106 protein-coding genes, 1 tRNA gene and 2 pseudogenes (2 of these 109 cut by a window edge) are annotated in these 111,292 nt (G+C 67.1%); 51 read left to right on the top strand and 58 right to left on the bottom strand.

The window, feature by feature from the left end; translation table 11 throughout:
- The 7 genes from BLT03_RS04685 to BLT03_RS04655 form a co-directional block, all read right to left on the bottom strand.
- A protein-coding gene (locus tag BLT03_RS04685; protein WP_092740775.1) for an imelysin family protein crosses the window boundary here: on the bottom strand, nt 1–747 show its 5' portion. The gene continues 390 nt to the left of window position 1, outside the view; only the first 747 of its 1,137 coding nucleotides appear in the window; it begins with the start codon at nt 745–747; the stop codon falls past the left edge of the window.
- A complete protein-coding gene (locus BLT03_RS04680; protein ID WP_092740773.1) occupies nt 744–2,219 on the bottom strand; it encodes a di-heme oxidoreductase family protein in 1,476 nt (491 codons plus the stop codon). Before BLT03_RS04680 ends, BLT03_RS04685 begins: the two co-directional genes overlap by 4 nt.
- Nucleotides 2,220–2,228: 9 nt before the next feature.
- Entirely contained in the window at nt 2,229–3,428 is a 1,200-nt protein-coding gene (locus tag BLT03_RS04675) for an imelysin family protein (protein WP_092740771.1), read from the bottom strand.
- A gap of 521 nt (nt 3,429–3,949) precedes the next feature.
- Entirely contained in the window at nt 3,950–5,893 is a 1,944-nt protein-coding gene (locus BLT03_RS04670; protein ID WP_092740769.1) for a PhoX family protein, read from the bottom strand.
- Between the two features lie 332 nt (nt 5,894–6,225).
- Nucleotides 6,226–7,065, bottom strand: a complete 840-nt coding sequence (locus BLT03_RS04665) for a BPSS1780 family membrane protein (RefSeq protein WP_092740767.1) — start codon at nt 7,063–7,065, stop codon at nt 6,226–6,228.
- A 78-nt stretch (nt 7,066–7,143) separates the two neighbouring features.
- Complete coding sequence (locus BLT03_RS04660; protein ID WP_092740765.1) at nt 7,144–8,094, bottom strand: homoserine kinase; 951 nt, start codon at nt 8,092–8,094, stop codon at nt 7,144–7,146.
- 137 nt (nt 8,095–8,231) lie between these two features.
- The gene (locus BLT03_RS04655) at nt 8,232–8,585 is read right to left on the bottom strand and encodes a hypothetical protein (protein ID WP_092740763.1); all 354 of its coding nucleotides are present in this window, start codon (nt 8,583–8,585) and stop codon (nt 8,232–8,234) included.
- Nucleotides 8,586–8,645: 60 nt separating this feature from the next.
- On the opposite strand from BLT03_RS04655, the gene polA reads away from it, so the two are divergent.
- Nucleotides 8,646–11,456 (top strand): DNA polymerase I, encoded by a 2,811-nt coding sequence (gene polA, locus BLT03_RS04650; protein WP_092740761.1) that lies wholly within the window; start codon nt 8,646–8,648, stop codon nt 11,454–11,456.
- Nucleotides 11,457–11,512: 56 nt separating this feature from the next.
- Here the strand turns inward: polA and BLT03_RS23760 are convergent, their stop codons facing one another.
- From BLT03_RS23760 to BLT03_RS04630, 4 genes are all read right to left on the bottom strand, one after another.
- Entirely contained in the window at nt 11,513–11,938 is a 426-nt protein-coding gene (locus tag BLT03_RS23760; protein WP_139160320.1) for a hypothetical protein, read from the bottom strand.
- Complete coding sequence (locus tag BLT03_RS04640; protein ID WP_245711242.1) at nt 11,939–12,571, bottom strand: peptidoglycan recognition protein family protein; 633 nt, start codon at nt 12,569–12,571, stop codon at nt 11,939–11,941. It lies immediately after the preceding gene.
- Nucleotides 12,572–12,644: 73 nt separating this feature from the next.
- A complete protein-coding gene (locus BLT03_RS04635) occupies nt 12,645–13,262 on the bottom strand; it encodes a hypothetical protein (protein WP_245711241.1) in 618 nt (205 codons plus the stop codon).
- Nucleotides 13,252–13,794, bottom strand: coding sequence for a hypothetical protein (locus BLT03_RS04630; RefSeq protein WP_092740757.1), 543 nt, complete (start codon nt 13,792–13,794; stop codon nt 13,252–13,254). Before BLT03_RS04630 ends, BLT03_RS04635 begins: the two co-directional genes overlap by 11 nt.
- A 244-nt stretch (nt 13,795–14,038) precedes the next feature.
- Here BLT03_RS04630 and BLT03_RS04625 point away from each other — a divergent pair, with 244 nt between their 5' ends.
- A complete protein-coding gene (locus tag BLT03_RS04625; RefSeq protein ID WP_092740755.1) occupies nt 14,039–14,965 on the top strand; it encodes a LysR substrate-binding domain-containing protein in 927 nt (308 codons plus the stop codon).
- A gap of 10 nt (nt 14,966–14,975) precedes the next feature.
- Here BLT03_RS04625 and BLT03_RS04620 read toward each other — a convergent pair whose 3' ends face one another.
- On the bottom strand, nt 14,976–16,202 hold the full coding sequence (locus BLT03_RS04620) for a D-amino acid dehydrogenase (protein ID WP_175537660.1): 1,227 nt from the start codon (nt 16,200–16,202) through the stop codon (nt 14,976–14,978).
- A 313-nt stretch (nt 16,203–16,515) separates the two neighbouring features.
- Here BLT03_RS04620 and BLT03_RS04615 point away from each other — a divergent pair, with 313 nt between their 5' ends.
- Together BLT03_RS04615 and BLT03_RS04610 are read left to right on the top strand one after the other, a co-directional pair.
- Nucleotides 16,516–17,400, top strand: a complete 885-nt coding sequence (locus BLT03_RS04615) for an amino acid ABC transporter substrate-binding protein (RefSeq protein WP_092740753.1) — start codon at nt 16,516–16,518, stop codon at nt 17,398–17,400.
- A 42-nt stretch (nt 17,401–17,442) separates the two neighbouring features.
- Nucleotides 17,443–18,237, top strand: a complete 795-nt coding sequence (locus BLT03_RS04610; RefSeq protein WP_092740751.1) for an aspartate/glutamate racemase family protein — start codon at nt 17,443–17,445, stop codon at nt 18,235–18,237.
- A gap of 24 nt (nt 18,238–18,261) precedes the next feature.
- Here the strand turns inward: BLT03_RS04610 and BLT03_RS04605 are convergent, their stop codons facing one another.
- The 5 genes from BLT03_RS04605 to BLT03_RS04585 form a co-directional block, all read right to left on the bottom strand.
- Nucleotides 18,262–18,738, bottom strand: coding sequence for a DUF2269 family protein (locus BLT03_RS04605; protein ID WP_092740749.1), 477 nt, complete (start codon nt 18,736–18,738; stop codon nt 18,262–18,264).
- Nucleotides 18,735–19,103, bottom strand: coding sequence for a DoxX-like family protein (locus BLT03_RS04600; protein WP_092740747.1), 369 nt, complete (start codon nt 19,101–19,103; stop codon nt 18,735–18,737). The genes BLT03_RS04605 and BLT03_RS04600 overlap by 4 nt, the downstream gene beginning before the upstream one ends.
- Nucleotides 19,100–20,002, bottom strand: coding sequence for an NAD-dependent epimerase/dehydratase family protein (locus BLT03_RS04595; protein WP_092740745.1), 903 nt, complete (start codon nt 20,000–20,002; stop codon nt 19,100–19,102). Before BLT03_RS04595 ends, BLT03_RS04600 begins: the two co-directional genes overlap by 4 nt.
- Before the next feature lie 73 nt (nt 20,003–20,075).
- Entirely contained in the window at nt 20,076–20,546 is a 471-nt protein-coding gene (locus tag BLT03_RS04590) for a thiol-disulfide oxidoreductase DCC family protein (protein WP_092740743.1), read from the bottom strand.
- A gap of 52 nt (nt 20,547–20,598) precedes the next feature.
- A complete protein-coding gene (locus BLT03_RS04585; RefSeq protein WP_092740741.1) occupies nt 20,599–21,159 on the bottom strand; it encodes a GbsR/MarR family transcriptional regulator in 561 nt (186 codons plus the stop codon).
- A 179-nt stretch (nt 21,160–21,338) separates the two neighbouring features.
- Between BLT03_RS04585 and BLT03_RS04580 the strand changes: the two genes are divergently transcribed.
- Nucleotides 21,339–22,247: a dienelactone hydrolase family protein gene (locus BLT03_RS04580; RefSeq protein ID WP_092740739.1), complete on the top strand. Its 909-nt coding sequence runs from the start codon at nt 21,339–21,341 to the stop codon at nt 22,245–22,247.
- 139 nt (nt 22,248–22,386) lie between these two features.
- Nucleotides 22,387–23,256 (top strand): ZIP family metal transporter, encoded by an 870-nt coding sequence (locus BLT03_RS04575; RefSeq protein ID WP_092740737.1) that lies wholly within the window; start codon nt 22,387–22,389, stop codon nt 23,254–23,256.
- A 140-nt stretch (nt 23,257–23,396) separates the two neighbouring features.
- On the opposite strand, the gene BLT03_RS04570 is transcribed toward BLT03_RS04575, so the two are convergent.
- Both BLT03_RS04570 and BLT03_RS04565 read right to left on the bottom strand, forming a co-directional pair.
- On the bottom strand, nt 23,397–24,143 hold the full coding sequence (locus BLT03_RS04570) for a LytR/AlgR family response regulator transcription factor (RefSeq protein ID WP_092740735.1): 747 nt from the start codon (nt 24,141–24,143) through the stop codon (nt 23,397–23,399).
- 34 nt (nt 24,144–24,177) lie between these two features.
- Nucleotides 24,178–25,239, bottom strand: a complete 1,062-nt coding sequence (locus tag BLT03_RS04565) for a sensor histidine kinase (RefSeq protein ID WP_092740733.1) — start codon at nt 25,237–25,239, stop codon at nt 24,178–24,180.
- 51 nt (nt 25,240–25,290) lie between these two features.
- Here BLT03_RS04565 and argH point away from each other — a divergent pair, with 51 nt between their 5' ends.
- The 3 genes from argH (at nt 25,291) to BLT03_RS04550 (ending at nt 29,396) form a co-directional block, all read left to right on the top strand.
- Nucleotides 25,291–26,766, top strand: coding sequence for an argininosuccinate lyase (gene argH, locus BLT03_RS04560; protein WP_092740731.1), 1,476 nt, complete (start codon nt 25,291–25,293; stop codon nt 26,764–26,766).
- A gap of 57 nt (nt 26,767–26,823) precedes the next feature.
- Entirely contained in the window at nt 26,824–27,828 is a 1,005-nt protein-coding gene (locus tag BLT03_RS04555; RefSeq protein WP_092741080.1) for a Bug family tripartite tricarboxylate transporter substrate binding protein, read from the top strand.
- Nucleotides 27,829–27,917: 89 nt separating this feature from the next.
- A complete protein-coding gene (locus BLT03_RS04550; protein WP_092740729.1) occupies nt 27,918–29,396 on the top strand; it encodes a rhomboid family protein in 1,479 nt (492 codons plus the stop codon).
- A gap of 127 nt (nt 29,397–29,523) precedes the next feature.
- On the opposite strand, the gene BLT03_RS04545 is transcribed toward BLT03_RS04550, so the two are convergent.
- Complete coding sequence (locus BLT03_RS04545; protein ID WP_092740727.1) at nt 29,524–30,864, bottom strand: tetratricopeptide repeat protein; 1,341 nt, start codon at nt 30,862–30,864, stop codon at nt 29,524–29,526.
- A gap of 115 nt (nt 30,865–30,979) precedes the next feature.
- On the opposite strand from BLT03_RS04545, the gene BLT03_RS24775 reads away from it, so the two are divergent.
- On the top strand, nt 30,980–31,861 hold the full coding sequence (locus BLT03_RS24775; protein ID WP_092740725.1) for an SGNH/GDSL hydrolase family protein: 882 nt from the start codon (nt 30,980–30,982) through the stop codon (nt 31,859–31,861).
- Between the two features lie 104 nt (nt 31,862–31,965).
- Here the strand turns inward: BLT03_RS24775 and BLT03_RS04535 are convergent.
- Nucleotides 31,966–33,096 (bottom strand): annotated as a pseudogene (locus tag BLT03_RS04535) (OpgC domain-containing protein); the annotation flags it as partial.
- Between the two features lie 172 nt (nt 33,097–33,268).
- Here BLT03_RS04535 and BLT03_RS04530 point away from each other — a divergent pair.
- From BLT03_RS04530 to BLT03_RS04515, 4 genes are all read left to right on the top strand, one after another.
- Nucleotides 33,269–39,241 (top strand): alpha-2-macroglobulin family protein, encoded by a 5,973-nt coding sequence (locus BLT03_RS04530; protein ID WP_092740721.1) that lies wholly within the window; start codon nt 33,269–33,271, stop codon nt 39,239–39,241.
- Nucleotides 39,242–39,284: 43 nt separating this feature from the next.
- The gene (locus tag BLT03_RS04525) at nt 39,285–39,722 is read left to right on the top strand and encodes a BPSL0067 family protein (protein ID WP_092740719.1); all 438 of its coding nucleotides are present in this window, start codon (nt 39,285–39,287) and stop codon (nt 39,720–39,722) included.
- Nucleotides 39,709–40,056, top strand: coding sequence for an STY0301 family protein (locus BLT03_RS04520; RefSeq protein WP_092740717.1), 348 nt, complete (start codon nt 39,709–39,711; stop codon nt 40,054–40,056). The genes BLT03_RS04525 and BLT03_RS04520 overlap by 14 nt, the downstream gene beginning before the upstream one ends.
- A gap of 264 nt (nt 40,057–40,320) precedes the next feature.
- A complete protein-coding gene (locus BLT03_RS04515) occupies nt 40,321–41,274 on the top strand; it encodes a TRAP transporter substrate-binding protein (RefSeq protein WP_175537672.1) in 954 nt (317 codons plus the stop codon).
- A gap of 106 nt (nt 41,275–41,380) precedes the next feature.
- On the opposite strand, the gene BLT03_RS04510 is transcribed toward BLT03_RS04515, so the two are convergent.
- Nucleotides 41,381–41,791 (bottom strand): hypothetical protein, encoded by a 411-nt coding sequence (locus BLT03_RS04510; protein ID WP_092740715.1) that lies wholly within the window; start codon nt 41,789–41,791, stop codon nt 41,381–41,383.
- 106 nt (nt 41,792–41,897) lie between these two features.
- Here BLT03_RS04510 and BLT03_RS04505 point away from each other — a divergent pair, with 106 nt between their 5' ends.
- Nucleotides 41,898–42,803: a LysR substrate-binding domain-containing protein gene (locus tag BLT03_RS04505; RefSeq protein ID WP_092740713.1), complete on the top strand. Its 906-nt coding sequence runs from the start codon at nt 41,898–41,900 to the stop codon at nt 42,801–42,803.
- Nucleotides 42,804–42,919: 116 nt separating this feature from the next.
- Here the strand turns inward: BLT03_RS04505 and BLT03_RS04500 are convergent, their stop codons facing one another.
- Both BLT03_RS04500 and BLT03_RS04495 read right to left on the bottom strand, forming a co-directional pair.
- The gene (locus tag BLT03_RS04500) at nt 42,920–43,324 is read right to left on the bottom strand and encodes a hypothetical protein (RefSeq protein ID WP_092740711.1); all 405 of its coding nucleotides are present in this window, start codon (nt 43,322–43,324) and stop codon (nt 42,920–42,922) included.
- Between the two features lie 49 nt (nt 43,325–43,373).
- Complete coding sequence (locus tag BLT03_RS04495) at nt 43,374–43,553, bottom strand: hypothetical protein (protein WP_092740709.1); 180 nt, start codon at nt 43,551–43,553, stop codon at nt 43,374–43,376.
- 220 nt (nt 43,554–43,773) lie between these two features.
- On the opposite strand from BLT03_RS04495, the gene BLT03_RS04490 reads away from it, so the two are divergent.
- Nucleotides 43,774–44,115 (top strand): hypothetical protein, encoded by a 342-nt coding sequence (locus BLT03_RS04490; RefSeq protein ID WP_092740707.1) that lies wholly within the window; start codon nt 43,774–43,776, stop codon nt 44,113–44,115.
- A gap of 285 nt (nt 44,116–44,400) precedes the next feature.
- On the top strand, nt 44,401–44,889 hold the full coding sequence (locus tag BLT03_RS04485) for a nuclear transport factor 2 family protein (RefSeq protein WP_092740705.1): 489 nt from the start codon (nt 44,401–44,403) through the stop codon (nt 44,887–44,889).
- 45 nt (nt 44,890–44,934) lie between these two features.
- Here the strand turns inward: BLT03_RS04485 and BLT03_RS04480 are convergent, their stop codons facing one another.
- Both BLT03_RS04480 and BLT03_RS04475 read right to left on the bottom strand, forming a co-directional pair.
- Nucleotides 44,935–45,429, bottom strand: a complete 495-nt coding sequence (locus tag BLT03_RS04480; RefSeq protein ID WP_217640139.1) for a T6SS effector amidase Tae4 family protein — start codon at nt 45,427–45,429, stop codon at nt 44,935–44,937.
- The gene (locus BLT03_RS04475; protein WP_092740703.1) at nt 45,426–45,797 is read right to left on the bottom strand and encodes a Rap1a/Tai family immunity protein; all 372 of its coding nucleotides are present in this window, start codon (nt 45,795–45,797) and stop codon (nt 45,426–45,428) included. The genes BLT03_RS04480 and BLT03_RS04475 overlap by 4 nt, the downstream gene beginning before the upstream one ends.
- A gap of 590 nt (nt 45,798–46,387) precedes the next feature.
- Between BLT03_RS04475 and pbpC the strand changes: the two genes are divergently transcribed.
- From pbpC to BLT03_RS04460, 3 genes are all read left to right on the top strand, one after another.
- Entirely contained in the window at nt 46,388–48,787 is a 2,400-nt protein-coding gene (gene pbpC / locus BLT03_RS04470; RefSeq protein ID WP_175537671.1) for a penicillin-binding protein 1C, read from the top strand.
- A 94-nt stretch (nt 48,788–48,881) separates the two neighbouring features.
- Entirely contained in the window at nt 48,882–49,745 is an 864-nt protein-coding gene (locus tag BLT03_RS04465; protein ID WP_092740701.1) for a DMT family transporter, read from the top strand.
- A gap of 182 nt (nt 49,746–49,927) precedes the next feature.
- Nucleotides 49,928–51,088 carry an alpha-hydroxy acid oxidase gene (locus tag BLT03_RS04460; protein ID WP_092740699.1) on the top strand — a complete coding sequence of 387 codons (1,161 nt, stop codon included), beginning with the start codon at nt 49,928–49,930 and terminating at the stop codon, nt 51,086–51,088.
- Nucleotides 51,089–51,185: 97 nt separating this feature from the next.
- Here the strand turns inward: BLT03_RS04460 and BLT03_RS24410 are convergent, their stop codons facing one another.
- Nucleotides 51,186–51,362 carry a hypothetical protein gene (locus tag BLT03_RS24410; protein ID WP_175537659.1) on the bottom strand — a complete coding sequence of 59 codons (177 nt, stop codon included), beginning with the start codon at nt 51,360–51,362 and terminating at the stop codon, nt 51,186–51,188.
- 187 nt (nt 51,363–51,549) lie between these two features.
- Between BLT03_RS24410 and BLT03_RS04455 the strand changes: the two genes are divergently transcribed.
- The 6 genes from BLT03_RS04455 (at nt 51,550) to BLT03_RS04430 (ending at nt 58,169) form a co-directional block, all read left to right on the top strand.
- On the top strand, nt 51,550–52,125 hold the full coding sequence (locus tag BLT03_RS04455) for a sigma-70 family RNA polymerase sigma factor (RefSeq protein WP_092740697.1): 576 nt from the start codon (nt 51,550–51,552) through the stop codon (nt 52,123–52,125).
- Nucleotides 52,126–52,134: 9 nt separating this feature from the next.
- Nucleotides 52,135–52,947, top strand: coding sequence for an anti-sigma factor (locus BLT03_RS04450; RefSeq protein ID WP_092740695.1), 813 nt, complete (start codon nt 52,135–52,137; stop codon nt 52,945–52,947).
- A gap of 159 nt (nt 52,948–53,106) precedes the next feature.
- Nucleotides 53,107–54,006, top strand: a complete 900-nt coding sequence (locus BLT03_RS04445; protein WP_434802329.1) for a DUF3034 family protein — start codon at nt 53,107–53,109, stop codon at nt 54,004–54,006.
- 43 nt (nt 54,007–54,049) lie between these two features.
- Nucleotides 54,050–54,610, top strand: a complete 561-nt coding sequence (locus BLT03_RS04440) for a group I truncated hemoglobin (protein ID WP_245711240.1) — start codon at nt 54,050–54,052, stop codon at nt 54,608–54,610.
- Nucleotides 54,611–54,870: 260 nt separating this feature from the next.
- Nucleotides 54,871–56,817: a methyl-accepting chemotaxis protein gene (locus BLT03_RS04435; protein WP_092740691.1), complete on the top strand. Its 1,947-nt coding sequence runs from the start codon at nt 54,871–54,873 to the stop codon at nt 56,815–56,817.
- A gap of 119 nt (nt 56,818–56,936) precedes the next feature.
- Nucleotides 56,937–58,169, top strand: coding sequence for a DNA polymerase Y family protein (locus BLT03_RS04430; protein WP_092740689.1), 1,233 nt, complete (start codon nt 56,937–56,939; stop codon nt 58,167–58,169).
- Nucleotides 58,170–58,246: 77 nt separating this feature from the next.
- On the opposite strand, the gene BLT03_RS04425 is transcribed toward BLT03_RS04430, so the two are convergent.
- The 4 genes from BLT03_RS04425 to BLT03_RS04410 all read right to left on the bottom strand — a co-directional run bounded on the left by BLT03_RS04425 (nt 58,247) and on the right by BLT03_RS04410 (nt 61,086).
- Nucleotides 58,247–58,747 carry a type II toxin-antitoxin system VapC family toxin gene (locus tag BLT03_RS04425; protein WP_092740687.1) on the bottom strand — a complete coding sequence of 167 codons (501 nt, stop codon included), beginning with the start codon at nt 58,745–58,747 and terminating at the stop codon, nt 58,247–58,249.
- The gene (locus tag BLT03_RS04420) at nt 58,744–59,514 is read right to left on the bottom strand and encodes a hypothetical protein (RefSeq protein WP_139160319.1); all 771 of its coding nucleotides are present in this window, start codon (nt 59,512–59,514) and stop codon (nt 58,744–58,746) included. The genes BLT03_RS04425 and BLT03_RS04420 overlap by 4 nt, the downstream gene beginning before the upstream one ends.
- An 83-nt stretch (nt 59,515–59,597) precedes the next feature.
- Nucleotides 59,598–60,107: a ribosomal maturation YjgA family protein gene (locus tag BLT03_RS04415; RefSeq protein WP_092740683.1), complete on the bottom strand. Its 510-nt coding sequence runs from the start codon at nt 60,105–60,107 to the stop codon at nt 59,598–59,600.
- A 106-nt stretch (nt 60,108–60,213) separates the two neighbouring features.
- Complete coding sequence (locus tag BLT03_RS04410) at nt 60,214–61,086, bottom strand: LysR family transcriptional regulator (protein WP_092740681.1); 873 nt, start codon at nt 61,084–61,086, stop codon at nt 60,214–60,216.
- An 82-nt stretch (nt 61,087–61,168) separates the two neighbouring features.
- Between BLT03_RS04410 and argC the strand changes: the two genes are divergently transcribed.
- On the top strand, nt 61,169–62,107 hold the full coding sequence (gene argC / locus BLT03_RS04405) for an N-acetyl-gamma-glutamyl-phosphate reductase (RefSeq protein ID WP_092740679.1): 939 nt from the start codon (nt 61,169–61,171) through the stop codon (nt 62,105–62,107).
- A gap of 27 nt (nt 62,108–62,134) precedes the next feature.
- On the opposite strand, the gene BLT03_RS24665 is transcribed toward argC, so the two are convergent.
- Both BLT03_RS24665 and BLT03_RS25000 read right to left on the bottom strand, forming a co-directional pair.
- On the bottom strand, nt 62,135–62,710 hold the full coding sequence (locus BLT03_RS24665; protein WP_217640138.1) for a LysR family substrate-binding domain-containing protein: 576 nt from the start codon (nt 62,708–62,710) through the stop codon (nt 62,135–62,137).
- Nucleotides 62,689–63,009: a LysR family transcriptional regulator gene (locus BLT03_RS25000; RefSeq protein WP_281243281.1), complete on the bottom strand. Its 321-nt coding sequence runs from the start codon at nt 63,007–63,009 to the stop codon at nt 62,689–62,691. Before BLT03_RS25000 ends, BLT03_RS24665 begins: the two co-directional genes overlap by 22 nt.
- Before the next feature lie 141 nt (nt 63,010–63,150).
- Between BLT03_RS25000 and BLT03_RS04395 the strand changes: the two genes are divergently transcribed.
- From BLT03_RS04395 to BLT03_RS04385, 3 genes and pseudogenes are all read left to right on the top strand, one after another.
- Nucleotides 63,151–63,777, top strand: a complete 627-nt coding sequence (locus tag BLT03_RS04395; protein WP_092740677.1) for an FMN-dependent NADH-azoreductase — start codon at nt 63,151–63,153, stop codon at nt 63,775–63,777.
- Nucleotides 63,778–63,801: 24 nt separating this feature from the next.
- Nucleotides 63,802–64,116, top strand: coding sequence for a YciI family protein (locus tag BLT03_RS04390; protein ID WP_092740675.1), 315 nt, complete (start codon nt 63,802–63,804; stop codon nt 64,114–64,116).
- A gap of 207 nt (nt 64,117–64,323) precedes the next feature.
- Nucleotides 64,324–64,968: pseudogene (locus BLT03_RS04385) on the top strand (alpha/beta hydrolase); the annotation flags it as partial.
- Between the two features lie 396 nt (nt 64,969–65,364).
- Here BLT03_RS04385 and BLT03_RS04380 read toward each other — a convergent pair.
- The 5 genes from BLT03_RS04380 to BLT03_RS04360 all read right to left on the bottom strand — a co-directional run bounded on the left by BLT03_RS04380 (nt 65,365) and on the right by BLT03_RS04360 (nt 71,346).
- Entirely contained in the window at nt 65,365–66,717 is a 1,353-nt protein-coding gene (locus tag BLT03_RS04380) for a DNA-processing protein DprA (protein ID WP_092740673.1), read from the bottom strand.
- The gene (locus BLT03_RS04375) at nt 66,714–68,789 is read right to left on the bottom strand and encodes a DEAD/DEAH box helicase (protein WP_092740671.1); all 2,076 of its coding nucleotides are present in this window, start codon (nt 68,787–68,789) and stop codon (nt 66,714–66,716) included. The genes BLT03_RS04380 and BLT03_RS04375 overlap by 4 nt, the downstream gene beginning before the upstream one ends.
- Nucleotides 68,790–69,236: 447 nt before the next feature.
- Complete coding sequence (locus BLT03_RS04370) at nt 69,237–70,214, bottom strand: GlxA family transcriptional regulator (RefSeq protein WP_139160318.1); 978 nt, start codon at nt 70,212–70,214, stop codon at nt 69,237–69,239.
- A gap of 143 nt (nt 70,215–70,357) precedes the next feature.
- Nucleotides 70,358–70,666, bottom strand: a complete 309-nt coding sequence (locus BLT03_RS04365) for a DUF1272 domain-containing protein (RefSeq protein WP_092740667.1) — start codon at nt 70,664–70,666, stop codon at nt 70,358–70,360.
- 110 nt (nt 70,667–70,776) lie between these two features.
- Nucleotides 70,777–71,346: a cysteine hydrolase family protein gene (locus tag BLT03_RS04360; RefSeq protein ID WP_092740665.1), complete on the bottom strand. Its 570-nt coding sequence runs from the start codon at nt 71,344–71,346 to the stop codon at nt 70,777–70,779.
- Nucleotides 71,347–71,612: 266 nt separating this feature from the next.
- Between BLT03_RS04360 and BLT03_RS04355 the strand changes: the two genes are divergently transcribed.
- A complete protein-coding gene (locus BLT03_RS04355) occupies nt 71,613–72,692 on the top strand; it encodes an extracellular catalytic domain type 1 short-chain-length polyhydroxyalkanoate depolymerase (protein ID WP_092740663.1) in 1,080 nt (359 codons plus the stop codon).
- 124 nt (nt 72,693–72,816) lie between these two features.
- On the opposite strand, the gene BLT03_RS04350 is transcribed toward BLT03_RS04355, so the two are convergent.
- The 3 genes from BLT03_RS04350 to purM all read right to left on the bottom strand — a co-directional run bounded on the left by BLT03_RS04350 (nt 72,817) and on the right by purM (nt 77,049).
- Nucleotides 72,817–74,451 (bottom strand): methyl-accepting chemotaxis protein, encoded by a 1,635-nt coding sequence (locus tag BLT03_RS04350; RefSeq protein WP_245711238.1) that lies wholly within the window; start codon nt 74,449–74,451, stop codon nt 72,817–72,819.
- Between the two features lie 263 nt (nt 74,452–74,714).
- A complete protein-coding gene (locus tag BLT03_RS04345; RefSeq protein ID WP_434802328.1) occupies nt 74,715–75,815 on the bottom strand; it encodes an AI-2E family transporter in 1,101 nt (366 codons plus the stop codon).
- Nucleotides 75,816–75,975: 160 nt separating this feature from the next.
- On the bottom strand, nt 75,976–77,049 hold the full coding sequence (purM, locus tag BLT03_RS04340; protein WP_092740661.1) for a phosphoribosylformylglycinamidine cyclo-ligase: 1,074 nt from the start codon (nt 77,047–77,049) through the stop codon (nt 75,976–75,978).
- A 384-nt stretch (nt 77,050–77,433) separates the two neighbouring features.
- On the opposite strand from purM, the gene hda reads away from it, so the two are divergent.
- Genes hda through folK form a run of 4 tightly spaced genes read left to right on the top strand, consistent with a single transcriptional unit; the run spans nt 77,434 to nt 81,064 of the window.
- Entirely contained in the window at nt 77,434–78,132 is a 699-nt protein-coding gene (gene hda, locus BLT03_RS04335; RefSeq protein WP_092740659.1) for a DnaA regulatory inactivator Hda, read from the top strand.
- A gap of 48 nt (nt 78,133–78,180) precedes the next feature.
- A complete protein-coding gene (locus BLT03_RS04330) occupies nt 78,181–78,882 on the top strand; it encodes a histidinol-phosphatase (protein ID WP_092740657.1) in 702 nt (233 codons plus the stop codon).
- Nucleotides 78,879–80,543 (top strand): polynucleotide adenylyltransferase PcnB, encoded by a 1,665-nt coding sequence (pcnB, locus tag BLT03_RS04325; RefSeq protein WP_092740655.1) that lies wholly within the window; start codon nt 78,879–78,881, stop codon nt 80,541–80,543. Before BLT03_RS04330 ends, pcnB begins: the two co-directional genes overlap by 4 nt.
- A 23-nt stretch (nt 80,544–80,566) precedes the next feature.
- Nucleotides 80,567–81,064, top strand: a complete 498-nt coding sequence (folK, locus tag BLT03_RS04320; RefSeq protein ID WP_245711236.1) for a 2-amino-4-hydroxy-6-hydroxymethyldihydropteridine diphosphokinase — start codon at nt 80,567–80,569, stop codon at nt 81,062–81,064.
- Nucleotides 81,065–81,082: 18 nt separating this feature from the next.
- Here folK and BLT03_RS04315 read toward each other — a convergent pair whose 3' ends face one another.
- Nucleotides 81,083–81,718, bottom strand: coding sequence for a cysteine hydrolase family protein (locus BLT03_RS04315; protein ID WP_092740651.1), 636 nt, complete (start codon nt 81,716–81,718; stop codon nt 81,083–81,085).
- 120 nt (nt 81,719–81,838) lie between these two features.
- Here BLT03_RS04315 and BLT03_RS04310 point away from each other — a divergent pair, with 120 nt between their 5' ends.
- Nucleotides 81,839–82,840, top strand: a complete 1,002-nt coding sequence (locus BLT03_RS04310) for a GlxA family transcriptional regulator (RefSeq protein WP_092740649.1) — start codon at nt 81,839–81,841, stop codon at nt 82,838–82,840.
- A gap of 125 nt (nt 82,841–82,965) precedes the next feature.
- On the opposite strand, the gene BLT03_RS04305 is transcribed toward BLT03_RS04310, so the two are convergent.
- Complete coding sequence (locus BLT03_RS04305; protein WP_092740647.1) at nt 82,966–83,937, bottom strand: Bug family tripartite tricarboxylate transporter substrate binding protein; 972 nt, start codon at nt 83,935–83,937, stop codon at nt 82,966–82,968.
- A 163-nt stretch (nt 83,938–84,100) separates the two neighbouring features.
- On the opposite strand from BLT03_RS04305, the gene BLT03_RS04300 reads away from it, so the two are divergent.
- On the top strand, nt 84,101–84,463 hold the full coding sequence (locus BLT03_RS04300) for a four-helix bundle copper-binding protein (RefSeq protein WP_092740645.1): 363 nt from the start codon (nt 84,101–84,103) through the stop codon (nt 84,461–84,463).
- Between the two features lie 100 nt (nt 84,464–84,563).
- Nucleotides 84,564–84,830 (top strand): hypothetical protein, encoded by a 267-nt coding sequence (locus tag BLT03_RS04295; protein ID WP_092740643.1) that lies wholly within the window; start codon nt 84,564–84,566, stop codon nt 84,828–84,830.
- 45 nt (nt 84,831–84,875) lie between these two features.
- Here BLT03_RS04295 and BLT03_RS04290 read toward each other — a convergent pair whose 3' ends face one another.
- Nucleotides 84,876–85,973, bottom strand: coding sequence for a CDP-6-deoxy-delta-3,4-glucoseen reductase (locus tag BLT03_RS04290; RefSeq protein WP_092740641.1), 1,098 nt, complete (start codon nt 85,971–85,973; stop codon nt 84,876–84,878).
- A gap of 47 nt (nt 85,974–86,020) precedes the next feature.
- On the opposite strand from BLT03_RS04290, the gene BLT03_RS04285 reads away from it, so the two are divergent.
- A complete protein-coding gene (locus tag BLT03_RS04285) occupies nt 86,021–86,968 on the top strand; it encodes an NAD-dependent epimerase/dehydratase family protein (protein ID WP_092740639.1) in 948 nt (315 codons plus the stop codon).
- 59 nt (nt 86,969–87,027) lie between these two features.
- Here BLT03_RS04285 and BLT03_RS04280 read toward each other — a convergent pair whose 3' ends face one another.
- The 3 genes from BLT03_RS04280 to BLT03_RS04270 form a co-directional block, all read right to left on the bottom strand.
- Complete coding sequence (locus BLT03_RS04280) at nt 87,028–87,714, bottom strand: DUF4124 domain-containing protein (protein ID WP_092740637.1); 687 nt, start codon at nt 87,712–87,714, stop codon at nt 87,028–87,030.
- Nucleotides 87,711–88,295 (bottom strand): hypothetical protein, encoded by a 585-nt coding sequence (locus BLT03_RS04275; protein ID WP_175537658.1) that lies wholly within the window; start codon nt 88,293–88,295, stop codon nt 87,711–87,713. The genes BLT03_RS04280 and BLT03_RS04275 overlap by 4 nt, the downstream gene beginning before the upstream one ends.
- A gap of 157 nt (nt 88,296–88,452) precedes the next feature.
- Nucleotides 88,453–88,755, bottom strand: coding sequence for an antibiotic biosynthesis monooxygenase family protein (locus BLT03_RS04270; RefSeq protein ID WP_092740635.1), 303 nt, complete (start codon nt 88,753–88,755; stop codon nt 88,453–88,455).
- Nucleotides 88,756–88,903: 148 nt separating this feature from the next.
- On the opposite strand from BLT03_RS04270, the gene BLT03_RS04265 reads away from it, so the two are divergent.
- Entirely contained in the window at nt 88,904–89,398 is a 495-nt protein-coding gene (locus tag BLT03_RS04265) for a hypothetical protein (RefSeq protein WP_092740633.1), read from the top strand.
- A gap of 96 nt (nt 89,399–89,494) precedes the next feature.
- On the opposite strand, the gene BLT03_RS04260 is transcribed toward BLT03_RS04265, so the two are convergent.
- The 3 genes from BLT03_RS04260 to BLT03_RS04250 all read right to left on the bottom strand — a co-directional run bounded on the left by BLT03_RS04260 (nt 89,495) and on the right by BLT03_RS04250 (nt 93,344).
- Nucleotides 89,495–90,454, bottom strand: coding sequence for a chemotaxis protein (locus BLT03_RS04260; protein ID WP_092740631.1), 960 nt, complete (start codon nt 90,452–90,454; stop codon nt 89,495–89,497).
- A 280-nt stretch (nt 90,455–90,734) separates the two neighbouring features.
- Nucleotides 90,735–91,997 carry a CaiB/BaiF CoA transferase family protein gene (locus BLT03_RS04255; RefSeq protein ID WP_092740629.1) on the bottom strand — a complete coding sequence of 421 codons (1,263 nt, stop codon included), beginning with the start codon at nt 91,995–91,997 and terminating at the stop codon, nt 90,735–90,737.
- Nucleotides 91,998–92,147: 150 nt separating this feature from the next.
- A complete protein-coding gene (locus tag BLT03_RS04250) occupies nt 92,148–93,344 on the bottom strand; it encodes an acyl-CoA dehydrogenase (RefSeq protein ID WP_092740627.1) in 1,197 nt (398 codons plus the stop codon).
- A 186-nt stretch (nt 93,345–93,530) separates the two neighbouring features.
- Here BLT03_RS04250 and BLT03_RS04245 point away from each other — a divergent pair, with 186 nt between their 5' ends.
- The 6 genes from BLT03_RS04245 to BLT03_RS04225 all read left to right on the top strand — a co-directional run bounded on the left by BLT03_RS04245 (nt 93,531) and on the right by BLT03_RS04225 (nt 96,231).
- A complete protein-coding gene (locus tag BLT03_RS04245; protein WP_092740625.1) occupies nt 93,531–94,427 on the top strand; it encodes a LysR substrate-binding domain-containing protein in 897 nt (298 codons plus the stop codon).
- A 136-nt stretch (nt 94,428–94,563) separates the two neighbouring features.
- Nucleotides 94,564–94,782: a hypothetical protein gene (locus BLT03_RS04240; RefSeq protein ID WP_092741068.1), complete on the top strand. Its 219-nt coding sequence runs from the start codon at nt 94,564–94,566 to the stop codon at nt 94,780–94,782.
- A 117-nt stretch (nt 94,783–94,899) separates the two neighbouring features.
- Complete coding sequence (locus tag BLT03_RS24765; RefSeq protein ID WP_245711235.1) at nt 94,900–95,202, top strand: hypothetical protein; 303 nt, start codon at nt 94,900–94,902, stop codon at nt 95,200–95,202.
- Between the two features lie 276 nt (nt 95,203–95,478).
- Nucleotides 95,479–95,625, top strand: a complete 147-nt coding sequence (locus tag BLT03_RS24405) for a hypothetical protein (RefSeq protein ID WP_175537657.1) — start codon at nt 95,479–95,481, stop codon at nt 95,623–95,625.
- The gene (locus BLT03_RS04230) at nt 95,622–95,834 is read left to right on the top strand and encodes a hypothetical protein (RefSeq protein ID WP_092740621.1); all 213 of its coding nucleotides are present in this window, start codon (nt 95,622–95,624) and stop codon (nt 95,832–95,834) included. Before BLT03_RS24405 ends, BLT03_RS04230 begins: the two co-directional genes overlap by 4 nt.
- A gap of 217 nt (nt 95,835–96,051) precedes the next feature.
- Nucleotides 96,052–96,231 carry a CsbD family protein gene (locus BLT03_RS04225; protein ID WP_092740619.1) on the top strand — a complete coding sequence of 60 codons (180 nt, stop codon included), beginning with the start codon at nt 96,052–96,054 and terminating at the stop codon, nt 96,229–96,231.
- A 230-nt stretch (nt 96,232–96,461) separates the two neighbouring features.
- Here the strand turns inward: BLT03_RS04225 and BLT03_RS04220 are convergent.
- Nucleotides 96,462–96,546: transfer RNA gene (locus BLT03_RS04220), tRNA-Leu, on the bottom strand.
- 43 nt (nt 96,547–96,589) lie between these two features.
- Here BLT03_RS04220 and cysM point away from each other — a divergent pair.
- From cysM to BLT03_RS04205, 3 genes are all read left to right on the top strand, one after another.
- The gene (gene cysM / locus BLT03_RS04215) at nt 96,590–97,495 is read left to right on the top strand and encodes a cysteine synthase CysM (protein WP_092740617.1); all 906 of its coding nucleotides are present in this window, start codon (nt 96,590–96,592) and stop codon (nt 97,493–97,495) included.
- A 104-nt stretch (nt 97,496–97,599) separates the two neighbouring features.
- Nucleotides 97,600–98,145 (top strand): NUDIX domain-containing protein, encoded by a 546-nt coding sequence (locus BLT03_RS04210; RefSeq protein WP_092740615.1) that lies wholly within the window; start codon nt 97,600–97,602, stop codon nt 98,143–98,145.
- Nucleotides 98,146–98,175: 30 nt separating this feature from the next.
- The gene (locus BLT03_RS04205; RefSeq protein ID WP_092740613.1) at nt 98,176–98,403 is read left to right on the top strand and encodes a sulfurtransferase TusA family protein; all 228 of its coding nucleotides are present in this window, start codon (nt 98,176–98,178) and stop codon (nt 98,401–98,403) included.
- A 158-nt stretch (nt 98,404–98,561) separates the two neighbouring features.
- Here the strand turns inward: BLT03_RS04205 and galU are convergent, their stop codons facing one another.
- Both galU and BLT03_RS04195 read right to left on the bottom strand, forming a co-directional pair.
- Complete coding sequence (galU, locus tag BLT03_RS04200; RefSeq protein WP_092740612.1) at nt 98,562–99,452, bottom strand: UTP--glucose-1-phosphate uridylyltransferase GalU; 891 nt, start codon at nt 99,450–99,452, stop codon at nt 98,562–98,564.
- A gap of 73 nt (nt 99,453–99,525) precedes the next feature.
- Nucleotides 99,526–102,420 (bottom strand): valine--tRNA ligase, encoded by a 2,895-nt coding sequence (locus BLT03_RS04195; RefSeq protein WP_092740611.1) that lies wholly within the window; start codon nt 102,418–102,420, stop codon nt 99,526–99,528.
- A 294-nt stretch (nt 102,421–102,714) separates the two neighbouring features.
- Between BLT03_RS04195 and BLT03_RS04190 the strand changes: the two genes are divergently transcribed.
- Nucleotides 102,715–104,565 carry a M48 family metallopeptidase gene (locus BLT03_RS04190; protein ID WP_092740610.1) on the top strand — a complete coding sequence of 617 codons (1,851 nt, stop codon included), beginning with the start codon at nt 102,715–102,717 and terminating at the stop codon, nt 104,563–104,565.
- A 69-nt stretch (nt 104,566–104,634) separates the two neighbouring features.
- Here the strand turns inward: BLT03_RS04190 and BLT03_RS04185 are convergent, their stop codons facing one another.
- Together BLT03_RS04185 and BLT03_RS04180 are read right to left on the bottom strand one after the other, a co-directional pair.
- Nucleotides 104,635–106,137: an NHL repeat-containing protein gene (locus BLT03_RS04185; RefSeq protein WP_139160317.1), complete on the bottom strand. Its 1,503-nt coding sequence runs from the start codon at nt 106,135–106,137 to the stop codon at nt 104,635–104,637.
- Between the two features lie 55 nt (nt 106,138–106,192).
- On the bottom strand, nt 106,193–106,819 hold the full coding sequence (locus tag BLT03_RS04180; RefSeq protein WP_092741066.1) for a VOC family protein: 627 nt from the start codon (nt 106,817–106,819) through the stop codon (nt 106,193–106,195).
- Nucleotides 106,820–107,047: 228 nt separating this feature from the next.
- Between BLT03_RS04180 and BLT03_RS04175 the strand changes: the two genes are divergently transcribed.
- Nucleotides 107,048–108,805: an ABC-F family ATP-binding cassette domain-containing protein gene (locus BLT03_RS04175; protein ID WP_092741064.1), complete on the top strand. Its 1,758-nt coding sequence runs from the start codon at nt 107,048–107,050 to the stop codon at nt 108,803–108,805.
- A gap of 40 nt (nt 108,806–108,845) precedes the next feature.
- Here the strand turns inward: BLT03_RS04175 and BLT03_RS04170 are convergent, their stop codons facing one another.
- The 3 genes in view from BLT03_RS04170 to BLT03_RS04160 are tightly spaced (at most 22 nt apart) and all read right to left on the bottom strand, a layout consistent with a single transcriptional unit that may run on beyond the window.
- On the bottom strand, nt 108,846–110,123 hold the full coding sequence (locus BLT03_RS04170) for a heme biosynthesis protein HemY (protein WP_092740606.1): 1,278 nt from the start codon (nt 110,121–110,123) through the stop codon (nt 108,846–108,848).
- 22 nt (nt 110,124–110,145) lie between these two features.
- Complete coding sequence (locus BLT03_RS04165; protein ID WP_092740604.1) at nt 110,146–111,255, bottom strand: uroporphyrinogen-III C-methyltransferase; 1,110 nt, start codon at nt 111,253–111,255, stop codon at nt 110,146–110,148.
- Nucleotides 111,252–111,292 carry the 3' portion of a uroporphyrinogen-III synthase gene (locus BLT03_RS04160; RefSeq protein ID WP_092740602.1) on the bottom strand. 805 nt of this gene lie beyond the right edge of the window, so 41 of the gene's 846 nt are visible here — the last part of the coding sequence; the start codon falls outside the window, past its right edge; it ends in the stop codon at nt 111,252–111,254. Before BLT03_RS04160 ends, BLT03_RS04165 begins: the two co-directional genes overlap by 4 nt.

Genomic DNA, 111,292 nt, shown 5'->3' with positions numbered 1-111,292 from the left:
AGGCTTTTCCATGTGAGCCCAGCGCAGGCGTTCGATGCCGCCCACCCATTGGTTGATGAATTCGCCCATGGCCTGGGTGGATCGCTCCTGCTCGTCTTCGGCGGCCCAGTCGGTGGTGGCTGCGGTGTCGAAAGCGGCCTTGAGCGCGACGGCCTCGCGCTCCACGTCCAGGGCCGCTTCCACGGCATACCGGCACGCGGGCGTGGCCGGCTGGGCCGGCTGCGTCCACAGCAGCCATTCCAGCGCGGGCAGGCCCTTGGCCGGTGTGCCCACGCGCTCGAACGCCTTGGCGCCTTGCGGCTGCGTCTTGATGGCGCGTTCGATCAACGGCGGGCGGGTGGGCGCGAAGTCGATCTGGCGCTGCGTGCGCCGTGCGATCACCGGGCCCACGGCCACCGCGCGCAGGCTTTCCCACGCGAGCATGGCGCTGCGCCAGGCGCCGCGTGCGCTGTCCAGCGCCGCGCCGGCCTGCGCGGGCTGCGCGTCGCACAGGGCGCGCAGCGCGGGCGGCAGGGCCTGCGCGGCGGTGGCGAAATCACCCGTCCGCGGCAGCGCCCAGTGGCCGTACAGGCTCTGCAGCGCGTGCGTGGTGTCGTAGAACGGGACGGCGTCGTGCCGCCAGTTGGTCTGCGCGGTGGCGGTGGCCGCCACGCCGGCCAGGGTGCACAGCGCCACGGCGGCCAGGCGGCGCAGGGGTAGGCGCAAGGGCAGCGACTGCAAAGGGCGCAGAGCGGGGGATTTCGTCATAGCGACTCCACGAATTGCACGAGCGCGTCGCGCTCGGCCTTGTTCATCTTGAGCACGTTCTGCTTGGCGCCTTCGGCCTCGCCGCCGTGCCAGAGGATGGCTTCGAGCACGCCGCGCGCGCGGCCGTCGTGCAGCAGGCGCGTGTGGCCGTTCACGTCCTGGATCAGGCCGGTGCCCCAGAGCGGCGGCGTCTTCCACTGGCGGCCATTGGCTGCGAAGTCGGGCCGGTGGTCGGCCAGGCCTTCGCCCATATCGTGCAGCAGCATGTCGGTGTAGGGCCAGATGCGCTGGCCGGAAACGGCCTTGCTGGTCAGGCGCGGGAAAGGGCCTTCCTTGGTCACGTAGCTGGGGCGGTGGCAGGCGGCGCACTGGGCCTGGGCGAAGAGCGCCTGGCCGCGCAGCACCTGCACGTCGTTCACCTTGCGCCGGGCGGGCGGCGCCAGGGTGGCCTGGTAGAACACCACGTCGTCGAAGGTCTTGTCGTCGATCTCCACGCCGGGCTGGCCCTGCTGGCCGCCGCTCTTGCCGCTGGGTGCGGCCAGGCAGTCCTTCTGCGCGGGCGTGCAGGCCTCGTGCGGGAAGTGCCGCGAGGTGATGCCCATGTCGCCCACGAACGCGCCGCCGGTCTGGTGCGCGATGGTGGCGACGTTGCCCTTCCAGCCGAAGCGGCCGATCATCATCCGGGCCGAAGGCGCGTCCCACACGCGGTTGGGCACGCCCTTGACGGGACCGGGCGCCTTGGCCTGGTCGGCGGCGTTGGCCAGGATGTCGGCCTCGTCGATGGCTTCCAGCAACCCCACGCCGATGATCTGCGGCGCGATGCGCGGGCTGATCATCACGTCCCGGTGCATGGGGCCGTACCCTAAGTCGGCGAAGCCGTATTTCGGGGCCAGCAGCGAGTACGGCGTGCCGTCGGCGAACTTGCCGTCGATGGTGTCGTAGCGCAGCGTGACGCGGCCTTCGGGCTTGATGCCGGTGATGCCCGCGTTGTTGAACTGGTCGCCGTACACGGGCTCGTGCAGCGGCCCGCCATGGCCGTCGGCGCCAGGGATCGACAGGCGGATGAGCAGCGCCACCGTCGGGTCCTTGGTCTCGCCCAGGCGGTTGAAGATCTCCGGCGGCGCGCCGCGCCCGTCCTGCACATGGCAGCCCCCGCACGACCGCGCGATGAAGTGCGGCCCCAGGCCGTCGCGCGCCTTGGTCGAGGCGGGCGCTTCCACCCAGTTGCGGCGAAAGAACGAGTTGCCGATGACGAAGCGCGTGCGCTCGTCGTCCGGCAGGTTTGCCGCGGGGAACGAGAAGGCGTTGCGCCCGGTGGCGAACACGGTGGTGTCGCCGCCGGGCTTTTCGCCCAGCGGGTCCGGGTTGCCGCTGGCCACCAGGCCGGTGGCGGCCGCTGCCAGGCCGGCGCCGGCCGCGGCCAGTCGCCAGACACGGCGGCGGTGAAGGGCTTTCAGAAGGGGGAAGGGCATTGCGAAGGGTCAGGGCTGCACGAGGGTCAGCCGGGTGATGCCGATGGCATTGGCGGCAGCGACCAGGTCCTTGGACTGGGCGCTCAGGCTGTCGATGGTCTTTTGGATTCGCTGGCGGCCGGGCGCGTCCTTCTCGCCGATGATTTCGCGGTCGAACGGCGCCTGGATGGCCTCGGCCGCCTTCACCGACGCGGCGATCTGCTGCGTGGTCTTGTCGGCCAGGGCGGCGTCCTTGGCGGCCACCAGGTCACGCAGCGAAGGGCCCTGCACCTGGCTGCCGTCGGCGCGGCGGTACTGGCCCAGCCACACGTTCTGGATGCCCTGCGCATTGGTTACGGCATCGCGGTGCGTGTTGTCGGAAAAGCAGGAATGCTCGTCTTCCTGGTCCTGGCTGTTGAGCGCCACTTCCAGCCGCTCGCCGGCCAGTTCGCCGCGCGAGAGCGAGCCCAGGCCCACCAGCATCTTGCGCACCGATTCCTGGCCGCCCTTGGCGAACTTGGCGCGGTAGTTGTTCTTGGCCTTCGGGTCCCAGGCTTTGACGAGGAACGTGAGGTCGTCGATGAGCAGGTCGGTGACCACGGTCAGGTACTGGCGGCGGCGGTCGGCGTTTTTGCCTTTGCCATCCACGAAGTCTTCGAAGTTGCGGTCGCCGGGGCCGGTCTCGGAGAGGTCCTGGCCCCAGAGGAAGAACTCGATCGCGTGCCAGCCGGTGGCGATGTTTTCCTCGCCGCCGCGCTCGTTCTGCCCGGACAGGGCTTTCTTGGTGATGGCGAACTTGCGGTTGTTCACCAGGCCAGCGTCGGGCTTGCCTTCCACGCTGTCCACGTAGGACTCGTCCATGGGCCACGCGTTGATCTGGCCTTCGGGGCCCTTGTCGTCGTCGATGGGGCCGCCGTAAAAGCGGAAGGCCTCGGTCTGGCCGTAGAACTCGCGCGCGGCCAGCCAGGTCTTGCGGGCCTCGGCCAGCGTCTCTGCCGACGGCTTGGCCGTGAACGCCTTGATGGCCGCCTGCATTGCCTTGGCGGCATTCAGCGCGTCTTCGTAGTTGGCGTGCACCAGCGTGGCGTAGTGCGCTGCCACGGCATTGGCGGTGGCGGGCTGGGAGGCCTGGACGGCGGAACCTTGTGCCTGGGCCACGCCCACGGTGCCGAGCGTGCTGGCGGCGAGCAGCGCGGCGAGGGTGGCGGTTCTGAACAAGGGGGTCGTCATTGGCATCTCCTGGGTTGGCAAAACGGGACGGGACAGGCGCTTTTTCAGCCCGGCCGAAGCGAAGGCGGTGGACCGCGTGCCGCAAGGGCAGCGGCCGGGTCAGCGGCAGCGGGAACAGGCGGCAAGGGCTGGGGCCTCCGGCCGCTCCAGGGCGGCACGGCGCCCGGGTGCGCCTGAGTGAGCGGGCATTATAAGAATGCGAGCCATTATCATTTGAAGACAACCCTTCACCTTGTACCGCCATGCGCGGCAGCCGGGTAAAAGCGGTTCCTGATGCGAATTGGATGGTTTGCTATTATTTTTATAGCTATGCGCCATAGTGGAATATGCGCTGGAGCCGTTTTTTGCTCAAAGCCCAGTCATCCCGACTGCCTTCTGCCGGCCATTGCGGATCGCTGCCGGTTTGCATGGCCGCACCGCATCGAACCTCCCATGAAAAAAGCGAGGCACTGCCTCGCTTTTCGTCAGGTGGCCCGGGCGCGCCGCACTGGCGCTGGCCCGGAGCCTTTGAAGGGCTGCGCTCAGCTCAGCTTCATCTGCGACGGCGTGCCCGTCAGGTAGCCCACGGCCGAGCCGAACTTGTCCTTGTAGTTGGCGCGCACCAGCGGGTCCAGCGTGTCCTTGACCTTGCTGTGGATCGCGCCCCAGTCACCCGCGTGCTGGAAGTTGCTCATGATGTACGTGAAGCCGTTGATCTCGTCCACGGCGTGCAGGCCGGTGGACTCGCCGCCGGCGGGCACCGACATCAGGCGCGACAGCTGCTTGGTGTCCACGTTGTACGCCCACAGGAAGTTGTTCACGTGCTGGCTGCTGTCTTCGCCGATGAACAGCGTGCGCAGCTTTTCGGAGAACTTCAGGTTGTCCGGGTTGGCGATGTTGTTGGGGTTGGCGGTGTTGCCCAGTGCGTCCGCCGTGATGTCTTCACCGGCCAGCAGGGCCTTGGTGTCCACCGGCATCCAGTCGCTGTTGATGGTGCCGCCGCTGGTGTCCTTCTGGCCGCCGCGCAGGTTCAGCGCCATCACGGCGCCGGCCACGAGCTGCTTGGGCACCGAGATGCCGTTGCCCGGCACGTTGGCGGCATTGCCCGCCACCATCGAGGCCTGGATGTTCTGCAGCGCCGAGTAGGCGATCTTGTCCTTGGCGTTGACCGTCGTGCCTTCCATCTTGGTGAAGCCCAGGCTGGCGCCCAGCAGGGCGGCGTAGCGGTGGGTTTCCAGGAAGGCGGCGGCCTTTTCCATGCCGGCGTTCAGCTTGATCCACTCGGTCTTGCCGTTGGTGACGACCTTGGTGAAAGTCGCATCCTTCGGGTCGGCGCTGGCCACCGTCATGATGTCCGTGGGCTTGAGCTTGTTGGCCAGGGCTTCGATTTCGGCGCTGGTGGCCGAGCCGAGCTTGATCCAGGTCAGCGGTGCGGCGCCGGTGGCGGCTGGGTCGATGGAGAAGCCCGCGCCGACCTTGGCGGCGTACAGCGTGCCGGAGGACAGGTCCTTTTCCTTGTCGGCCACGAAGACGAAATAGCCGCTGTTGGTGGCGTCGTCGCCCATCAGCGCGGTGCGCTGGTCGGGCATGACCTGCACCAGTTCGTGCGAGATGCGGCCCATGCAGAAATGCTTCTTGATCGACGCCGTGCCGTCGGCGTTCACCGTCACTTCGGGCATGTGGCCGTAGTGGTAGGGGTTGGCCGCCGTTTCGCTGCCGAACAGGTTCTTGCTGTAGGCCTTGAACTGCGCGTTGGAGGCGATGGTGAAAGCGTCGGGCTCGTACTCTTCGCTGGACAGGTGGGTGCCCCAGGGCGACAGGCTGGCGCCGCAGGTGATCCACAGGCCGTGCACCTTGGAGGTGTCCACGTTGTGGTACTTCACCAGCGACAGCTTGCCGGTGGCAGGGTCCTGGTCCAGGCTCAGCACGGCGATGGGGGAGGGCAGCTTGCCGTACATGTCGGTCTTGCCGTCCTGCGCCCACGTGGCGTATTCGAACTGCACCACGGCGAACACGGGGTTGCCCTTGACGCCATCGACCTTGGCATTGGCCACGGTCAGTAGCGAGGTGCCGTCCGGCGAGTCGGAAAAGAACTGGCGTTCCTTGCCGGCCACGGTGGTGTCGATGATGGCCTTGTTGTTGATGTCCACGTAGCCGCCCGCAAGGATCTTGCCGCCCTTGCCGTCGGCGACCATGTCGCCCGTCACGAAGAACGGCTGGTAGGCCAGCTGGTAGTTCTGCACCGAGTTGTCGCTGAACTTCACGCTCATCGTGGAGCCGACGGTGGTGGTCGCCATGGCGGCCGGGTTGGCGAGCGTGGGCGCGGCCATCGGGCTGAAGCTGGCCGATGCGAACGTGGCGCCGTCGCTGCCGCCGCCACAGGCGGCCAGGAACGACGCGGAAGCGCTGGCGCCCAGCGGCAGCATCGGCACGCCGGCGAGGAATTGCAGGGCCTTGCGGCGGGTGGGCATCGGGGTGTGGGACATCGTGTTGTTCCGGAAAGGGAGAGGTGCGATACGCCGCCGAAGACCACCGTGGGGAGCGGTGCGCCGGCGAGCCAAACGCGGAACCGGCGCTGTGCCGCTTCCACTGCCCGGATGCTAGGAATCGCCCGTGACAGCGATTTGAAGGAATGATGACAGTCGCGTGACGCTGGCGGCTGTCGCGCCCGATGCATCGGGCGCCGTGCGCTGAATCAGACCGTGCGCTGGGCGGCTGCAAACCCGGCGGACGGACCGGACTGCGCGGGTCCGGTTGCCCTGCTGCCCCCCGGGCAATGGCCCCCAAGGGATTGCCCCGAAGGGCTGGCGCGTGCGCCTCAGAGCGGGCCGGGCGGCTCTGCGGCGGTTTCGGGTGTGGGCGCGGGGGTGACCAGGCGCCGCTCCGGTGGCTCGAAGCAGTCGCGGAACGAAAACACCACCGAAGTGAAGAACATCGCAGCCAGCATGAGCGCCGTGCCGACCATGATGCCGCCAGCGATGCCGGCGCCCAGACCCACGACCGTCAGCAGCGTCACGGCGATGCTCACCACGATGCCCGCGCCCAGGAACACACCCGTCCAGGCCAGGCCGTAGACGGTGAACGCGCCGAAGTTGCGCAGGCACGCCACCATGCTGAAGAAAAGGGCCTTCACCGGCGGCACGCCGTGCCAGTGCACCAGGCCCGGGGCGTGCCAGAACAGCAGCGACAGCGGAACGTACAGCGCCAGGGCCACCCACATGGCGGCCTGGAAATCGCCGGACTCGGCCACTTCGCGCGTGAGCTGTTCGCCGCCCAGGTACACGCGGGCGAACTGCCCGTCGTCCACCAGGGCCGAAATCGCCATCACGGCCAGAAAACCCACGGCGTACAGCGCGCCCAGAATCAGCATGTCGCGCAGCCGCTGGCGCCCGGTGCGAAACGCCACCAGCAGCAGTGCCGGCGTCGGAAAGCGCCCCTGCGTGGCCTCGCCCGCGGCCACCATCATGGCCAGCGTGGCCGAGGGCAGCAGGGCCAGCGCGACGGCCGGGCCGATCAGCGGCAGCAGCGTGGCCAGCGACATGGCGGCCATGGTCATGAAGAAAAGCGCCGCCAGCGCCATCGGCTGGCGCCAGAAGACGCGAATGCCGAGCCGGACCCACTCAAGGCCGGCGCGGGCGGGAACGATGTGGAGTTTCATGGGTGGATTGTGGTGGAGGGGCTTCGGCCGTGCGCTGGCCAGGGGCATGCGGCAATCGGCATGCCGCGGGCGCCGTCGTCAGGCATGCACGGGATGTGCCAGGCGTTCGCGCAGAACGCGCTCGAAATGCGTGGGGTCGTGCGGCGTCAGCAGCGAGGCTTCGCGCGGCAGGTAGAAGTCCCACAGCCGCGAGATCCAGAAACGCAGCGCACCCGAGCGCAGCATTGCGGGCAGCAGGGTGCGTTCGTCGGCGGTGAGAGGGCGCACGCCCTGGTAGGCGTCCAGCATGGCGTGCGCACGTTCGGCATGGTGCGCGCCGGTGGGCAGGTCGATGCACCAGTCGTTCAGGCACACGGCCAGGTCGAACAGGAAGGTGTCCACGCCCGCGAAGTAGAAGTCGAAGAAGCCGGTGAGCTCTTCGCCGTCGAACATCACGTTGTCGCGGAACAGGTCGGCGTGCACCGGCCCGCGCGGCAGCGCGGCGTAGCCGGCCGAGGCGGCCACGTGGTTCTGATAGGCCAGTTCGGAGCGCAGCAGCGCGGCCTGGTCCGCGCCGATGTGCGGCAGCACGGCGGGCACGGTCTCGTTCCACCAGGCCAGGCCGCGCAGGTTGGGCTGGCGGCGTTCGTAGTCCCGCCCGGCCAGGTGCATGCGTGCCAGCGTGGCGCCGACGGCGGCGCAGTGCACGGCCTCGGGAGCCAGCTGGCTCTTGCCGCGCAGCTTGCTCACCACGGCTGCCGGCTTGCCGGCCACGCTGTGCAGGATGTCGCCGTGCTTGTCGGCCCGCGGGTCGGGCACGGGAATGCCGGCATGCGCCAGATGCTTCATCAGGTGCAGGTAGAACGGCAGCTGCTCGGCCGTGAGGCGCTCGAACAGCGTGAGCACGTACTCGCCCTGGTCGCTGGTCAGGAAATAGTTGGTGTTCTCGATCCCGCCCTCGATCCCGCGCAGCGATGCCAGCGTGCCCAGTTGCAAACGGCGCAGCAGATCGCGCGCCTCTTTCTTGGAGACTTCGGTGAAGACGGCCATCGCTCAGCGCAAACGAAAAAAGGAAAAGAAAGGGAGGGGGAGAAGAGAAACGGAACCGAACGAAGGCGCTTAAGGCAGCAAGGCGGTAGCAAAGGCTGCCGCGGGTGCCTGCGGGTCGAGGGCGGGGCGTGCCGGCCTCAGAACTTCATCACGTTCCACACGCGGGGTGCGGTGTTGGTCTCTGCGCCGTTGCGGGGCCGGGTGCGTGCGCCTTCGCCGGGCTGGATCTCGTATTCGGGCATGCTGCCGGTCTTTGGCTGCACCGTGATGCTCTGCGTCTGGCCGCCCACGCGCAGCTCATTCACGCGGCTGCCTTCGTCTTCGACCTGGATGCGCTCGACACGCTGGTTCTGGCGGTCGCCCGCTTGCTCCTGATTTGGTAGCTGCTCGCGCTGATCCACTGTGCGCTGGGCCGCATTTTGATCAGTGGTCTGGGCCAGGACGGGGCCGGCAGCCAGTGCCAGCAGGAAGAGAGTGTGGACAGCGCGCATGGGGCGGATTGTAGAGCGCCGCACCCGGCGGGCGCGCAGCGCGGGGCACAATCTGCGGCTATGAGCAAACCCAAGACCCTGGTGCTGGTGGACGGCTCCAGCTATCTGTACCGCGCCTACCATGCCATGCCCGACCTGCGGGCCGTACCGGGCGACCCGGCCAGCCCGGCCACGGGCGCCATCCGCGGCATGGTCAACATGATGCAGGCCCTGCGCCGCGAAGTGCGCGCCGACTATGCCGCCTGCGTGTTCGACGCCTCGGGCAAGACCTTCCGCGACGACATCTATCCCGAATACAAGGCGCAGCGCGCGCCCATGCCCGACGACCTGCGCGCCCAGATTCCGGCGATCCACGAAGTGGTGCGCCTGCTGGGCTGGGCCGTGCTGGACGTGCCCGGCGTGGAGGCCGACGACGTGATCGGTACGCTCGCCGTCACCGCGGCGCGCCAGGGGGTGGAGGTGATCGTCTCCAGCGGCGACAAGGACATGAGCCAGCTGGTGGATGCGCACATCACCATCATCGACACGATGAGCGGCAAGAAGCGCGACATCGCCGGCGTGACGGCCGAGTTCGGCGTGCCCCCGCACCTGATGGTCGACTACCAGACCCTGGTGGGCGACACCGTGGACAACGTGCCCGGCGTGCCCAAGGTCGGCCCCAAGACGGCTGCCAAGTGGCTCATGGAATACGGCTCGCTCGACGCGCTGATGGAGCGCGCGGCCGAGATCAAGGGCGTGGCGGGCGAGAACCTGCGCAACGCCCGCGACTGGCTGCCCACCGGCCGCCAGCTCGTCACCATCCGCACCGATTGCGATCTGGCTGCGCACGTGGCCGGCCTGCCCTCGCTGGACGCCCTGGCCACCGGCGCGCAGGATGCCGCGTCGCTCAAGGCCTTCTACGAACAGTACGGCTTCAAGGGCCTGGCCCGGGCCATCGAAATCCAGGAGACCCCGCCCGAGCTGCTGGAAGAAGATGCGGCCAAGGCCGGCAAGGGCCGTCGCGGCGCCATGGACCCGTCGCCCGGCCTGTTCGACGAGCCGGCCGAAGCCGCTGCGGCGAAGGTCAGCAACCTGCAATACGAAACCGTGCTGACCTGGGAGGCCTTCGACGCCTGGTTCGCGCGCCTGCAGGCAGCCGATCTGGTCGCGATCGATACCGAAACCACCTCGCTCGACGAGATGCGCGCCGAGATCGTCGGCATCAGCTGGAGCGTGGAAGCCGGCACGGCCGCCTATGTGCCGCTGGCGCACGACTATCCCGATGCGCCGGCGCAGTTGCCGCGCGACGAAGTGCTGGCGCGGCTCAAGCCCTGGCTGGAAGACGGCACCCGCAAGAAGCTGGGTCAGCACGTCAAATACGACCGCCACGTGCTGGCCAACCACGGCATCGAAGTGCAGGGCTATGCCCATGACACCATGCTGCAAAGCTACGTGCTGGAAGTGCACCGGCCGCATGGCCTGGGCAGCCTGGCCGAGCGCCACCTGGGCCGCAGCGGCATCAATTACGAAGACCTGTGCGGCAAGGGCGCCAAGCAGATTCCGTTCAGCCAGGTGTCGATCGAACTGGCGGCCGAATATTCGTGCGAGGACTCCGACCAGACCCTGGACGTGCACCGCGTGCTGTGGCCGCAACTGCAGGCCGACGACAAGCTGCGCGGCATCTACGAACTGGAGATGGCCAGCAGCGAGGCGCTGTACCGCATCGAACGCAATGGCGTGCTGGTGGATGCGCCCATCCTCGCGCAACAAAGCCACGAACTGGGCCAGCGCATCCTGCAGTTGGAAACCGAGGCCTACGAGATCGCCGGCCAGCCGTTCAACCTGGGCAGCCCCAAGCAATTGGGCGAGATCTTCTTCGACAAGCTGGGCATGCCCGTGGTCAAGAAGACCGCGACCGGCGCGCGCAGCACCGATGAAGAGGTGCTGGAAAAGCTGGCCGAGGACTACCCGCTGCCTGCCAAGCTGCTGGAACACCGCAGCCTGTCCAAGCTCAAGGGCACCTATACCGACAAACTCGCGCAGTTGGCTCACCCGGCCACGGGCCGTGTGCACACGCACTATGCGCAGGCCGTGGCGGTTACGGGGCGCCTGTCCAGCAACGACCCCAACCTGCAGAACATTCCCATCCGCACCGCCGAAGGCCGCCGCGTGCGCGAGGCCTTCGTGGCCCCGCCAGGGCGCCTGATCGCCAGCGCCGACTACAGCCAGATCGAGCTGCGCATCATGGCCCACCTGAGCGGCGACGAATCGCTGCTGCACGCTTTCACCGAAGGCCTGGACGTGCACCGCGCCACTGCGGCCGAAGTGTTCGGCGTGGAGGTCAGCCAGGTCAGCAGCGAGCAACGCCGCTATGCCAAGGTCATCAACTTCGGGCTCATCTACGGCATGAGCAGCTTCGGCCTGGCCCGGAACCTGGGCATCGAGACCAAGGCCGCCGCGGCCTACATCGACCGCTACTTCCAGCGCTATCCGGGCGTGAAGCAGTACATGGACGAAACCAAGGCCCTCGCCAAGACCAAGGGTTATGTGGAAACGGTGTTCGGCCGGCGCCTCTACCTGCCCGAGATCAACTCGCCCAACGGCCCGCGCCGCAGCGGCGCGGAGCGCGCGGCCATCAACGCGCCCATGCAGGGCACGGCGGCCGACCTCATCAAGAAGGCCATGGTGGCGGTGCAGGACGTGCTGGACGCCGAGCAGCGCGGCGTGCTGATGATCATGCAGGTGCACGATGAACTGGTGTTCGAGCTGCCGGAGAGCGAGGTCGATTGGGTGCGCCGCGAGGTTCCCCGGCTGATGGCGGGCGTGGCGGAGCTGAAGGTGCCCCTGCTCGCGGAAGTCGGCGTGGGGCCGAACTGGGACAAGGCGCATTGATGCCAGCAGCGCGTTGAAGGCCGGCGCGCTCATGGAGGTCCGTCAGCGTTCGTGCATCAACGGCCCATGAGCGCGGGCAGCGCCTTTTCGCAGGCGTCTTCGCAGAGAAACCGTTTCGTTTCAGAGGAGGTGGCCTGCGCCGTCAGGTACCCGGCACCTGCCGCATGGATGCGCCAGGCGTACCGAATGCCGCCCTTCGTCAACGTGCCGGAAAAGCTGCACGGCAGGATGATCGACTCCGCATCGAACCGTGCGGCGGAGACTTCGGTCGCGGTCGAGAAATAGGTTTCCGCATCCTTCGGCGAGAGCGCCAGCGTTTCGCAGCCCATGGAGGCAGTGGTGTGGTCAATGGAGCGCTGAATAGTATCGACGATCAATGTAGATGATATGGATCCTGAATTTTTGATGTGAAGCCCAAATGCGATGAGCAATGCTGCTGTGGCCGCCACCAAAAGGAGAGGAAAAATTTTCAGATGATGCATTCATGCCCCACTGAAAAGATACTTCAATAATTGCGCTCCCTCTGCAGGCTGTTTGCGAGCGATAGCACCGTGAGAGTAGACGTCTGCATTCAGCTTCAATCCATATTCGGCAACTAGCAACTGCGTGAGCCATTTGGTTTGATAAAGCTGCGCTGAGGTCGGTGTTTCATACACTTGGCTGCCTTGAAGAAATAGACCGACTACTTCTATGCCAATGGAGTCACTATTTGCCGGGTAACGTAGTGGGTAGCTCTTGCGATTTTCTGAGTCAGACACGTTCGTTGCACGCCGCCCAAAACTCATACCCCGTTCATGCAGCATCGCGTTGATCGTTTTCAGTTCATCTGGCGCGCAAATGTTTTCGTTTGCACAACGAGGCTGCAGTATCCCAACGTGCCAGCAAGTTTTTAGCAGGCTGGCTGTTTGGTAGATTTTTCCAGACTTGTCGATTAAAAAATGAGCGCCGGTCTTCTGGCCGCCTTTGTAAGCATTTAAAGAACTGCTCGCTGTGGATGAGTCTGTGCGGTGCAAGACTATGGATGTCACTTTTTTTAATGAATCGTGCTCGATGGATGGGAATATCTTGACTTCCACGTTCTGATCTGCAATTAAACCCTTTTCAAGTTTCCCCAATTCCTTCTCCCTTTTTGCTTAGTGAATTTGAAGCGGGCTGATTTTAGCCATATATACCGCTTAGCTAAAAAGCTTAATCAGGTGGGCAGTCCGCCGCGACGTCCGATCCCAGCGGGAGGTAGTAATGGGCTTTCGGCGTCCACTGCCCCTTGGCGCCGCTTTCCGCGATCTTCACGTGCATTCCCTCGCTGGAGAGGCAATGGTCCACGCGCACCCGGGCCTTGCGGTCTGGCCAGCGCAGCACGATGCGGTGGGCCGTGGTGCGCTTTACCACTGCGTTCTTTTGCAGCAGCAGGCCCACGAAACCTTCTTCAGGCGCTTTCTGGAACTGCGCCTCGCGTTCATCGGCAGGCACGGCGTCTTCGCCGCGGTACTGCAGGATGGAGGCTTCCTGGGCGGCCACGCCGGGTTGCACGCAGCACTCCGGCTTTTTGCCCATCGGTGGAGACAGGCGCAGGTAGTGCTGAGGCTCGCCGTCCGGCTGCGGGGTCGCCATGACCAGGCGGGGCGCGTCGGGCCGGCGTGCGTCCAGGAGGCCGACGCGGGATGACACCGCCTGAGCCGCCTGGGCCGTTTGGCCGGCCGGCTGCGCGGTTGGCGGCGTGCCCGCGTGCGCGGCCATGCCGCTGAACAGCAGGCCCACCAGCGCGAGCACGGCGGGGCGGCGTGGGGTGCGGCGTTCAGTGGCCATCGTCGGACCAGTGCGGTGGGTCGGACACCAGCTTGTAGACGCCGTAGGTGGCGCCGAGGGCGTGCAGTTGCGCAGCGGTGGTGACAGTGGTGCTGGTGCCAGTGGCATTGTTGAAGGCCTTCCCTGAATAGTTGGTGATCGTCATGTCGATGGCGCGCCCTTCGGAGTGCCGCGAGGTGAGGGCGGGCGCATATACGATGCTATAGCCCGCGACCATCTGGTTGGCGGCCACCCGGGCGGCGCCCGCGTTGACGGCGCCCGTAGCGCCGCGGTGCACCCATTCGATGTCCACGCCCGCCATGGCCGGCACGGTGGCCGCGTCCAGGTTTTCCCGCGCGATGCGCCACGCATAGTGCATGAGATAGGCGCGCTTGGGCGGGCGCAAGGTGGCAGAAATCGATACCGATGCACCCCCTGCTTGTAGCGCCGCGATGAAGCTTTCCACCTTGGTGCGAAAACTCGCGATCAGGTCGCTGGTCTGGTTGCTGGTCGGAAATCGGGCCACCCACACGCTGCCACTGGAATCTGCCATGCCTGTCTTTCTGAATGAAGGGTCGTTGGTGATGTTCTGAAGAGCGCCAGAACACGTAAGGTCAATGCGGTGTCATCACATCGGCCTGTTGGTCGGCCTTGTCGCGCAAAGCGGCGAGCCTATCGGCCCCGTATGACTGTCTTGCGGCATTTGTGTCGAATTGCATCTACGGCAGAGCAAGGCCAGATGCTTTTTGATGCAATATGGCTGGCTTCGCCGTTCTAAAAAAAGCCCGCCTCCTGCCATGCGCTTGCGCCACATCGAAGTCTTCAATGCGGTGATGCTCACCGGCAGCGTGAGCGCCGCCGCCCGGCTCATCAACGTCACCCAGCCAGCGGTCAGCCGCATCCTGGCGCACGCCGAACTGCAATTGGGTTTCCCGCTTTTCCACCGCATGAAGGGCCGGCTCGTTCCCACGCGCGAGGCGCAAACGCTCTATCCGCACATTGAACGCCTGTTCAACCAGCTCGACGATGTGCAGCGGCTGGCCAACAGCCTGCGTGGCCAGCAGCGCGAGGGCGAGCTGCATGTGCTGAGCGTCCTTGCCCTGAGCCATGAGGTGATGCCGCGCGCACTGCATGCCTTTCGGGCGCTGCACCCCGACGTGGCGGTGCGCATCGATGCGCTGCATTCGCCCCAGATCGTCTCGGCCCTGGTGCTGCAGGAGGCCGATATCGGTTTCGTTTTCAGTGCGCTGGTGCATCCATCGCTCGCGCAGGAAACGCTGGCCGAAGGCCGCGTGGTGTGCGTGGCGCCCAAAGGCACGCTGGACGCGGCGATCGTGCAGGCCGGCGTGGTGCACCTGGCCGATCTGGCCCAGACGCCCGTGATCCGGCTGGAGGCCACCGACCCGCTCGGCACGATGGTGAACCACGCCAGCCGCGAGGCCGATGTGGGCCTGCAGGCGGCCTTCACCGTGCAGACCTACCACGCGGCGCTGGCGCTGGCGCACCACGGGCTGGGCGTGGCTCTGGTGGACGTGTGCACCGCGGCCTCTGCCGACCGGTCGCGGGTGGATGTGCTCGCCCTCACGCCCCGCATTGCCGTGCCCGTGAAGGCACTGCGCATGGTGAACCGGCCGGCTTCGCTGCTGGCCGATGCGATGGTGCGCTGCATGCGGGACGCCGTGGCGCAGACCTTGGCGTCGACCGGGCTGACCGAGCGCGACTGACCTGGGCGGTTCAGGCTTGCGCGGGCGCCTGCTGCATCTGCCGGGCCAGCAGGGCGGCGGTGCCGAAGGCCAGCGTGAAACCCAATGCGCCGTGGCCCGTGTTGATCCAGAGGTTGTCGGGGCCGGCCTCGGCCCGTCCGGCGATCGGCAGGCCGGTGGGCGTGGCGGGGCGCATGCCGGTCCAGGGCCGCAACGCGTCCGCGGGCGCTTCGTGCCCCAGCACGGCGCGCACCGTGGCGCGCAGGCTGTCGATGCGTGCGGGGGAAATGCTGCGGTCTTGGCCCACGAGTTCGGCCATGCCGGCCACGCGCAGACGCTGCCCCAGCCGGGCGAACACCACCTTGCGCCCGGCATGCGTCACGTTCATGCGCGGCGCCCACGGTGCGTGGTCCGGCGCATCGAGCGTGACGCTGTAGCCCTTGATCGGATAGGCCGGCAGCCGCACACCCAACTGGTTCGCCACCGCGACGCTGCCGCTGCCCAGCGCCAGCACGAAGCGGTCGGCCTCGATCGGCCCGGCGGTCGTGCGCACCGCCGCGATGCGGCCTTGCGAAAGGTCGAAGCCCTGCACCTGCGCGCCCAGTTCGAACCGGGCGCCGCGCTGCGCGAGCAGCGCATGCAATCCCTCGCACACCTTCTGGCAGTCGGCCGCGCACTCGCTGGGGGTGTGGATCGCGCCGGCGATGTGGGCGGCATGGTGGGCGAGGGCGGGTTCAAGTTCCACGCAGCGCTGGGCCGAAATGGATGCCTGCTCGCTGCCCCAGGCGCGCTGCAGTTCCATCTGGCGTTCGGCCCCTGCCAGGCCTTCACGGGTGCCGTAGAGCACCAGTTTGCCGGTGTCCGAAAAATCGCAGTCCAGCGCTTCGCGGGCCCGCATGGCCTCGAAGCCGGCGCGGCTGTGCGCGGCCAGGGCCAACAGTTGTTCGGTGGTGCGGCGCGAAGTGGCGCTGTTGCATGCGGCCAGAAAGCGCAGCGCCCACTGCCACTGGTGCGGGTCCCACTGCAGGCGCAACTGCAGCGGCGATTCGCGCGACAGCAGCAGCTTGGGCAACTGCGCCCACAGGCCCGGGTCGGCCAGGGGCTGCACGTAGCTGTAGCTCAGCTGCGCGCCATTGCCGCCGCTGGCGCCGCCGCCCACCGGCCCCTGGTCGATCACTGTGACGCGCATTCCCTGGCGCTGCAGTTCGTAGGCCGTGGCCAGGCCCACGATGCCCGCCCCCATGACACATGCATCCATATCGTTCGATTCCCGTTCGTTGTCGCCGGCATGGCCGGCTGTGGTCTGCACTCTAGGGAGGCCTTCAGCCTTTGAACAATGCCAAACCGCCGATGGGGCATGCCGGGAAGTTATGCGCGATGGCGGCGGTGAGCCCGCTGCGCCGGGTGGGCGCGAAGATTGCTTGCGGATGGCTCTCGGCCCGGGCCGGTGCATAACTTTTCGTCATGGCCCCTACCGCCGAATGAATTGGTGAAAGCCGCGCCGAGTTTCTACAGTGCCTGGGCACCCGCATCATTCATCCCCTTATTGTTTCCCCGTCAAGGAGCTCTCCATGAAGCCATTCCTGTCTGCCGCTGTCCTCGCCTGCGGCGTGTGCGCTGCTGCCGCCGCCAACGCCGACACCCTGCAGAAGATCGCCGATGCAGGAAAGATCACGCTGGCCTATCGCGAGTCTTCGGTGCCTTTCAGCTACCTGGCGGGCCCGGGCGAGCCGATCGGTTTCTCGGTGGAGATCTCCAACGCCGTGGTGAATGCGGTCCGCGCCAAGTTGAAGAATCCGGCGATCAAGGTCGAACTGCAGGCCGTCACGTCGCAAAACCGCATTCCGCTGATCACCAACGGCACGGTGGACCTGGAATGCGGCTCCACCACCAACAACACGGCGCGCGGCAAGGACGTGCAGTTCGCCGTGAACTATTTCTACACGGGCACCCGCCTGCTCACCAAGAAGACGTCGGGCGTGCAGAACTACGCCGACCTGGCCAAGAAGAAGGTCGCCAGCACCAGCGGCACCACCAACGCGCAGGTCATCCGCAAGTACAGCCGCGAGAACAACCTGGACATGGACATCGTGCTCGGCAAGGACCATGACGATTCCATGCTGCTGGTCGATTCGGGCCGCGCGGAAGCCTTCGCGATGGACGACATCCTGCTCTTCGGCCTGAAGGGCAATGCCCGCAATCCGGCGGACTGGGTGGTGGTGGGCGATTCGCTGCAGGTCGAGCCCTACGCCTGCATGATGCGCAAGGACGACCCCCAATTCCAGGCGCTGGTGAACGGCGTGATCGGCGGAATGATGAAGTCCGGCGAATTCGAAAAGCTCTACACCAAGTGGTTCATGTCGCCCGTGCCGCCCAAGGGCCAGAACCTGGGCCTGCCCATGTCCAAGGAACTGCGCGACAACCTGGTGGCGCAAAGCGACAAGCCTGCCAACTGATCCATCGCGGATCGCCACGCCACTGCTTGTGAAGGTCTGGTCATGACGGCGACATTGCCATTGCCCGCCCAGCGGCCCTGCATGGTCGGCATCCTGGGGGGCATGGGGCCCGCGGCGGGTGCCGATTTCGTGCGGCTTTTCGTCGAGGCGTGCACGCGCCGCATGGAGGCGCTGGGCATTCCCGTGCGCGATCAGGCCTACCCCGAGCACTGGCTGGCGCAGGTGCCCATTCCCGACCGCACGGCAGCGCTGGGCGACCGCACGCCCGGCGCGCAGCAGCCGGCCGAGCCCATGGCGCAGGCCACGGGCCGGCTGGTGGCGCTGGGGGTGCAGGCGATGGCGATCGCCTGCAACACCGCCCACGCCTGGCATGGAGAGCTGCAGCAGCGGTTTCCGCAACTGAAGGTGCTGCATGGCATGCGCGAGGTGGCGGCCGCCTTGGCGGCCTCAGGGGATTTGCGCGTGGGCTTGCTTGCCACGCAAGGCTCGTACGACACCGGCCTGTACCAGGCCGCGCTGGCGGACCAGGGCGTCGCCTGCGTGCTGCCCCTGCCGCACGAGCGCGAGCAGCTCATGCAGGGCATCTACGCTGGAGTGAAGGCGGGAGACTACGCGCTGGCCCGCAGCCGTTTTGCTGCCGTGGCGCAGGCGTTGCGCGAGCGCGAGGGCCTTTCGTCGCTCATCATGGGCTGCACCGAAATCCCGCTGGCCCTGGACGAAACGGCAGCGGGCACGCGCCTGGTCAACCCCTCGCAAGTGCTGGCCGAAGCGCTGGCGCGGCATGCCTATGCAGGCATGCAAGCGGTGGCAAAGGTCGAGGCCATGGCCTGCGCCTGATCCCGGCTTTGACACTCACCCGCATCAGCCCCACAGCGCGGGCTTGTGGACCATCAGGTAGTAAATGGCCAGCATCGCCACAAAGGCCGGGTAACCCAGGGCTTCCCACCAGCGGGCGTAGCGGTTGTAGAGCGCGGGCATCGGTGTCCCTTGCTCCGCCGCATCGCGGGCGATCGCGGCCATGCGCCACTGGAGCCATAGCACCGGCAGCCAGCACAGGCCGGCCAACCCGTACAGCCCGATCGAAGCCGCCAGCCACGGCGTGGACAGGGGCCAGCCGGCCATCATCGCCATGGCGACGCCTGTGATGGGCTGCACGATGCCGGCGGGCGTGGTGAACCACGTGTCCGCCCGCACCACCAGCCGCGACACCACGGCCTGGGCCGCAACGTTTCCGCTGCGGTTGGCGAAGAACAGGTAGAACGCCGAACCGAAGCCCGTGCCCACCAGCAGCACGCTGGACAGGATGTGGACCCATTTGAGCGAGAGGTAGGTGTTCATGTGCGGGGTGCTTTCAACAAGGCGATGAAGATCGCGGCGATGGGCAGGTTCTTGAGCAGCGGGCCCAGTGGGTCCAGCCACAGCGTGGGCAGCAGCACCGTCGCGACGGCGGTCATCACGCCCATCAGCGCGAGCGCCATGGCATCGGTGGCGCGCCCGGGGCGCAGCCACAGCGCCAGGCCGATGGCGGTGTCGGCCGCGATGCCGCCCCACACCAGGGCCTGGATCCAGGCTTCGTTCTGCAGGCCGCCGCGCACCAGCAGGTCGCGCCCCTGGCCTTGCGCTTCGATGGCGCTGGCCAGCGCGGTGCCCAGCCACACCAGGACGAGGCTGCCGCGCAGCCAGCGGGCGGTGTCGGCGTTCATCGCGCGGCCTGCACCCAGGCGCTTTCGACCAGGCGGCGGTAGTGGGTGGCCTCGTGGCCGAGCAGGCGCCGCAGGGCCGCGGGGTCCGCCGTGTTGTCGCTGCCCAGCAGCGCGAGCGTTTCGCTGCACCACGGCACGCCGGGCACCTGGTCGCCCAGCCGCGCGCTCAGGCGGCTGAGTGGCTCGGGCAGCCGCAGCACGCGTGCCGGGCCGTGGCCACTTTGCTGGCGCAGGCTGGCGATCAGGCCTGCCATGGGCACGGCTTCAGGGCCGCTGCATTCGATCAGGCCGGTGGTGCCCAGCGCCGGGCCCATCAGGGCGACCACCGCTTCAGCGAGATCGTGCACCGCCACCGGCTGCACGCTGGCCTGAAGCACGGCGCCGGGCAGCACCACCACGGGCAACCGGGCCAGGTTCATGAACAGCGCGCTGCTGGCGCCGCCGCGGCCGAACACGATGCTGGGCCGCAGCACCACGCCCGAGACGTCTCCGCGCGCGGTCAGCCCGAGCAGGTGCGTGTCGGCTGCCCGCTTGGTGGTGGCATAGCGCGTGGCGCTGTTCGCGATGCCGAGCGCTGAGATCTGCACGATGCGCCGCACGCCGGCCTGCGCGCAGGCATCGAACAGCGCCACGGGCGTGTGCTGGTGCAGCGCGTCGATCGGCCGGGCGCGTGTGTCGCGCAGCACGCCCACGGCGTTCACCACGGCATCGATGCCTGCCAGGCGCGGCAGCCACACGGCGGGATCGGTGTCATGGGCGAAGTCCATCGCCACCTGGCCGGGCTGGCCGGCAGCGCGGCGCGGCGAGACGCCACCGTGCACCGTGTGGCCTGCGCGTTCGAGTGCGCGCTGCACCGTGCGGCCGAAGAATCCGGTCGAGCCGGTCAGAAGGATGTGCATGGCATGGCCTTTGAAGAAGTGGAATGCAAGGGAATGGAATGGTCTGCGGCGTGTATCGCCCGGCTTTTGTGGATCAGAGCCGGCACTGGTCGTCGTCGGGCTTGCAGTGGCGGGCAGCAGCGCGCCGGGCCGCCGCGCCGCTGGCCCGCTCGAAGAGGCCCTGCACCAGCCACTGGGGCAGGCGGTAGCGGTTGCGTGCCAGCACCGGATAGACCTTGTCGGCCAGCGGGCCGATCACGGGCCAGCGCGTGGCGGCCGTCACCCAGCCGAGGCCGACCGCTTCGTATGCCGCGCGAAACACCGCCACGCCCCGCAGCAGGCCGCCATCGGCCTGGCGCGCATGGATCAGGGTCAAAAGCTCTTCCTGGGTCGTGCCGGCGGGAGGGCCTTCGAAGTCGGGCGCCCAGACGTCGGCGAAGCGCAGCAGTCCATCGGTGTTGCGCACCATCAGGTTGCCCATCTCGGCGGCGCACAGGCGGCAGCGCGAGTCGAAGTACAGGGTCAGGGGATAGACGGCCGGGTTCAGGCGGGTTGCGGAGCTCATCTTTCAATCCTTCCGAAATTTCATTGGAAACAGAAATGACCGGGCAAAAAAATCAGTTGGGGTCGTCGGGCTTCGGCGCCTTGCCGGCATCGCCGCCCCGCACGAACTTCTGCACGCTGGCACCCAGGCGCAAGACCTTGTCCAAGGTAGATGGGGAAAGCCGCAGCATTTCGTCAGCCCACACGCCGAGCGAATCCATGAGGTGCAGTGTTTCGCGCACGCGGTCCTGCGCGTCGGCGGTTTCGCTGGCGAAGTCGGGGCGGGCCACCAGTTCGCGCAGCAGGCGCACGGTGGGGTCGAACTCGCGCTCCTTGCGCTCGCGCACCACGGTGCGAAACAGCTCCCACACGTCGGTGGAGGTTTCAAAATAGTCGCGCCGGTCGCCCAGCACGTGCGTGGTGCGGATCAGGTTCCAGTTGAGCAGCTCTTTCAGGCTGTTGCTGGCATTGGAGCGGGCCACGCCCAGGGTTTCGCAGATCTCTTCCGCATGCAGCGGACGGCCGTGGAAGAAAAGCAGCGCGTGGATCTGGGCCACGGTGCGGTTTACGCCCCAGGCGGTGCCCATCTCTCCCCAGTGGACCACGAAGCGTTGGGCGATATCGGTGAGTTGCATGGGCGCAGTCTAGGCTTTCTTTAATTTCTGTCAAGACAGAAATTTGAAGCGGGAAGGACAGGGCGGAGTCAGGCGCTGGGCCTTCAGAATCCCGTGCGTGCCGGCGTGGCATGCCGCAGCGGGCGGCAGGCCCTAGACTCTTGCGCTGCCGATCCTTTCACTCAACCAGGAGCCAGACCATGCTGCGTGATGACCTCAAGACCGATTTCGATGCCCTCTTGCCGGGCCAGAGCACCGAAGCGGGCGCGACCCGCCGAACCGCGATGCGTGTGGCCCTGGGCGCCGGCTTTGGCGTGGGCTACGCCGCCGCGGCCATGCCCGTGATGGCGCAGACCGCCATCCAGACTCCTGCGGACGGGCTGACGGCCGGCAAGGTCAGCATCGAAGTGAACGGTTTCAAGGTGCCGGCCTACCGCGCCGCCCCGGCCGGCAAGACCGATCTGCCGGTGGTGCTGGTGATCCAGGAAATCTTCGGCGTGCACGAATACATCGCCGACACCTGCCGGCGCTTCGCCAAGGCCGGCTACCTGGCCATCGCGCCCGAGCTCTATGCCCGCCAGGGCGACCCCCTGCAATACACCGAAGCCGCCAAGCTGATGAGCGAGCTGGTGTCCAAGGTGCCCGACGCGCAGGTGCTGGCCGATCTGGACGGCACCGTGAAATGGGCCGGCGAAAACGGCGGCGACCTGAAGAAGGTCGGCATCACCGGCTTTTGCTGGGGCGGCCGCATCACCTGGCTGTACGCCGCCCACGGCCCCGTCAAGGCGGGCGTGGCCTGGTACGGCCGGCTGGTCGGGCAGGCGAGCGAACTCACCCCCAAGCACCCCGTGGACATCGCGCCCATCCTCAAGGCGCCGGTGCTGGGCCTGTACGGCGAAAAAGACAGCGGCATCCCCCTTGACACGATTGATAAGATGAAAGCGGCACTGCAGACCGGCTCCGCCGCCGCCAAGGCGTCGCAGTTCGTCGTGTACCCGGATGCGCCCCATGCCTTCCACGCCGACTACCGGCCGAGCTTTCGCAAGGAAGCCGCCGAAGATGGCTGGAAGCGGGCGCTGGAGTGGTTCAAGACGCACGGCGTGGCCTGAAGCCACAAGCCTTCGCGGGCGGCCTCCGGGCCGCTGCGAATCCGCTCCTCAAGCCCTTCGGGGCTTTTTTTGCGCGCCCGGCGCGCTGCATCGAATCGATTGACGAGGCCGCGAGGCCCTAGGGAAAGCGCGAGACACCATGACTTTGGCAGCAATCATCCTGGCCACGCTGGCGGCGGGCATCGGCAGCGTGTGGGTGGCCGCCCTGTTCATGCGCGCGGGCCTGGGCGATGGCCGGCATGGCGTGGGGCCGCAGCACCTGCTGAGCCTGGCGGCTGGCGCGCTGCTGGCCACCGCCTTCATGCATCTGTTGCCCGAGGCGTTCGAGAGCCAGGCCGGTGCGCACGACCTGTTCGCCACGCTGCTGGTGGGGCTGGTGTTCTTCTTCCTGCTCGACAAGGCCGAGCTGTGGCACCACGGGCATGAGCATTCCGACGGCCATCACCACGGGCGCGGACATGGCCACGGACATCCCCATGGGCACGACCACGGCGCCGCGCACCAGGAACACGCCAGCCACGGCCACGTTCATGGCGGCGATGACGGCCCCGTGCGGCGCGGCGGTGGCTGGGCGCTACTCACCGGCGACAGCGTGCATTGCTTCGGCGACGGCATTCTGATCGCGTCCGCCTTCATGGCCGACCTGCGGCTGGGCCTGGTGGCGGCGCTGTCGGTGCTGGCGCACGAGGTGCCGCACCACATGGGTGACCTGGTGGTGCTGCGCCAGTCCAGCGCTAACCGCCGCATGGCGCTGGTGAAGGTGTCGCTGGCCGGCGCGGTGACCGCGCTCGGCGGCGTGGTGGGCTACTTTCTGGTCGGCGAGCTGCAGGAGTGGCTGCCTTACTTTCTGGCCATCGCCTCCAGCAGCTTCGTCTACGTGGCGCTGGCCGACCTGATTCCACAGTTGCAAAAGCGGCTGAGCGCGCGCCAGACGGTGGCGCAGATCGCCTGGCTGGTGGCGGGCATGGTCGTGGTCACGCTGGTGAGCGGGATGGCCCACGCGCACTGAGCCGGCGGCCGCCGCGGATGCGGCGCTGCCCGAAGGAAGCGCTCTGCTGGCGGCCTTCGTACCCGGTTTGCTCGATTGCTATGTTATTGATAGCAATGTACCGCCGTCTTTACTGCGCTGGCGGCCTAAAACATTAGAAGTTAGCGGGCCAGCTCTTCCCGCACGGCCGTGACCTGGCGGCGCGAAACCGCCAGCAGTTCGGTCAGCCCGTGCAGCCGCACGGCCCAGCCTTCGCCCTCTTCGGGGTCGTAGTGCTTTTCCAGCGCGCGCACCGCGCGGCGGGCCACCAGGGCGTTGCGGTGGATGCGCAGGAAGCGGTCGCCATGGCGCGCCTCCAGCTCGCTCAGCGAGCCGTCCAGGATGTAGCTGCGCAGGGCGGTGCGCACGGTCAGGTACTTCTGCTCGGCCTTGAGGTACAGCACTTCGGACAGCGGCACGCGCTCGGTGCGGCCCCGGTCCTGGATCACCAGCGCTTCGCCTTCGGGCAGCGCCGTGGGAAGCGGCAGCGGTGCGCCCTGCTGGGAGGCGCGCCGGGCCTTGGCCAGGGCCTGCTCCAGCCGCTCGCGGCGCACGGGCTTGGTGAGGTAATCCACCGCGTCCAGTTCGAACGCGCTCACGGCGTGATCGGCATGCGCGGTCACGAACACGATGGCGGGCGCGAAGGGCAGGGCGCGCATCGCATGCGCCAGCGCCAGGCCGTCCTGCCCGGGCATGTGGATGTCCAGCAGCACGGCGTCAAACGCGCGGCCGCCCGAGGGCTGCATCTGCGCGAGCGCATCGGCGGCATTGGCGGCCTCGGCACAGGTGTGCCGCGCGTCGCAGTCGCCCAGCAGCGTTCGCAGGCGGCTTCGGGCCAGGGCTTCGTCGTCAACGATCAGGATGTGCATGGCGGATGTGCAGGGGCAAGGGCGAAAGGAGCGTTCAGGACCGTGTAGGCAGCGAAATGCGCACCTGATAGCGGCCATTTTGCATGCCGGCGCTGAACTCGCACTGCACGTCGTGCAGCAGGCGCAGGCGGTCGCGCACGTTGGCCAGGGCGATGCCGTGGCCGCGCGGCAGGCTGGTGTCGCGCTGGGGCGCAGCGGGCATGGTGTTGGTGATGACGACGATCACGCGGCTGCCCCGCAGCTCGGTCACGATGCGCACCTTGCCGCCTTGCGGGCTGGGCTCCACCCCATGCTTGACCGCGTTTTCCACCAGCGGCTGCAGTAGCAGGGGGGGCAGACGGGCACCGTCGGCGCGGGCGTCCAGCGACCATTGCACGCGCAGCCGCTCTTCGAAGCGCACCTGCTCGATGTCCAGGTAGCGGCGCGCCAGGGTGATCTCTTCGCCCAGCGTGGCCGATTCGCCCTGCTCCACGAGCGCGTGGCGGAACAGATCGCTCAGGTCTTCCAGCAGCGCCTCGGCCTTGGCCGGCTCGGCCCGCACCAGCGCGATGGCGCTGTTGAGCGTGTTGAACAAAAAATGCGGGCGGATGCGCGACTGCAGCTCCGACAGCCGCGCGGTGGTAGCGGCCGGCGTGCGGGCGCGGGCCCGCAGCACCAGGGCCGCAACGAGCGCTGCCGACAGCAGGGCGCCGCTGGCGCCGCTCGCCAGCCACGGCGGGTCGGTGGTCACGCCCACCAGCGCCAGCATGCCGCAGGCGTACACGCCCGAGATCATGCCCAGGGCCACGCCCGCGGCGTATTGCTGGACCACCGACAGGCGCTGCAGCACGGTCTTCAGGCTGCAGGCGGTGACCAGCCAGGCCAGCGTGGCGGGCAGGGCGCCGCCGGTCAACAGCGACAGCCGCGAGAGCCATTCCAGCGGCGTGGCGGCGTTGAACAGGGCGCCCACGCCGAGCACCGCTTCCACGAAAAGCACCGCGCGCAGGATCACGCCGGCATGGCAGGCGTCGAACACCAGCACCCGCCGGCCGAGGGGCTGGCGGGGGTCTTCTGAAAGTGGCTGGGGCCGGGTCGATAAAATTTGCGTCTCTTGCATTGCGGCATCCGGGTGTTCCGGTTGTCGGAACCTCCGGATTATTGCCCTCCCATGTCCTCCAGCCCATCTTCGCAACCCTCCCACGACCAACTCGCCACCAAGGCCCAGGCCTGGTCCGCGCTGTTCTCCGAACCCATGAGCGATCTGGTCAAGCGCTACACGTCGAGCGTGTTCTTCGACAAGCGCCTGTGGCAGGCCGACATCGCGGGCAGCCTGGCGCATGCCGACATGCTGGCCGCGCAGGGGATCATCAGCGGGGAAGACCATGCCTCCATCCAGCGCGGCATGGCGCAGATCCAGCAAGAGATCGAATCCGGCGCCTTCGAATGGAAGCTCGACCTCGAAGACGTGCACCTGAACATCGAAGCACGCCTGACCCAGCTGGTGGGCGATGCCGGCAAGCGCCTGCACACGGGCCGCAGCCGCAACGACCAGGTCGCCACCGATGTGCGCCTGTGGCTGCGCAGCGAGATCGACCTGATCGCCGATCTGCTGAAAGAGCTGCAGGTGTCGCTGGTCGACGTGGCCGAGCAGAACGTCGAAGTGATCCTGCCCGGCTTCACCCACCTGCAGGTGGCCCAGCCGGTGAGCTTCGGCCACCACATGCTGGCGTACGTGGAGATGTTTGCGCGTGATGCCGACCGCATGGCCGACGTGCGCCGCCGCGTCAACGTGCTGCCGCTGGGCAGCGCCGCCCTGGCCGGCACGACCTACCCGCTGGACCGCGAGCGCGTGGCGAAAACGCTGGGCATGGTGGACGCGAACGGCGCGCCGGCCGTGTGCCAGAACAGCCTGGATGCGGTGAGCGACCGCGACTTCGCCATCGAATTCACGGCCGCCGCCAGCCTGTGCATGGTGCACGTGAGCCGCCTGTCGGAAGAGCTCATCATCTGGATGAGCCAGAACTTCGGCTTCATCAAGATCGCCGACCGGTTCACGACCGGCTCGTCGATCATGCCGCAGAAGAAAAACCCCGACGTGCCCGAACTCGCGCGTGGCAAGACCGGCCGCGTGGTCGGCCACCTGATGGGCCTCATCACGCTGATGAAGGGCCAGCCCCTGGCCTACAACAAGGACAACCAGGAAGACAAGGAGCCGCTGTTCGACACGGTGGACACGCTCAAGGACACGCTGCGCATCTTTGCCGAAATGGTCGGCGGCCAGCTGAACCCCGCCACGGGCAAGAAAGAAGGCGGCATCACCGTCAACGCGCCCGCCATGGAGCAGGCCGCGCTCAAGGGCTACGCCACCGCCACCGACCTGGCCGACTACCTGGTCAAGAAGGGCCTGCCGTTCCGCGACGCGCACGAAACCGTCGCCCACGCCGTGAAGGCCGCCGTGTCGCACAACGTGGACCTGTCGGAACTGCCCCTGGCCGTGCTGCAGGGCTTTCACCCGCAGATCGAAAAGGACGTGTTCGACGCGCTGAGCCTGCGCGGCTCGCTCAACGCTCGCAACACGCTGGGTGGCACCGCGCCCGCGCAGGTGCGTGCCCAACTGGCGCGCCACCGCAGCCGGCTGGCCTGACCGCCCGCACCGGCCCGTTTTCTGCTCTCCCGTTTCGCACACTTCATGGAGCCGCTCATGCACCGTTCTTCTTCGCGCCGCCACTGGGTTTTGCAGGTCGCCCGCGCCGCCGTTCTGGCGGGTGCCACGGGCGTCGCCGCCCTGGCCTCGGCCCAGGCGCCTGCCAGCGGGCAGCCCATCCGCGTGCTGGTGGGGTTCCCGCCCGGCGGCGGCACCGACGCGATCGCGCGGCTGCTGGCCGAAAAGCTCAAGGACGAGCTGGGCACGACGGTGGTGGTGGACAACCGCCCCGGCGCGGGCGGGCAGATCGCCGCCCAGGCGCTCAAAGCGGCCCCGGCGGACGGGCACACCGTGTTCCTCTCGCACGACCACACCATCTCGATCCTGCCGCAGGTGGTGAAGCACCCGGGCTACGACCCGGTGACCGACTTCATTCCGGTCGGCGGCGTGGCGACCTTCGTCAATGCCTTCGCGGTGTCCGGCGCCCTGCCGGCCAAGTCGTTCAACGACTACGTGCACTGGATCGCGACGCAGGGCGGCGGCAAGGGCGCGGTGGGCATTCCGGCACCGGCTTCCACCCCCGAGTTTCTGGTGAAGCTCATCGGCGAGAAATACCGCATCGACCTGGTGGCAGCGCCCTACCGCGGCAGCGCGCCGATGATCGCCGACATGCTGGGCAACCAGATTCCGGCCGGCGTGGGCTCGGTGCAGGACTTCATCGAGAACCACAAGGGCGGCAAGGTGCGCGTGGTGGCCGTGCTGGGCACCCAGCGCCAGGCCGCCCTGGCGGACGTGCCCACGTTCGACGAACTCGGGCTGAAAGGCTTCGAGGACCTTCCGTACTACGGCTTCTACGCGCCGGCCGGCACGCCGGCCGCGTTCGTCACGCGCTTTTCGCAGGCGCTGGCCAAGGTGGTCGCCCAGCCGGAGGTGAACCGCCAGTTGACCGCCATGGGCCTGACCGTGGCCCCGATGTCGCCCCAGCAACTGGGCGCGCGCCAGCAGGCCTACACCCAGGCCTGGACGCGCATCATCCAGCGCAGCGGCTTCGTGCCCCAGTGACCGGCCCCGCGCTCGCACTGCACTGGGTGCTGGACCGCACGCCGGCCGGCACGCTGCGGCACCTGGGCTGACGCCGCACACGGCCGGCCATGTTCTACGCGATTCCGCTGGACCACCGCCCGTCGTGGCGCAATCCGCCCTGGGCGACGGTGCTGCTCATCCTTGTGAACCTGGTTGTGTTCTGGGGACCGCAGCGGTGGGAGGCCAAGGCCATCGACCGCGCGGCGCAGGGCTACCTGTCGAGCCCGTTGCCCGATATCGAAATGCCCCGCTTCGTGCAGTGGCTGGAAGATTCCAGCCGGCGCGAGGCCGGGCGCGCGAAGCGTCTGCTGGCGTCGGGCCGGCAGGGGGCGCTGCTGCAGTGGATGGAGCGTGAAGAAACCTTTCAGGCCCGACTGCATACCGACCAGGTGGTGCGCAAGGACGAGCCCGAATACGCCGCATGGAAGACCGCCCGGGCGAGCTACGAGGCCGCGCTGCCCGAGCCGTTCACCCTCCGCTGGGCGCACAACTACCGGGAAGACGCGGAGATGCGGCCCGTGACGTGGATCACCGCCGCCTTTCTGCACGGCAGCACGGCCCATCTGCTGGGCAACATGGTGTTCCTGTTTCTCTTCGGGTTTTCGGTCGAGCTGGCGCTGGGGCGGAGCCTGTACCTGACCTTCTACCTGTTGGGGGCCGTGGGCGGCTCGCTGATGGCCGGCTGGGCCTACGCGGGCCAAGCCAGCTACGGGCTGGGAGCTTCGGGCGCGGTGTCGGCGCTCATGGGCATGTATGCAGTGCTGTACCGCCTGCGCCGCGTGCGGTTCTTTTATCAACTGTTCTTCTATTTCAACTACGTCACCGCCCCTGCGCTGCTGTTGCTGCCCGCGTGGATCGCCAACGAGCTGCTGCAGCACTGGTTCACCGGCAAGGGCGTGGCCTACATGGCCCACCTGGGCGGCCTGCTGACGGGCGCCGCGCTGATGGCCGGCGCCGGGCTGGTGCGGCGACAGGCCATTGCCGTGCCCGAGCCCGACGTGCCGCCTGAGCCCGATGACGGTTTCGACGCCCACGTGGCCCAGGCCCGCCAGCTCGCCCAGGCGATGCAGTTCGAGCGCGCGCTGGTGCAGTGGCGGACCGCGGCGCAATTGAGGCCGAACGATCTGCCCGTGCTGAGCGCTTGGTTCAAGACGGCCAGCCTGTGGCCCGCAGGGGAGGATTTCCACCGGGCCGCGCGGCGCATCTTCCGCCTGTCGCCGCAGGACGCGGCCACGCTGGACTTTCAGCACGCCAGCTATCGCACCTACCTGGACACCGCCAAGCCCAGCGCCCGCCTGGTGCCCGACGACATGGCGGCGCTGGCCCGCGGCTTCGTGCGGGGCCGGCACTGGAGCGATGCCGAAAAGCTGCTCTCGGCCCTGCACCGCACCGCGCCGCAGCACACGGCACTGGGCGACCTCATGGGCATGCTCGTGACGGGGCTGCTGCAGGCGGGGCGCCGCGACCAGGCCATGGCGTGGTTGCCGCAGCTCCAGCAACTGGCGCCGGGCAGCGCGCCCCTGCGGCTGCTGCAGGGGCTGCAGTGAGGGCTGCTATCGAAAGGTGAGCAAACTGCCGGGACTTTGATTGGCCTTCAAGGCAAAAATTCTTTGAAAGCCAATGAGAACCTGCGCTGGCAGCTATCGTTTTTGAACCAGGACAGGTTTCGCGGCTTCAGGAAGCCGATGGCGCCGTGCCTTCCGGGGCGGGCGCCGGGGGCAGGTGGGCGCGCAGCAGCCATTGCACCTCCTGCGTCGATGGGCTGTCCGCATGCCGCGCCTGCAGGGTGGCCAGCACCTTGAGGGCCATGTCGGGCCGGTTCATGCCCTGCAGCAGAACCCGAGCGGCCAGTTCGTAGGCCTTGGGCACGAGCGCATGGCCCTTGAAGCGCCGGTCGAACCCGCCCAGCAGCGCGACGGCCTGCCGGGCATCGCCGCCGTTCCACGCGGTCGTGGCCAGCGACAGGACGTGGCCCGCATCTTCGATCGCGAACTGCGCGTCGTGTTCGCGGCAGACGGTGAAGACCTTCAGTGCCTCGGTCGTCTGGCCCAGGTTCAGCAGCAGCGGAATGAAGCGCTGGGCATGGCTCAGCAGCGTTTCGGTCTTGTCGGTCAGCGCCAGCACACGGTGGTAGCGGCGCTGGGCGGGCAGTTCGTCGGGGTGCACGCGCTGGTCTTCGTAGGCCGTGGCCAGGGCGCCCGCCACATCGCCGTCGGTGATCTGCTGGGCCACCAGCGCGTCCATGGCCTCTTGGGCGATCTGCCTGGGGGTGCGCCGGTCCGGCGGGGCGTCGTCGTCCAGACCGCCGCCGGGCAGCAGGTCGATGTCGAAAGCCTCGTGGTTCTGGTACATGGCATAGCCCAGCAGGCTGCACATCACCCAGCCGAAATAGATGAACAGCCAGTTGCCCAGCGGCAGCAGGATCCAGCCCTTGAAGATGGGGCCCAGCACCGACAGCGCAATGGCGGCGCCCTGGCTCAGCAGGAACAGGAAGAAGCACAGCAGCACGTACGGCCAGCCGATGGTGCGCACCACGCCCCAGGCGGCGGCCGGGTTGAGCGACGCCCACAGGCTGCCGGTCTGCACCAGCAGGATCAGCGTGGCGGGCAGCAGAAAGCTCACCCCCAGCCATGCCAGCTCCGCCAAGCCGGAACTCACGCGGTTGAGCCACCCCAGCACGATGCCCTGCACCACCAGAATGCCGAAGAGCTTCCAGGGCAGGTATTTCCACTCTTCGTCCAGCGCATCCGGAAAATCCGCGGCCCGCTGCAGGCCCCGCGAGCCCATCGCCACGACCTTGAACCCGTAGCGCGAGGCGGCCAGCAAAATGCCGACTTCCACCAAAAGGATCGCCAGAAAGTCCGGCAGGAAGAAAAACACGCCGTACAGCAGGCTGCACAGTGCCAGCAGCGTGCAGTACTGCAGCGGTTTTCTTTGCAGCGGAAAAGCGAAAAATTGGTTGAGGCGTCGCCAGAACGGAACCGGGTCGGAGGGTGCAAGATAGGCATGTGGCATGGCAAGGGGAAAGCCCGATGGGCATTCCGGTGTAAATTTGTAAAAATTGTATGTGGTGGGAACGCCTGCCAAGACAATCGCTCACACGCCGCTGCAGTCCTTTTTGGAGCCGCCTATGCATTCTCTCCGGGCCCTATCGACGCGTTCCCTGTTCACCCTGGTTCTGGCCTCTGCCGGTTTTGCCGCGCAGGCGGCGCCCGCCGCCACCGCCGCCGGGCTGAAACTCCCGCCCGCAGACCCTTCCGCGCCGTCGGTCCTGGCGGCGGCTCCGTCTCCCTACGCCCGCTGGCAGTCCAGCATGGAAGCCTTCGCGGCGGCCGACAAGCAACGCCAGCCGCAGGCGGGCGGCGTGCTCTTCGTCGGCAGCTCCACCATCCGGTTCTGGACCGATGTGGCCGAAGATTTCCGCCAGTTGCCCGTGGTCATCAACCGCGGCTTCGGCGGCTCGACCATGGCGGACTGCAACCATTTCGTGAAAAACCTGGTGCTGCAGTACCGTCCGCGCCACGTGATGGTCTATGCCGGCGACAACGACCTGGCGGAAGGCCGCACGCCCGAGCAGATCCTGGAGAGCTTCCGTTCCTTCGTGCAGACGGTGCGCGCCGAACTGCCCGACACCCGCATCAGCTACATCTCCATCAAACCGAGCCCGTCCCGCGTGTCGCTCATGCCGCAGATGCGGCAAGCCAATGCCCTGCTGTCGCAATACGTGCGCACCGTGCCCAACAGCGACTACATCGACGTCTTCTCGGCCATGCTCGATACCTCCGGCACCCCGCGCGCCGAACTGTTCGGGCCCGACCGCCTGCACATGAACGATGCCGGCTATGACCTCTGGCGCACGGTGATCGGCGCGTTCGTCACGCCTGCGCCCAGTTCCGCGCCCACTCTGGAAGCGGGCGTCAGCTCGCCAGCCACCACGGCCACGGCGGCCACCGCCGCGACGGGCAAGGGCGTCGGCAGCGCCGCGCTGGTGCGGGTCAGCGCCGAGCGCTGACTGTCGGCCCCCACGGCAGTCTTGCCGAGGGCGTTGCCTGGCGGCAGGCCGCCGTTCTTTTTGGTCCCGCCTGACGGCGCAGCGCCGTTCGGCGACGGCTGCACCGGGTGGCCATCGTCGCCCGGTGGCTTGTCGATCCACAGCGTCACTCGCGCCACGGCGTACAGCGTGGCGAAGCAGGCGATCAGCAGGGCGATGTCCTGCGGCCAGGGCCGCTCGTAGTCCGCACCCATGAACACCAGGGTCAGCAGCACGACCACCAGGTGCGCGCAGAACACCGGCAGCGAGGCCGCGCCCAGGGTTTCCAGCCAGTGCTGGCGGGGCAGTCTGGCCGCGAGCGTCGGGCCGAAACGGATCGCCAGCAGGGTGAGCGCGAGCAGGTCGATCAGCCGCAGCGGGCCCAGCGCCCATTTGTCGAACAACAGGTTCAGCTCGGGCCGGCTGTCACCGAAAGGCACCTGCCCGATGGTGTGCCGCCACACCATGCAGACCAAGGCAATGGCGCAGGCCACCCACACGGACCAGCGTGGAAATTCGAACGGCGCCGCGTCGGGATCGTTGCGGCTGGCGCCCATCCACAGGCCCAGCACCCACAGGAACTGCCAGCCCCACATCACGAAGGCACCGGTTTCGGTGAACGGAATGGGCATCGGCATGACCGCCGCGATGCCGTCGTAGAACCAGCGCGACAGGCCGAACTGCGCCAGCACCCACAGCAGCACGCTCCCCGCCATGACCGGCGCCCAGCCGCGGCGCAGCGCGAACGTCATCACCCAGGGGCTTGCGAGCATGAACAGCACGTACAGCGGAAGGATGTCGAGCAGCGGCGGTTCATACACCAGCAGCAGCCCGCCGACCAGCGCCTGCAGCGGGTGCAGCAGGTAGAAGGTCATCATCCCTTTGATGGCGGGCTCGTCCACGCGGATGCCGATGAAGGCGATCACGGTGAACAGAAAGAGCAGCGTGGCCGCCTGGCAGCCGTAGATCTTGAGAGCGCGCCGCCAGAACGCTTGGCGCATGTCCGCCACGCTCTTTCGCCAGGCGAGGCGGCCGTACACCATGCCCGCCATGTAGGCCGACAGCAGCACGAAGCCCTCGGCCGCCGAGACGAACCCGAACGGCTGGCCGAGCGGCTGCGTGAGCCGCGTGGGCAGGTGGGTGACGGTCATCAGGGCCAGCATCAGGCCCCGGACGGCATCGATTTCCCAGCGGCGGGTGGAGGTTGGGGGGGGCATGGGCGCGCCAGGGGTGGAGTTGCGGTCATTCTCCCGGACGGATGGGTTCGGGGCATGTAGGCCATTTACAACTGCGTCACCCCGCTGGTGGTTCGGACCCTGCCGATGGGCTACGCTGCCGGTCCGAGAGGAAGACGGCCCAGCCGGGCCCGTCCATATTCCGTTCAAACCAATGACAACAGCAATTTCTTTCCGCGCCGTGGCGTTCGCTGCGGTGATGTGCGCCGCTGCGCAGGCGCACGCTCTTTCGATCATCAGTTTCTCGCCCCAGGGCGAGGTATCCCGCGTGCGGCAGGCGGTGGCCAAGTTCGACGGCCCTGCGGTCAACTTCGGCGACCCCAAGGCACCGGCGCCGCTCACCGTGAGCTGCGCCGACGCGGAGGCCGGGCAGGGCACGGGCCGCTGGACCAGCGACCGCGAATGGGTTTACGACTTCAAGGGCGACCTGCCGCCCGGCGTGCGCTGCACCGCGCAGGTGAAGGCAGGGTTCAAATCGGCCTCCGGCGCAGAACTGGCGGGCGCGAAAAGCTATCAATTCAATAGCGGCGGACCGTATGTGCAGAGCATTCGCCCCGGCACCTACCAGTCCATCGACGAAGAGCAGTTCTTCATGCTGCAGCTCAATGGCCCGGCCACGGTGGCCAGCCTGCAGGCCAACACCTGGTGCGTGGCGGACGGCGTGGGCGAGCGCATTCCGGTCCGCCTCATCGAAGGCCCCCAGCGCGAGGCTCTGCTGGCCTCCCAAGGGCTGGACAAGACCGCGGCCAAGGAGCCGCTGAAGTTCGTCACGCTGGCGTGCAACCGGCGGCTCACCTCCGGCGGGCGCGTGCAGATCGTGTTCGGCAAAGGCGTCGCCACCCCGAGCGGCGTGGCCAACACCGTGGAAAAGCGCTACGAGTACAAGGTGCGCGAGCCCTTCGCGGCCGATTTCCGCTGCGAACGCGAGAACGCCCAGTCGGCCTGCCTGCCGATCCGCCCCATGTTCCTGTCGTTCAACGCCCCCGTGCCGCGCAAGCTGGCCGAAGCGGTGCGGCTGAAATCCGACAAGGAAACGCTCAAGCCCCGCATCGAGGGCGAAGGCGACGGCGACACGGTGGTGAACGGCTTGCGCTTCGATCCACCCTTCACGGCGCAAACGGCGTTCACCGTGCAACTGCCCAAGGATTTCAAGGACGCTTCCGGCCGCACCCTGCGCAACGCCGATAGCTTTCCGCTCAAGGTGGGCACGGGCGCGATGCCGCCGCTGGCCAAGTTCGCCGCGTCGCCGTTCGGCGTGGTCGAGCGCTATGCCGAAGGCCCCAAGGAGCCCGCGATGCTGCCGGTGACGCTTCGCAACGTCGAGGCAGCGCTCAAGGTGCAGGGCCTGGAAGCCGGCGCCGCCAGCGCGCAGCAATCCAAGGTGAGCACCATGCAGCCGAGCAGCGACGCCGAGATCATCGCGTGGTTCCACAAGGTGCGCCGCTATGACGGCTACCTGGTGAGCCGCAAGGATGCGCGCCGCGAGGTGAAGGGCCCGCTGCCCGCTTCGTTGGAAAACGACGACGGCGACTACGTGCAGTCGCGCATGGTGTCGCTGCTGTCCGGCCAGAGCGGTGTCAAGACGCTGGATTTGCCCAAGCCCGTCAACAACGACCCCCGGCCGTTCGAGGTGGTGGGCATTCCGCTGCCCACCGGCTTTCACGTGGTCGAGATCGCTTCGCCCCTGCTGGGCAAGTCGCTGCTGGATGAGCGCCACGGCGAGGGCCGCACCATGTACGTGCGCACTTCGGCCCTGGTGACCAACCTGGGCGTGCACTTCAAGCTGGGCCGCGAGAATTCCGCCGCGTGGGTGACCACGCTGGACAAGGGCCAGGTGGTGGCAGGCGCCAAGGTGCGCGTGTCCGACTGCAACGGGCGCGAACTGGCCACGGGCACCACCGATGCGCAGGGCGTGGCCCAGTTCAACGGCCTGTCGCCCGAGCCGCCGATCTGCCAAGGCGAATACGGTGGCGGCCAGGCGTATTTCGTCAGCGCGCGCGCCCCGGGCGCCGACGGCTCGCAGGACATGGCTTTCACCTGGAGCGACTGGCAGCGCGGCATCGAGCCCTGGCGCTTCAATCTGCCCACCAGTTCCGATCCCCGGCCCGACGAGCGCGCCCATACCGTGTTCGACCGCACGCTGCTGCGCGCCGGCGAAACGGTATCGATGAAGCACCTGATCCGCACCGAGAACCGCAAGGGCTTCGGCATTCCCGACCAGCAACCCGACACGCTGGTGATCACCCACGTGGGCAGCGGCCAGCAGTACACCCAGAGCCTGACTTGGCGCAAGACCGCCACCGGCGGCCTGAGCGCGGAGAACACCTTTGCCGTGCCGCCGGCCGCCAAGCTCGGCGTCTATCAGGTGCAGCTGCAGGGTGGTGCGCCCGATCGCAGCAGCTTCGAGTCCGGCCAGTTCCGGGTGGAAGAGTTCCGCCTGCCAGTGCTGGAAGGCCGCATCACGCCCACGGAAAAGAAGCCGCTGGTGCGCGTGCGCTCGGTGCCCACCGATGTGCAGGTGAACTACGTCTCCGGCGGCGGCGCCGCCAATCTGCCGGTGCGGGTGTCGGCGCTGGTGCGGGGCAAGTCCCCCCAGTGGAGCGATTTCGACGCCTTCAGCTTCACGCCGCCCAGCCAGCGCCGCACGGGCACGCAGACGCAGAGCGACGACGAAGAGCCTGCCGCCGAGCAGGACGCCCGCGTGATCGCCGACAAGCTGCCGCTGACGCTCGATAAGAACGGCGCCGGCAAGCTCGCCATCGACAACGTTCCGCTGGCCCGCCAGCCGCAAGAGCTGCTGCTGGAGGCGACCTACGCCGACCCGAGCGGCGAAGTGCAGACGCTGCGCAGCACGCAGACCCTGTGGCCTGCCGCGGTGGTGGCCGGCATCAAGACCGAAGGATGGGTCTCGGCCTCGCAGAAGATCCGGTTCCAGGCACTGGCGCTGGGCATCGACGGCAAGGCGCAGGAGGGCGTGCCGCTGCAGGTGCAGGCCATCGCCCGCATCACGACCACCAGCCGCAAGCGCATGGTGGGCGGCTTCTACAGCTACGACAACAAGACCGAAACGAAAGACCTGGGCACCGTCTGCACCGGCAAGAGCGATTCGCGCGGCCTGCTGCTGTGCGAGACCAAGCTCGAAGAGGCGGGCGAGGTCGAGCTGGTGGCCACGGCGCGCGACAAGGACGGCAACACGGCCGATGCCGCGTCGTCCGTCTGGGTCACGCGCCAGGGCGAGCTGTGGTTCGGCGGCGAAGACCACGACCGCATCGATCTGCTGCCCGAAAAGAAGAGCTACCAGCCTGGCGAAACCGCCAAGCTGCAGGTCCGCATGCCGTTCCGCCATGCCACGGCCCTGGTCAGCGTGGAGCGCGAGGGCATCATCGACATGCGCGTGGTGCAGCTCAACGGGCAGGACCCGACCGTGCAGGTCAAGATCGAAGAGGGCTGGGGCCCCAACGTCTACGTGAGCGTGCTCGCCTTGCGCGGGCGGCTGCGCGAGGTGCCGTGGTACAGCTTCTTCACCTGGGGCTTCAAGGCACCGACCGAGTGGTGGAGCGCCTTCTGGTACGAGGGCAAGGAATACGTCGCGCCCACGGCGATGGTGGACTTGTCCAAACCCGCCTACCGCCTGGGCGTGGCCGAAATCCGCGTGGGCACGCAGGCCCACCAGATCCAGGTAAAGGTCGCGGCCGACAAGGAAAGCTACCCCGTGCGCGGCAAGGCGCAGGTCACCATCACCGCCACGCTGCCCGGCGGCAAGCCGGCTGCGGGCGCCGAGGTGGCGCTGGCCGCGGTGGATCAGGCCCTGCTGGAGCTGATGCCCAACAACAGCTGGAACCTGCTGGACGCCATGCTGCAGCGCCGTTCCTGGGGCGTGCAGACCTCCACTGCACAGATGGAAATCATCGGCCGGCGCCACTATGGCCGCAAGGCCGTGCCGGCGGGCGGCGGGGGCGGCCACAGTCAGGCGCGCGAGTTGCTTGAAACGCTGCTGCTGTGGCAGCCCTCCATTCAGCTCGACGCCAATGGCCAGGCCAAGGTGACCGTGCCGCTCAACGACGCGCTCACCACCTTCAAGATCGTGGCGGTGGCCGATGCCGGCACGGGCCTGTTCGGCACCGGCAGCACCAGCATTCGCGCCACGCAGGATCTGCAGATCATCAGCGGCCTGCCGCCGCTGGTGCGCGAGGACGATCAGTTCCGCGCCCAGGTCACGCTGCGCAACACCACCCAGGCCGCCATGAAGGTGGAGGTGGCCGCCCGCGCCACCCTGCTGCAGCTGGATAAGCAGACGGTGGACATTCCCGCCGGCGAATCCCGCGAAGTGGCGTGGACCGTGACGGCCCCGGCCCAGCTGGCGCAAACCCGCACCGAGGCCATCCTGTGGGAGATCGAGGCCCGCGACACGGCCGGCGCCAACGGAGCGCGCGATGCGCTCAAGGCCACGCAGCGGATCATTCCCGCCGTGCCGCTCACGGTGCAGCAGGCCACGCTGGTGCAGGTGGACGGCAGCTTCAACATCGACGTGAATCCGCCGGCCGATGCGCTGCCGGGCCGCGGCGGGCTGAAGATGTCGCTGCAGCCCAAACTGGCCGAGGGCCTGCCTGGCGTGCGCGACTGGTTCGCCAACTACCCCTTCGCCTGCCTGGAGCAAAAGACCAGCAAGTCGGTGGGCCTGCGCGACGGCAAACTCTGGCAGACCATGATGGCGCAGCTGCCCACTTACCTGGACGGCGACGGGCTGGCCAACTACTTCCCGCCCCAGGCCGGCAGCGCCAACCGGGGCAGCGACACGCTCACCGCGTACCTGCTCTCGGCCGCGCACGAGGCCTCGAGCCTGTACCCAGAGTTCGCCTTGCCCGATGAATCCCGGGCTGCGATGGAGCGCGGGCTGACCGCGTTCGTGGAAGGGCGCATCCAGCGCGAGTTCTGGAGCCCGCGCAAGGACCTGGACATGCGCAAGATCGCCGCCATCGAAGCGCTCTCGCGCTACGGCAAGGCCACGGGCCGCATGCTGGGCAGCGTCACCATCGCGCCGAACCAGTGGCCGACCCACACCGTGATCGACTGGCTGAACGTGCTCAAGCGCGTGAACGATGTGCCGCAGCGCGACCAGCGCCTGGCCGAGGCCACGCAGGTCTTGAAGGCCCGCCTGAGCTACCAGGGCACCAAGCTCATCTTCAGCACCGAGCGGGACGACTACTGGTGGTGGCTGATGCAGAACGGCGACGTCAACACCGCCCGCCTCATGCTCGCGGTGATGGACGACCCGGCCTGGAAGGACGACATGGGCCGCCTGGCGAACGGCTTCATCAGCCGCCAGCAAAACGGCGCATGGCACACCACCACCGCCAACCTGTGGGGCGGCCTGGCACTGGAGAAATTCAGCGCCAAGTTCGAAGCCACGCCCGTTGCCGGCACGACCCGCGCCGCCATGGGCGCCAACACCGCCAGCGTGGACTGGGCCAAGGTCGAACGCGTGAAGACGACCGATGCCACAGGCGCCGCGCACCAGACCACCTGGTTCGGCGCGCCCGCATCGCCCGGCAACTTCAAGAACAACGGCATGTTCCTGCCCTGGTCGTCCACGGGCGGCAAGGAAAACCTGGCGGTCACCCACCAGGGAACGGGCAAGCCGTGGCTCACGCTGCAGTCGGTCGCGGCCGTCCAGCTCAAGGCGCCGTTCGCGGCCGGCTACGCCATCAAGAAGACCATCACGCCGGTGGAGCAAGCCGTGCCCGGCAAGTACACCCGCGGCGACGTGCTGCGCGTGACGCTGGAGGTGAACGCCAGCGCCGACATGACCTGGGTCGCGCTGACCGACCCGATCCCTGGCGGCGCCACCATCCTCGGCAGCGGCCTGGGCCGCGATTCCGAGATCGCGACCCAGGGCGAAAAGCGCGAAGGCAGCGGCTGGCCCGCCTTTGAAGAGCGCAGCTTCGAGGCGTACCGCAGCTACTACGAGTACCTGCCGAAAGGAACGATCAAGGCGGAGTACACCGTGCGGCTGAACAACGTGGGCGACTTCGCACTCCCTCCGAGCCGCGTGGAAGCCATGTACGCGCCCGAGATGTTCGGCGAAACGCCGAACGCCCGGGTGAAGGTGGAAGCGGCAGCCCGCTGACCGCTGACTGCAGCGATTCCTTTATTTCTCACGAACGGGTTTCATGGCTTATATCTCTGCGAACTACGCGAAAAATGCGGATGCGCCCGTCGGCAAGTGGACATGCGCTCCGACCTCGTCGAAAGAGCCTTTCGAAACGGCGCCGTCGGGCAGCGACACCAAAGGCACGGAGCTTTGTGGCCAATGCGTTTCCTATGTGAAGCGTGTTTGCCCGACTCTTCCTTCCACTGGCGCCTGGAAGAAAGGCGCGGCCGTGAAGGGCAACACCAAGTTGATGCCGGGTACCGTCATCGCGACCTTTGATGCCAGTGGCAACTACCACGGGCACGCTGCGATCTACGTCGGTCAGAGCCCGGCGGGCATCAGCGTGTACGACCAGTACGTCACGCCTCCGAGCCCCAAGGCCATTGGCCCCCGGACACTGCGTTGGGGCGCCCATGGGAATTCGAACAATGGAGACAAGTTCTATGTGGTTGACTAGGCCCCTGCTGGCTCTCCTTATCGCCGTGGCTTCCGGCTGCGGCGGAGTGACCGTCCAGGCGGCCGAGGTGTGCCCCGCGCAGCCTGGGCAACCTTTGCGGAGCGTGGATGTCTTCGACGGCCCGGTCGAGGACCTTGCGACCTTGGTTCCCGACAGCGCCAAGGAGCGCGTCGGCCACTGGCAACTGGGCTATGTGTACGCCGCTGGCCGGAGCGTGAACCTGCGCTGCCATTACGCCGATGGGCGCACGGTCGATGTCCCGCTGCCCAAGAAGGTGGAGCGTTGCGATTACCGCATCGACGCGACAAAGACGCTCACGCTGAACTGCAAGTGAAGGCCGCCGCCTGAGCGGCCCCACGGCTATCACATCCCGCACCGCTCGCCAATTGGGGTGGATGGCGGGCTGTGGTTTGGCCGTCGCATCGCCAGCGCGAACCGCTTGCTACGGCTGAGCACCCCTCGGAGAATGCGCAGGCCATGCCAGCGCGCCCCAGTACCGTGTTTCACGCGCGGGGGGCGGTGGCGGCGGAGCAGAATTTTTCAAACACTTCGGGGAGAGCGGATGCGCAAGATGATTTTTCCGGTGCTGGCATCGGTGATGGCGATTGGGACGGCGATGGGGGTGGCGGCACCGGCATGGGCACAGACCCCGCTTCGGGCCTGGAACACCCACCCGGACGGCTATCCGGTCACCGAAGCCATGAAAAGCTTCATCAGCGAAGTCGAGGCATCCACCAAGGGCCGCTATTCCATCAAGCTCTTTTCCGATGCCGTGCTGGGCGACCAGGTCAAGGCGGTGACCATGCTCAAGGCCGGCGAGATCGACGTCGCCGAGTTCAATCTGGGGCCGCTGGCCGAGGCAGCACCGGGCCTGCAGGCCTTCAATCTGCCTTTTCTGTTCACCGATGCCTCGCACATGTTCCGCTACCTCGATGGCAGCATGGGCGAGCGCCTGTCCGAGAAGCTCAAGGCCTCCGGCTTCGTCGTGCTGGGCTGGTACAACGGTGGCTCGCGCTCGTTCTACTGCGCCAACAAGCCCATCGCCCGGCGCGAAGACCTCAACGGGCAACGGGTCCGCGTGCAGCAGTCGGACACGTACATCGAAATGGTCAAGCTGCTCGGCGCCACGCCGGTCGTCGTTCCGTACAAGGAAGTGCTGGAAGGCTTTCGCAGCGGCACCATCGATTGCGCGGAGGGCAACCTCGTTTCGTACGAATCGACCGGGCACTACAAGGTCGCCAAGTACATGCTGCTGGACCAGCACATGATCTCGCCCGAGGCATTGGTGGTGTCCACCAAGCTGTGGAACCAGCTGAGCGCCGAGGACAAGCAGGCGTTTCAAAAAGCGGGCAAGGAATCCGCCGTGCTGATGCGCAGCCTGTGGGAAAAGCGCGTGGTCTCGGCCCGGGCCAATGTCGCGAAGGAGGGCGTGCAGTTCGTGACCGTGTCGGACTTCTCGCCCTATGTGCGCCGCATGGCGCCGCTGTACAAAAAATACACGGACAACCCCGAGGTGCGCGGCGATCTGCTCACCATCATCTCCAACCAGTGAAAGCGATACGTCCCTGAGCGCATGCGCCCAGGAACGTACGGGTTCCACTCAACGCGTCTTCAGGCGATGCCGCAATGCCTGAATGTCGTTATGCCGCGATGCCGCGTTACCGGGCCACCGTGGCCTGCGGCAAGCCGGGTTCGCTGCGGCGGCGTTTGAAGAACGCGATCAACAGATGGGCGCCAACGGCCAGCGCCAGGATGACCAGCGTGCCCAGTCCCCAGATGGCCCAGGCCAGCACCGTGGCGGTTCCGGCCAGGGCCGGCATGGCGTCCAGTGCCCCCTGAACGATGGGGCCGGTGGAGGCGATCATGGCGCCGAACTCCCGGGCCAGTTCGGGCGGTATCCAGCCCCTGACCCAATCCGGCAACAGGGCCACGTTCGCGGCCGAAGCGCCGCCTGTCAAAGCCCCTGCACTCGTCACGGCCCAGACCGTCAACGCATGCAGGCCCCAGCAGGTCAGCGACCACAAGCCCAGCACCATGAACGAGAGAAACCAACTGATTGCGTAGAACATCGATGTCATCCTTTCAAAATAACAAGTCCAGTATGGTCAAGGTGGCTCTTCATGGACACCAGGTTCAGCCGAACTTAGTATTCGGTTTTCTCGAACAGGCGACTGCATGTTGAACTACCGGCACCTTTACTATTTCTGGATGGTCACGAAGGAGGGCGGCTTCGCCCGCGCGGCGGATCGCCTGGAAATGGCGGTACAGACCATCAGCGCGCAGGTTCGCGACCTGGAGAAGGCGCTGGGCCATCAGCTGCTAAAGCCCTCGGGCCGCGGCATGGTGCTGACCGAGGCGGGCCAAGCCGCCTATGCGCGGGCCGAGGAAATCTTCCAGCTGGGGCAGGGCATTGCCGAAGAAGTGCGAGAGGCCGCCAGCGCCAAGGTCGCGCGGTTGACGGTGGGACTCTCCGACGGCATCTCCAAGCTGGCGGCGCATGCATTGCTGGAGCCGGTGCTGGCAACGCCGCACCTGCGGCTCGTGTGTCACGAGGGCGAGTTCGACCAGCTGCTGTCGGAGCTGGCCCTGCACCAACTCGACGTGGTGCTGGCCGGGCAGGCAGCACCCCGAAACCCCAACCAGCGCCTGACCAGCGAGCGGATCGCCCGATCTTCCGTGCAATGGTACGGCCCGGCCTCGCTCGTCAGAAAGCCGGCGCGAGACCGGTTCCCGGAATCGCTGCAAGATCTTCCCGTGCTGCTGCCGACGTTCCACTCGCCGCTGCGATCCACGCTGGACCATTGGTTTCAGGACATCGGCGTGCGCCCTCGGATCGTGGGCGAGTTCGAAGACAGCGCCCTGCTGGCGGTGTTTGCGGCCCGTGGGCTCGGCGTGTTTCCCGTCAGCCAACTGGGCGCGCAGGACGTCGGACTGGTGCGCGGCCTGCGCCTGCTGGGCGACTGCCCCGACATCAGCGAGGAAGTGCATGCGATCTGGTCGCGCCGCGGCCAGCATCACCCGCTGGTGCGGCAACTGGTGGATTCGGCACGTGACGGCAAAGGCGCGGCACGGGCGGAATGAGTAAGGGTTGAGGGCAGAGGGGGCGAGGGGATCAATACCCCCGACCTCGCGGCGCAGGGCGCCAATGGCCCTGCCTTTTCGTTCTGGCGCGGTGCGCAACGTTGATCAGCCATGCCTCAGTGCTGCGTTGGCAATTCGCTGGCCCGCCACTGTTTCAGTGCCGATGCCATGATCCACGCCTCCGCTGCCGCCACATGGCGGTCTGCCGTTGCTGCGGTGTCGGCGAAGTGCAGCACCCGGTTCTGCAACTCCGTATCGGTCACCTCTGCCAGCAGCGCGGACAGGGTGGCCTGGTCGATGCCGCCGGTCAGCAAGCGGCGCTCGCGCGCACCCATTAGCAGGTCTTCGCAGAGCGAGTGCAGCACCCCGGCGAAATCGCCGGGCGCCAGGCCGAGTTCACGTTCGACGTGGAGGCCGTCGAGGGCCTCCATTTCCGAGCGGCTCACGTGGCCGTCCGAGATCAGCAGCAGGGCGACGATCCGGGCCGCCGCTTCCGGGCTGTTGGTAGGGTAGCTGCGCATCTTGTTTCTTTCGTTGGTTTGCGGTTTTTTTTGGAAGGTGCTGGAGGGGTCAGTCGCGGTGGCGGTTCCGGCGTGCGGGCTGTTCACGGCGGATGGCATCGATCCGCACTGGCACCAGTGCGGGTGACCGCAACGCCTGGCTGGCTTGCGCCACGGTCCAGCGCAGTTGCCGTCCGTTGTCGAGCAGAGCGGTGACGAGCGAGGCAGCAAGGGAAGACAGTGTTTTCATGGAATGCGTTCCTTTTGTGGTTGAGCCTCGAATGTGGGGCCATGGCGGCAAGGTCAGAAGCAGGATTTATCTGATCCATACATCGGCTGGGCCGAACCTGCGGTCTGCTCAAGCCGCTGCTGGACGCAGCAGGTTTAACGGAGGCTCTCAGCAGAAAAAATCTGCTGGGCCATGCACAGGCCACGGGCTAAGGTGCGGGTTCAAACCAAGGAGAACGCTGATGCAGATCTTTTTCAAATCCCGCCATCCCGAAGCAGCCTTGATGCGCGAAACCGTCGATCGCCGGGTGCGATTCGTCCTTCGGCGCCTGAGCGAGCAGGTGCCCCGCGCCGACGTTCAACTCGTCGATGTGAACGGCCCCCGTGGCGGGGTGGACAAGCGCTGCCAGATCGAACTGCGCACCGATGGCGCAGGCCCGGTGGTGGTGTCGTCGGTGGCCAAGGACTGGCGCACAGCGCTCGACGGCGCACTGGCGCGTGCGGCCCGCCATGTGTTGCGCGTGTGGCGCCGTGCCGCCACGGTCCGCAGGCCGCGCCGACGCATGCTCGACATCGAATCCTGAAGCTGCTTCGGTCGGTCGGTCGGTCAGACAGGCAGGCAGGCAGGCAGGCAGGCAGGCAGGCAGGCAGGCAGGCAGGCAGGCAGGCAGGCAGTGCTGCCGGGCCGGGTGACCGGCGGCGCTGCATTGTGGTGATGCGCCTACCTCGCAAAAGCCTGTTTTTTTCTCGCGTTGAGCAAATTTGAGGATTGAAACATCGGCTCACCACAAACATTGATGCACCTCCCTGAACGTGGCTGCACAGGGCTATAAATCGCCCGGTGTTCATCGATTTTCAAAGGGGGGGTTATGAAGAAACTGTTCGCGCAATGCGTTCTTGCGGTGGCCGTCATCCTGCCGGTGGCGGCCCATGCCCAGGTGCCCGTGGTGGAGCAGCCGGACCATGAGCAATTGCTCAAGAGCTACGACTGGCGGCTGGCGTGGAACAAGCGGCTGGTCTACAACTTCTGGCGCGAGGTGTTCGAAGCAGGCCACATGGACCTGGCACCCAAGTACATGGCGGAGGACTACATCCAGCACAACCCCACGGTGGCCACAGGGCGGGCGGCGTTCATCGAATTCTTCTCGCAGTTCGTGCCACCCCAGCCGATCGAGCCGCGCGTGAAGGCACCGCTGGTCGCCATCACGGCCGAGGGCGACAAGGTGATCCTGAGCTTCGTTCGGGAGATGACGGACCCGCAGGACCCGACCAAGAAGTACACGACGACTTGGTTCGACATGTTCCGCATCGAGAACGGCAAGATCGCCGAGCACTGGGACCCCGCCACCAAGAACTGATGCTGACGCTGCCGCTACCGGCAGCACGGCCCGCACCGCCGTGCGTCAGTCCAGCGGCCAGAACCAGATTTCCTTGGAGTCGAAGTAGCAGGCCGAGCTGCAGACGGACGCCGCGTTGGTGGACTCCACCAGATCGATGTGGCCGCCGCTGTAGCTGGCCATCTTCCAGAAGAAGATCACGCCGCGCTTGCCCTGGATTTTTGCCTGCACGTTGTCGGCCGTGAGGATCTGCGGATAGCCCAGCACGCCGCGCTGCATGAGCTGATCGGCCAGCAGCTTGGCGCCCGACTCCACGAACCGGCCTTTGAGCGGGCCTTCCTTGATCTTCAAGCGGCCCGTGATGCCGGTGCCCGATTTCAGCAGCGCCAGGCTCATGCGGACCGCGCAGGTGTTTTCATAGCCCGCGTTCTGCCGCTTCAACTGGTCCATGTCGTAGCCGATTTCGCGGTACACGCTGGCGCCATCCAGAAAGCGGGTTGGCTGCATGCGGTCGGAAGAATAGTGGTTGGACTTGAGGTTCTCGAAGATGGGCTTGGTCAACGCGGGCTCCGGCAGGGGAATTGCTTCGACAGGATGGCGACCAGGGTTTCGGAGGCGCGCTGCTGCAGGGCAGGGCCATCGACCTTCTTCAGCTCGGTGAACAAGCGCTCATCGATCGTGATGGTCTTGAGCGTGGGGTAGTCGCACCATGCGCGCCCCTCGGTGGCGTCGAGCACGCCCGTGAGATACAGCTCGGCCTGCTGCCGCACCTGCGGCGACTGGCTGACGTAGGCCTGCCGAAAATCCTCCGTCGTGATCTGCGTGTTGTTGATCATCGCGTTCTGCGTGGTGGGCAGCGGGGCCGACAGGCGCGGCTTCATGTCCTGGGCGAACGCGGCGCTGCCAGTCAGGCAGGCGGTGGTGGCCATGGCGGCGGCCAGGAAGCGGGGTGCGAAAAAGCAAGGCAAGGCAGTGGCCTTTCGATGGAGTGGTGCGCAGGCGCGCGGCGTGCGCCGCCATGGCGCAAGGGCACAGGGGCGCATGAATGGCCCGGGAGCGCAGCGCAGGCTGCGGCCCGGATCATGGCGAGCGAGAAAGCGGGAAGTCCCCTGGGGCATGGCACCAAGGCCCGCCGGAGAGGACCCGCCAGCTAGCTCCGTGACCAATGCCGGAGCGAAGTGGCGTTGCGCCAAAGGTTACACGAGGGTGCGGTGCGATCGGCGAAAGTCCCCAGGGTCCGTGCAGGTCCTCCGGCAGTGCGCGGCGATGCCTGCGCGAGAATCGGAAGGGCCCGCCCTGCGTCTGCAATCCGGGGTGCGGCCATCCCGGTGCAATGCCGGGTGAAAGGTGGCGCCGGTAGGGGCGACAATCCCCGGTCGCCGCCGGTCTTGCGGGCCGGCCTCCGCTTTCATTTTTCGACCCATCCCTTCTTCCCATGGCCCTGGACTTTCTCGCGGCAGTGCGCAGCATCGCCACCTCGCGGCGCCATGCGCTTTGCCGGCGCGAGGTCTCCTCCGGTATGGGCACCGCCGCTGTTCGCCACGGCGTAGCCGCGGTGGCCGTGGCCCGGGCGCTGTTCGCGCTGGCCCTGGCCGGCATCGCCGCCCCGGCCGCGTGGGCCTTGCCCACCTTCAATGAAGTGCGCGCGGACTACCGCCCCTCCGACACACTGGTGCTCTCGCGCGAGGGCGAGGTGCTGCAACGCCTGCGCACCGACGCCACGGTGCGGCGCGGCCAATGGGTGCCGCTGGCCGAGGTGTCGCCCGCGCTGCGCACGGCGCTGGTGCTCAGCGAGGACAAGCGGTTTTACGAGCACAGCGGCGTGGACTGGCGCGCGGTTTCGGCGGCTGCCTGGGGCAACCTGTGGAACCAGCGCACGCGGGGCGCGAGCACGCTCACCATGCAGTTGGCCGGGCTGCTCGACGGCGACTGGCGCCAGGGGCCGGGCGGGCGCACCGTCGTGCAAAAGCTCGGCCAGACCGTGGCGGCCCAGGTGCTGGAGCGGCGCTGGCGCAAGGACCAGGTGCTGGAGGCTTACCTGAACCTGGTGCCGTTCCGCGGCGAGATCGTGGGCATCGACGCACTCTCGCGCACGCTGTTCGGCAAGGCCGCGCACGGCCTGGACGAGCGCGAAGCCGCCGTGGCCGCCGCGCTGGTCCGCGCGCCGAACGCCCGGCCTGCGGTGGTGGCGCAGCGGGCCTGCGGCGTGCTGCGCGAAATGCAAAAGCCCGTGGTGCCATCGTGCGACGCGCTCGACCTGTTCACCACCGCCGCGCTGCAGCGCCGTGCATTCGACGGGACCGATGGCGTGGCGCCGCACTTCGCGCGCTATCTGCTGCGCCAAGCCGACCAGCCGGCCCCATCGCCCGGCGCAGCCCCGGCCGAAGAAGCGCCCCGGCGCCGCGAGCGTGTCGCCTCCACCCTGAGCGCGCCGCTGCAGCGCTTTGCGGTACAGACGCTGCACCAGCACCTGCGCGAACTGCGCGGGCGCAATGTGGAAGACGGGGCGGTCGTGGTGCTGGACAACGCCACCGGCGAGGTGCTGGCGTGGGTCGGGTCGTCCGGCATGCTCAGCCAGGCGGGCGAGGTCGATGGCGTGCTGGCCCTGCGCCAGCCCGGCTCCACGCTCAAGCCGTTTCTGTATGCCCAGGCGTTTGCCGAGCAGCGGCTCACGGCGGCTTCGCTCGTCGAAGATTCGAGCGCCCACATCCCGACCGCCAGCGGCCTGTATATCCCGCAGAACTACGACCGCCAGTTCAAGGGCTGGGTGTCCGCGCGCACGGCGCTGGCCGCGTCGCTCAACGTGCCGGCGGTGCGCACGCTGGTGATGGTGTCGCCCGATGCGTTCTTTCGGCAGTTGCGCGCCTTGGGCCTGCCGCTGCGCGAGACCGGCGACTATTTCGGCTACAGCCTGGCGCTCGGCAGTGCCGAGGTGCCGCTGCTGCAGCTGACCAATGCCTACCGCGCGCTGGCCAACGGCGGGCGATACGGGCCCGTGGCCGTGGCGCCGGCTACGGCAGCGAGTAGCGCGGCGAGGGCGCCCGTGCGGGCCACCGCTGCAGCCCCCATGGCTGCGCCCACGGTGGCTGTATCGACCGGCACGCCCACCATCGACCCGCGTGCCGCCTTCCTGGTGGGCGACATCCTGTCCGACGGCAACGCCCGCGCACGCACCTTCGGCACCGACAGCGTGCTGGCCACCCGCTTCTGGACCGCCGTGAAAACCGGCACCAGCAAGGACATGCGCGACAACTGGGCGATGGGCTGGTCGCGCCGCTACACCGTGGGTGTGTGGGTGGGCAACGCCAGCGGCGCCCCCATGCACGACGTGAGCGGCACCAGCGGCGCCGCGCCCATCTGGGCCGAGATCATGGGCTGGCTGCACCGCTCCGGCGCGGGCGCGCGCAGCAACCCGCCCGCGCCGCCCGCCGGCATGCTGCAGGCCGCCGTGCGTTTCGGCCCCGAGCCCGGTGGCACCCGCCTGCTCGAAAGCGCGCGGCAGGAGTGGTTCATCGCCGGCACGCAACAACCCATTTTTGCGATCGATAACGTAGCTGATCAGCCAATCAAGACGGCGGCAGCACGGCAAAATCGTCCCAACCCGGTGCGCCCCGTGCCGGCAGCGCCCGATGACGGCCTGCAGGCGCCCAGCGCACGCATCCTGGCCCCGGCGCCCGGCACCATCGTGGCGCTGGACCCCGACATTCCGCCCGACCGCCAGCGCCTGCAGTTCGCGGCGACGCCTTCCGAGGTGCGTGCCGACCTGCGCTGGCGCATCGATGGCCGCGTGCAGGGCCGGGGCGTGCAATGGGCATGGCTGCCCTGGCCCGGGCGGCACCGGGTGGAACTGGTGGATGCGGGCGGGCAGGTGCTCGATACGATCAGCCTCGAAGTGCGGGGCGCAGGACTGAAAAAATGAAACGATGCTTCGCGCGCGGTGCCCACATCGCGCTCCCCTCCGGCCGTGGCGCGCAGCGCCGTCAGACGTTGACTGCCGCTCCCCGGAGCGCCACATGACCGCCATCGCGCCGCTGCTCTTCGTAGTGATCTGGTCCACCGGCTTTCTCGTGGGCCGGGGCGTTTCCGCGCACGCCGATCCGTTCTGGTTCCTGGCGGCACGCTTCGTCGGCGTGGCGGTGCTGTTTGGCGCCGCGGCGCTCTGGGCGCGCGTGGAATGGCCGCGCGGGCCGCGGCGCATCGCCCTGCACCTGATTGCGGGCGCGCTCATGAGCGGGCTGTACGTGGGGCCGAGCTGGTGGGCCATGGCGCAGGGTCTGCCCTCGGGCGTGATGGCACTCATCGGGGCGCTGCAGCCGCTGTTCACGGCGCTCATCGCCGTCACGCTGCTGCGCGGCCGGCTGGGGCCTGGCACCTGGGCGGGCCTGGCGCTGGGCTTCAGCGGCGTGGCGATGGTGCTGTGGCCGCGCCTGGCTGTCAGTGCCGGGGCGGCGGGCCTGTCGCTGCCCGTGCTGCTGGCCGCGGCGGGCAGCATTCTGGCGCTGACCGTGGGCTCGATGGTGCAGAAGTCGCCGCTGGCGGCGGGCGACCTGCGCAGCGCCAGTGCGGTGCAGAACGTGGGCGCCATCGCGGTGCTGGTGCTGATGGCACTGATGTTCGGCGAACCGCGCTGGGACGGCTCGCCCCTGTTGTGGGGCTACCTGGCCTACGCGGTGCTGGTGCTGTCCATCGGCGGCGCCACGCTGCTGATCTGGCTCATGCGCCACGGCGAGGCCACGCGCACCGCCGCGCTGGTGCTGGCCGTGCCGCCGCTGTCGGCGATGCAGGCGTGGTTCATCTTCGGCGAGACGCTCACCGGGCTGCAGATCGTGGGCTTCGTGGTCGCCATCCTGGGCGTGGCGCTGGCGCGAAGGCGGTAGGGGGGCGATAGGGGCGGGGCCGCTCGCGCCACCCCGCCGCGGGGCGCCGGCCGTCAAAAATTCTCAACCCCCGGGGAAAAGTCTTCAGCCCCGGCCGGGAGGGCTGCCGCTACGATGCCCGAGCGCCGCATTCCCTTCGTAGCAGGGGCGCGGCTTTCAGAAAAAAACCAGGAGCATTCCCCTTGGCCGACCTCTCCAAAATCACCTGCATCGAAGACCTGCGCGTCATCGCCAAGCGCCGCGTGCCGCGCATGTTCTACGACTACGCCGACTCGGGCTCGTACACCGAAAGCACCTACCGCGCCAACAGCGAAGATTTCCAGCGCATCAAGCTGCGCCAGCGCGTGGCGGTCAACATGGAAGGCCGCACCACGCGCACGCTGATGGTCGGGCAAGAGGTCGCCATGCCGGTGGCCATCGCGCCCACGGGGCTCACGGGCATGCAGCATGCCGATGGCGAAATTCTCGGCGCGCGCGCGGCCAAGGCGTTCGGCGTGCCGTTCACGCTGTCCACCATGAGCATCTGCTCGCTGGAGGACGTATCGAAGCACGCCGGGCCGGGCTTCTGGTTCCAGGTGTACGTGATGCGCGACCGTGACTTCATCGAACGCCTGATCGACCGCGCCAAGGCAGCCGGCGTGTCGGCGCTGCAGCTCACGCTGGATTTGCAGATCCTCGGCCAGCGCCACAAGGACATCAAGAACGGCCTGTCCACCCCGCCGAAACCCACCGTGGCCAACCTGCTCAACCTGGCCACCAAGCCGCGCTGGTGCCTGGGCATGCTGGGCACGCAGCGGCGCAGCTTCGGCAACATCGTGGGGCATGCCAAGGGCGTGGGCGACCTGTCGTCGCTGTCGTCGTGGACGGCCGAGCAGTTCGATCCGCAGCTCAACTGGCGCGACGTGGAGTGGATCAAGAAACGCTGGGGCGGCAAGCTGATCCTGAAGGGCATCATGGACGCCGAAGATGCCCGCCTGGCCGTGGCCAGCGGCGCCGATGCGCTCATCGTCAGCAACCATGGCGGGCGCCAGCTCGACGGCGCGCCCTCGTCGATCCATGCGCTGCCGGCCATCGTGGAAGCGGTCGGCAAGGACATCGAGGTGTGGATGGACGGCGGCATCCGCGGCGGGCAGGACGTGCTGAAAGCCTGGGCGCTGGGCGCGCGCGGCACGCTGATCGGGCGCAGCTTTCTGTACGGCCTGGGGGCTTTCGGTGAAGCGGGCGTGACCCGCGCGCTGCAAATCATCCAGAAGGAGCTGGACGTCACCATGGCCTTTTGCGGCCACACCGACATCCACCGCGTGGACCGGTCGATCCTGCTGCCTGGCACCTATCCCGTATAGGGTTCAAGCAGAAAAGGGCTCCAGCGCATATTCCCCTAGGGAGTATTGCTACTAATTTGGTAGCAAATCATGTGCCCTGAAAACCCCGTGTCTCCGGTCAGCCGGCGATGGCCTGTATCGCCGCGCCCGCGGGTGGCAGCTCTTGCGCCACCGCGCTCTTGCCCGCGTAGAACGCGCCGACCGCGAGCACCAACACACTGGCGGTGAAGGCGATGCGGCGCTTCATGGAACGCGGGTCGCTGAAGGGAAGGGCCTTGGCTCGGGTGTCTCGCATGCTGTCTCCTGGTGGGTAGGAAAAAGAAGGCTGCAAAAGGCTGCGCTCTGCAGTCGTCTGTCATACGCGGGCATCGGCCAGTTGGATGCAGAGCCCTTGCCTGTGTGAGGGCTTTGTATCCGCCAGCCCACACCTGCCGTACTACCGGGCATGGCTGACCCTGTACTTTTTCTCACACAATGCGTGCATGAGCACCTCCCTGACGGATACCCAACTGATGGCCCTCATTGACCAAGTCGCGGGGCGTGACGATGCCGCCCTCAAGCGTCTGTACGACCACACGTCGTCGCGCCTTTTCGGGGTCGCTCTGCGCGTGCTCCGAAACCGCGAATGGGCGGAGGACGTGCTGCAGGAGGCGTATCTCACCATCTGGCGCGTGGCGGGCAGCTACCGCGAAACGCTGAGCCCGCCGATGGCTTGGATGGGGCTCATCGTGCGCAGCCGGGCGCTGGATTTTCTGCGCCGCCGCACCGCCGACCGGGCCCAGCTCACGCAGGAGTTCGACGACGAGCTGGCGCAGACGCTGCAGGCCGACGTGCCTTCGCCGGCCGACATCGCCCAGGCGAGCGAGCAGGCCACCGCGCTGCACCAGTGTCTGGGCCGGCTGGAGCACCGCCACCGCGAAGTGGTCAGCCTGGCGTATCTGCGCGACCTGAGCCATGGCGAACTGGCCGAGCAATTGCGGCTGCCGCTGGGCACCGTGAAGACCTGGATCCGCCGGGGCCTGGGCCAGTTGCGCGAATGCCTGTCGCGCTATGCATGAGGTGAACCCGTGAATCTTTCCAAAACCCCTGAACTCCTCGACCGCCTGGCCGCCGCCTATGCCCTGGGCACGCTGCGCGGCGGTGCGCGCCGCCGCTTCGAAACGCTGGCCCGAGAGCATGCCGGCGTGCGTGCGGCCGCGCTGGTGTGGCAATCGCGCTGGTCCGGCCTGACCGAACTGCAGGCCGAGCAAGCGCCGCCGCCCGAGGTGTGGGTGCGCATTCACAACCTGGTGCAGGCCGAGAAGCAGCGCGAAGCCATGCGGGCCGCGCGCCAGGGCGCCGTGCCGGCGCAGACCGATGGAGCCAACGGCGGAGCGGGCGGCTGGTTGCGCAGCGTGCTGCTGTGGCGCGGTGCCGCGGCCCTGGGCGCGCTGGCCACCGTGGCGGCCGTGGTGGTGGGCCTGAACACGCACCAGCGCCTGCGCACCGAAAGCGGCGCGCAGATTGCCCAATTGCGCCAGCAACTGGAAGCCACGCCGCAGGTGCGCTACGTGGCGGTGCTGGCCGATGCCAAGGCCGATCCGTCCATGCTCGTCACCTTCGATGCGCAGAAAAACGCGCTGGTGCTGCAGCGCGTGGGCGGTTTCCACGAAGGCAGCGACAAATCGCTGCAGCTGTGGGCGCTGCCGCCCGGCGGCGGGCCGCGCTCTCTCGGCGTGTTGGGCACGCAGGCGCTGTTGACGCTGAACACTCCGGAAAGCGCCGTGAAGAACGTGCCCACGCTGGCGGTCAGCCTGGAGCCGCAAGGCGGCGTGCCGGGTGACAAAGGCCCGACCGGACCGGTGCTGTTCAAGGGCGCTTTGATCGAACGCATGCTGTAGCGCGCTGCGGCCCATTTCTGACGGTGGAATCCCTGGCTTTCGCGCTGAACCGTTATCGGTAACACTGTGCTACAGCGCAGGCTGGCGCTGCCTTCCGACGGACCTTCCATGCACCTCAATCCTTGGTTCTCCGCGGTGGCCTGTACCACCGGGTTTTTCATGCTGGTGGCGGCCACGGGCTCTGCACGGGCCGAAACCGGCAAGCTGCTGCTGACGGGTGGCGTGAGCAACATCGCGGGTTCTGCCGGCGGCGGCCTCACCCCCTGGGCCGTGATCGGATCGAACGCCGCCGAGGGCGAGATCGGCATCAGCGCCTTCACCACCCGCACCCGCACCCGCGACTACGGGCTGACCAGCTACGGCGCCGCCCTGGGGTGGAACGAGCGGGTCGAAGTCTCGGTGGCGCGGCAAAATTTCGACGCCGCGCCAGCCGTCGCCCTGAACGGCGTGGCGGCCTTCGGCGTGGAGCCCGATCTGCACCTCAAGATGGATATCGTCGGCGTCAAGGTCCGCCTGCTGGGCGATGCGGTGCTCGATGCCGACAACGCCATGCCGCAAGTCGCGGTGGGCGTGGAGCACAAGCGGCTCGATCCCGCCTCGGCCGGCAAGGTCATCGAGTTTCTTGGCGCCGACACCAGCGGCACCGACCTCTACGTGACCGCCACCAAGCTGCTGCTGGACCGCAATCTGGTGCTGAGCGCCACGCTGCGCTACACCAACGCCAACCAGAACGGCCTGCTGGGATTCGGCGGCTCGGCACCCGGGCGCAGCCGCCGCAGCCTGCAGCCCGAGATTTCGGTGGCCTACCTGCTGCGGCGCGACCTGGCCATCGGCGCCGAATACCGCTTCAAGCCCAACAACCTGCAAGCCATCGGCGCCTCGGCCGGCCTGGGCGCCGCGCTGCGGGAGGACGACTGGCGCGATGTGTTCATTGCCTGGGCGCCCAACAAACACACGTCGATCACGCTGGCCTACGTCAACCTGGGCTTGATCGTGCCCGGCGTCACCGGCTACCGCCGCCAGACCGGCCTGTACCTCTCGCTGCAGGCGGCGTATTGACGTTCCGACCGTGAGCCCCGCCAGAAACAAGGAGGCGCCTGCCATGCCGATCCGAATCCACGCCATGCCGTCTTTCGCCGGGCTCGCCATCGCGCTTGCAGCCGCTGCCGCCATGGCCCAACCCGCCGTGGCGCCGCAGGCTCCACCGGCTCCGATGGGTGCTGCCGCCGCAGCCGCCCCGGCCCCTGCAAACCCCGCAGACCCGACCGGCGCCGTGGCCGCGGGCGCGGCAGGCAAGACCGCGCCGGAGGGCCTGTACGACGCGCTGGGCGGCAAGCCCGGCATTGCCCGAATCATGAATGGCTTGGTGGACCGGGCGTTCAAGGACGCGCGCATCGGCCATCTGTTCAAAGAAACCAAGCCCCAGGCGCTGAAAGACAGCCTGACCAACCAGATCTGCCTGCTGGCGGGTGGGCCCTGCCGCTACGAGGGGGCGGACATGAAAGCCGCGCACGCCGACACGGAAATCCGCAAGCGGGATTTCAACGTGCTGGTCGAGCTGCTGCAGGACTCCATGACCGAGCAGGGCGTCGCCTTCACCCAGCAAAGCCGCCTTCTGGCGCTGCTGGCCCCCATGCACCGGGACGTGATCACTGTGCGCTAGGGCTAAAAAAAACTGCATGTGCAACGCATGTAATGAATCCAAAAGTCAAATCTCTTCGTATCTAGGTGTATCTCCATGGCTGCTCTCCGCAGCCCAGCGGAGCTCTGCCGTACGCGCTTAGAATTCGCGCGCTTTTGTGGCTTATCCGCCAATCAAAAGCAAATGGGGCTGCCTTCCTACGACCCGCTGGTCGCAATCCCGTTCCAATTCGTTGCGTACAGAACATTACAAATGGTGACAAAAGACACCATATAGAAGCCATGACTTATTGGATCAACAACCTTCAGATTTCCCGCAAGTTCCTCCTGATCGGGGCACTTGCTTTCTTCATGTTCGCCATCCCGACCGCGATGGTGATCAACCTCAACTGGACCAACGTGCGCGTTCTCGAACGCGAAAACCTCGGCATCGCGCCTGCCCGTGAACTGCTCAAGCTGGTGCAGCTGACGCAGCAGCACCGTGGGCTGTCTGCCGCATTCCTGGGCGGCGATGCCTCCCTGGACGCCCCCCGCCGCGCCAAGCAGGCCGAGGTCGATGCCGCCATCGCGCGCGCCCAGGCCGCTGCTGCGCCGCTGGCAGACCGCACTCTTTCTTCCGCGCTGGACAAGGCCGCCAGCGACTGGCGTGAACTCGCCTCCGGCGTGGGCGGCAAGGCCATCACCGGCGGCCAGAGCAACCTGCGCCATGCCGCGCTGGTGGCCAGCGAACTGGACCTGATCGACGACGTGGCCAACAGCTCCGGCATCTCGCTGGATGCGGATGCCAGCAGCTACTACCTGCAGCGCGCCGCGCTCATCCACCTGCCGCAACTCACCGAAGCACTGGGCCAGATGCGGGCGCGGGGTGCCCTGGTGCTGGCACGGGGCGATGCTTCACCCGAGGAGCGGGTGCGCATCGAAACCCTGGCCGACCGGGCCAGGCAGTACCACGGCGATGCCCGCAAGACGCTGGTGCTGGCCTCGGGCGGCAACCTGCCACCGCAAGTGGAAACCGCGCGCAAAGCCGCACTGGCCGCGGCCGACGAAGGCTTCAAGCTGGCCGATGAAAACATCGTCAAGGCCACCGCGCTGTCGATGCCGGCCCCGCAGTGGGTCGCGCAGATGACCCGCATCATCGACGCCCAATTCGCGCTGGTGACCGCCTCGTTCGATGTGCTCAACGACACGCTCGGCCAGCGCACGCAGGCGCTGCGCCGCGACATGATGGTGCTGTCCGCCGCCGTGGCCCTGCTGGCGGCGCTGGCCGCCTGGGTGATGTGGGTCATCACCCGCGCCACCACCCGTTCGGTGGCCGCCGCCGTGCAACTGGCCGAAGCCGTGGCGCAGGGGGACCTGAGCACCCGCGTGCAAAGCCAGGGCCGCGATGAAATCGCCCGCCTGCTGCAGGCGCTCGGCACCATGAACGACCGCCTGAGCGACGTCGTGGGCTCGGTGCGCGGCAACGCGGAAAGCGTGGCCAACGCCAGCCTGCAGATCGCCCAAGGCAATGCCGACCTGAGCCAGCGCACCGAAGAGCAGGCCAGTTCGCTGGAAGAAACGGCAGCGTCCATGGAAGAGCTGGGCTCCACCGTGCAGCACAACGCGGACAGCGCCCGCGAAGCCAGCCAACTGGCGCGCAGCGCATCGGGTGTGGCCGTGCGTGGCGGCGAGGTCGTGGGCCAGGTCGTCGAGACCATGAAGGGCATCAACGGTAGCTCGCGCCGCATCGCCGACATCATCGGCGTGATCGACTCCATCGCTTTCCAGACCAACATCCTCGCGCTGAATGCCGCGGTGGAAGCCGCCCGGGCCGGCGAACAGGGCCGCGGCTTTGCCGTGGTGGCGAGCGAAGTCCGCTCGCTGGCCGGGCGCAGCGCCGAGGCCGCCAAGGAAATCAAGACCCTCATCAACGACAGCGTGGAGCGCGTCGAGCGCGGCTCGGCCCTGGTCGATGAAGCCGGCACCACCATGAGCGAGATCGTCGCCTCCATCCAGCGCGTGAGCGACATCGTGACGGAAATCAGCGCGGCCACTGCCGAGCAAAGCTCCGGCATCTCGCAGGTCGGCGAAGCGGTGAGCCAGATGGACCAGGTCACGCAGCAGAACGCCGCGCTGGTGGAGGAAAGCGCTGCGGCTGCACAAAGCCTCAAGGCCCAGGCGCAGCAACTGGTGGACACGGTGGCCGTGTTCCGCTTGAGCGGCGAACCCGGCGCATTGCGCCTGGCCTGAGCCTGAGCGGCCAGGGCTGCCCGCGCCCCAGCCATCCCTCGCGGCGCTTGCGCAAGCGGGGCAGGGCCGCGCGGGGCCATCCCATGCGGCGTGCACAGCAGCATGCGGCCGCATGGACAATGGCGGACGTGACCGCCCCACCAGAGCCCGCACCCTCCCTGCCACGCCGCATCGCCCACCTGGACATGGATGCGTTCTATGCATCCGTGGAACTGCTGCGCTACCCGCAGTTGAAGGGCCTGCCCGCCGTCATCGGCGGCGGCCGGCGGGCGCCCGACGAAGCCCTGGCCGCCGAGTTTGCAGGCCGCGAGGCCGACATTCCCGTGGATGCCTTTCCGCGCCTCAAAGACTACGTGGGCCGCGGCGTCATCACCACCGCCACCTACCCGGCGCGCCAGTTCGGCGTGGGCTCGGCCATGGGGCTCATGAAGGCCGCGCGCCTGTGCCCGCAGGCCATCTTGCTGCCGGTCGATTTCGCGTCGTACCGGCGGTTTTCCCGCCTGTTCAAAGAGGTGATTCTTTCCATCGCGCCCGTCATGGAAGACCGCGGCGTGGACGAGGTGTACATCGACTTCACGCACGTGCCCGGCGGGCAGCGCAATGGTGGCCGGTCGCTGGCGCAGCTCATCCAGAAAAGCATCCTTGATGCCACCGGCCTGACCTGCTCCATCGGCGTGGCGCCCAACAAGCTCATCGCCAAGATGGCCAGCGAGTTCAACAAGCCCAACGGCATTTCGATCGTGCACGAGGGCGATCTGGAAAAAACCATCTGGCCGCTGGCCTGCCGCAAGATCAACGGCATCGGCCCCAAGGCCGACGCCAAGCTGCAGTCGTATGGCATCCACACCGTGGGCGAACTCGCCGCGCGCCCGCGCGACTGGCTGGTGCGCCACTTCGGCAAGGCCAGCGGCGCCTGGCTGCACGAAGCTGCCTGGGGCCGCGACGACCGCCCCGTGGTCACCGAGAGCGAGCCCGTCTCCATGAGCCGCGAAACCACCTTCGACCGCGACCTGCACGCCGTGCGCGACCGCGCCGAACTGGGCCGCATCTTCACCGACCTGTGCGAGCGCGTGGCTGGCGACCTGCAGCGCAAGGGCTACGTGGGCAAGACCATCGGCATCAAGCTGCGCTACGACGACTTCAAGATCGCCACGCGCGACCTCACCATCGACCACCCCACGCAAGACGCCGCCACCATCCGCCGCGCGGCAGGACAGTGCCTCAAGCGCGTTCCGCTGGACAAGCGCCTGCGCCTGCTCGGCGTGCGGGTCGGCAACCTGCTGACCGAGCAGGCCGCGCGCGAGGCGGCCACCGTGCGCAAGGTGCCCATGACGCCGGGGCTGTTCGACTGAGAGAGTGTTTTGTTGGGCGACTGCAGACGACGCCGAAGCGGTTTTCAGACGCACGGCATGCTTGCCGTTTCAAGAACCTATTTAGGTGGCATGCTCGGAAGGCCGCGCTGATTTCCGGAATTAAAAAGCGCGTCGTCAAATGCCTCTCCGCACCAAACACCCATCGGTAGAGATCGAGCGGGCAATTGCTTTCGCAGCGTCTCGATCTTCTTCACACACTGGTTGTCGTCCGTGAGGAAATGGGAGATACCGGAAATCTCGCACTGTGCAAGAAGCTTCAAATCATCTTTGGCAGTGTCGCGTGGATAGCCGGCGGGACGCGCTTTAGCGCCCGGTGCTGCCAACGATGCAGCCGCCCGCGCGTCGTCAAAATTAAAAGGCAGCACCAGAAAGTTATGCAGTGGAAGGTCCGCAATCGGTTGCCGAACCTCAAACTCTGAAATGACGATGGCAGACAGGTACATGGGAATCAGCCTATCCAGGCAAGCCCGGTAGTACTGCTTCGCCACCAGATGATGTTCTCGGTCTTCTTTGCTGAGGGTGATCAAAAAGCTTGTGTCGAGCAGGGCTCCATTCATCCCTGGCTCCCTCTGAGCTCACGTACCCACTGGGCCGGATCATCTACGTCCGCCCAGGCCTTCTTGCCTTTATCGGTAAACCGCCTGAATTCGTCTTCGTTGAAGCTCGGCTGGTAATTAACGAACTCAATCAAGGACGCATCTTGCAGCTCGCCTGTGGCAATGTTGAGTTTGGCTCGGATGCGCAGATGAACGGTCTTGTAGACCAAATTGCTACGCTCCGCCAGGATCAGTTCCTTGTCTGTACGCACGGTCAGCTTCTTGCCGTCGGGCAGTACCACATGGGCGTTTGACGTGCCCGCACCGCCAAGATCGGTAATTTCGCCCCGGACATATCGTTCCACGCTGACCCATTGATCAATCTCTCGGGCAACGAAGTCACTGTCTTTGTCAATGACGATGGCTTGAGAAATTGCACTCGTGGCAATTTTGATAATGCGATGAGCCGTTTTTCTGGCGCTGGCCTGCCAACGTTCCAAGACAGTTCTCCGCTTGTGGTCTATGCGCGCCAAGTCTGACGACTCCGCCAGCGCCCTGAGGTCTTTCAGGAGGCCGCCAGAAGAAGGAAGAGGAAACGCAAAGGCAAGTGAGCCTTCAATGATCTGCACTTCAATCTCGTCGGTATCTACGTCTTTTTCGCTTCCACGCACCAGCTTCGCTACGTCGGCAGAGAACTCTGCAAGCATTGACAGCGGGACGCGGTCCGGCGAAATCGCATATCCCTGCGATTGATCCTCGAAAGCAATGGTGATGCGGTCGGCAGCCATGCAGGCATTCTCCCACGGGTAAAACGTCCTCTGCCAACGCATTGGCAAAGGCTTCGTTTTCCCTTTTGCAGTCTCGAATTGCCTTACCCAATATCCCTCTGGCGAGTGTCCTGGGAGAGAGCCGCGTGCGATTTTCTTTTGCGCAGCCAAGCCAAGCGCAGCCCATCCAGCCCCAACCCGCACGCCACACCCACCGCGTAGGCCACCAGGTCCATCGCCCCGAACCACGACCCCAGCACCAGATGGCCCGGCGTGGTGCTGCGGATCGCGTTGATCCACGGCGCCTGGTACAGCTGCGAAAACTCCACGGCAAACGACGTGGCCAGCGCCAGCGCCGCCAGCCGCAGCGGCGCCATGCGCGGCCAGACGCAGGCCCAGCCGAACATCACCATTAGCGCCCACAGCGCATCGCCGGGGTACTTGCCCAACGCGCTGGGAAACAGCACGCCCGGCCAGCGGCGCGAAGCCAGTCCCAGGGCAATGGTGGCCACGATGCCCGCCACCAGCAGGGCGCGCTGGCGAGGGGCGAAAGGGCTGGGCTGAAGGGCGGCAGGCGTAACGGGCGGAGCGTGCGGAACGGGCGAATGAACCATGCGTGGGTAGGAAGAGGGCTAGAGAAAAAAATGAAGAGCGGGCCGGTATGGCGCCCACCGGGTGCGAACGCAGCGCGCCCGCAGTATCAACCAGCCGCAACGCCCTTCAAGCCCGCAAAGCATCCATCACGAAGCGCGTCGGCCCGCTCGCGCCCCGGTCGCTGACCGCCAGGCCCAACTGCCGCCACAGCGCCGGGCTGAGCGGGCGCACGGCAATGCGAGGGTCCCGCGCGGGCTCGTACGATTCCTGTGGCAGCAGCGCCGCGCCGTAGCCCGCCGCCACCAGCGTGCGGATCGCATCGTTGTAGTTCAGCTCGATGCGCGGGCGGCAATGCACGCCCGCCGCAGAGAACCATTCCGCCGTCAGCCGGTACAGGCGCGTGGAAGGGTCGTTCATGATCAGCGGCCGCTCGGCCAGCCACTGCGGTGTCAGCCGCCGGGGCGCCTTCCACGCCGCTGGAAAAAACGCCACCACCGCCTCGCGCCGCAGCGGCGTCACGTGCACGCCGCGCACCGGCGCCTGCGGCAGCGCCACCACCGCCAGGTCCAGGCTGCCCGCGGCGAGCCGGGCCATGCTCTCGTTGGACGTCAGCACCTGCACGTTCACGTCCACGCCCGGGTACTGCTGGGCCAGGCGCTCCAGCGCGGGCGGCAGCAGGTGCGCGATGGCGCCCGTCGATGCGCCCACGCGCACCCGGCCCGTCTGCCCGGCCAGTTGGCGCCGCACATCCTCCACCGCGTCATCCGCATCGGCCAGCAGCCTGCGGGCGCGCGCGATGAACCCCTCGCCCAGCGCGGTCGGCTGTGCCGGCCCCCGCCCGCGAACGAGCAGTTGCCCGCCCAGGCGCGATTCCAGTTCCGCAATCTGCACCGTCACGGTCGGCGCCGCCAGATGAAGGGCACGCGCCGCGTTCGCCAAAGAGCCCAAGTCGGCAATGGCGACCAGGGTGCGCAGGTGGTCCAGGCTGAGTTCTCGCATGCGCTAAGTTTAGTTTTTATGAATCCGGGGTTGCATATATTTAGCTGGAGCCATCGGCCCTGCCTGCCTACGATCGCGCTCCATGGACCAAAAACTCTTCATCGACGGCGACCAGGGCACCACCGGCCTTGACCTTCAAAACCGGCTGCGTGGCAGCAGCGAATTTCGCATTCGCACCTTGCCCGCCGACTTGCGCAAGAACGCCGCCGCCCGGCGCGAAGCGCTCAACGACTGCGACATCGCCATCCTCTGCCTGCCTGACGCCGCAGCGCGCGATGCGGTCGCGATGATCGAAAACCCCGCGGTGCGCGTCATCGACGCCAGCTCCGCCCACCGCACCAGCCCAGGCTGGGTTTACGGCCTGCCAGAGCTGGACGCCCAGCAAGCCGAACGCATCGCCACCGCAACGCGGGTGACCAACCCCGGCTGCTACCCCACAGCCGCCGTCGCCCTGCTGCGCCCGCTGACCGATGCGGGCCTGCTGCCCGCCGACTACCCGCTGGTCATTCAGGCCGTGTCCGGCTATTCAGGCCAGGGCAGGGCGGGGGCGGAGGCGCACGAGGCCGGCACCGGCGCGCATTCGCTCAAGGTCTATGGCCTGGCCCTGGAACACAAGCACGTGCCCGAAATCGAGGCCTACGCCGGCCTGGCGGCGCGGCCCCTCTTCGTGCCGGCCTATGGCAGCTACCGGCAGGGCATCGTGCTCACTATCGGGTTGCATGCGCGGCTGCTGCCCGCTGAGGCTACGGGCGCACGCATCCATGAATGCCTGGCGGACCGGTACCGCGGTGCGGCGCATGTGCATGTGCATGTGGTGCCGATGTCGGCGGATGCGCCGGTCGTGGAACTGGACCCGCAGGTGCACAACGGATCGAACGACATGAGTCTTGCCGTTTCGTGGAACGAGCGCACGGGGCAGATCGTGTTGAGTGCGGTGTTGGATAACCTGGGGAAGGGGGCTGCTGGGGCGGCGGTGCAGAACTTGAGGTTGATGGTGGAGGGTGTGCGGGCTTGCGACTGACCTGAGTTCGGCGAATGAGGTTTCTGGTTATGAATCGGTTTTGACTCGCGTAGTGGCCGCGTTGTGAAACGCGGCGACGAGGGGCCTGCTGTCATCGGTACGCCAAGCGAGGTACAGCTTGACTCTCAGATTCAGCCAGTTCACGTCACGAAAACTGATGCCGGCGGGTGCGCGGGTTTTCAATGCAGATTGCACCAGCACCACACCAAGGCCTGCGCTCACCAGATACAGAGACGCCAATGGGTCTGAGGTCTCGTACGCAATGTCTGGTGTGAAGCCAGAATCCCGGCACGCCGCGAGCAGCGCTGCCCGAATCGTGTCCGCCGGCTGGCGAGTCACTGCGATCCAGGGCTGGCCGTCCAGCTGTGAAGGATTGATGGTCTTCGAGGCGCACAGCGGATGGCCTTTCGGAATGGCCAATGTCAGCGGCTCGTCCGAAAGCAAGGTTCCGCTCAAACCCGTGTCCCGGTCAGGCATTCGATAGACCAGCCCCACGTCCAGCATGCGGCGTTGCAGGTAGTCGAACTGCGTGGCAGTTCCCAACGCTTGCAGAGACAGCGTCAGCGATGGGCTTGCGGCCTTCAGCGCCCGCACGCTGAGCACAAGACGTTCGCGTGCATAGCGCCTTCGACATAGCCGACGGACAGGCGCCCGGCGTCTCCGGTACGAAGGCGTTTCGCAAACGCCTCTACCCGATTCGCATTGGCCATCAGCGTGTGCGCTTCTCCGAGCAAGTCCCTGCCTTCCTGCGTCAGCCGAATGCGCTTCTTGTTGCGCTCGAACAGCAAGACGCCGAGGTGCTCTTCCAACTGCTTGATTTGCCTGCTGAGCGGAGATTGGGAGATGTGCAGCTTCTCTGCCGCCCGGCCAACGTTCTCCCGTCCCCGCCACGGCGATGAAATACCGAAGTTGACGCAAATCGAGCATGTGTGTCCTTTTGGGTCTCAACTTTCCCACATTTCGTCTTGGACGCCGCAGCGTCCTTCCACGATCCTGACGGTTCCCGATGCCGACAACCGGCCTCTCACCAGCGGATCGACTCCATGCAAATCCTTCACCATGATTCCAGCATCCTTGGCGATGCCTCTGCGTCGCGCACCCTCACTGCCACGGTCGTCTCCGAGCTGACCCGCAGGGCTCCATCTGCCAAGTTGGTGTACCGCGACCTCGTTCAACAGGCCATTCCGCATTTGGACGGCGCCATCGCAGCAGGGTTTCGGTCGCTGCCAAAAACGCCGGGGCTTGCGGCGGCATCGTCGGAGCATGCTCGCTCGGAAGAGCTCGTGGCCGAGTTCCTCGCCAGCGATTTCATCGTGAGGGGGGCACCGATGTACAACTTCACGGTGACCAGCCAACTGAAGGCGTGGATCGACCGCGTCGTTCAACCTGGCAAGACCTTCAAGTACACGCCCGAAGGGCCTGTCGGACCGGCATCGGGCAAGCGCGTCATCGTCGTGACCACGCGGGGCGGCATCTACACCGAAGGACCTTTGGCAGCGCTGGATTTTCAGGAGCCGTATCTCAAGGCGACCCTGGGTTTTCTGGGAATCCGCGATGTCCGGTTCGCCCGTGCCGAAGGCTTGTCGAAAGGCGAAGCGGTATCTACCGGGGCAATGTCAGAAGCACTGGAAGCGGCCCTGGGTGCCGCTCGCACTGTCATCGCCTCTTGACCCAGCTTTACCAAAGACTCAGTCATGCTCTACGTTCTAACGCTCCACTACATTCGACCTCCTGAAGAAATTCAGTTGCACCTTGATTCCCACAGGCAATGGCTCGCGCGCCATATCCGCGCAGGGCGAATCCTGGTGGCAGGCCGAAGCGAGGACCGCACCGGCGGCGTCGTGATCGCTTCCTGCGAAGGCCGTGACGAACTCGATCGAATGATTGCCGACGATTCCTTCGTGATCCACGAATTGGTCCAGGTCTCCGTGCAGAGTTTCGAGCCCGCAGTCTGTGCCCACGGACTGCCGCAGGGATGGGCCAGTAACGCCGCCGTGGTCAAACCGTGAACTCGAGCGCAGGCCCATCGAGGCCGGGGAGGTCGCCCCATGAAGTCTCTGGCCGCATGGTTGGCGGGATGCGCATGTGCGTTCGCGAGCGCGTGTGCATTGACCACTGGAGTCGCAGCGCAGACGATTAAGGCCCCGGCTTTGCCGGGCGTGCGAAACATTGTTCTGGTCCACGGGGCGTTTACCGACTGATCAAGCTGGGCCGAAGTCATGGAGCTCCTGCGACGCAAGGGCTACCACGTCACCGCCGTTCAGAACCCGCTCACTTCATTGGCCGACGACGTGAAGGCCACGCGCCGTGTATTGGCGCGCCAGATCGGGCCCGTGCTGCTGGTCGGGCATTCATGGGCGGGCGCTGTCATCACGGAAGCTGGTAATCAGCCCAACGTGCGCGGGCTCGTCTATGTATCGGCTTTTGCGCCTGACAGCGGCGAGTCGGTCGCTGAGCTTCTCAAGCGACTGAACTCGCCCATGGAGGGACTTTACCCCGACTCGGAGGGCCTCTTATGGCTCGATGATCCGGTGGTTTATGCGAACGTCATGGCAGGCGATGTGCCTGCGAAAAAAGTGCAATCGCTGGCTGCGGCGCAGCAACCCATGGCTGCCAACGCGTTCACAGAGAGGGTCTCGCAGGCTGCGTGGCGAGAAAAGCCGAGTTGGTATTTGGTGACCAACAATGATCGAGCTCTTCCTTCGCACGTTCAGCGGCGGCTGGCGAGCGAAATCCAGGCTGAGACGAAGAGTATTGATTCGAGCCATATGTCGATGGTGTCTCAGCCACGCTTGGTGGCAGATTTATCGAGCACGCGGCTCGATTGGATAGACGGCGAGTGCGGGCCGTGCATTTTTTGAGGCTGTGAATATTGGGATGGGCGTCTCTTGCATAGGCCGAGCGGCGGCTATGGGGCCAGCAGCGGAGGTTGACTCCCGCACACGAAAGACGACTACATGCTGATTTGAGTCACTCGCGGCCGGGCGCCTCGGTGTCCGCAAAGATCGTTACCGGACACTCAACGGCCGGCACCACATACGACCGCTGATCCTCCGTGGCCGGTAATTTTATGAGCGCGGCCGGGATCCGCAGCTTAACGATTGGCTCAGCGCGCGTCTCCCTTTATTGCTAAGACTAGACGACAGCAAGACTTTGGCACGCCCTGACGAAAGGGCTGTCGATTTGGCGGACTGCTTCCGAGACTCGGATTTCAGACTTGAACGCGACCTCAGCGAGGCGCTCTTGTGAGAGGGGCTTTAAGCGGCAAGCCGGTAGGTCGCGTTGCTCTTCTTCTTTTCGATCACACCTTTGGCAACCAAACGGTTCAGCCAGTCACGCGTCTGCATTTGATTGAGATCCAACTCGTCGGCGATCTGAGCGGCCTTCTTGGGTGCGTAAAGTACCTGTCGAATCAACCGTTCAAAGGTCGCGAACATCTCCTGCTCCAAGCCGACTGGCGTACCCGAGGAAGCCTCAACGAATGTCGACTTTGCGGTTGCACTCGCTTGATCTGACGCACCTTCTTCGATTGCGTCTGGGTCACTACGCGGATCTTCAAGAATCGACACTTGGCGCGCTGGATGTAGAACTGCATCCGAAACCCCGCTCGGCGCACCAGCAGCAATCTTGAAGTCAAAATGTTCCTGATAAGCAGGAGCCTGGCTATCGTTTGATCGATTCTCAAATAAAACTTTTAGCGCTTCACTATTCTCCGGCTCTGGCCAGGGCAAGGCTCCTTCTCGGAGCAAAGCGTCTAGGCCAACTGAACGCTTGCCACTTGATCGGATGTAGAGCGGAACGAAACGAAGCTTGCGAAGCTGCTCTATAGCGCCTGCCCACGTCCCACCGCGCTCCAAGTCTGAATTCACGACCAAGCCGACGTCAGCCAACGCGAATATGAACTTGTTGCGTGCGATGGCGTGCCCGACGTTGAAGCCAGCGCTTGGATCGTAGGGCGAGACCAGCAATGTGCGCCTCTCTTGAAGGCCATCTCTGAATCTCCGACTGATTGCCGCCTGCGCCAGTCCTTCGGCCATGACGTTGCAGACTATGCCGCCAAGGGCCTCAGCCCCATCCATCGCAGCACTGTCGACACCCTTAGCGCCTCCGGAAATCAAGCCTCTGCCAGCACTTGCCGCCCTCTCTCCGGCACGCTGGGCATAGCTCAGCATCTCGTCGTCCGCGTCACGGGAACCTACGACAGCCAGGCCGCCATTGTCGACAAGATCCAAATCGCCACAACCGTACATGACGGGCGGCGCTTCGTGCTTAAGGCGTGACTTGACCCGCTTGGGATACCGGGCGTCGGCGCGACTCACCACCCAGATCGAGCGCGCACTCCAGTAATCAAGCGCCTGGGCAAGCTGAAAACCTCTGCCTACCAAGCGAGTCAGCCGTCCTGGTCCGAACAGGTTCTCGGCTTGGCGCAGCGCAGGAGATTGTGGGCGGAGAAGGTCGGAAGGCTGAAAGCCTTCTTGCACTAAGAACCTTGTAAGGTCGCTGTACTCACTTTGCTTCAGCAGTTCCGCACGAGCGCCAACCTTGCCGACCATCAACGGCGCCGTCAAGAGCAAGATTGCTTGGCAGTTTTCGGAAATCTGCAGACTCATTCTTCATTCCCAGTTTTGGCAAGCGCAAGGGGCCACACTTCGCCGCAACCGTTGGAGCGCAGCAGCCAAGCGCCAATCGTGAACGTCCAACCCGAGTTCACGATATCGTCGACCAACAACACCGGACCGACCTTGTCGTCAAAGTCACTGAATTCAAGCGATTGATCCAGGTTCCTTGCCTGTTGGGAGCTATTTTGCATGGACTTCTGAGCTGAGGTGTGCTTCACCTTGGTCAGCGCAGCGTGGAACGGAAGGCCAAGCTCAGCGGCAAGCCGCTTCGCAAAGCTCGGTACGAGACCCGGATTGTTGAGCGACGGGATGCAGGTGACCCATTCCGGAGCTGGTTTAAAAGCAGCCCGGCGCACTAGCTCGGCGCAGGCCTTCACGAGGTCGTCGCCGAATTGCTCGCGTACGTAGCGAGCATCACGGACGATGTCGCCCCACCCCGCCGTACCGTACATCGAGAGCGCGAAACCGTCTCCCGCACGCAGATTCTCAGCGATATTTCCCCGCAGCCCGTATCCGTCCAATCCGCCGTCAGACCACCTCTTGCGCGCCTTGATCGGCAAGCTGGTGTCCTTCATGTACCGTTCCGCCTCCGCAACGAACGCCGGATCGACCGCGGTGGGTAACGGCTGACTGCGCGGCGCCTCAATGGTCATCGCGTCACCATCGAGAGCCGCGACCAAGAACTTCATGTGCCCGTCGGTGAGGGCCATGTACTCCTTCATCTGAGCATGCTCGGTCCGCCGCAGGTCGGTCACCCTTTCGGCCGTTTCCCAGAAGCTACCCGCCAACTTGCTACCTGTGACCTTCCAGCTTGAGTCTTCCTTCACGATCGGCGCGGGGCTTTCGATGGCGAGGGCGGTCAGAGTCTTGTCGATTCGTCCCTTGCTCAAGTTGATGATTTCCTGAAGGGCCGGCACCGAAAGGCCATCGTCCCCTGCCGTATCGAGCGCCTCCATGACCGCGGTCACATCATCCGGCCTTGGAAACGCGCTCTCGATGAAGTAGGTGTTGATGTCCAGCTGGTTCTTGACCGCCAGTACGACTCCGCGAGCATCGTCAATCGCACGCCCTGCGCGACCCACTTGCTGGTAATAGTGAACGACAGAGGACGGCGGCTGGTAGTTGATCACGAAGGTCAGGTCAGGCTTGTCATAGCCCATGCCAAGTGCAGAGGTCGCGACGAGCGCCTTGATCTTGTTCTGCTTGAGCGCCTGCTCGAGACCAGCACGGTCGACTGAATCGCTCGTGTACCCCTGGACCAAAAGTCCGCAGTGCGTGAGCCAACTGACGATGTACTGCACCTGGGCCTTCGTCAGTGCATAAATAATGCCGCTGCCGGGAAGCGCATGGACGGTTTGCGCGAGCCAAGCGAGCCTCTCTGCGTCGCTCGCAAATGTGATCGTCTGAAGAGTGATGGACGGGCGATTCAGTGAGCCGCGTTTCACTTGCAGGTTTGGGCCAAGAATCCGCTCGAGATCGCCTGACACGCGTTCGTTTGCCGTGGCCGTGGTCGCGAGCACCGGCAGGTTGGACGGCAACGTTGAAATGAGCCGCGTGACCAGCTTGTACTCGGGCACGAAATCATGCCCCCAGTCAGAGATGCAATGGGCCTCGTCAACCACGAGCATCGACACGTTGGGAATCTTGGCAAGCAGGCTGGCCTGGAAATCCGCGTTCGCCAGTTGCTTCGGGTGGAACATGAGAACGTCGATCTTTCCAGCCTCGATCTTTTTGGCGATCTCCGCCCACTCCATCCGGTTGGTCGAGTTGACTGCCCTGGCCGTCACCTGCATGCGCTCGGCCGCCATCTCCTGATCCCGCATCAGAGCGAGCAAGGGTGATACCAAGAGGGTTGGCCCACCTCCTTGTTCGCGAATCAGTTTTGCCGCGATGAAATAAACGAAGCTTTTGCCCCAACCCGTCTTTTGAATGACTAGGAGGCGCCCTTCCGCGCCCGTAACGAGGTGACGAATCGCATCTTCCTGCGAGTCGCGGAAGGTGGCGTCAGGATTGCCACTGCCTTCTCGGAGGATCTGTAGGGCGCGAGCTTGGTTGTATTTCATGAAACTCCCTTGAATATTTGTGATGCTATTAATTTGACGGGTCACGACGAACTGGACGCTCGCCCGACAACCCGAGAATAAGTGATTGCATCGACTCCCTGGCGGAGCTTGCCCTAGACCTCAGATATAAATGGAAACCTGCTGACATCATCCGGTGCGCACCGATCTCTGACCGTGCTGCCCATCGGCAACCGACGCGTCGAGATCGAGGCCTACCGCGCCCTGCAGGTGGGCCTCACCGGCAGCACAGCGGTGCGCTAAGCAAAAGCCTTGGCCTCGCGGCGCGAGCGAAACCATTCGACGGACAGGAATATCGCTCGCCGAAGACAGCTTCTGGTCGAGAAGTAAACGGTATCCACACCGTGGCCGATCAACAGCATTCGCTGCAAAGCTGCCTGCCAAAAGACAACTACAAGCGACCGCTTCGAGCACAAAGCCGCCGTCAATTCACTCCCCCACCCTCGAAGGCGTCCCACCCCGCCCAAACTGCTTCCAAGCCCTCCTCAACTGCGTATCCGAACTGAACCCCGCCATCTCCGCCGCCTCCGTCACATTCCGCCCCGCGCGCAGCGCGGCCTCGGCGGTGGCCAGGCGAATCCGGCGCAGGTATTGCAGTGGCGCAATCCCCGCGTGGTCCAGAAAAAGCCGGGTCAGGTGGCGAGGCGATGCGTGGGCCACTTCGGCCATTGCGGGCACGCTCCAATCCGCCTGGGGCTGCTGGGCGACGGCGTCCTGCACGCGGTGCAGGGCGCCGTGCAGGTGGTTGCGGTGGTGCAGGAAGGGCGACATTTCCGGGTCGTGCGGGCCGCGGCGCAGGGCGACCACCATGGTCTGCGCCACTTCGGCGGCGATGGCGGGGCCGCACACGTCGGCGATGCGGTGCAGCACCAGGTCGATGCCGGTGGTCACGCCCGCGCTGGTGTGCAGGGCGCCGTCGGCCACGAAGACGCGGTTGGCGACGACGTCGCAGCGCGGCTCCACTTCGGCCAGTTCGGCCAGGTGCTGGTGGTGCGTGGTGGCGCGGCGGCCGGCCAGCAGGCCGGCGTGCGCGGCCAGCACGGCGCCGGCGCACACGGTGACCAGTTCCAGCCGCCCGGCAGACAGGCGCAGGCCGCGCAGCCAGTGCAGCAGTTCGCGCGCTTCGCTGCGCTGCACGTCGATGCGCTGGCCCGGCAGGCCGACGAGCACCACCCACGCGGGCTGCGGCAGCGTGGCGGGCAGCGGCGCCAAGCCGGCCAGCGCCACGCCGACGGAGGTGACCGATTCCGGCGCCGGGTTGACGAAGTGCAGCACGAAAGCCGGCGGCGCGCCGCGCGCCTGCAGCACCTGGTTGGCGATGCGCAGGGCCTCGGCGGGGCCGGCCCAGTCCAGCACCAGGCTGCCGGGCAGCAGCGCGAAATAGACGTGAATGGGGGCGGCGGTCACGGCATCTGCGACTGAAGGGGAGGCCGCGGCCGCGGCTGTGGCTGCGGTGTTGCCACTGCTGCTGCGGTTGCTTCGGCCACCGCTGTCGCCGGCGCTGCCGCTACTTGCGCCGCTGCTGCTTTTGCTGCCGCTGCCACTGCCGCTCATCGCTGCGCGGGCGGGATGTGGCGCAGGGTTTCGGCGAAGGCGGCGTGCACGGCCGGGTCCACGGGGCGGTGGCGCACGGTGGTGCTGGCAGGGTCGGCGCCCAGATAGTTGTTGCCCTTGTGGTTGTGGGCGGGGCGGATGGGGCGGGGCGCAAAGCCGCCGCCGCAGTTGGGGCAGACGTTGCCGAGCACGCTGTCCACGCAACTAGCGCAGAAGGTGCATTCGAAGCTGCAGATGCGGGCGTCGGGCGAGGCGGGCGGCAGGGCGGTGTTGCAGTGCTCGCAGGTGGGGCGCAGTTCCAGCATGGCGGCGTTCTTTCTTGAAGTGGCGGGCGGTGGATGAATGAAAAGGATAGGCAGTGAAAGCGAGGGGTGCAGCGCGCGCGATGTGGGCCGGGTGGCTGCGCGGCGCCCGTTCAGGCCGCGGCGGCGTCCACCCGCGCCAGCGCCTGGGCGGCGGTGCACACGGTGGCGAAGCGGTCCTGCAGCACGGTGGCGGTGCGTGCGCGGATGTCGGCGGCGGTCAGCGGGCGGCCGTCGGGCTGCACCATGTCCCAGGTCAGGGTGGCGTCGAGGGCGTAGTCCACTTCCCAGCCCAGGTCGGAGGCGTGGCGGGTGGTGGTCTCGCAGCATTGCTCGGTGCGGATGCCGCTCACGATCAGGCGCTGGATGCCGTTTTGCGTCAGCCAGACGTCGAGGCCGGTGCCCACCAGTGCGCTGTGGCGCGCTTTGGTGAAGGTGGCGGCGGGCTCGAAGGCGGCAAGGCCCGCCAGAGGGCGCACGTGGCCGGATTCGATGGCGAAGGGGTTGCCGGCTTCGGCGGGGCCGTCGCTGTGCAGCACGCGCAGCACGGGCACGCCCCGGGCCACGCAGCCTTCGATGAGGGCGTTCTGCACGGCCAGGTAGGGCGGCAGGCTCTCGTCGGTGAAGTAGGGGCGGTGGCGGAACGATTCCTGCACGTCGATCACTATCAGACAGGTTTTCACGGAAAGTGCCTTTGGAAGGGTGGGAGTATGACCGTGATTTTGATTGCGCTGGCGGGCAGCGTCCGGCCGGCGGCGGACAGAAACCGATCATTTCAGGACATGATTTGTCCAGTGGCGGGCGGGTGTTTGACAGTTGCTTGACAGGTGGAGAGTGGCGGGTTTGTAGGGCATCTCCGCCAATTCCACCGCAGCCGGGCTCGAAAAATGCTGCAGTGCAGCAAAACTGGTATGGTGAACCCGCTACCCCGCCGATTGGACGACCGCTCATGCCCCGCAGCTCCCGACTGTTCTCCCTGTCCTTGTTCACCCGGGCCTACCAGCGCAACCTGAAGGCGCTGGCCCGCGCCACGCGCCCCGCGCGGGTGAAGGCGGCGGCCAAGCCGCTGCTGACGCTGGTGAACGCCGCCACGCCCAAGGCCCGCGCACCGCGCAAGGTGCCGCCCGGCGCGGGCGAGTGGATCGGCGGCATCGCCCCCGGGCCTGCGGGCGCCCGGCGGTTCCATTTGCACATTCCCCCCGGCCTCGCCCTGGGCGAGGGCGAAAAACTCCCCCTCCTGGTGATGCTGCACGGCTGCGGGCAGACGGGCGCCGACCTGGCCGCCAGTTCGCGCATGAACCGGATCGCCGCGCGCGAGCGGTTTCTGGTGCTTTACCCCGAGCAGGAACGCATCGCCAACGCGCAGGGCTGCTGGAACTGGTTTTCTCACCGCAACGGCAAGGCCCACGCCGAAGCGGCCACGCTGATGGCCGCCGTGGACCAGATCGCGCGGCGCCACCCGGTCGATCTCACGCGGGTGGCGGTGGCCGGGCTGTCGGCCGGGGCCTGCATGGCGGTGCTGCTGGCGGCGCGTTACCCCGAGCGGTTTTGCGCGGTAGCCATGCATTCGGGCGTGGCGCCGGGCACGGCGGAATCGTCCGCGCAGGCCATGGCGGCCATGGGCGGGCGGCGCGAGGCGCTGTTGCCGGTGCCTGCGCCGCCGGTGCTGGGCACAGGCCCGGCGCCGGCCGAGGGGCCGATGCCGCTGCCCGCGCTGCTGGTGCTGCACGGCGATGCCGATGGCGTGGTGTCGCCCCGCAATGCCTGCGCGACCGCCGAGCTGTGGGCGCAGGCGCTGGGCGCCAAGGCCGGTGCCGCCCGCATGCAGCAGCGCGGCAAGCGGCACGCCACGCGCCTGACCGAGTTCAAACGGCAGGGCCGCACGGTGGTCGCCCTGCGTGAGATTCAGGGCCTGGGCCACGCCTGGAGCGGCGGCACCCCGAGCCTGCCCTACAGCGATCCCGAGGGGCCGGATGCCTCCGCGCTGATCTGGGCGTTCGTGGCGCGGCAGTTTCCGCCGGCGCCATGAGGGTTCAAGGGTAAAAAGAGGCCACCGCCCTAGAGAACCATGCGCTGGGCGCTATTAAAGGCATAGCAAATCGCGTGTCTTGGACACCCCGGCCTGGGCAGTGCCACCGCAGCGGGCGCTGGCGTCAGTTCAATGCACGGAGGGCTGGCCCCGGCCGGCGCAGCGCAGCCTGCCCCGTGCCTTGCCCCGAACCTTCCGAGCCTTTCGATCCATCCACGGCCGGGTGCAGGTGAAAGGCCGCCACCACCTGCTTGAGCTCGTTGGCCTGCTGCTGCAGCGAGGCGGCAGCGGCGGTGGCCTGCTCGACGAGGGCGGCGTTTTGCTGCGTGCCCTGGTCCATCTGCGAGATGGCTTCGTTGATCTGCTCGATGCCGTCGGTCTGCTCGCGGCTGGCCTGGCTGATGTCTTCGATCACGGCAGACACGCGCAGCACGCTGTCCACCAGGTTTTGCATGGTCGTGCCGGCTTCCTGGGCCAACTGGGTGCCGGCCTTCACCTGCTCGGCGGAGTGGCCGATCAGCGCCTTGATCTCCTTGGCCGCCTCGGACGAGCGCTGCGCCAGGCTGCGCACTTCGGTGGCCACCACCGCGAAGCCACGGCCTTGTTCGCCAGCCCGAGCCGCCTCGACCGCTGCGTTCAGGGCGAGGATGTTGGTCTGGAACGCGATGCCTTCGATCACCCCGGTGATTTCTGACACCTTGCGCGACGACGCATCGATGGAGCCCATGGTCTGCACCACCTTGTCCACCACGGTGCCGCCCTGGCGGGCCACGTCGGACGCCGATTGCGCCAGCACGCTGGCCTGCCGGGCGTTGTCGGCGTTCTGCTTCACGTTGGAGGTCATCTCCTCCATCGAGGCGGCGGTCTGCTCCAGCGCGCTGGCCTGCGATTCGGTGCGGGCCGACAGGTCGTGGTTGCCGGCCGCGATCTGCTGCGAGGCGCCCGCGATGTGCTCGGTGCCGTCTCGCACGCGCTGCACGATGCGGTGCAGGCTGTCGCGCATGGCCTGCATGTCCAGCAGCAGGCTGGAGCGGTCGCCCTGGCGGGTGTCCACCGCCACCGACAGATCGCCCTCCGAAATGCTGCGGGCGATGGTGCGGGCGTACCCGGGCTCGCCGCCCAGTTGGCGCAGCAGGTTGCGCGATATCAGGGTGCCGATCACCAGCAGCGCGGCCCCCAGCAGTGCGGCCACGAGGCCGAACCCCAGGGCGCGCTGCCAGATCGCGGCGTTGACCGTGTCGATATACACGCCCGATCCGATCACCCAGCCCCAGGGCGCGAAGCCCTTGACGTACGACGTCTTCTCGACCGGCGCTTCGCTGCCGGGCTTGGGCCACAGGTAGGGCACGAAGCCCGCACCGCTGGCCTGCACGGTGCGCACGAACTCCATGAACAGAGGCTTGCCGTTGGGGTCCTTGTTGTCGGTCAGGTCCTTGCCGTTCAGCTCGGGGCGCACCGGGTGCATGACCATGCGCGGGTGCATGTCGTTGATCCAGACGTATTCGTTGCCGCTGTAGCGCAGGGCCTGGATGGCGGCGGCCGCGCGCTTGCGGGCCTCTTCATCGGACAGCCCGCCCTTGGTGCTCAGGTCATGAAAATGCGTGGCGATGCCGTGCGCCGCCTCGACCACCTGGCGCACGCCGGTCTGGCGCTCTTGCAGGATGAGCTGTCGCTCGGAGACCAGGAACCACGCCGTCATCACCGCGATGCCGAGAATGGCGCTCAGCACGAGGAGGGCCAGTTTTCTTGCGATGGTCATGGGAACCCTTCGAGGCAGGCGATTGGGGCCGTGGGCGCTGCACGCCGTCCCACGGGGCTGCGTGGCGCACCGGGCCAGCGTAATGCTTGAGTGAAAGGCGCCGGCTCGGCACAAACCCGTGGGGCGGGTTTGTGCCATGGGCTTTGCGTGGCTGTGGTGCCGGGCCGCGATGAAGGCGCGGGTGGCGGGGCGGGGCCCGGCTGCCGGGCGCCGGCCCGCGCTGGCTGGACGAACTGCGTGGACGAGGTGCCTGGATGGGCTGACTAGACGAGCTGCGCGGCCTGCAGTTCTTTCTTGAGGTACGCGTAGAACAGCGGCGCCGCCACCAGCCCGGCGGGGCCGAACACGGCCTCGGCCACGAACATCACCGCCAGCAGTTCCCACACGCCCATGTGTGTGCGCTGGCCCACCACCTTGGCGTTGATGACGTATTCGGCCTTGTGGATCAGGATCAGGAAGACCAGGCACGCAATGGCCGCCGCGGGCGACACCGACAGCCCGACGATGGTGATGACCGCGTTGCACAGCAGGTTGCCCACGATGGGCACCAGCCCGGCCAGAAAGGTGAGCGTGATCAGCGCGGGCGTGTAGGGCAGTTGCATGCCCCACAGCGGCAGCACGCCGAGCAGGAAGATGGCGGTGAGCAGCGTGTTGAAGGCGGCGATCCAGAACTGCGCCGCCACGATCTGCCGGAACGCCTCGCCGAAGAACGTGATGCGCGTGGCCAGGGCCTGGGCCAGCGGGCCGCGCGTGCCGCCCAGGGTGCGCACGGCCGCCAGCGCGCCGATCAGCAGGCCCACGTAGGCGTGCAGCAGGCCGCTGAGCCAGGCCCGCCCCGCCATGGCAAGCGCGCCGGCCTTGGCGCCCAGGTAGCCGGCGATGGTGCGCTGGATCTCGACGGCGCCCTCGGGCAGGTGGGAGGCGATGTCGGGCGGCAGTTTGAGGCGCAGCTCCAGCACCGTGCGGGCCAGAAAATCGAGCAGCTCGCGGTATTGCTGCGGCGCCTCGACGATGTAGCTGCGCGAGTGCGACGCCGCCAGCACGATCAGTGACAGCGGCGCCAGCATGACCACGGCCGCGGCGATCGCCTGGCCCGCCGTGGCGCCGCCGCCCGGCCGCTGGACCACGGCGCGCCCGGGCGGCCAGGCCAGCCGGGGCGCCAGCCACCGCGTGAGCAGAAAACCCAGGCAGGCGCACAGCAGGCCGGGCAGCAGGCCCTGCCACATCACCAGCAGCAGCGCGCAGGCCATGAGCACGTAACTGGCGGTGACCACGCCGCGGTGTCTGCCGAACGCGCGGGTGGCGTCGGCAAGGGGAACGGGAGGGGGAACGGGAAGGGGAGGGGGCGGCGTGCTGGCCGGCACGCCAGGGGATGCGCTGGCCGCAGCGCCCACCGGCTCGGTGGCCGGAGGAACCGGGGACGCCGCACGCGCGGGGCCGGCGGCGGAGGGCGGGACGTCGTGCGGCGCGAGCGGCTCCATCATGGGCGGCGGATGCGGCGGGGTGCAGCGGGTGGCGGGGGCGTCAGCCCACGACCACGGCGGCGCCGTCGCCGCGCTCGGCAATGGTGCCGATCGTGTAGACCGTCTCGCCCAGCGAGCGCAGCGTGGCCGCCGTGGCTTCGGCCTGAGCGGCCGACACCACCACCACCATGCCGATGCCGTTGTTGAAGGTGCGGTTCATCTCGATGTCGTCGATGCCGGCGGTCTTTTGCAGCCAGGCGAACAGCTCGGTCTGCGGCCAGCTGCCGGCCTTCAGGTGCGCTGCCAGGCCGTCGGGCAGGACGCGGGGAATGTTCTCCAGCAGGCCGCCGCCGGTGATGTGGGCCAGGGCCTTGATGCCGCCGGCCGACGCCGCATCTTGCGGGGCGGGGTACTGGGCCAGCGCGGCCAGCACGTTCTTCACGTACAGGCGGGTGGGTTCCATGATGGCCTGCTTGAAGGGCTTGCCGTCCAGCGTGGCGGGGGCCGAGTCGCCGGCCCGCTCGATGCACTTGCGCACCAGGCTGAAGCCGTTGGAATGCACGCCGGCCGAGGCCAGGCCCAGCACCACGTCGCCGGCCGCCACGGTCTTGCCGGTGAGGATCTTCGATTTTTCGACGGCGCCGACGGCAAAGCCGGCCAGGTCGTATTCGCCGGCGGGGTACATGCCGGGCATTTCAGCCGTTTCGCCGCCGATCAGGGCGCAGCCCGACAGTTCGCAGCCCCGGGCGATGCCGCCCACCACGGCCGCGGCCGTGTCCACGTCGAGCTTGCCGCAGGCGAAGTAGTCCAGAAAGAACAGCGGCTCGGCGCCCTGCACCAGCACGTCGTTCACGCTCATGGCCACCAGGTCGATGCCCACGGTGTCGTGCATGTTCCATTCGAACGCCAGCTTGAGCTTGGTGCCCACGCCGTCGGTGCCGCTCACCAGCACGGGTTCCTGGTAGCGCTTGGGCACCTCGAACAGGGCGCCGAAACCGCCGATGCCGGCCAGCACGCCCTCGCGCATGGTCTTCTTGGCGAGCGGCTTGATGCGCTCGACCAGCGCGTCGCCGGCATCGATGTCGACGCCAGCGTCTTTGTAGGAGATGGGGGTGGTGGGGGCGGAAGAGCTCATGGAAGGGTTCGTGAGTGCTGGTGGGCCCGCGCGGCGGGCTGAAGCGGCGGATTTTAAGGGCCCCGCCCGGCCGCCCCGCCAATACCCCCGCTGGGCCGGCGGATGGCCCCGGCTGCGGGTGTCCCGTGGCGGCTGTCCGGCAGGTGTGCGGCGCCATGGCCGGCGGGGTGGCTGCGGCAGACTAAAATTCGCGGCAGTGCGCCTCGGGCGCCGGGGCCACGCCCCCTGTTCTCCGCCTTCAGCCCCTGGTTTCCGCTAGCCCGTTATTCCTTCTTTCTTCATGCCGCCTCGCTCCCTCCTGCTGCCCGCCGCTTCGCACCGCGCCCATCGCCGGTGCGTGCCGTGCATTCGGGGCGTGCGCGGCGCCGCGCCGGGGCGGCCGGCATGAAGCAGCTGGCACTCGACATCGGCCTGGCCACGGGGCCCACGCTCTCCCGTTTCTTCGCCGGCACCAACGAGGCCGCACTGCAGCACCTGCGCCTGGCCGTGGGCGAAGGCACCACCGAAGTGCTGCGCTCGCCGGTGCCCACCTACCTCTGGGGCGAATCGGGCAGCGGCAAGACCCACCTGCTGGAAGCCGTGCGCGAGGCGCTGCGCGAGCAGGGCGCCTCGGTCGGCTGGCTCGATGCCTCGGTGGCCGAGCCCACCGCGTTCGACGACCGCTGGTCCGCCGTGCTGCTGGACGAAGTGCATCTGTACAACACCGCCCAGCAGGCCGCGGCGTTCAACTGGTTCGTCAACGCCATCAGTCCCGCCGTGGGCGAGCCCCGCTGGGTGCTGGCCACCGGCCAGACGCCCCCCGCCGACCTGCCGCTGCGCGACGACCTGCGCAGCCGCCTGGGCTGGGGCCACATCTTTCAGTTGCACCTGCTGGGCGAGGCCGAGCGCCGCGCCGTGCTGCGCCAGGAGGCCGACGCACGCGGCATCTTCCTGGGCGACGACGTGATGGATTACATGCTCAAGCGCTTCTCGCGCGACCTGGGCAGCCTCATGCAGTTGCTGGACCAGCTCGACAGCTTCGCCCTGCGCACCCAGCGCGCCATCACCATTCCCTTGCTCCGGGCCATGCTGGAGTCCGAATAGCAGCGCGCGCTGCCGGCCTTCGCTCCGACCCTTCCGAACCCTTCACGCATGAACCCTGAACCCCCGGCGCAACGCCCTCGGCTGGCCCTGTTCGATCTCGATCACACGCTGCTGCCGCTCGACTCCGACTACGAATGGGGCGAGTTCACCATTCGCATCGGCTGGAACGATCCGGTCGAGTTCGGCCGCCGCAACGACGAGTTCTATGCCCACTACCAGGCCGGCACGCTGAACGTGCACGACTACGTGCGCTTCGCCATCGACGCGGTGCGCCAGCGCGGCCCGGAAGCCGCTGCCACCGCGCACGCGCAGTTCATGCGCGAGGTGATCGAGCCAGCCATCCACCCGCAGGCGCTGCAACTGGTGCAACAGCACCAGGCCGCGGGCGACCAAGTGGTGATCATCACCGCGACCAACGAGTTCGTGACCGGCCCCATCGCCCGGGCGCTGGGCGTGAACGAACTGCTCTCCATGGGCCTTGCGCGCGATGCGCAGGGCTGGTACACCGGCGCCATCGAGGGCACGCCGACCATGCGCGAGGGCAAGGTCCGGCGCATGGAAGAATGGCTGGCCGCACGCGGCCTGGCCTGGAGCGGCGTGGAGAGCACCTTCTACAGCGACTCCATGAACGACGTGCCGCTGCTCGAAACCGTCAACCACCCGGTGGCCACCAACCCCGACCCCCGCCTGCGGGCGCTCGCGCAGCAGCGTGGCTGGCGCATATTGGATCTCTTTCCCACCCAACCATGATCAAGACGTTCATCGACAAACTGCTGGGCAAGGGCGCCGCTGGCGCCGGTCGCGGCAAGAACCGCTTCGGCAAGCGCGAGGAAGTGCCCGCCTCGGTGCACGGCATCGACCCCGAACTGGTGGACCGCCGCGCGGCCGACGTCGTGCGCACGCTCAAGGCCGCGGGCTTCGAGGCCTACATCGTCGGCGGCGCGGTGCGCGACCTGCTGCTGGGTCTGCGGCCCAAGGATTTCGACGTGGCCACCAACGCCACGCCCGAGCAGGTCAAGGGCCTGTTCCGGCGCGCGTTCATCATCGGCAAGCGCTTTCGCATCGTGCACGTGGTGCACGGCCGGGGCCGCGAGCACGAGGTGATCGAGGTCTCGACCTTCCGCGCCTACCTGGACAACACCGCCATCGAGCAGCAGGTGAGCGGCAACGAAAAGACGAGCAAGCAGCAACTGGTGGGCATGCAGCATGCCGTGGATGCCAGCGGCCGCGTGCTGCGCGACAACGTGTGGGGCCCGCAGGACGAAGACGCCACGCGCCGCGACTTCACCGTGAACGCCATGTACTACGACCCTGAAACCCAGGTCGTGGTGGACTACCACAAGGGCATTCAGGACGCGAAGAAAAAGCTGTTGCGCATGATCGGCGACCCGGCCACGCGCTACCGCGAAGACCCGGTGCGCATCATCCGCGCCGTGCGTTTCTCGGCCAAGCTGGCGGGCCTGGGCTTCACCATCGAGCCGAAGACGGCCGGCCCGCTGATCGAATCGCAGACCTTGCTGGCCGACGTGCCGCAAAGCCGCATGTTCGACGAAATGCTCAAGCTGCTGCAGACGGGCCACGCCATGGCCACCATCGCGCAGCTGAAGAAGCTGGGCATGACGACCGGCATCTACCCGCTGCTGGACGTAGTGGTCGAGCGGGCCGACACCTCGTTCGTGAGCGCCGCGCTGGCCGACACCGACCGCCGCGTGGGTGAGGGCAAGCCCGTGGCACCGAGCTTTTTGCTGGCCTGCGTGCTGTGGCAGGACGTGAAGACCGGCTGGGACCGCCGCATCGCCCAGCGCGAGCAGCCGTTCCCCGCGCTGCAGGATGCGATCGACGAAGTGTTCGAGCGGCGCATCGGCGACGTGTCGGGCCGCGGCAAGCTGGCCGCCGACATGCGCGAGATCTGGGTCATGCAGCCGCGCTTTGACAAGCGCGTGGGCTCCACGCCTTACAGCATGGTGGCCCAGGCGCGCTTTCGGGCCGGCTTCGACTTCATGCGACTGCGCGCCGACGTGGGCGAGGTCGAGGAAGCGCTGGCCGAGTGGTGGCAAGAGTTCCAGCACGCCGACGACCTGCGCCGCGACGACATGATCGACCAGGCGCGCGAAGAGCAGAAGACCCGCCAGCGCAAGGCCCAGCCGGTCGTGCGCCGCGTGCCACGGCCCGCCGATGCGGACGGTGGCGCCGCTGCATCCAATGAACCGCGCGCAGCGGCGGCCTCGCCATCCTCGTCTTCGTCCTCGTCGTCTGAAGACCACGAACACGACGGCGGCGAAGAAACCGCGGGCGACGGCGCTGCCCCGAAGAAGCGCCGCCGTCGCCGCCGCAAGCCCGCTGGCGGCGGTGGTGGTGCCGGTGGTGAAGGCGCCGCACCGGCACCTTCGTCCGGCCACCCGAACGACTGACCCCGGGTGCGGGAGCGCGCACCGTGACGGCGACGCTGCCAGGGTCGGTGCCGGTGCCGGCATGGATCGGGCTGGGGGCCAACCTGGGCGATGCGCGAGGGGCGCTGCTCGGCGCGCTCGGCGCCATGGCCCGCTGGCCGGACACCCGCGTGGTGCGGGTGTCGTCGCTGTATCGCAGCGCACCGGTGGATGCCGGCGGCCCCGACTACCTGAATGCCGTGGCCGAACTGGCCACGCCCTGGCCCGCGATCGACCTGCTGCGGGCCCTGCAGGCCATCGAGCAGGCGGCTGGCCGCGAGCGCCCTTACCGCAATGCGCCGCGCACGCTGGACCTGGACGTGCTGCTCTACGGCGACGAGCGCATCGACACCCCTGAACTGACGGTGCCCCATCCGCGCATGCAAGAGCGCGCCTTCGTACTGCGGCCCCTGGCCGAGATCGCGCCAGGCCGCGTCGATGCGGCCCGCCTGGCCGCTGTGCAATCGCAGCGCATCGAGCGGCTCGGCGCTTTCTGGCCCTGAGGTGGCTGGCCCGGCCGCTCAGGCGGCCTGGCGCCCGCGCTGGTTGGAGCTGAACACGTTGTCCTTGGGCAGGGCCTGGCCCGCCTGCACCGCAGCCACCCAGTCGCTGGTGGGCGCCACGGCGGCGAAGTTGCTGTGGAACACCACGCTGAACACACGGTGGATCTCTTCGGCACTCACGCGGCCCGCGGCGTTGGCGTAGGGCAGGGCGCCGCTGGCGTCGCTCAGAAACTCCACCTCCAGGCCGCGATGGGCCGCTTCGAAGATCGTGCTGGCGTCGCAGTTGTGCGTCATGTAGCCCACGATGGTGAGCGTGTCGATGCCGCGGGCTGACAGCCAGTCGGCCAGGTCGGTGCCGGCGAAGACGCTCGCGAGCGTTTTCTCGATGCGATGGTCGGCCGGGCGGCGCGCCACTTCGGGGTGCAGTTGCCAGCGATCGGTGGCCTTGTCGAACACGGGCGAGCCGGCCGGCGCGGTGTGCTGCACCACGACCACCGGCAGGCCGGTGGCGTGGGCCGCGTCCATGGCCCGCGCGATGTTGGGCAGCGTGTCGGCGACGGGCGGGTGCTCGATGGGCAGGTTGCCCCCGGGGAAGTATTCGTTTTGTACGTCGATGACGACGAGCGCGCGGCGGGGTGTGGAGGTAGAGGTCATGGCTGAAGTCCTTGGTGATGACGGTTGCGAACGTTGCGGAAGGGAATGGCTGGATTGTTCGCCCTCTGCCTTGCCACCGAAAGTGGCTTGAATGACATCGATCGATAGAATCGAGCCATCATGAAAAGCACCGACCACTCATCGCCCACGCCTACGCCTACGCCCACGCCAGAAACCGTTGCCGTCGTCGCCTTCGACGGCATCAGCCCGTTTCATCTCTCGGTGCCTTGCCTGGTGTTCGGCGAAGACCGCACGGCGCAGGGCGCGGCGCGCTACCGGGTGGTGGTGTGCGCGGTGGAGCCCGGCCCGTTGCGCACCTCGGCTGGTTTCGGCATCGACGTGCGCCGGGGCCTGGCGGCGCTGCGGCGTGCGCACACCATCGTCGTGCCGTCGTGGCATGAAGACCTGGCCCCTGTGCCGCCCGCACTGCTGGCCGCGCTGCGCGCCGCGCACCGCCGGGGCGCCCGCATCGTGGGCCTGTGCCTGGGAGCGTTCGTGCTGGCCGAAGCGGGGCTGCTCGATGGCCGGGCGGCGACCACGCACTGGGTGCTGGCGGCGGAGTTCGCACGGCGCTACCCGCAGGTGTCGCTGCGGCCCGAGGTGCTGTATGTGGAAGACGGATTGGTGCTCACCTCGGCCGGCACCGCGGCGGGCATCGATTGCTGCCTGCACCTGCTGCGCCAGCAGCACGGTGCCGAAGCGGCCAATCACGCGGCGCGCCGCATGGTGGTGGCGCCGCACCGCCAGGGCGGGCAGGCTCAGTACATCCAGCAGCCGGTGGCGCCATCGGTGCGGGGGGATCGGCTGGCGCCGCTGCTGCAGTGGCTGGGCGAGCATCTGCACGAAACCCACACGCTGGAGGCGCTGGCCGAGCGGGCCGTGATGAGCCCGCGCACCTTCACGCGGCGTTTTCGGCTGTCCACCGGAACGACGGTCGGGCAATGGCTGCAGAACCAGCGCATCGCGCTGGCGCAGCGCCTGCTGGAGGGGGGCGACCAGTCCATCGAGGCCGTGGCCGCCGAATCGGGCTTCGGCTCCGCCGTGTCGCTGCGGCAGCATTTCTCCGCCGCGGTGGGCATTGCGCCCTCCGCTTACCGGCGGCAGTTCAACGCGGTCGGTTGAATCGAAGTGCTATAAAAAATATAGCTAACCACCCTAGGGGAATATGCGCTGGCGGCCATTTTCATGCAAATGCCGGATGGGCCGCTGGCAGGGGCTGTCAGCCGACGCTGCAGCCCCCGGATGGGTCAGTCGACCTTGGCGCCTGAGGCCTTCACCACTTGCTGGTACTTGGCGCGCTCGGATGCCATGAACGCATCGAACTGCTCCGGCGTGGTGGCCACGGGCTCGGCCATCAGGGCGGCGAAACGCGTCTTGGTTTCGGGCGCGTTGAGCGCTGCCACGAAAGCCTTGTTCAGCTTGGCGATGACGGGCTTGGGCGTGCCGGCCGGTGCCACCAGGCCCCACCACGTCTCGATCGAAAAGCCCTTGAAGGTGTTCGACAGCGGTGGCACCCCCGGCAGGGCGGCGCTGGCCTGCGGCGACGTCACGGCCAGGGCCTTCAGCTTGCCGGAGCGGATGTTGGGCGCCGCGGCTGCGAGGTTGTCGATGTTGAAATCCACTTCGCCCGCCAGCAGGGCCAGCTGCGCCGGGCTGGCGCCGCGGTAGGGGATGTGCAGCGCGAAGATGCCGGCGCGCTGCTTGAACATTTCGCCCGCCAGGTGGCCGGCGCTGCCGTTGCCGCCGCTGCCGTAGTTCAGCTTGGCGGGGTTGGCCTTGGCGTAGGCGATCAGGTCGGCCACGGTGTTGATCTTCAGTTCCTCGGCCTTGGCCGAGTTGATGACCAGCACGTTGGGCACGCTCACCATCTGCGTGATGCCGGCGAAATCCTTGGCCGCGTCGTAGGGCATGCGGCTGTAGAGCCAGGGGTTCACGGCGTGCGTGGCCGTGGCGGCCAGGCCGATGGTCAGGCCGTCGGGTGCCGCCTTGGCGATGGCGTCGGCGCCGATGTTGCCGCCCGCGCCCGCCTTGTTGTCGATGATCACCGTGCCCAGCGTGTCGCGCACCCGTTCGGCCAGCGCGCGGGACGTGACGTCCAGCGGGCCGCCCGGCGCGTACGGCACGATCAGGCGGATCGGGCCGTCCTGCGCGTGGCTCAAGGGGGATGCAAACGCCGAGGCGAGGACGGCGGCCGAGAGGAGGAGGTTTCTGCGGTTCATGCGGTGATTGTGCAAAAAAACGGAAGGGTTGCGATGCAGCAGTTTGCTGCCACGTCCTACAGCGCCCGCAAAGGGGCATTTTTATAAACGTTCAAGACGTTTCCAGTTTGCATCCCTTTGCACCCCATCGACGCCCGCCGAGCTGGCGGAAGAAGGACTTTCCATGCCGCAGGCTTTTACCGAAACCAACGACACCGTGGCCACCTCGCGCTACGCCGATTGCATTCGCGCATGCAACGAATGCGCCGATGCCTGCGATTACTGCGCTGCCTCGTGCCTGCGCGAGCCCGAGCCCCGCTACATGGTCCAGTGCATCGCCATGGACATGGACTGCGCCGCGCTGTGCCGCGTGGCTGCCAGCGCCATGTCGCGCGAGAGCGCCCACGCGCACGAGATCTGCGCCCTGTGCGCCCGCCTTTGCGACAGCTGCGCCAACGAATGCGCCCGGCACGACATGGCCCACTGCCGTGCCTGCGCCGCCGCGTGCCGGCGTTGCGCGGAAATGTGCCGGGCCATGTCGCACTGAGCCGCTCTTACCTGTTGTTACTTCTGCGATACCGGCCGGACGCGCTGCGGCAAGGTGCGAGGCGTTGAATGGAACCCACGGACCCGATCAAGGAGCCACCATGTTGTCCATCCGCTTTTTCACCATCGCTGCCGCATCGGCGGCCGCCAGTTTGCTCACCGGCTGCGTCGTGGCCCCTGTCGGGGGTTACTACGCAGGCTCTGGCTATTACGGCGGGCAGGGCTATTACCAGACCGAATCCGTCTATGTGGCCCCGCCGCCAGTGGTTGTGGCGCCCACCATCGGGTTCTTCGGCGTCTATGGCCGCGGTGGCTACGGGCGCGGCTATGGGGGCGGTTACTACGGCCGTCCGGGCTGGCGCCGTTGATCTATCCGGTGCTGGATCAGCGGCACGTTCAGCCGTTCAGCCCATTCAGCCCGCAGTGCCGGCCGGCTGGGTGGAGGGCTCGCTGGCCCCGTGCTTGTCGGCTTCTGACGTGAACGCATCCGCATAGAACTCGTCGGGCGGCAGTTGGCGCTCAGCGCTGTAGGCCACCCGCGCCGTGTCCACCACGATGGGCGCGCCGCAGGCATACACCTGGTGGCCTGACAGATCGGCATGGTCGTCCATCACGGCCTGGTGCACGAAGCCGGTCCGGCCGGTCCAGCCGTCTTCGGGCAGTGCGTGCGACACCACGGGCACGTACGACAGCTGCGGCATCTCGGCCATGCGCTCGCGCACCCACGCATCCATGTACAGGTCGCCAGGGCGGCGGCCGCCCCAGTACAGCGTGACAGGGCGTTCGATGCGCTTGGCCTGCAGGTGCTCGATGAGCGCCTTGATCGGCGCAAACCCCGTGCCGGAAGCCAGCAGGATGATGGGCTTGGTGCTGTCTTCGCGCAGAAAGAAGCTGCCGAAGGGGCCTTCGACGCGCAGGATTTCTTTTTCCTTCATCGCGCCGAACACGTGGTCGGTGAACCGGCCGCCCGCCATGTGGCGGATGTGCAGTTCCACGCCCGGCGCCTGCGCCTGGGTGTGGGGCGCATTGGCCATCGAATAGGCGCGGCGCGCGCCGTCGCGCAGGATGAACTCGATGTATTGCCCCGCGTGGTAGCGGAAGGTGTCGGCCGCCGGCAACTGCAGGCGCACGACCATCACGTCGTGCGACGCCCGCGTGAGGGTGGAAACGCGCACCGGCAGCTTCTTGATCGGGTAGGCGCTTTCGTCGGTGACCTGGCGCGATTCGAGCACCACGTCGGTCAGCGGCTGGGCGCAGCAGGTGAGCACGAAGCCGGCATCGGCCTCGGCCGCGGTCAGGGCCTTGGACTGGTGCTCGCCGTGGGCCACGAAGCCGCTGAGTTTCTTGCACTTGCACGATCCGCAAGCGCCGTCCTTGCAGCCATAGGGCAGGCCCACGCCGCCGCGGATGGCCGCCGCCAGGATGGACTCGCCCGGCTGCGCGAAAAACGCCCTGCCACTGGGCTGTACGGTGATCTGATGGGTGGCCGCGGCCGTCTCTGCGGGGGTCATGGAGTGGGTATCCTTGGGGGTTTTCTTCTCGCCGAACGGACCCGATTTTGCCCTCAAACCAAAGCCCCCTAGGGGCCCTGCCGGCGCGCTTTCGCCGCCAGCGCGTGCTCATCATCGGCTGCGGCGACGTGGGCCTGCGCGCGGCACGCGACATGGGGGCATCGGCAGGTGCGCACGGGCCCCGGGTGCTGGCGCTCACGTCCAGCCTGGATCGCGTGGCGGAACTGCGCGCCGCCGGCATCGTGCCCTTGACCGGCAACCTGGACGACGCTCGCAGCCTGCGGCGACTGTCGGGGCTGGCCACCCGCGTGCTGCACCTGGCCCCACCGCCAGGGGAGGCCGCAGCCGGCGCCGCCTGGTGGCGCGATGGCCGCACGGTGGCATTGGCCCGCGCGCTGCTCCTACGCACGCCGCCAGCGGCGCTGGTCTATGGCTCCACCAGCGGTGTGTATGGCGACTGCAGCGGCGCCTGGGTGACCGAAGCTCGCCCGGTGGCGCCCGCCACGCCGCGTGCGCAGCGCCGGGTGAACGCCGAACTCGCCGTGCGCCACCTCGGCCGCGGCCCGGTGCGCGTGAGCATTCTGCGCATCCCGGGCATCTATGCCCCCGACCGCGAAGGCGGCACGCCCGAAGCCCGCCTGCGCCGCGGCACGCCGGTGCTGGTGCCCGAGGACGACGTGTACACCAATCACATCCATGCCGACGATCTGGCGCGTGCCTGCGTGGCCGCGCTGTGGCGCGGACGGCCGCAGCGCGTGTACCACGTGAGCGATGCGAGCGATATGAAGATGGGCGACTACTTCGACTTCGCGGCAGACCTTTATGGCCTGCCACGCCCACCGCGCCTGGCGCGCGAAGCCGCACGGGAGCAACTGCCGGCCCCCTTGCTGAGCTTCATGGGCGAGTCGCGCCGGCTGGATGCCACGCGGCTGCACCGGGAGTTGCGCGTGGTGTTGCGCTACCCGACCGTCGCCGAAGGGCTGCGGGCCCGGTAGCGGTCTCGCACCGAGCCGCTTTCAGCGGCCTTCACCGGCCTTCTTTTCTTGGATTCGCTTCAGCGGGGGCGCACGTTGCCCTGCTGGTCGTAGCAGCGGAACACGTTGCAGTGCGAGATCGGGGCCGACGGCACCGGCAGGGCGGGCTGCACCACCACCGGGCGCCGTGGCGGCACGACCACCACCGCGGGCGGCGCGTAGTAGTCGCCACTGCTGACCATGCCGCTGCCGCGTGCCCGCTCCACCTCGGCATAGCCCTGAGGGCCGAGGCAATCGAGGTCCATCTGGCGCTGCGCCGCAGCCATGCGGGCTTGGCCGTCGTAATTGCCCAGGCCCGATTCATTGGCCACGCGGTCGAGGTTGCGGCGCGACCGGGCGCATTCGGGCGAGCGTGACGGATCGGCCGGCACACGCGCTGCCGACCGCTCGCGGTCCTGCCGCGCTTCCTGCTGGGCCTCCTGGCGTTCGATCTGCAGGCGCTGCTGCTTGAGCTGCAGCGCTTCACGCGCCTGTGCGCGTTCTTCCTGGATTTCTTCGGGGGTCTTGCGAGACTCGACCTCGCGCACGGCCGTGCCCTTGTCGCAGGCGCCGTCCGTGTAGGTCACTTTGCCGGTGCCGGGGTCGGTGCAGCGCATCACCTGCGCCTGGACGGGGCCGGAAAGGCTCGCGCAGGCTGCCACGGCCAGCGCCGCGCAAAGGCGCCATGCGGCAGGGCCGCAGCGAATGGGGGCGAGGGGCTGGGTCATGGCCGGTTCTGGGGGTTCTGTTCCAGGCGCCATCCGGGCGCGGGGCGTTGGCCCTGCGCGCCGGGCGGTCGGCGGTCTTCGCCGCGCTGGCGGTTGTCGCGGTCGGCCTGCTCGCGGCGCTGCCGGTCGAGTTCGGCACGCTGGCGGTCCATTTCAGCGCGGCGCCGGTCGGCATCCGCACGCTGGCCGTCACGATCACGGCGGCGGTCGGCTTCGCGTGATTCCCGAGATTCCCGCGCCTCGCGGTCCCGGCGGTCGCGCCAGGCACGCTCGCGGTCTTCGCGCATCTGCCGCTCGCGCCAGTCGTCGCGGCGGTCCACGCCATAAACGGGGGCCGGTACAGGCACGTAAACGGGGTAGGCCGGGCGGCTGTAGCCGTAGGCGGGCTGTTGCTCGTACACCGTGATGGATGTCGAGCCGCCAGACGGGTAGGGGTACGACGGCGCCGTGGGGTAGCCGGACTGCGGGTAATTGGACGAGGGGTAGTTGGACTCGTAATACGGGTCGCCGGGCACCGCGCAGCCCGTGGCCAGCACCGCCAGGGCGCTGGCGGCAAATATCTTGAGGGCGGGGTGGAACATGTGATGGCCTCGCTGGCTGGTGGCCGCACAGCGTGGAGCATCTGGCGGCGGGTGGGGGACGACGGCGGTCATTCGACGCGCCGCGCCCGTGTGTGACGCATTGAGAACCATTTTGGTTGACGGTGCGCCGGCCCGATTGTCAGGCTTTGCCCCATCTTCACACAGGGGGCAGGACCACCGGCGCGTAATGCAGCACGGTCGGGAACGGGTCGTAGAAGCCGTGCAGCAGCGACTTCCAGACTTGGTATTCGGGAGATTGCCGAAAACCCTGTTCGTGCGCCTCGACCGTGGTCCAGCGCACCAGCAGAAGGTATTCCTGCGGTCGCTCCACGCAGTGGTGCAGTTCGTGAGACAGGTATCCCGGCATGCTCGCGATCAGGCGCTGGGCTTCGGCAAACGCCTGTTCGAAGGCGGCATTCTGTCCGGGGCGGATGGTGAGCGGGGCGGTCTCAAGGATCATGCGGCAGTCTATTCGACCGTCCGGCTTGACCGATCTGGGAGGTTTTTGGAAAGGGCCGGGAACGGTGCCCGCTCTACACTCTTCGGTTTTCCCCGCCCAGGCCGGAACAGCGCGGCCACCACCGCTGTGCCCGGGCCGGGCCGCCGATATGACCGAAGAATCGACCGAAAACCCCGAATTTGCCCCCGTGCAGGAACCCCGCCTGTGGAGCGACGAGCGCTGGACGGCGCGTGTCGTCAAGAACGAAGACGACGATGGCTGGGCCGTCGAGATGACGCTGCGGGGCGAATCCGAGCCCGCACTGGTCGGCCCCTGGACCATGGGCCGCGACAAGAAGAACCCCAAGCCGCTGGACACCGCCGCCTTTCACACGCTGGTGAAGACCGCTTCCGAAGTGCTGCGCCGCCACGAGCAGCAACTGCATGCCCAGTTGAACAAGAGCGTCACCGTGACGGCGCAAGGCCAGCGCGTGCGGGTGACGCTGGCCATCGAGCCCGATGACGAGCACCCCACCGCCACGCTCAGCGCGCATTCGGCGCTGGACGGCGAACTGCTGGCATCCGTGGGCGTGTCGCCCGGCTTCGCGCTCACCAGCGCCAGCGCCGTGGCGTGGATCGAACGCGGGTTCGAGCGGCCGCGCTGAGATTGAGGCTGAAGCTGCGCGGGCGTCCAGGAAAAGAAGGGGTTGCAGCCACGGCACCGCCCTCGAGCGGCCGCCGCAGCGAATGTGCGCTGGCCCTTACTTGGGCAGCACCCGGCGCATGGTTTCCGCCAGGTCTTCCGCGACGAACTTCGCCACGTAGCCATCGGCGCCCACGCTGCGCACGTGGTCCTCGTTGGCCGAGCCGGACAGCGAAGAGTGGATCACCACCGGAATCTTGTTCAGGCGCGCGTCCTGCTTGATGTTGCGGGTGAGCGTGAAGCCGTCCATTTCCGGCATTTCCAGGTCGGTCAGCACCAGGGCCACGCGGTCGGCTGCGGTCTTGCCCTCGGCCTCGGCCGCGCGGGCGATGACGTTCAGCCGGTCCCAGGCTTCCTTGCCGGACCTGGTCATTTCGTAAGGGGCCTGCAAAACCTGCAGTTCCTTCTCGATGAGCGAGCGGGCGACGAACGAGTCGTCGGCCGCCAGGATCATCGTGCCGGGCTTGAGCTTCAGGCGCGGGCCGACCTTCTCGGGATCGACCTTGTGCTCGTCGGAGGGCGAGACCATCTGCAGGATGGCTTCCACGTCCAGCACCTGCGCCAGGCGCGAGCCATCGGTGTTGCCGTCCAGCCGGGCGATGCTGGTCACCAGCTGGCCGCCGGTGCCGCTGGCTTCGGCGGAAAGCACCTGCTTCCAGTCCAGTCGCACGATGTCTTCTACCGATTCGACCGCGAAGGCTTGCGTGGTGCGCGCGTATTCGGTCACCAGCATGATGTTCAGGCCGGTCTGGGGCTTGCAGCCGACGATCGAAGGCAGGTCGAGCACGGGAATGATCTGGCCGCGCAGGTTGACCACGCCCAGCGAGTGCGGCGTGGCGCCGGCGATGGGCGTGATGCTGGGCATGGCCACGATCTCGCGGATCTTGAACACGTTGATGCCGAACAACTCGGACTTGCCCAGGTTGTCGTCAACGCCCAGACGGAAGAGCAGAAGCTCGAATTTGTTCGTGCCGGTGAGATTGGTCCGCTCGTCGATTTCCTGCTGAACTGCCTTCATCGCTGACTCCTTCGCATTGATACGCGTGTTTACAAATTTTAGAGCGGGATGATGAAAGCCCGGTCCTAAATATTTTTTCCGTGTTGCGCCCGCGCTCCGTGATGAGGAACAAGGGTTTCACCCTGTTCACTATCGGCGTTCAGGGCAAAAGCTGAAAAGCGGCCGGGAAATGATTTTATCTAATTTATCATTTTTATCAAATAGGAAATCGACTGGGCCATAAAAAAAGCCTTGCGCAGTCGCAAGGCTTCAAAGGTCAAGTGGAATCAAGCAGCGCTGGCTACAAAACTTTCGCCGCCCGGAGCTGTGCGATCCGCTCGGGCGCGAGCCCCATTTCCACCAGCACCTCATCGGTGTGCTGCCCCAATGCCGGCGGCGCACGGTGCAGCACCGGCGGCGTGGCCGAAAGGCGCATCGGACTGGCGACTCCGGCAATGCGGGCCACGCCATCGCCCACCTCGCCCTGCGGCCAACGGGCCTGTTCCACGCGCAGGCCGCGCGCCTGCACCTGGGGGTCGTCGAACGCTTCGGCAAGCGTGTTGATCGGCCCGCACGGCACCGCTTTGTCTTGCAGCAGGGCAATCCACTCGGCCGTGGTGCGGGTGCGGGTGACGGCCTGCATGGCGGGGATGAGTTCTGCCCGGTGCTTCACGCGCAACGTATTGGTGGCGAATCGGGTGTCCTGCGCCCATTCCGGGCAACCGGCGGCGGCGCAAAAGCGTGCGAACTGCCCGTCGTTGCCGATGGCCAGCAGCACGGCGCCATCGGACGTGGGGAAGTCCTGGTAGGGCACCAGGCTGGGGTGGGTGTTGCCCTGGCGCGTGGGCGCCTGGCCCGTGGCCAGAAAACCCGAAGCCTGGTTGGCGAGCACGGCCATGCCCACGTCGAGCAGCGCCATGTCGATGTGCTGGCCCTCGCCCGTGCGCTGGCGCACATGGAGCGCCGCCAGGATGGCGTTGCTGGCATAAAGGCCCGTGAACAGGTCGATCACCGCCACGCCCACGCGCAGCGGCCCGGCGCCCGCTTCGCCATCGGTCCGGCCGGTGATGCTCATCAGCCCGGTCATGGCCTGGATCATCAGGTCGTAGCCGGCGCGTTCGGCATAGGGTCCGTCCTGGCCGAAGCCCGTGACCGAGCAGTAGATCAGCCGGGGGTTGAGCACCCGCAGGCTCGCATGGTCCAGCCCGTATTGCTGCAGCCCGCCGACCTTGAAGTTCTCCACCACCACGTCGGCCTGCTGCGCCATATCTCGGATCAGCGCCTGCCCCTCGGGCGTGGCCATGTCGATGGTGACCGAGCGCTTGTTGCGGTTGCACGCCGTGAAATACGCGGCCTGGTCCGTGTCGTTGCCGGCCTCGTCCTTCAGGAAGGGCGGGCCCCAGTGGCGCGTGTCGTCGCCCACGCCGGGGCGTTCCACCTTGACCACGTCCGCGCCCAGGTCGGCCAACACCTGGGTGCACCAGGGGCCGGCCAGCACGCGGGACAGATCGAGCACGCGAATGCCGGCCAGGGCACCCGCAGGGGCTTGGGAAGGTGCGGTCATGCAAATATCGCTTTGCTATTAAATATGTAGCAATGTGCCGGCGTATTCATTGCGCTGGAGGCCTAAAAGGCTCCAAGTCCCGAAAGCCGGCTTGCCGTGCAGGTGCGCGGCCGCCGCCCGGGGGCGGTGGCCACGGCCCCGTCGCTTCGATCAGTTGGCGAAGGCGGCGATGCCGGTCTGCGCGCGGCCCAGGATCAGCGCGTGCACGTCGTGCGTGCCTTCATAGGTGTTGACCACTTCCAGGTTCACCAGGTGGCGCGCCACGCCGAATTCATCGCTGATGCCGTTGCCGCCCATCATGTCGCGCGCCATGCGGGCGATGTCCAGCGCCTTGCCGCAGCTGTTGCGCTTGATGATCGACGTGGCCTCGACCGACGCGGTGCCGTCGTCCTTCATGCGGCCCAGGCGCAGGCAAGCCTGCAGGCCGATGGCGATCTCGGTCTGCATGTCGGCCAGCTTCTTCTGGATCAGCTGGTTGGCGGCCAGGGGGCGGCCGAACTGCTTGCGGTCCAGCGTGTACTGGCGCGAGGTGTGCCAGCAGAACTCGGCCGCGCCCAGTGCGCCCCAGGCGATGCCGTAGCGCGCGCTGTTCAGGCAGGTGAAGGGGCCCTTGAGGCCCTGCACTTCAGGGAAGGCGTTTTCTTCGGGTACGAAGACCGCGTCCATCACGATCTCGCCGGTGATGCTGGCGCGCAGGCCCACCTTGCCGTGGATGGCCGGTGCGCTCAGGCCCTTCATGCCTTTTTCGAGCACGAAGCCGCGGATCGGGCCGACCGCGCCGCTTTCGGACACTTCCTTGGCCCACACCACGAACACATCGGCGATGGGGCTGTTGGTGATCCACATTTTTGCGCCCGAGAGCGAGTAGCCGCCCGGCACTTTCTTGGCGCGCGAAGCCATGCTGCCGGGGTCGGAGCCGTGGTCGGGCTCGGTCAGGCCGAAGCAGCCGATCCACTCGCCGCTGGCGAGCTTGGGAAGGTACTTCTGCTTTTGCGCTTCGGTGCCGAACTCGTAGATCGGCACCATCACGAGCGAGCTTTGCACGCTGGCCATCGAGCGGTAGCCCGAATCCACGCGCTCGACTTCACGGGCGATCAGACCGTAGGCCACGTAGTTCAGGCCGGGGCCGCCGTATTGCTCGGGGATGGTCGGGCCCAGCAGGCCCACTTCGCCCATTTCGCGAAAGATGGACACGTCGGTCTTTTCATGGCGGAACTGCTCCAGCACGCGGGGCGCCAGCTTGTCCTGGCAGTACGCTGCGGCGGCATCGCGCACCATGCGCTCGTCGTCGGTCAGTTGCTGGTCGAGCAAGAAGGGATCGTTCCATTGGAAAGCGGCGTGGGCCATGCGGGAGTCTCCGGGAAAAGGGTGAAGGGGGCGGGTTGAGAGCCGATGTGCATAAAGCGCATGGCCTCAAGGCTTTGCGCAATGGTAGGCGCATGGATACTGCGGTGCAAGCGAGGATGGTGCATCCAGATATGCGTTCAGGTCATATTTGAGGCCGCGTGGCGCTTTCGGCGGCACAATGCCGGCATGCGCCGAACGCTCCCTTCCACCCAGTCGCTGACTTGCTTCGAGGCCGCCGCCCGCCATGAAAGCTATACGCGCGCTGCGCAGGAACTCGCCCTCACCCAGAGCGCAGTTTCGCGTCAGATCCTAGCGCTGGAGGTCTTTCTGGGCGTTTCGCTCTTTCGCCGCACGCGGCATGGCGTGGCGCTGACCCCGGCGGGTGTTCACTATGCGCGGCAGGTGGGCCGGTGGCTGCAGGGGCTGGAGCGCGACACGCTGGATGTCATGGCGCACCAGGGGCAGGGCGGTGCGATTGCCCTTGCCGCCGTGCCCACCTTCGCCACGCGCTGGCTGATCCCGCGGCTGCCCTTGCTGGCGCGGGCGCACCCCGAGATCGTCGTACACATCGAAACGCGCACGCGGCCCTTTTTGTTCGCCGACGCGGGGTTCGACGCCGCCCTGTACGCCGGCACGCCCGAGCAGGTCAGCAACTGGCCGGGCACGCAGGCCCAGTGGCTCCTGCAGGAAGACGTGGTGCCTGTCTGCAGCCCCAGCCTGTTGCCGGAGGGCAAACCGCTGGCGCCCCAGGCGCTCGCCAGCCTTCCGCTGCTGCAGCAGACCACGCGTCCGTACGGCTGGCGCCAGTGGTTCGAGGCCATGGACGTGCAGGCGCCGCGCGCGCTCGACGGGCCGCGGTACGAACTGTTCTCTATGCTCGCCGTGGCCGCTTCGCATGGCTTGGGCGTAGCGCTCATGCCGCCGCTGCTCATCGAAGCGGAACGCGCCCGGGGCGAGCTGGTGCTGGCCTGCGAGCGCCCCCTGCGCGGCGAGCGGGCTTACTACCTCATCAGCCCCGCGCAAGAGCAGCCGCCCGTGCTGGCTGCGTTCGCCCGCTGGTTGCAGGACATGGCCGCGAGTTGAGCCGCCAAGGCCGTTCTGCGCAGCCATCCGATTGCACGGCGTTGCCTGCGCGGCTACCCTTTGGGACAGCTGCAGCTCAAGCATGGCCCTGGCCGTGCAGACCGTGGCTTTGTGCAACCAACAAGGAGAAAACTTCATGGGAACCGTTTATCACGCACCGCATTTCGACCCGACCGTGGATGAGCTGGAAGCGCTCAAGCAACTCGAAATGGGCAAGGCCATCACCGTGCCCGAGGCGCTCACCCACCACCTGTCGGGCCGGCTGTACGAACGCGGTTATGTGGCGAAGAACGCCGCTGGCGACCTGGCCATCACCGACACCGGCCGCCAACTGATCCGCCGCCAGGAAAGCTGACACTCCGGTCGTTCCCAGCGCCGGCCTGATCGCCGTCGCCTCAACCCGGCGCCAGGCCCTCATCCATGGGGGAGCGCCGGGTTTTTTCATGGGCAGCGCTAGAGCGAGGAATCCGACATGCCAGCCGCCTTCGTCCTACAGACGAAGGCAAAAGGCGGTTCTAACGTATCGCCTGTGCCGCTTCGCAGCGTATTGAACCTGAAGCAGCGAGACCAACCCATCCGAGGAGCAGCGATGCCAAGAGGTGACAAGTCGGCTTACACAGACAAACAAAAACGCCAAGCCGAACACATCGAAGACAGCTATGAAAACCGTGGCCTCAGCAAGCCCGAGGCCGAGCGCCGGGCCTGGGCCACGGTGAACAAGGACTCCGGAGGCGGTAAGAAATCCGGCAGTGCGCGTGGCAAGTCCACCCGCTGAACCAGAACCCGCACGCCCCTCAACCATTTTTTGTGCCCCCAGCGTCGGTGGATGCCAGTCATAGCTTGCTTCCGATGGTCTGTTCCTATTGAAGGATTGAACATATGAAAGAAACTCTGACTGTCCTGGCCGGATTCATGCTGTTTTCCAGTTTGGGAATCGCCTACTTGGCCGCATCGGTCATGAGCGGTCTCTGAACTGGCGCGACAGAGCATCTCGGCTCGCATCCCCACTCCGGCACCCGGCACCTTTCCCCCTCCAGCTTCGGCACCTTTCATGGCCACACACCCAACCACTCCCGACAAGGCAGACCTGCCTGTCGAGCCCGATGTGCCGGCGCCTCCGCCCGAACAGGCGGATGAGCCGCCCCATGTGCTGCGGGTCATGAGCGCCGCGAGCGCCGCAGCCAGGGGTTTTGCATGAGCGCCGACGCCACCGAACGCCAGGTTGACGAAGCCGAAAAGCGGGTCGGTGCCGTGCTGGAGCAGCTTGAAGAAGAAACCAGCTCCGAAGTCGAGAAGATCGCGCTGGAAGACGTGGTGGACACCAACGAAGAGACCGGCCGGCCCGAAGTGCGCAAGGCCGTGGACATCAAGGTCAAACCGAAGGTCCAGCGCAAATGGACCAAATGACGCGTTAACGATTGGAGAGTGCGGCGAGTCTGCAGCGCCGTCGCCATCAACCGTATGAAACCCGCACGCTGCCCGCGTCGCGGGTTTTTTTCTTATGTAGGCAGCTACTGACGCCAACGGATGACTTCCGCCCGCGCAGCCGCCACCCGCCCCACCTTAATCTTTCAGCCATGCAAAGCCATTTTGTTTTGCACATACCTCACCGAAAGGACTCACCATGAACACCGATCAAGTCAAGGGCGCTCTCAAGGACGCAGCAGGCAAGGTTCAGGAAAAGACCGGCGAGCTGATCAACAGCCCCGAGCAACAAGCCAAGGGCATCGCCAAGCAAGTCGAAGGCACGACCCAGAAGAACTACGGCGACGTCAAAGAGAACGTCAAAGACGCGACGAGATAAGCGCGGTGAGGGCTTGGCCCTTGCGCATCAAAGGCCCGGTCTGGAAACGCACCGGGCTTTTTCTTTGGCGTGCTCGACTCAGTGGTCGATGCCGAACAAGGCAAATGCACCGAACAACGGTAGCTATGCCATGAATAGGCAAAAGTCGGCAGGAGAGATGTTTGATTTGCCAGCGCTGCCACAAGCGAGTGTGGGACTGAACCAAGCTGCAAGCCACGGCTGAGGAGCCATGGTGCCCGGGGCCGGAATCGAACCGGCACGCCTTGCGGCGGGGGATTTTGAGTCCCCTGCGTCTACCAATTCCACCACCCGGGCGACGCAAAGATTGAAGCCGCGAATTATGGCACAGTAGCGCGCTATGAAGACTTATCCTACCATCGAAGACGCGATTGGACACACCCCTTTGGTCGCCTTGCAGCGCATCGGGGCAGCAGAGAACGCAGCGCGGGGCACCGTCGTGTTGGGCAAGCTGGAAGGCAACAATCCGGCTGGATCGGTGAAGGACCGGCCCGCACTGTCGATGATCCGCCGGGCGCAGGAGCGCGGAGACATCAAGCCGGGCGATACGCTGATCGAGGCGACCTCGGGCAACACCGGCATTGCGCTGGCGATGGCGGCGGCAATCAAGGGGTACCGCATGGTGCTGGTGATGCCCGAAGACCTTTCGGTGGAGCGCGCCCAGACCATGAAGGCCTTCGGCGCGGAGTTGATCCTCACGCCCAAGAGCGGCGGCATGGAGTACGCACGCGACTTGGCCGAAACCATGGTCAAGCAGGGCAAGGGCGTGGTGCTCGACCAGTTCGCCAACCCCGACAACCCCCGCATCCATTACGAAACCACCGGCCCCGAACTGTGGGAGCAGACCGAAGGGCGCATCACGCACTTCGTGAGCGCGATGGGGACGACCGGCACCATCACCGGCGTGTCGCGCTATCTCAAGGAAAAGAACCCGGCCATCCAGATCATCGGTGCGCAGCCGAAAGAAGGCTCGCGCATCCCCGGCATCCGCAAATGGCCGCAGGAATATCTGCCCAAGATCTACGACCCGAGCGCGGTGGACGAGACGATCAACGTGGGCCAGGACGACGCCGAAGACATGTGCCGCCGCATGGCGCGCGAAGAGGGCATCTTTGCCGGCATCTCGGCTGCGGGCGCCTGCTGGGCCGCGCAGGAGATCGCGCGGCGCGAGTCCGACGCGACCATTGTTTTCGTGGTGTGCGACCGGGGCGACCGGTATCTGTCCACGGGGGTCTTCCCGGCTTGATCAGTGCCTTGGCAGTTCGGTGATGTGCACGATCGGGTTCAAGGCAAATAAGGCCTCATGCCGCCGTATTCATTGTCCTGATTGCTATTAAAAATATAGCGACTATGTACGAAACCCGGTTCTGTACCCACTGCGCCACGCCCCTGGCGCGCATCACGGTCGCCGAGGATGGCGGCGATGTGGAACGCCTGCGCTGCCCGGCCTGCGGCTGGACGCACTGGAACAACCCGACGCCGGTGCTGGCCGGGGTGGTGGTGCGTGATGGAAAAGTGCTGCTGGCCCGCAATGCGGCGTGGGCCGGCAAGCAGTACGCGCTGATCACGGGTTTCATGGAGGCCGGTGAGACGCCCCAGGAAGGCATCACCCGCGAGATCAAGGAAGAGACCAACCTGGACGTGAGCGCGCTGACTCTCATCGGCGTGTATGAGTTTCGGCGCATGAACCAGGTGATCATTGCCTACCACGCGGTGGCGCATGGCGAGGTGCGGCTGTCGCCGGAGCTGGTGGACTATCGCCTGATCGCCCCGGAGGCCGTGAAATGCTGGCCCGCGGGCACCGGATACGCCTTGGCGGACTGGCTGCGAACACAAGGCATCGAACCCGAATTCGTGGATTTTTTCCAGAGCGGCGCAGCCCCTTCGGCTGCTTAGAATGGGGCTCATTCGCCCAGGAAGCACGTGATGGACATCCACAAGGAAATCGACACCCGCGGTCTCAATTGCCCGCTGCCCATTCTCAAGGCCAAGAAGGCCCTGGCCGACATGGTCAGCGGACAGTTGTTGAAGGTGGTCTCTACCGACAATGGCTCGTTGCGCGACTTTCAGGCGTTCGCCAAGCAGACGGGCAACGAACTGGTCGAGCAGCAGACGGTCGGGGAAGAGTTCATCCACCTGCTGCGCCGGCGCTGAGCGCGCAAAGCCCCGACGGCTCGATCATTCACTCGACGGGCGCGGCCGCTCAGGCGCGGTAGCGGCAGCGACACCCGGACAAAACCCCTCAGCGGATCAAGACACGCGGTCCAGTTCCCTGCGCGGGGCTGGCTGGACCCCGGCGGCGATCCATCGGATCAGATCTCTACGGTCTTGAGGTATTCGCGGAAGGCAGCGCCCACTTGCGGATGCTGCAGCGCCAGTTCCACCGTCGCTTCCAGAAAGCCTTCCTTGCTGCCGCAGTCGTAGCGCTTGCCTTCGTAGCGGAACGCATAGACCGCCTCGCGCGCCATGAGGCGGGCGATGGCATCGGTCAGCTGGATTTCGCCGCCCACGCCCTGGGGCTGGTTGCGGATTTCATCGAACACGCCGGGCGTGAGGATGTAGCGGCCGGCCACGCCCATGCGTGATGGTGCGTCTTCCGGTGCTGGTTTTTCCACGATGCGGTCAATGCGGATCAGCGGGCCGCCGGCAGGCTCGCCGGCCACGATGCCGTAGCGCCGTACCTGGTCGGCCGGCACTTCCTGCACGGCCAGCAGCGAGCGGCCCTGCTTGCGGAAGGCACTGGCCATCTGCGCCAGCACGGGCTGGCCGCCGGGCGCGCCGACCATCAGGTCGTCCGCCAGCAGCACGGCGAAGGGCTCGCGGCCGACCAGCGGTTCGGCGCACAGCACGGCGTGGCCCAGGCCCAGCGAGCGAGGCTGACGGACAAAGGCGCAGTCCATGTCGCTGGGGGCGACCGAGCGCACCAGCTGGAGCAGATCGTTCTTGCCGGCGGCTTCCAGCTCGTTTTCCAGCTCGTAAGCGGTGTCGTAATGATCTTCGATGGCGCGCTTGCTGCGGCCGGTCACGAAGATCATGTGGCGGATGCCGGCAGAGTAGGCTTCCTCGACCGCGTACTGGATCAGGGGCTTGTCCACCACGGGCAGCATTTCCTTGGGAGATGCCTTGGTGGCGGGCAGAAAGCGGGTGCCCAGGCCTGCCACGGGAAACACGGCTTTGCGGATCGCGGAAGTGTTGTCGGTCATCGATGCTCCTTCTTGGGGTCGGTCAGTCGGTGTCGTAAAGGGTGAACGTTGGGGCGAAGCCGGTGCTATCAAGTCAAGCCAGGCGCGCCAACTGGTCGCGCAAGCGCGCCAGCGTCGTGCCGAAGTCGGCCACGCGCTTTTTCTCCTGGTCGATCACGGCGGGCGGCGCCTTCGCCACGAAGGCTTCGTTGGACAGCTTGGCCTGGGCCTTGGTGATCTCGCCGTCGATGCGGGCGATCTCCTTGGACAGGCGGGCCTTCTCGGCGGCCACGTCGATTTCCATGTGCAGGCACAGGCGGACATCGCCGACCACGGCCACGGGCGCGGCCTGCGCGGCGGCGGCCCAGGCGGAGTCGTCTTCGAACACCTGCACTTCGCTGAGCTTGGCCAGGGCCTGCAGCGCCGGCGCGGCCGAGCGCATGAAGGCCGCGTCGCCCACGGCGTACAGCGGCAGGCGCGTGGCGGGCGAGACGTTCATCTCGCCGCGCAGCGTGCGGCAGGCGTCCACGAAAGCCTTCAGGCGCGCCACATGGGCGATGGCGGCTTCGTCCACCTTTTCCAGCTGCGCCTGCGGGTAGGCGGCGATGCTGACAGATTCGCCTGCGCGGCCGGCCACGGGCGCGACCTTTTGCCACAGGGCTTCGGTGATGAACGGGATGAGCGGGTGCGCCAGGCGCAGGATGGTTTCCAGCGTGCGGATGAGCGTGCGGCGCGTGGCCCGCTGCTCGGCCGGCGTGCCGGTCTGGATCTGCACCTTGGCGATTTCCAGGTACCAGTCGCAGAACTCGTTCCAGACGAAGTCATAGATCGTGTTGGCCACGTTGTCCAGGCGGAACTCGGCAAAGCCCTTGGCCACCTCGGCCTCGACCTGCTGCAGCAGCGACACGATCCAGCGGTCGGGCTGGCTGAAGGCCAGGTAGCCGCCGCCTTCGCAGTCCGCCTGCGTGTGTTCTTCCAGGCCGCAGTCCTGGCCTTCGCAGTTCATCAGCACGAAGCGGCTGGCGTTCCAGAGCTTGTTGCAGAAGTTGCGGTAGCCCTCGCAGCGCTTGCTGTCGAAGTTGATGCTGCGGCCCAGGCTGGCCAGCGCCGCGAAGGTGAAGCGCAGCGCGTCGGCGCCGTAGGCGGGAATGCCTTCGGGGAATTCCTTTTGCGTGTTCTTACGCACCTGGGGCGCCGTCTCGGGGCGGCGCAGGCCGGTGGAGCGCTTTTCCAGCAGCGGATCGAGCGCGATGCCGTCGATCAGGTCCACGGGGTCGAGCACGTTGCCTTCCGACTTGCTCATCTTCTTGCCCTGTGCATCGCGCACCAGGCCGTGGATGTACACGTGCTTGAACGGCACGCGGCCGGTGAAGTGCGTGGTCATCATGATCATCCGGGCGACCCAGAAGAAGATGATGTCGTAGCCCGTCACCAGCACGGAAGAGGGCAGGTACAGGTCGTAGTCCTTGGTGGCGGAGGAATCATCCAGCGCCTCGGGCCAGCCGAGCGACGAGAACGGCACCAGCGCGGCCGAGTACCAGGTGTCCAGCACGTCGTTGTCGCGCGTCAGCTTGGCGCCCGCACCGGCCTGCGCCTGGGCATCGGCCTCGTCGCGCGCCACGTACACCTTGCCGGTTTCGTCGTACCACGCCGGGATCTGGTGGCCCCACCAGAGCTGGCGGCTGATGCACCAGTCCTGGATGTTGTTCATCCACTGGTTGTAGGTGTTCACCCAGTTCTCGGGCACGAACTGCACCTCGCCAGAGGCCACCGCGTCGATGGCCTTTTGCGCAATGCTCTTGCCGGTCGGGTCTTGGTCGCTGGTCTTGCTCATGGCCACGAACCACTGGTCCGTCAGCATGGGCTCGACCACCTGGCCCGTGCGGGTGCAGATGGGCACCATCAGCTTGTGCTTTTTGGTCTCGACCAGCGCGCCCGCGGCTTCCAGGTCGGCCACGATGGCCTTGCGGGCCACGAAGCGGTCCAGGCCCTGGTACTTGGCCGGCGCGTTCTCGTTGATGGTCGCCTGCAGCGTCAGCACGATGATCATCGGCAGGTTGTGCCGCTGGCCCACCTGATAGTCGTTGGGGTCGTGCGCGGGCGTGACCTTGACCACGCCGGTGCCGAATTCCTTGTCCACGTAGGCATCGGCGATCACCGGGATCTCGCGGCCCACCAGGGGCAGCGTGACCGTCTTGCCGATGAGGTGTGCGTAGCGCTCATCCTCGGGGTGCACCATCACGGCCACGTCGCCCAGCATGGTCTCGGGCCGCGTGGTGGCCACTGTCAGGCTGCCCGAGCCGTCGGTGAGCGGGTAGGCGATGTGCCAGAGCGAGCCGTCCTTCTCTTCGCTTTCCACTTCGAGGTCGGACACGGCGGACTGCAGCTTCGGGTCCCAGTTCACCAGGCGCTTGCCGCGGTAGATCAGGCCCTGCTGGTACAGGCGCACGAAGGTGTCGGTCACCACCTTGGAGAGCTTGTCGTCCATGGTGAAGTATTCGCGGCTCCAGTCCACGCTGTCGCCCATGCGGCGCATCTGCGTGGTGATGGTGTTGCCGCTTTGCTCTTTCCACTCCCACACCTTGGCGACGAAGTTCTTGCGGGCTTCGGGCGGGGTGGGGCCCATGTCGTGGCGGCTGATGCCCTGTTCCTGCAACTGGCGCTCCACCACGATCTGCGTGGCAATGCCGGCGTGGTCGGTGCCGGGAATCCACGCGGTGTTGTGCCCCTTCATGCGGTGGTAGCGCGTGAGGCTGTCCATGATCGTCTGATTGAACGCATGGCCCATGTGCAGCGTGCCCGTCACGTTGGGCGGTGGCAGCTGGATCGCAAACGACGGCTCGCCCGCGCGGGCTTCTCGCGTGCCGCGGTAGCCTGCATCGCCGTAGCCCCGGCGTTCCCATTCAGGGCCCCAATGGGCCTCGATGGCGGCTGGCTCGAAGGATTTGGACAGGCTTTCAAGGCCGGGTTGGTTCAGGGGCGAGCTCATGGGGGGTCTGGTGTGCAAGAAGAGGGGCGAACGGGCAATGCGCCTGCCCGGGCCCGGTCAAGGGGGGACCGGGCATTTTAAGGCAGCCGCGCGGCGGCTCCGCTGCGCCGGCGCCCGGTGGGCGGGCGCGGTCTGCTATCGCTTTGTTACCTTTTAACGTGCGCTGCAAGAGGATGTGAACAGGATGGGTGCCGATAATCGTCGGCCTCGGAGCCAACGGGGCGCCCTTGCAGGGTGCCGCCGGCTTCCGTGCCGTGCCGCCAGGTCCCATTACCACTCCAAAACACTGTACCCATGGCCCTACACCCCACGCTGCGCGCCGGTCTCGGCAAAGCCTTTCTCCTGTCGGTGCTGTCGCTGTTCGCGGTGCCGCTCATCACGCTCTTCTTCGCGGGCCATGTGCAGCGCGACCTGGACACCAAGTTCCTCGCTGCCATCGAGCCGCGCATCGAAGCCGCCAAAGACCTCTCGCCGGCCGACAAGCAGGAGCAAAAGGCCTATTACCGGGCCCATCCCCCGTCCACCATCTGCACCGACCACACGCCGGACGCACAGGAGTACCGCGAGGCCATGTGCCCGCCGTATTCCAACAACTGGCAGTTCTTCATGGCGCGCGCCGTGGCCGTATGGACACTGGTGGCCGGGGCTCTGGTACTGCTGGCCGCGCTGGGGCTGGGGGCGCTGGCCTTCGTGAACCGCAAGCTGCAGCACGCGAGCTTCATCGCGGGATGGCGCCTGATGACGGCGGCCAGTGCGCTGGCCGTGGTGGTGCAGGGCGCGATGGTGGCTTGGCTGTCGTTCTGGGTCACGGCGTATTTCTGGCACCGGTATTCACCCAAGCTCATCATCGCCGTGGCCATCTGTGTCGCCATCGCCGTGGTGATGACGGTGGTGGGCATCTTCAAGCGCGCGCACAGCCACAACGAGGTGGAGGGCGAGCTGGTGCAGGAGGCCGATGCGCCCCTGCTGTGGCAGCGCATCCGCCACATGGCCGAGCGGCTCAAGACGGCGCCACCGCAGCAGATCGTGGCGGGCATCGACGCCAACTTCTTCGTGACCGAATCGCCCATCCATGCTGGCGGGCAGGTGCTGACCGGCCGCACGCTGTTCGTCAGCATTCCGCTGCTGCGCCTGCTGGACCAGTCCGAGGCCGATGCCGTCTTCGCCCACGAACTGGCCCACCTGGGCGGCGGCGACACCGAGAGCAGCGCGCGGCTCGGGCCGAAGCTGGTGCAGTACGACCAGTACCACCACGCCATGCGCACTTCGGGCATGACGGCCGTGGTGTCGCCGCTGCTGTCGCTGTACCGCCTGATCTTCGAATGGGCGCTGGCACGCGACAGCCGCGCCCGCGAGTTCAAGGCCGACCGCGTGGCGGCGAAACTGGTGTCGCCGCAGGCCATCGGCCAGTCGCTGGTCAAGATCGCGGCCTATGCCAAGTACCGCCACAAGATCGAAAGCGACCTGTTCGACAAGGAAGAGCAACTGGCCGGTGCGCTCGGCATTGCGCACTTCATCTCGCGCGGGCTGCCGCCCTATGCGCAGTCGGCGGAGTTCCAGGCCGAGATGCACACCGCCAACGTGCCCCATCCGTTCGACACCCACCCGCTGATGGCCGAGCGCATCCGCAACGTGGGCTGGGTGCTGCCCGAGTCGGATTACGGCGCCATCGTGGTGCGCCCGCCCGAGCGCACCTGGGCGCAGGACATTCTCACGGCCGATGCGATTGAAGAGCGCCTGTGGAGCGACTACGAGCAGGCCTTCGCGCAGGGCCACGAGCGCAGCCTGGCCTACCGCTACGAGCCCGCCAATGCCGAGGAACTGGCGGTGGTTCTCAAATATTTCCCGGCCCGCGAGTTCGCGCTGAAGGGCGGCAACACCGTGCAGGTGAGCCACGAGGGCATCACCACCTCAGCGGACGGCGTCTCGGTGCCATGGGATGCCGTGAAGGGACTCGCCTTCAAGGACGGCACCTTCGGCGACGCGCTCATCGTCACGCACCCTGAAAAAAGCATGCTCCGGTCCAAGACCACGAAGCTCAAGATCTCCGGCCTCAAGAAAGAGAAGGAGCGCTTCAAGGCGACCGTGGCGCACTACTGGGAGCGCCACCAGGTCATGCGCGGACAGGAAACGCTGGACGATTGAGGGCGTAAGCCGCCCCCGCAGCAGTGAGAAAGGGCGCCGGGGGCGCCCCTCTCAGCGTTGCTTGCGGTTTTACGAATTGCCTGCGGACGTTCCGCGCGTGCGCACGGCTTTCAGCACCAGGTTGCGCTGGCTGTCCTCTTCCGAACTGACCACGAGCCACCGCCCCGAACCGTCCCGGAGCACTTCCCGTGGCTCTGCCGTGGTGGGCGGGTCCTGGATGGACGTCGCCACGTTGGTCGCGTCATTGGCGAGCGCACCGTTGCCCCGCAGGCTCGTCCAGACGGCGCGGAACCGTCGTGCCGTGGTGCCCGCTGCCGCACTCTCTTCAATGGCCCCGAAGGCCCGCATGCTGGCGTCGTCCTGCACAAAGAAGGACTTGAGCTGGTAGTTCGCTGGAAGCACCACGCGTTCGATCCCCTTGTCGCCAAACGATGCGTCGAGGGCGCCATTGGCACCGAACTTGGCGACGCTGAGATGGCAGTCGCTGGTCGCGCAGGTTCTGGCGGCGACGACGAATCCGCCATCGGGATGGGGCGCGAGCCTGTACTCCTTCAACAACTCCCCAAAAGAGGTCCAGCCTCCCGAGGTCTGCGCCTGCGTGTCCCCCGAGTGCACGGCAATGCAAAGCCCGGGGTCCGACTTCGGGTCTGCGTAAACCCTGCCACCCAGCTTGCCGGCGGTGATGAGGTTTCCGCCAGGCAGTGCCAACAGCGCCTCGCCGCTTGCCTCGCAGGGAGCGGGCTGCTGCGGTGCGGGCGCTTGGTTGAAGGCGGTATCGGGGATTCCGTCTGCGGACAGGCGGCGCAGGGACCGCCCGAACGTCTGCAGAAACGGCTGATCGTTGGACGTCAACAAGACGGGTTTTTGGCTGGGCTGGATCGCCAGCGAGAGGATGTTGAGATTGGTGGAGCGGAAGCCCTCCGCGATGCCTTGAGCGCCGAAGGCGCTGTCGACCGCTCCGTTCGCCGTGAGGCCGACAACGGTGTGGTGCCACGAACCGGGCTCCCCCGCCGCCGTCAGGCACGGCACCCGGTAAGACGGAGAAGAGCAGGGCTCGTGCGCCTGCACCGCCAGGAGGATTCTGCCGTTGGACTGAATCCGCACATCGCCAACCGCTTCGTATCCCTTGACCGAAAACCGGGCCTCTCCGTTTTGGCCGAAGCCGCTGTCCACCTTGTCGTCCGCACCCATTCGAACGGCATACGCTTGCGTGGTGGGCAGCGATCCGAACGACGAGGGTGGCGCGGGGACCGTGACCCTGCTGCCGGCGATCACCAGCTTGCCATCCGGCTGAACGCCCAGGCTTGCGAACGATGGCGTGCCAAGCTGAAACGTGGCCACGCCAGCTTCGCCATACGTGGTGTCAACTTTCAGGGCGTTGTCGAGTGCGCCAGTGGGCGATTCCGATCCACCGCCGCCGCCTCCACCGCCACAAGCCGTCAACCCCAAACCCACCATGCAACTCGCGAGCCAGACGGCGTGAGGGCGCCGTCGAAAAACAGGACCGGTCTTCAGTGTGTGCATGGCAAGAAACTCCTCGATGGATGAAACAAATTTCGAGGCATTTTGCATGGGGGGGCTTCGATCCTCCACACACGGATTCGCACAGTTGTCGAAGGATGTAACGCTAGCCGGCGTGTTGCGCGTATTCCGGCCGGTCGTTGTGCTGCGGTTTGAGGGGCTGGGCCGCCTTGCCCTCGGCGCGCTCCTTGCGCCATTGCTCCTTGCGGGCCGTCCACTCGTTCAGGCGCTGGTGGGCGACCGTGCTGTCTTTTTCCATCTGCTGCGCGTCGGCCAGTTGCGCCGACAGCTCCAGGCGGATGCCGTTCGGATCGAAGAAGTAAATGCTCTTGAAGATGTGGTGATCGGTCACGCCGAGCACCTCGATGCCATGCGCCTCCAGGCGGGCCTTGGTGTTCTCCAGCTCCTGCACCGTGTCCACGCGGAACGCGATGTGGTTGACCCACAGCGGCGTGTTGGGTGAAGGCTCGGCCTTCACGTCGTCCCCCAGGTCGAAGAAGGCGATGAACGATCCATCCTTCAGGCGGAAGAAAAAGTGCGTGTAGGGGCAGTACTCGCCCGTGCTGGGCACGTAGTCGCTCTGGATGATGTGATAGAGCGGCAGGCCCAGAATGTCTTCGTAGAACTGCCGCGTTTCCTCGGCGTCGCGCGCCTTGTAGGCGTAGTGGTGCAACTGCTGCACGGCGGCGGGCGGGGGCAGGGTGGACAGGTCGGGCTTCAGTACGGCGCTCATGGCGGTCTCCATCGGGTGAATGGCAAAATTGTACTATCCGTAATTGATTTCATCTGAGTGAATTTGCACCGATGCCGGGCCGGGCTTATAGTGCGGCCCTTCGATGGTTTCCATCGCTCCGATCACCGCCACCGAGGTTCTTCACCCATGCGCCTGTAAGCCCCCTTCCGTCCGTTCCGCTTTGCCTCTTTGTGGCAAGCGGCCGACCCGATGGCTTGGAGCTTCACCATGGCGACATTCAACGCGGACGCCCGTCCGCACCGCGGCGCGTTCGACGCCGCTCCGGTTTCTTCTTCCGCATCCGTTTCCGTTGCTTCTCTCTCCGCCGCTTCGCAGCCGCGTGAAGACGCGTTCCTGCGCCTGTGCGGCGTTCAATGGCTGCGCGCCGACGGCGAAGCGCTGTGGACCGAGCCGCTGGACCTGAACCTCGCCCCCGGCATCACCGGGCTGGTGGGCGACAACGGCGTGGGCAAGAGCGTGCTGCTCGCGCTTGCGGCCGGCACGATGGAGCCCGCCGCCGGCTCGGTGGTGCGGCAAGGCCACGTGCACGCCGTGGACCAGCACCGCGCTGGCAGCACGGTGGCGGCGCTGGCAGGCATCGATGCGGTACTCGATGCGCTGGCGCGCCTGGAAGCCGGCCAAGGCAATGAGGCGGACCTGCTGGTGGCTGAAGGCCGCTGGGACTGGGCCGCCCGCTGGCAGCGCGCGCTCGAAGGCGTCGGCCTGGGGCCTCTGCCGCCCGCGCATGACGCGGCCCTGTTGAGCGGTGGCGAGCGCGCCCGCATCGCCCTGGCCGGCGCTTTTTTCTCCGAGGCCGACGTGCTGCTGCTCGACGAGCCCACCAACCACCTCGATGCACCGGCCAGGCGTTGGCTGCTGTCGGCCCTGGCGGACTGGCGCGGCGCCGTGCTGGTGGCCACGCACGACCGCGCGTTGCTGGAGGTGGTGGGGCGCATCGCCGAGCTCACGCCCCACGGGTTGCGCGCGTATGGCGGCGCCTGGAGCGTTTACGAGGCGCAGCGCGGCGCCGAGGCCCAGGCGGCGCACGCCGCGCTGCACCATGCGCGGGCCGAGCGCGATGCCGCGTTGCGCGACCTGCGCCGCCAGCACGACGCCCAGACCCGTCGCGCCGCCCGTGGCCGTGCAGCCGGCAAAGACACGAACCAGTCGCCTTTGCTGCTGGACCGCAAAAAGGGCCACGCCGAGGCCTTCGCCGGCCGTGAGCACGAGCGCCGCCAGCAGGTGGCCGAGCGGCTGGACACCGCCGTGCGCGATGCCGCCGGGCGGGTGGGCGCCGCTGCGGCGCTGGCCCTTCCGCTGCCGGGAAGCGCCATTCCTGCGGGCAAGCCGGTGTTGCGGCTGGAGCACGCGGTGCCGCCGCAGCCCGCCCACAGCAGGCAGCCACTCGATGGCGTGTGGAGCGGGCCGGTGCGCATCGCCGTCACCGGCCCGAACGGCTGCGGCAAGACCACGCTGCTGCGCATGGTGGCGGGGCAGTTGCCGCCCGCCTCAGGCCGCGTGCACTGCAGCGTGCGCACCGCGTGGCTCGACCAGCACAGCGCCACGCTGCTGCCACCGGGTCAGAGCGTGCTGGAGCGCCTGGCGCAGACCGGCTCGCCGCTGCCGCCTGCCGTGCTGCGCACCCGCCTGGCGCAACTGGGGTTGGACGCCGCCTGCGTGCAGCGGCCTGCCGGCACCTTGAGCGGCGGCGAGCGCATCAAAGCCGCGCTGGCGTGCGCGCTGTGGGGTGGGGAGCCGGCGCAGATGCTATTGCTGGACGAGCCCACGAACCACCTCGATGCGCGGGCGGTGCAGGCGCTGCAGTCCGCGCTGCAGACCTTCACCGGCGCGCTGATGGTGGTGTCGCACGACCGGCATTTTCTGCAGGCCCTGGCGCCGCAGGTCGTGTGGGCGTGGGAGGGTGCCGGTGACGGCGAAAAGGGCGGCTGGAACCTGGACGCGGCGCCGCAGGTGGCGCTGCCATGAATCCGCCGCCCGGCGCAGCCGGCGTGCAGCCGGTGCGCCGTCAGGACGCCAGCGCGGCGTTCTTCCAGGCCGCGGCGGCGGCTTCGATGTCGCCGCGCCGCTCGGCCATTTCGGCCAGGTGGCGCCAGGCGCTGCAGCGCAGGCTGGCATCGCCCAGTTGCACGGTGCCCTGCGTGAACAGTTGCTGCGCCTTGCCCCAAAGTTGGCGCCGCAGGCAGGCCATGGCGGCGAGGTACTGCAGGCGCGCGTCGCGGGGATTCGCTTGCTGGGCCGATTCGATGCGTGCCAGCCAGCCGGTGTCGAGCGCGTCCAGGTTGTTTTCCAGCGCACGCACCAGCTTGAAGGCTTGGTGGTCGGGAATGGCGTGGGGCAGTTCCACCATGCGCTCCCACACGGGCAGCAGCCACTGGCGCACCTGCGCCGCATCGCCGCCCAGGGTGCTCAGGCGCTGGGCCGCGTGAATGGCCAGCTCAGGCATGGCGCGCTCGGCGGGTTCCAGCGACATCCAGGTCTGTTGCAGTTGGGCGGGGTCGTGCGCGCCGTTCAGCAGTTCCATGGCCAGGCCCCGCACGATGCTTTGCGCCGCGCTGGGCGAAAAAGCCCGGTGCTTGCCCAGCAGGCGCGCGGTCTCCAGGGCTTCCTGCGTCTGGTGCGCCAGGCGCGTGGCTTTCAGGCGCGCGCGCAGTGCCAGCGTGCGCCGGGCCGCGCCCTGGGGCAGGGCCGCCAGGCGTTCGAGCGCGGCATTGGCATCGCGCTCGTCCAGCGACCAGCGGGCCGCGCGCAGGTGGGCGCCTTCGCGCAGTTCCAGTTCGGTGACCGGAGCGCGGTCGGGAATGTTGTTCAGCGCGTTCTGCAAATGCGCCTCGCGCGTGGCGCGGTCCTGCAGGGCGTGCGAGCTTTCGGCGGCCACCAGGTGGGCCAGCGTGCGCAACTGGCGGCCGTGCGGCACGGCCTCGCCCGATGCCTCCAGCGCACTCTCCTGCGCGAGCGCGGCGGAAGCGGCCTTGCGCGACCGGATGAAGCGCCCGGCCAGCAGTTGCGACAGCGCATCGAGCAGCGCCGCGTGCATCGAGCGTTCCTTTTGCTGCGCGCGCCAGCGCTTGGCCTGCCGGGGCAGTTCCAGCAGCGCGGCCAGGGCCCGCAGCGCGGCATACAGCGTGGCGAAGCCGCCGACGAGCAGCAGCAACACGAGGTTGAGCGAGAGATCGACGCGGTAGGGCGGCCAGAACAGGGTCACCGTGCCCTGGTTGTTGCCCGCGAACAGCGCGGCGGCGACGGCCACGCCAAAAAGTGCCAGAAACCAGAGAGCTGCGCGCATGGGTGTGCGTTCCTGCGGCGGATCAGCGGCCCGCGGCGGCCGTGGCCAGCGCGGACAGGGTTTCGTCGAGCGGCGGCAGCTCGGCCGTCTTGATGTGCGACTGCGCCTGCTGCAGCACCGTGGCCGCCATCTGCGTGCGGCGCGACGCAGGGTCGAAGTAGCGGTTGAGCGCGGCGCTCGCGGCGGCCAGATCGGCGCGTGCCGAATCGAGCTGGCGGGCCAGCACGCCCAGCCGCGCGTTCATGAGCTTTAGTTTCAGGTTCTCGCGCAGGAAGAACGCCTGGTCGGGCGACACCAAAATTGCCTCGGGCCGGTCGATGCGGCTCACGCGCAGCAAGCCCCGGGCTTCGTCGCGCACCACTTCCCAGGCGCGCTGCAAAGCGGCCTGCCACCATGGGCTGGGGGTGGCGGGGGGCGCGGTGTTGTCGCCGGCGGGTGCCTGGGCGTTCATGCGGCGCGTGGCGGCGGCCTGGGCGACGGCGTTCTGCAGGGGCAGTTCGTCCACCTGGCGCACCAGATCGTCGAGCCGCGCGAGCAGGCCGGCGGTGTCGGTCACCTGGGCCGCGCCGATGCGCTCCAGATCACGGCCGATGGCGCGCGACAGCGGGGCCAGGCGCGGCTGGGCGGCGCGTTCGATGCGTTGGTTGGCGCTCTTCAAGGCGGCCACCAGCGGCTCCAGGCTGCCGGTGAGCTGTGCCTGCTGCTGTGCAAGGCGAATGCCGGATTCGATGTCCACCACCAGGTTCTCGTCGCGCGAGCGCGACAGGCTCTGCATCAGTTCTTCGAGCTGGGCGCGCTGCAGGGCCACTTCGCTCACGCGGGTTTCGTTCACCGTCAGGCGGGCGGCGGTTTCGCGCGACACGTCCAGTGCCTGATGGGCCAGCGTGCGGGCTTCGATCGACTGGGCGCCGGAGTCGGCCGTCTGCCGGGCCAATTGTTCTTGAATGGTGTTGAGCCGCTGCCACAGCATGGCGCTGCCCAGCAGCCCGGCCGCCGCCACGACGCCCAGCGCCCACAGCGCGGCGCGGGTGCCGCTGGCGGCGCCTTTCGCGGGCGCTGCAGGCACGGCGGCCGCAGAGGGCGGGGCGGCAAGCGGTGGGGCGGCGGGGGCGGAAGCGGGCTCAAAACTCATGGGTGCGATTCTATCGAGGCGACCACGTCGTCGAAGG

Source organism: Paracidovorax valerianellae (genome assembly GCF_900102625.1).
In the GTDB taxonomy this organism is placed as follows: Bacteria; Pseudomonadota; Gammaproteobacteria; order Burkholderiales; family Burkholderiaceae_C; genus Paracidovorax; species Paracidovorax valerianellae.
Note: the sequence above shows the minus strand (reverse complement) of the source record. Positions and strands in the feature narration are given on the sequence as shown.

Coding starts and splice junctions, on each gene's coding strand:
- BLT03_RS04680 (WP_092740773.1), bottom strand. CDS start 2,219: ATGCCCTTCCCCCTTCTGAAAGCCCTTCACCGCCGCCGTGTCTGGCGA.
- BLT03_RS04675 (WP_092740771.1), bottom strand. CDS start 3,428: ATGACGACCCCCTTGTTCAGAACCGCCACCCTCGCCGCGCTGCTCGCC.
- BLT03_RS04670 (WP_092740769.1), bottom strand. CDS start 5,893: ATGTCCCACACCCCGATGCCCACCCGCCGCAAGGCCCTGCAATTCCTC.
- BLT03_RS04665 (WP_092740767.1), bottom strand. CDS start 7,065: ATGAAACTCCACATCGTTCCCGCCCGCGCCGGCCTTGAGTGGGTCCGG.
- BLT03_RS04660 (WP_092740765.1), bottom strand. CDS start 8,094: ATGGCCGTCTTCACCGAAGTCTCCAAGAAAGAGGCGCGCGATCTGCTG.
- BLT03_RS04655 (WP_092740763.1), bottom strand. CDS start 8,585: ATGCGCGCTGTCCACACTCTCTTCCTGCTGGCACTGGCTGCCGGCCCC.
- polA (WP_092740761.1), top strand. CDS start 8,646: ATGAGCAAACCCAAGACCCTGGTGCTGGTGGACGGCTCCAGCTATCTG.
- BLT03_RS23760 (WP_139160320.1), bottom strand. CDS start 11,938: ATGCATCATCTGAAAATTTTTCCTCTCCTTTTGGTGGCGGCCACAGCA.
- BLT03_RS04635 (WP_245711241.1), bottom strand. CDS start 13,262: ATGGCCACTGAACGCCGCACCCCACGCCGCCCCGCCGTGCTCGCGCTG.
- BLT03_RS04630 (WP_092740757.1), bottom strand. CDS start 13,794: ATGGCAGATTCCAGTGGCAGCGTGTGGGTGGCCCGATTTCCGACCAGC.
- BLT03_RS04625 (WP_092740755.1), top strand. CDS start 14,039: ATGCGCTTGCGCCACATCGAAGTCTTCAATGCGGTGATGCTCACCGGC.
- BLT03_RS04620 (WP_175537660.1), bottom strand. CDS start 16,202: ATGGATGCATGTGTCATGGGGGCGGGCATCGTGGGCCTGGCCACGGCC.
- BLT03_RS04615 (WP_092740753.1), top strand. CDS start 16,516: ATGAAGCCATTCCTGTCTGCCGCTGTCCTCGCCTGCGGCGTGTGCGCT.
- BLT03_RS04610 (WP_092740751.1), top strand. CDS start 17,443: ATGACGGCGACATTGCCATTGCCCGCCCAGCGGCCCTGCATGGTCGGC.
- BLT03_RS04605 (WP_092740749.1), bottom strand. CDS start 18,738: ATGAACACCTACCTCTCGCTCAAATGGGTCCACATCCTGTCCAGCGTG.
- BLT03_RS04600 (WP_092740747.1), bottom strand. CDS start 19,103: ATGAACGCCGACACCGCCCGCTGGCTGCGCGGCAGCCTCGTCCTGGTG.
- BLT03_RS04595 (WP_092740745.1), bottom strand. CDS start 20,002: ATGCACATCCTTCTGACCGGCTCGACCGGATTCTTCGGCCGCACGGTG.
- BLT03_RS04590 (WP_092740743.1), bottom strand. CDS start 20,546: ATGAGCTCCGCAACCCGCCTGAACCCGGCCGTCTATCCCCTGACCCTG.
- BLT03_RS04585 (WP_092740741.1), bottom strand. CDS start 21,159: ATGCAACTCACCGATATCGCCCAACGCTTCGTGGTCCACTGGGGAGAG.
- BLT03_RS04580 (WP_092740739.1), top strand. CDS start 21,339: ATGCTGCGTGATGACCTCAAGACCGATTTCGATGCCCTCTTGCCGGGC.
- BLT03_RS04575 (WP_092740737.1), top strand. CDS start 22,387: ATGACTTTGGCAGCAATCATCCTGGCCACGCTGGCGGCGGGCATCGGC.
- BLT03_RS04570 (WP_092740735.1), bottom strand. CDS start 24,143: ATGCACATCCTGATCGTTGACGACGAAGCCCTGGCCCGAAGCCGCCTG.
- BLT03_RS04565 (WP_092740733.1), bottom strand. CDS start 25,239: ATGCAAGAGACGCAAATTTTATCGACCCGGCCCCAGCCACTTTCAGAA.
- argH (WP_092740731.1), top strand. CDS start 25,291: ATGTCCTCCAGCCCATCTTCGCAACCCTCCCACGACCAACTCGCCACC.
- BLT03_RS04555 (WP_092741080.1), top strand. CDS start 26,824: ATGCACCGTTCTTCTTCGCGCCGCCACTGGGTTTTGCAGGTCGCCCGC.
- BLT03_RS04550 (WP_092740729.1), top strand. CDS start 27,918: ATGTTCTACGCGATTCCGCTGGACCACCGCCCGTCGTGGCGCAATCCG.
- BLT03_RS04545 (WP_092740727.1), bottom strand. CDS start 30,864: ATGCCACATGCCTATCTTGCACCCTCCGACCCGGTTCCGTTCTGGCGA.
- BLT03_RS24775 (WP_092740725.1), top strand. CDS start 30,980: ATGCATTCTCTCCGGGCCCTATCGACGCGTTCCCTGTTCACCCTGGTT.
- BLT03_RS04530 (WP_092740721.1), top strand. CDS start 33,269: ATGACAACAGCAATTTCTTTCCGCGCCGTGGCGTTCGCTGCGGTGATG.
- BLT03_RS04525 (WP_092740719.1), top strand. CDS start 39,285: ATGGCTTATATCTCTGCGAACTACGCGAAAAATGCGGATGCGCCCGTC.
- BLT03_RS04520 (WP_092740717.1), top strand. CDS start 39,709: ATGTGGTTGACTAGGCCCCTGCTGGCTCTCCTTATCGCCGTGGCTTCC.
- BLT03_RS04515 (WP_175537672.1), top strand. CDS start 40,321: ATGGCGATTGGGACGGCGATGGGGGTGGCGGCACCGGCATGGGCACAG.
- BLT03_RS04510 (WP_092740715.1), bottom strand. CDS start 41,791: ATGTTCTACGCAATCAGTTGGTTTCTCTCGTTCATGGTGCTGGGCTTG.
- BLT03_RS04505 (WP_092740713.1), top strand. CDS start 41,898: ATGTTGAACTACCGGCACCTTTACTATTTCTGGATGGTCACGAAGGAG.
- BLT03_RS04500 (WP_092740711.1), bottom strand. CDS start 43,324: ATGCGCAGCTACCCTACCAACAGCCCGGAAGCGGCGGCCCGGATCGTC.
- BLT03_RS04495 (WP_092740709.1), bottom strand. CDS start 43,553: ATGAAAACACTGTCTTCCCTTGCTGCCTCGCTCGTCACCGCTCTGCTC.
- BLT03_RS04490 (WP_092740707.1), top strand. CDS start 43,774: ATGCAGATCTTTTTCAAATCCCGCCATCCCGAAGCAGCCTTGATGCGC.
- BLT03_RS04485 (WP_092740705.1), top strand. CDS start 44,401: ATGAAGAAACTGTTCGCGCAATGCGTTCTTGCGGTGGCCGTCATCCTG.
- BLT03_RS04475 (WP_092740703.1), bottom strand. CDS start 45,797: ATGGCCACCACCGCCTGCCTGACTGGCAGCGCCGCGTTCGCCCAGGAC.
- pbpC (WP_175537671.1), top strand. CDS start 46,388: ATGGGCACCGCCGCTGTTCGCCACGGCGTAGCCGCGGTGGCCGTGGCC.
- BLT03_RS04465 (WP_092740701.1), top strand. CDS start 48,882: ATGACCGCCATCGCGCCGCTGCTCTTCGTAGTGATCTGGTCCACCGGC.
- BLT03_RS24410 (WP_175537659.1), bottom strand. CDS start 51,362: ATGCGAGACACCCGAGCCAAGGCCCTTCCCTTCAGCGACCCGCGTTCC.
- BLT03_RS04455 (WP_092740697.1), top strand. CDS start 51,550: ATGAGCACCTCCCTGACGGATACCCAACTGATGGCCCTCATTGACCAA.
- BLT03_RS04445 (WP_434802329.1), top strand. CDS start 53,107: ATGCTGGTGGCGGCCACGGGCTCTGCACGGGCCGAAACCGGCAAGCTG.
- BLT03_RS04440 (WP_245711240.1), top strand. CDS start 54,050: ATGCCGATCCGAATCCACGCCATGCCGTCTTTCGCCGGGCTCGCCATC.
- BLT03_RS04435 (WP_092740691.1), top strand. CDS start 54,871: ATGACTTATTGGATCAACAACCTTCAGATTTCCCGCAAGTTCCTCCTG.
- BLT03_RS04430 (WP_092740689.1), top strand. CDS start 56,937: ATGGCGGACGTGACCGCCCCACCAGAGCCCGCACCCTCCCTGCCACGC.
- BLT03_RS04425 (WP_092740687.1), bottom strand. CDS start 58,747: ATGAATGGAGCCCTGCTCGACACAAGCTTTTTGATCACCCTCAGCAAA.
- BLT03_RS04420 (WP_139160319.1), bottom strand. CDS start 59,514: ATGGCTGCCGACCGCATCACCATTGCTTTCGAGGATCAATCGCAGGGA.
- BLT03_RS04415 (WP_092740683.1), bottom strand. CDS start 60,107: ATGGTTCATTCGCCCGTTCCGCACGCTCCGCCCGTTACGCCTGCCGCC.
- BLT03_RS04410 (WP_092740681.1), bottom strand. CDS start 61,086: ATGCGAGAACTCAGCCTGGACCACCTGCGCACCCTGGTCGCCATTGCC.
- argC (WP_092740679.1), top strand. CDS start 61,169: ATGGACCAAAAACTCTTCATCGACGGCGACCAGGGCACCACCGGCCTT.
- BLT03_RS04395 (WP_092740677.1), top strand. CDS start 63,151: ATGCAAATCCTTCACCATGATTCCAGCATCCTTGGCGATGCCTCTGCG.
- BLT03_RS04390 (WP_092740675.1), top strand. CDS start 63,802: ATGCTCTACGTTCTAACGCTCCACTACATTCGACCTCCTGAAGAAATT.
- BLT03_RS04380 (WP_092740673.1), bottom strand. CDS start 66,717: ATGAGTCTGCAGATTTCCGAAAACTGCCAAGCAATCTTGCTCTTGACG.
- BLT03_RS04375 (WP_092740671.1), bottom strand. CDS start 68,789: ATGAAATACAACCAAGCTCGCGCCCTACAGATCCTCCGAGAAGGCAGT.
- BLT03_RS04365 (WP_092740667.1), bottom strand. CDS start 70,666: ATGCTGGAACTGCGCCCCACCTGCGAGCACTGCAACACCGCCCTGCCG.
- BLT03_RS04355 (WP_092740663.1), top strand. CDS start 71,613: ATGCCCCGCAGCTCCCGACTGTTCTCCCTGTCCTTGTTCACCCGGGCC.
- BLT03_RS04350 (WP_245711238.1), bottom strand. CDS start 74,451: ATGACCATCGCAAGAAAACTGGCCCTCCTCGTGCTGAGCGCCATTCTC.
- purM (WP_092740661.1), bottom strand. CDS start 77,049: ATGAGCTCTTCCGCCCCCACCACCCCCATCTCCTACAAAGACGCTGGC.
- hda (WP_092740659.1), top strand. CDS start 77,434: ATGAAGCAGCTGGCACTCGACATCGGCCTGGCCACGGGGCCCACGCTC.
- BLT03_RS04330 (WP_092740657.1), top strand. CDS start 78,181: ATGAACCCTGAACCCCCGGCGCAACGCCCTCGGCTGGCCCTGTTCGAT.
- pcnB (WP_092740655.1), top strand. CDS start 78,879: ATGATCAAGACGTTCATCGACAAACTGCTGGGCAAGGGCGCCGCTGGC.
- BLT03_RS04315 (WP_092740651.1), bottom strand. CDS start 81,718: ATGACCTCTACCTCCACACCCCGCCGCGCGCTCGTCGTCATCGACGTA.
- BLT03_RS04310 (WP_092740649.1), top strand. CDS start 81,839: ATGAAAAGCACCGACCACTCATCGCCCACGCCTACGCCTACGCCCACG.
- BLT03_RS04305 (WP_092740647.1), bottom strand. CDS start 83,937: ATGAACCGCAGAAACCTCCTCCTCTCGGCCGCCGTCCTCGCCTCGGCG.
- BLT03_RS04300 (WP_092740645.1), top strand. CDS start 84,101: ATGCCGCAGGCTTTTACCGAAACCAACGACACCGTGGCCACCTCGCGC.
- BLT03_RS04295 (WP_092740643.1), top strand. CDS start 84,564: ATGTTGTCCATCCGCTTTTTCACCATCGCTGCCGCATCGGCGGCCGCC.
- BLT03_RS04290 (WP_092740641.1), bottom strand. CDS start 85,973: ATGACCCCCGCAGAGACGGCCGCGGCCACCCATCAGATCACCGTACAG.
- BLT03_RS04280 (WP_092740637.1), bottom strand. CDS start 87,714: ATGACCCAGCCCCTCGCCCCCATTCGCTGCGGCCCTGCCGCATGGCGC.
- BLT03_RS04275 (WP_175537658.1), bottom strand. CDS start 88,295: ATGTTCCACCCCGCCCTCAAGATATTTGCCGCCAGCGCCCTGGCGGTG.
- BLT03_RS04270 (WP_092740635.1), bottom strand. CDS start 88,755: ATGATCCTTGAGACCGCCCCGCTCACCATCCGCCCCGGACAGAATGCC.
- BLT03_RS04265 (WP_092740633.1), top strand. CDS start 88,904: ATGACCGAAGAATCGACCGAAAACCCCGAATTTGCCCCCGTGCAGGAA.
- BLT03_RS04260 (WP_092740631.1), bottom strand. CDS start 90,454: ATGAAGGCAGTTCAGCAGGAAATCGACGAGCGGACCAATCTCACCGGC.
- BLT03_RS04255 (WP_092740629.1), bottom strand. CDS start 91,997: ATGACCGCACCTTCCCAAGCCCCTGCGGGTGCCCTGGCCGGCATTCGC.
- BLT03_RS04250 (WP_092740627.1), bottom strand. CDS start 93,344: ATGGCCCACGCCGCTTTCCAATGGAACGATCCCTTCTTGCTCGACCAG.
- BLT03_RS04245 (WP_092740625.1), top strand. CDS start 93,531: ATGCGCCGAACGCTCCCTTCCACCCAGTCGCTGACTTGCTTCGAGGCC.
- BLT03_RS04240 (WP_092741068.1), top strand. CDS start 94,564: ATGGGAACCGTTTATCACGCACCGCATTTCGACCCGACCGTGGATGAG.
- BLT03_RS24765 (WP_245711235.1), top strand. CDS start 94,900: ATGCCAGCCGCCTTCGTCCTACAGACGAAGGCAAAAGGCGGTTCTAAC.
- BLT03_RS24405 (WP_175537657.1), top strand. CDS start 95,479: ATGGCCACACACCCAACCACTCCCGACAAGGCAGACCTGCCTGTCGAG.
- BLT03_RS04230 (WP_092740621.1), top strand. CDS start 95,622: ATGAGCGCCGACGCCACCGAACGCCAGGTTGACGAAGCCGAAAAGCGG.
- BLT03_RS04225 (WP_092740619.1), top strand. CDS start 96,052: ATGAACACCGATCAAGTCAAGGGCGCTCTCAAGGACGCAGCAGGCAAG.
- cysM (WP_092740617.1), top strand. CDS start 96,590: ATGAAGACTTATCCTACCATCGAAGACGCGATTGGACACACCCCTTTG.
- BLT03_RS04210 (WP_092740615.1), top strand. CDS start 97,600: ATGTACGAAACCCGGTTCTGTACCCACTGCGCCACGCCCCTGGCGCGC.
- BLT03_RS04205 (WP_092740613.1), top strand. CDS start 98,176: ATGGACATCCACAAGGAAATCGACACCCGCGGTCTCAATTGCCCGCTG.
- galU (WP_092740612.1), bottom strand. CDS start 99,452: ATGACCGACAACACTTCCGCGATCCGCAAAGCCGTGTTTCCCGTGGCA.
- BLT03_RS04195 (WP_092740611.1), bottom strand. CDS start 102,420: ATGAGCTCGCCCCTGAACCAACCCGGCCTTGAAAGCCTGTCCAAATCC.
- BLT03_RS04190 (WP_092740610.1), top strand. CDS start 102,715: ATGGCCCTACACCCCACGCTGCGCGCCGGTCTCGGCAAAGCCTTTCTC.
- BLT03_RS04185 (WP_139160317.1), bottom strand. CDS start 106,137: ATGCAAAATGCCTCGAAATTTGTTTCATCCATCGAGGAGTTTCTTGCC.
- BLT03_RS04180 (WP_092741066.1), bottom strand. CDS start 106,819: ATGAGCGCCGTACTGAAGCCCGACCTGTCCACCCTGCCCCCGCCCGCC.
- BLT03_RS04175 (WP_092741064.1), top strand. CDS start 107,048: ATGGCGACATTCAACGCGGACGCCCGTCCGCACCGCGGCGCGTTCGAC.
- BLT03_RS04170 (WP_092740606.1), bottom strand. CDS start 110,123: ATGCGCGCAGCTCTCTGGTTTCTGGCACTTTTTGGCGTGGCCGTCGCC.
- BLT03_RS04165 (WP_092740604.1), bottom strand. CDS start 111,255: ATGAGTTTTGAGCCCGCTTCCGCCCCCGCCGCCCCACCGCTTGCCGCC.